We start from the raw sequence: 114,002 nt of genomic DNA, 5'->3' as shown, positions 1-114,002 counted from the left end.
TGCCTGATTCCGACGGGTGTCTGTTCACCGGCCGTCTGTCGCTGGCGTCCCACGGCTGGCTGGCCGATCACACGGTGCTGGGTGCCGTGCTGCTGTCGGGCACGGCCTTCGTCGAACTGGCCCTCCACGCCGGCAACCGGGTCGGCTACGGTCGAGTCGAGGAACTGACACTGGAGGCGCCGCTCGTCCTCCCGGACCACGGCGGCGTACAGATACGGGTGTCTGTGGCCGACGCCGATGCCTCCGGTGTGCGGGCAGTGACCGTGCACTCGCGCCCGGACGGTGAGGAAACCCCGTGGGTTCGGCACGCGACCGGCCGGGTGGCACCCGACGAGACGCACCCGGAGCCCGGGGAGCGCACGTGGCCGCCGCACGACGCCGAGGCCGTGCCCCTGGACGGATACTACGAGCGGCTTGACGGAACGGGGCTCGTGTACGGCCCTGTCTTCCGTGGCCTCCAGGCCGTGTGGCGGCGGGGAACCGAGGTGTTCGCCGACGTCCTGCTGCCGGAGGAAACTGAACCCTCGGCGAGCCGGTTCGGCGTCCACCCGGCCCTGTTGGACGCCGCGCTGCACGCGATGGGAGCGGCGGCAGGCCCTGCGGACGCGTCCGACGAGCGGGCCGGTATCCGGCTGCCCTTCTCCTGGAGCGGTGTGTCGGTGTACGCGACCGGCGCCTCCGCGCTGCGCGTGCGCCTCACCCCCGGCGGGGCCGACGGCTCGGATCTGTCGTTGGAGGTGACGGACCGGGCCGGTCGGCCGGTGGCCGCGGTGCGCTCGCTGGTGACCCGCCCCGTCTCCGCCGAGCAGATCAGTGCCGCGGGCGGCGTGCTGCACCGGTCGATGTTCCGGCTGGGGTGGAGCCGTGTGCCCGGTGCCGAGGCGCAGGTGCGCCATGCAGGGGACGCGCCCGTTCTGTTGGGCGGCACCGGGCTCGCGTCCCGGGACGCGTGGGCGGAGGAGGCGCTGGACCGGACCCCGTTCCACGAGGACGTGGGCGCGCTGTGCGCGGCGCTCGACGAGGGCGCGGCCGTGCCCCCGCTGGTCGCCTGTGTGCTGCCGTCCGCTTCCGGTGTCAACGCCGACGAGGTGCGGCACGCCGTACACCGTGCCCTCAGCCTGATCCAGGGGTGGCTGTCGGAGGAGCGTCTCGCCGACTCGCAGCTGGTGATAGCCACCCGCGGCGCGGTGACGGTCGAGGACGCCGGTGACATCGCGGATCTCCCGGCGGCCGCCGTCTGGGGTCTGGTGCGGACCGCGCAGACCGAGCACCCCGGCCGCTTCGTGCTGGTCGACCTGGAAGCGGGTACGGCCGCCGAGTCGGCGGGGCAGCCGACGCTGACCGACGAGGACCTGTCGCTCCTGTCCGCCGCCGCGTCCTGCGGCGAGCCTCAGGTGGCCGTCCGGGGCGGGAGCCTGCTGGCCGCGCGTCTGGACCGGGTCCGGGCCACCGCGACGGATCCGGCACCCTCGGCGACCTGGGACAGCCGGGGCACCGTTCTGGTGACGGGAGCCACCGGCACTCTGGGCGGACTCGTCGCCCGTCATCTCGTCATGGAATCCGGTGTCCGGCACCTGTTGCTGATGAGCCGCCGGGGTGCGGACGCCGACGGCGCCCGCGCACTCGCCTCGGAGCTCTCGGCCGCCGGCGCCTCCGTGACGTGGGCGGCCTGCGACGTGGCGGACCGGGCGGCGCTCGCGGACGTCCTGGCGGCCGTTCCGGCCGACCGTCCGCTGCGGGCGGTGGTGCACACCGCCGGAGTGCTCGACGACGGCGTCATCGACTCGCTCACTCCGGGGCGGGTGGACGCGGTGCTGCGGCCGAAGGTGACCGCGGCGGTCAACCTCCACGAGCTGACCGCGACGCTCGACCTGTCGGCGTTCGTGCTCTTCTCCTCCGCCGCCGGCACCTTCGGCACCGCGGGCCAGGCCAACTACGCGGCCGCCAACGCGTTCCTCGACGCGCTGGCGAGGCGTCGGCGCGCCGCCGGCCTGCCCGCCCTCTCCCTTGCCTGGGGGCTGTGGGACATGGGTGACGGCATGGCCGGCGGCCTGGCCGGGGCCGACCTGCGCCGCATCGCACAGTCCGGTGTGCTGGGACTGTCGGCCGAAGAGGGTCTGTCTCTGTTCGACACCGCCTGCGCGGCGGACACGCCCGTACCGGTCCCCCTGAGCCTGGATCCGGCGCAGGCCGGCCGCGGTGGTGACGTGCCCCACGTGCTGCGCGACCTGGTGCGGCCCACGAACCGCCGCTCCGCCGACACGGTCCGGGACGCGGGTGCCTCGCAGCTGCGCGAACAGCTCGCAGGCGCCTCGGCCGCCGACGGTGAACGGCTCGTGCTGAGCGTCGTACGCCGGACCGTGGCCGCGGTCCTGGGACACGCGGAGGCGGAGGCCGTGGAACCGGACCGGGCCTTCAAGGACTTCGGTTTCGATTCCCTCACGGCCGTGGAACTGCGCAACCAGCTCACCACGGCCACCGGTCTGCGCCTGCCCGCCACGCTGGTCTTCGACTACCCGACCCCCGCCGCCCTGGCGCGGCACCTGCATGAGGAACTGACCGACGGGGAGAACACCGCACGCTTCGCCGGCCCCGCCCTCGCCGTCGGTGCCACGGGCGACCACGCCTCCTCCGACCGGAGGGGCGAGGACGACGACCCCGTGGTCATCATCTCGATGAGCTGCCGCTTCCCGGGCGGCGTCGCCACACCCGAGGAGCTGTGGCGCCTGCTCGCCGAGGGCGAGGACGCCATTTCGGGCTTCCCCGAGGGCCGGGGCTGGGACGCGGAAGGGCTGTACGACGCCGACGCCGACACGGACGGCAAGAGTTACGTCCGCGAGGGCGGCTTCCTGCACGCGGCCGGTGACTTCGATCCGGCGTTCTTCGGCATCTCACCGCGTGAGGCACTGGCCATGGACCCGCAGCAGCGACTGCTGCTGGAGACCAGCTGGGAGACCTTCGAACGGGCCGGCATCGACCCCGCACGCCTGCGGGGCAGCGCCACGGGCGTCTTCGCCGGCCTGATGTACCACGACTACGGCTCCCAGTTGCAGAGCATCCCCGAGGGCGCCGAGGGCTATCTCGCGACAGGGGGCTCCGGGAGCATCGCCTCCGGGCGCATCTCCTACACGTTCGGTCTCGAGGGCCCCGCGGTCACGGTGGACACGGCGTGTTCGTCGTCGCTGGTGGCCCTGCACCTGGCGGCCCAGTCGCTGCGCCAGGGCGAATGCACGCTGGCACTGGCGGGCGGCGTCACCGTGATGGCCACTCCCGCCACTTTCGTCGAGTTCAGCCGCCAGCGCGGCCTGGCCACGAACGGCCGGTGCAAGCCGTTCGCGGCGGGCGCGGACGGCACCGGCTGGGGCGAGGGTGTGGGCATGCTGCTGCTGGAGCGGCTCTCGGACGCCCGGCGCAACGGGCACCAGGTGCTGGCCGTGGTGCGTGGTTCGGCCGTCAACCAGGACGGTGCGAGCAATGGTCTGACGGCGCCGAACGGTCCGTCGCAGCAGCGGGTGATCCGCGCCGCACTGGCGAACGCCCGCGTGCCGGCCGCCGAGGTCGACGTCGTGGAGGCGCACGGCACGGGGACGACGCTGGGTGACCCGATCGAGGCGCAGGCGCTGCTGGCGACGTACGGCCAGGACCGTGCGGGAGACCGGCCGCTGTGGCTGGGCTCGATCAAGTCGAACATCGGGCACACCCAGGCCGCGGCCGGTGTCGCCGGCATCATGAAGATGGTGCTGGCGATGCAGCACAGGCTGCTGCCGCAGACCCTGCACGTCGACGAGCCCTCCCCGCACGTGGACTGGACGGCAGGAGCCGTCGAACTGCTCACCCAGGCCACGCCGTGGCCCGAGACCGACCGGCCGCGTCGCGCGGGAGTGTCGTCGTTCGGACTCAGCGGCACCAACGCCCACATCATCCTCGAACAGGCTCCGGCCCCGGCTGCGCACGAGAAGCCGCTCGCGGACGTCGAGCCGCCGGTCGTGGCACCGTGGGTGGTGTCGGCGAAGTCCGAGGCGGCGCTGCGGGCGCAGGCCGGACGACTGGCCCGGCATGTGCGTGACCAGGCGGAGTTGTCGCCGGTGGACGTCGGGTCGTCGTTGGTGACGACGCGGTCGGTGTTCGAGCACCGGGCCGTGGTCCTGAATGGTCTAGACGGCCTCGAGGCGCTGGCCGAGGGCCGTGAGGCTGCCGGCGTCGTTCGCGGAAGGGCCGGCGGCGCGGACGGCCGGGCGGTGTTCGTGTTCCCGGGGCAGGGTTCGCAGTGGGCGGGTATGGCGGCCGAGCTGCTCACCGCCTCTCCGGTGTTCGCGGAGCGGATGGCCGAGTGCGCGATGGCGCTGGAGCCGTTCGTGGACTGGTCGTTGACCGACATCGTTCGTGACGCGGACGCGGACGCCGCCTGGATGGAGCAGGTCGACGTCGTGCAGCCGGTGTTGTGGGCTGTGATGGTCTCCCTGGCCGAGGTGTGGCGCTCGCACGGTGTCGAGCCGGCCGCGGTGATCGGTCACTCGCAGGGCGAGATAGCCGCCGCGTGTGTGGCCGGGGCACTGTCGGTGCAGGACGCGGCGAAGGTGGTGGCGCTGCGCAGCAAGGCGATCCGGGCCTTGTCCGGACGCGGCGGCATGATGTCCGTTTCACTGGGTGCCGACGAGGTCAGCAAGCGTCTGTCGGCGTGGCACGGGCGTCTGTCGGTCGCGGCGGTCAACGGTCCCGCGGTCGTGGTCGTCTCCGGTGACGCGGACGCGTTGGACGAGCTCTTGGCCGCCTGTGAGGCGGAGGGTGTGCGGGCCCGGCGTATCGCCGTGGACTACGCCTCGCACAGCGCGCACGTGGAGCAGATCGAGGACGTTCTCCTCCAGGACCTCGCCGGCATCGCGCCGCAAGCCTCGAGTGTGCCGTTCTACTCGACGGTGACGGGCGGTGTCCTGGACACCGCGTCTCTGGACGCGGGTTACTGGTACCGCAACCTGCGGCAGACGGTCCGTTTCGCGGACACCCTGCGTGCGCTTCTCGACGACGGTTTCCGTCTCTTCGTGGAGTCCAGTGCCCATCCGGTGCTGACGATGGGCGTCGAGCAGACCGCCGAGACGCACACCAACACCCCTGTCACTGCCGTGGGTTCGCTGCGCCGTAACGAGGGCGGCATGGAGCGTTTCCTGACGTCTGCCGCTGAGGCGTTCGTCGGTGGTGCGGCGGTCGATTGGGCCGGGGTGTTCACCGGAACGGGTGCCCGGCGGGTCGACCTGCCGACGTATGCGTTCCAGCGGCAGCGTTTCTGGCTGGAGTCGGAGGCGGTGTCGGCCGGTGTGGGTGATGTGGGTTCGGTGGGGTTGGAGTCTGCTGGTCATCCGTTGTTGGGTGCGGCGGTGTCGTTGCCGGCGTCGGGTGGGGTGTTGTTGACGGGTCGGTTGTCGTTGCGTTCGCAGGGGTGGCTGGCTGATCATGCGGTGGCCGGGGTGGCGTTGTTGCCGGGTACGGCGTTCGTGGAGCTGGCGTTGCGTGCTGGTGACGCGGTCGGTTGTGACCGGGTGGAGGAGCTGACGTTGGAGGCGCCGTTGGTGCTTCCGCCGGACGGCGCCGTCTCCGTGCAGGTCCACGTCGACGGGCCCGGCGAGTCCGGGCGGCGAACGGTGAGCGTGTACTCCCGGACGGACGGCGACTCCTGGACGCGGCACGCCCTCGGCACCCTCGTCGACGACGGCGCCAGGACGGCGCTCGCCGACACCGGCGACGGTGAGCTGTGGCCGCCGGCCGACGCGGAGGCGGTCGACGTGGAGGGCCTGTACGAGAGGTTCGCGCGGAACGGCTTCGGCTACGGGCCGTCGTTCCAGGGGCTGCGGGCCGTCTGGCGCCGCGGTGAAGAGGTCTTCGCCGAGGTCCGGCTGCCCGAGGAGCAGTGGTCCGAGGCCCAGCATCTGGGAGTGCATCCGGCCCTGCTGGACGCGGCGCTGCACGCGATGGCGTTCGGCGGGTTCGTCCGGCTGCCCGGTACCGTCGCTCCGGGCGAGGACACCGGACGCGTCCGGCTCCCCTTCTCCTGGAACGGTGTGTCGCTGCACGCCACGGGCGCGTCCGCGCTGCGGGTGCGGCTGGCCCCGGCGGGGCCGGACGCGGTGTCGGTGACCGCCCTCGACGGGTCGGGCCGCTCGGTGCTGTCGGTGGACTCGCTCGTCACCCGGGCGATCTCCCGGGAGCAGCTCAGCCGGGAGCACGGCACCTACCACGAGTCGCTCTTCCGGCTGGACTGGACCCCGGCGGCGGTCGTCGACGGACCCGGCGGGCCGGGCAGGTGGGCGGTGTTGGGCGACGACGCCACGTCGCTGCCGACGGCTCTGAAGTCGGCCGGTGCGGCGGGAGCGGGCGCGCAGCGGTTCGCGGACCTGTCCGCCCTCGCGGCGTCCGTGACGGCGGGCGGCAGTCTTCCCGACCTGGTGTTCGTGCCGCTCGAGGGCCAGTTCGAGGACGGGTCGGAGGCCGGTCTCGCCCCGGACGCCGTGGGCGCGGGTGCCGCGTTCGGGCCGGGTGGCGAGGCGCGGCGTGCCCTGTCCGCGGACAGGGCACGTGCGGTCACGCACCGGGCGCTGTCCCTCGCGCAGCAGTGGCAGAGCGACGAGCGCTTCACGGGCTCCCGCCTGGTGTTCGTGACCCGCGGGGCGGTCGCCGTCCGTGCCGGGGAACCGGTCCCGGACTCCGCCTGCGCGTCGGTGTGGGGTCTGGTGCGGGCAGCGCAGTCGGAGAACCCCGGTCGGTTCGTCCTGCTGGATCTGGACGACGACGAGGCCTCGCTCGCGCTGCTGCCCCGGGTCCTGGGCGGCGACGAGCCCCAGTTGGCGCTGAGGGCCGGACGGGCGCTCGCGGCGCGTCTCGCCCGGGTGCGGACCTCCCCGGCCACCGCGCCGGACACGGCGGACGAAGGTACGTCCGCCACCCCGGTGTGGGACCCGCGGGGAACCGTGCTGATCACAGGTGCCATGGGCGTACTCGGATCCCTCGTGGCCCGGCACCTGGTGGTCGAACACGGTGTGCGCCACCTGCTGCTGACCAGCCGCCGCGGCGGGGAAGCCGAGGGGGCGGCCGAACTGGCGGACGAGCTGACCGTCCTGGGCGCGTCGGTGCGCCTGGCAGCCTGTGACGTGGCCGACCGCTCCGCCCTGGCGGAGCTGCTGGCGAGCGTGCCCGCCGAGCATCCGCTGACCGGCGTGGTGCACGCCGCCGGTGCTCTCGACGACGCCCTCCTCGGCTCGCTCACGCCGGAGCGGGTGGACGCCGTACTGCGCCCCAAGAGCGACGCGGCCGTCAACCTGCACGAGTTGACCCGGGAGCTGCCGCTGACGGCGTTCGTGCTGTTCTCGTCGGCGGCCGGGGTGTTCGGCGCGGCGGGGCAGGCGAACTACGCCGCGGCCAACGCGTTCCTCGACGCCCTGGCGCAGCACCGCCGGGCGGAAGGGCTGACCGCGGCCTCCCTGGCCTGGGGCCTGTGGTCCGAACGCAGTGCCATGACCGGGCACATGGACGACGACGACGTCCAGCGGCTGAACCGCTCCGGCGTGGCCGGGTTCTCCTCCGAGGAAGGGCTTGCCCTCTTCGACCTGGCGGTCGCGCAGGCGGCCACGGACACGGACCCGCTCCTGGTGCCCGTGCGCCTGGACGTCACCGCCCTCCAGGCGCAGGCGTCCTCGATCGGGACGCCTCCGCTGCTGCGGGGACTCGTCCGGGTTCCGGCGCGCCGGGCGGCCGACAGCGCCTCCGGTCCGGACCGGGGAGAGCCGGGGCAGGCACCGCTCGGGCAGCGGCTGGCCGGGCTGACGCCCGCGGAGCAACTGCGGACCCTCACCGAGCTGGTGCGGGAGCACACCGCGACCGTGCTCGGCCACGACTCCGCGGACGCGGTCGAGGACGACCACGCCTTCCTGGAGGTGGGCATCACCTCGCTCACCGCCGTCGAGATCCGTAACCGGCTCAACCACGTCACCGGTCTCACCCTGCCCGCGACGCTGCTGTTCGACCACACCACACCCGCCGCGCTCGCCGGATACCTGCGCGGCCGGATGCTGCCGGGAGCCGCTCCCGAGCCGGAGACACCCGCCACGGCCGGCGACAGCGAACCGGGGACCGCTGCCGTGGCCGGCGGCGGCACCGGGGGAACGGGCGGCTCGACCATCGAGTCGCTGTACCGGCAGGCATGCGCCGACGGCGAGTACGTGGCAGGAACGCAGCTGCTGATGGCGGCGGCCCGGCTGCGCCCGTCGTTCCGTACGGCCGCCGAGCTGACGCAGCCGCCGAAGCTGGTCCGGCTGTCGAAGGGCAGCACGGCACCGGGGCTGGTGTGCTTCCCGTCGCTGGTGGCGATCTCCGGAGCCCGTGAGTACGCCCGGTTCGCCGCGGGCTTCCGGGGCCGCCGCGACGTCACCGTGCTGCCCGAACCCGGTTTCGGAAAGGACGAGTTGCTGCCCGCCAGCGTCGACGCGGTGGTGGAGATGCAGGCGGAGGCGGTGCTGCGGACTGCCGGACAGGAGCCGTTCGTGCTCGTCGGCCGGTCCTCGGGCGGATGGATCGCCCAGGCCGTGGCGCGGTTGCTGGAGGAGCGCGGACACGCGCCGTCGGCAGTCGTCATGCTGGACACCTATCTGCCGCGCAGTGAGGCACTGCCGTGGATCCAGACGAACCTGTCCGGCAAGATGTTCGATCGCGAGAAGATGTTCGGCGTGGTGGACGAAGGCAGGCTGACGGCGATGGGCGGCTACCTGCGGCTCTTCTCCGACTGGGGGCCGGCTCCGGTCGGCGTGCCGATCCTCGCGGTGAAGGCGGAGGAGACCTTCACCGGGTCGCAGCAGAACCACGACGAAGAGTCGGCGTGGGGCCCCCGGGTCACCGTGACCGACGTGCCCGGCGACCACTTCACCATGATGGAGGACCACGCCGGGGCCACCGCCACGGCCGTCCTCGACTGGCTTGCGGAGAACGTGTGATGTGAGCGCACGGCGTCCCGCCGTGTCCTGATCGCTCGTCGCGAGAAATGACGGAGTCCGGAAGGGCGTGCCCGCGCCCGCGTGCCGCGTGCGTTCCCTCCGGCTCCGTGGAATGCAGATCACAGATATCTGAAGGAGAGAAAGTGACGTCTTCGAGCTTCACCCCCGTCGGTGAGCAGGTCGGCCAGTTCTACGACCAGTTGATGGGGGCGTTCGACGCCTCGCTGTACGGCCCGAACATCCACGTGGGATTCTGGGAGAGCCAGGAGGACTCCACCGGACTGGAGGAGGCCGCCAACCGCCTCACCGACATGATGATCGAGCGGCTGCAGGTCCGCCCCGGCGCCCGCGTGCTGGACATCGGCTGCGGCCTCGGCGGGCCGGCGCTGCGGCTGGCCCAGGTCGCGGGTGTCGAGGTGGTCGGTGTCAGCGTCAGCAGCAAGCAGGTGGACAAGGCCAACCAGCTCGCCGAAGAGGCCGGTCTGAGCGGCAAGGTCAGCTTCCAGCACGGCGACGCCATGAACCTGCCGTTCGACGACGCCTCGTTCGACGCGGTGTGGATGCTGGAGTCCGTCATGCAGATGCCGGACCGCAAGGCCGCGCTCACCGAGGCGGCCCGCGTGCTGCGACCGGGCGGCCGGCTCGCGCTCACGGACAACTACGAGCGGGAGACCATCTCGGCGGAACGGCGACCGGTGATCGAGGGCATCCTCAAGCGGTACCTCACGCAGTCGCCGGCGTCCTTCGAGGCGTACCCCACCATGCTGCGCGAGGCGGGGCTCCGCTGTGCGGAGATCGTCGACGTCAGTGAGAACACCACCCGGCAGTCGGTGCGGCGGCTCGGCGAGGCGCTCGCCGAGAACATGAGCGAACTGGCCGCGAAGGTCGACCCCGAGGTCTTCGCCAAGCTGAAGCCCGCGGAGGGGGAGAACATGGAGATGCCCGAGGTGGGCTACCTGATCGTGACGGCACGCCGTCCCGTGGAGGCGTAGACACCCAGGGTCCGCCGCACCGGACCCGACGGTGAGGGGCGCGTCGCGATCGCCACGCGCCCCTCAGCGTTTCCCGCGTCCGCTGCGCGCCCCTCACCGCCCCTCACCGCCCGGCACGGGGCTGGATCCGCACGGGTGCCGCCGCCGATCCCGTACGAGCCGTTGACACCGCAGACTGCCGTCCCTAGGGTCGCCCGCTGGTTGATACGTTTCAAAAGGAGATCACGTGAACGACTCCCCGCGCGTCGATCAACAGCCCGCCGCCTCCGGGTCCCTGCCGGACGGCGGCCCGGTCGCCACCGGGCCGGAGGCCTGGTTCACGGCTCCGTCGCCGTCCCGCCGCCGGGTGCGGTACGCCGTCGCCGGCACCGGACACCGGGCCCGCATGTACACCGGAGCGCTGACCGGCGACCACGCCGACGTCGGGGAGCTCGTCGCCTGGCTGGACCCCAACCCCGCCCGCATGGCGTGGTACGACCGTGAGGCCGGTTCCGCGCTCGGGCTCGGCGGCCCCGCCGGGCTGCCGCAGTACGGGCCGGAGGCGCTGGAGGACATGCTCGCGCACGAGGCCGTGGACGTGCTCGTGGTCACCAGTGTCGACCGGACGCACGCCGAACTGGTCGACCGTGCGGTGCGGGCCGGTGTGAAGGTCATCGTGGAGAAGCCGCTGACCACGGACGCCGAGGGCTGCCGCCGGATCGGCCGAGCCGTCGCCGAGACCGGGCGCGACGTCGTGGTGACGTTCAACTACCGCTACGCGCCCCGTAACGCGACGCTCCGTCAGGTCATCGCCTCCGGCGCGATCGGGCAGGTGACGAGCGTGCACTTCGAGTGGGTGCTGGACACCGTGCACGGTGCGGACTACTTCCGCCGCTGGCATCGCGACAAGAGCAACTCCGGCGGACTGCTGGTGCACAAGGCCAGCCATCACTTCGACCTGGTGAACTGGTGGCTCGACGACGACCCGGTACGGGTGTTCGCCTCCGGAGCCCTGCGCTTCTACGGCGACGCCGCCGCCGCGGACCGCGGGCTGACCGGCCGCCCCGAGCGCGGCACGGGCACCACCGGCGACCCCTTCTCCCTGGACCTGCGGGCCGACCCCCGGCTCGACGCGCTGTACCTGCGTGCGGAACACCACGACGGCTACCGCCGCGATGCCGATCCGTTCGCCCCCGGCATCACCATCGAGGACAACATGGCGGTGCTCGTGGACTACCGCCGGGGAGCCACGCTCACCTACTCCCTGAACGCGCACAGCCCCTGGGAGGGCTACCGCGTCTGCGTCAACGGCACCGGGGGACGAGCCGAGCTGACCGTGGTGGAACGCGGCTTCGTCGAGCTCGACGACGAGGGGAACGCCGTACTGGACCCGTCCGCCACCGCCGCCGGTTCCCCGGCGGACTCCCTGCGGCCGGAAGGGGAGACGGTGCTGGTGCAGCGCCACTGGCAGCGGCCCGAGAAGGTACCGGTGCCAAGCGGCACCGGGGGGCACGGCGGCGGGGACGCCCTGCTGCTCATGGACCTCTTCCGCGGCGACCTGAGGATCGCGGCCGATCCGCTCCGCCGGGCCGCCGACCACACCGACGGCATCCGTGCCGTCTCGGTCGGCATCGCCGCCAACCGGTCACTGGTCACGGGGCAGCCGGTGCTCGTCGCCGACCTGGACCTGGGCCCCGGAGCACCGCACGCCTGACCGAGCCGGACCCGCCGCCCGAGCCGGGGAGTCCGTCGCGCCGGACACCGACGTGCCGCCGGGGGAGCACGCGTACCGGCGCGGTGAGGCCCTGTGCGAACATCCCTGCAGGGGCGCACGCTTCACGCGTCCGAGGTGGCGGGTCGCGCAGGGAAGAACCGAGGGTGGTGTTCGTGGCGAGTGCCGACGAAGAAGTGCGGATGATGACGCATGTGGCGCGGCTCTACCACCTGCAGGGCATCCGCCAGCCGGAGATCGCGGCACGGCTCGACCTGTCACAGGCGAAGGTGTCGCGGCTGCTGAAGAAGGCCCAGGAGCGCGGCATCGTCCGGATCACCGTCACGCCGCCGTCCGGAACGTTCCCCGAGCTGGAGGACGCTGTCCAGGAGCGCTACGGGCTGCGGCTGGCGCTCGTCGTGGAGACCGACCCCGGCGACGAGCGGACGATGCTCGCGGACATGGGGGCGGCCGCCGCGTACTACCTGCAGACGACGCTGCGTTCCGGCGACAGGGTGGGCATCTCCTCCTGGAGCGCGAGCCTGCTGGCCATGGTGCAGGCCATGCAGCCGGTGGCCGGACTCAAGGACGTGCGGATCGTCCAGGCCGTGGGCGGTGTCGGCGACCCGGCTGCCGCGGCACACGCCTCCCGGCTCTCCGGGCAACTGGCCCGGCTCGTCAGCGGCGAGGCCGTGTTCCTCCAGGCACCGGGCCTGGCCGGCACCGTGGAGAGCGCCCGCGCGCTGCGCGAGGACCCGTACGTGGCCGCCGCGTTGCGCGAACTCGACGACCTGGACGTCGTGCTGGTGGGCATCGGCGAGACCACCCCGTCCAGCACGCTCGCGCGGAGCGGGAACACGTTCTCCGAGGAGGAACGGGCCGCGCTGGAGAAGCTGGGCGCCGTCGGTGACGTGTGCCTTCGCTTCTACGACGGACAGGGCGCGCCGGTGGAGTCCGAGCTCGACCTGCGCGCCGTCGGGATCACCCGGGACCAACTGGCCCGCGCGGGACGCCGCGTGGGCGTCGCGGGCGGCCGCCGCAAGCACGCGGCGATCCGGGGGGCCGTCACCGGCGGCCTGGTGGACGTGCTGGTGACGGACCAGGAGACCGCGGCCGCCCTGTTGGCGTGAGCCGCCGCCCGAGTGCGGTCCTCAGGGCCTGCGCCCGCGCGCGGGCGACGGTAGCGCCAGTCCGTGTGCCCGAGTTCCACGCCGCCGCCGTCGGAGACGGCGATGTCCGGCGGCGCGGCGCGCGGGCGCACGGAACACGCCTCAAGGCCGAGGCACGCGCCCGCGCGCTCGGGCGACGGCGTCGCGCCAGCCGGCCATCCGTCCGTCGCGCCAGGCGCCGTCGCGCCGCGGCACGAACCGTGTGCCCCGGGGGGCGAGTCCGCCCAGATCGGCGTCGGCCCACACGCCGAGGGCGGTGCCGGCCAGGTACGCGGCGCCCAGCGCGGACACCTCGGGGCGTCCGGCACACAGGACGGGGCGGCCGATCAGGTCCGCCTGCAGGGCCATCAGTGCGGCGTTGCCGGTCGGCCCGCCGTCGGCGTGCAGCACCGCGGCCGGGGCGCCGAGCACGGTGTCGAAACGCGCCAGGGTGTCGGCGACCTGCAGGGCCAGCGACTCGACCGCGGCCCGGGCGACCTCGGGCGCCCCGGTGTCCAGGCCCATGCCGATCAGGACCGCTCGCGCCGACCGGTCCCAGTACGGGGCTCCGAGCCCGGAGAAGGCCGGGACCAGCTGGACGCCGCTGTCCTCGGCGGCGTCGGCGGCCAGGGCGGCGATCCCCGCCGGGTCGGTGCCCAGGAGCCGCGCCGCCCAGCCGATCGCCGTGCCGGCCGAGGCGATGTTGGCCTCCAGCGCGTGCGCGGCCCGGTCCTCGCCGCGCCGCCGCCAGGCCAGCGTCGCCGTCACCCCGTCGGCGGGCGGGTGCTCGTGCGGGTTGAGCACCATCAGCGACGAGCCCGTCCCGTAGGTGGCCTTGACCACCCCGGGACGGCCGTGGCTCTGGGCGAACAGCGCGGCGTGCGAGTCGCCGAGCACCGCGCCGACGGGCAGGCCGTCGGCGAGGCCGGGGACGTCCCGGGTGTGCCCGAGCTCCGCGCCGCCGCCGTCGGAGACGGCGATGTCCGGCAGCGCGGCGCGGGGGACGCGGAACACCTCCAGCAGGTCCTCGTCCCACTCGGCCCGGTCGAGGCGCACCAGTTGGGTCCGGGAGGCACAGCCCGTCTCGGTGGCGTCGGTGGCTCCGCCCGTGAGGCGGTGCAGCAGCCAGGCGTCGACGGTGCCGACCCGCAGCCGTCCCGCCGCGGCCCGCTCCCGCCGCGGATCGAGCCGGTCGAGGAGCCACTCCGCCTTGGAGGCCGAGAACATCGGGTCCACCGGCAGGCCGGTCCGGGCCGTGACCAGGAGCCCTGCCGGGGAGCCGGCGAGCTCGGCACAGCGCCCTGCGGTCCGCCGGTCCTGCCAGCTGACCAGGGGCGACAGCGCCCTGCCGGTGGCCGGGTCCCAGGCCAGTACGGCCTCGCGCTGCACGCTCAGCCCGAGCCCGGCGACGCGTGCGCCGAGGACGCCGGCCCGCGCCGCCAGCTCCCCGGCGACGCAGGTGACGCTGCGCCACAGCACCGCCGGGTCCTGCTCGACCCGGCCCGGCCGCGGGTACCGCTGGCTCAGCGGGCGGTGCGCCGTGGCGAGCACCTGTCCGTCCTCGGCGACCAGCAGCGCCTTGGTGCCGCTGGTGCCCTGGTCGACGGCGAGCACGGCACCGCGCGCCGCGCTCACGTGGCCGGGCCCCGCCCCGGGGCGGTCAGTTCACCGGCCGCGCGGGCGATGGACCGGGCGTCGATGCCGAAGTGGCGGGCGAGGAATCCGGCGCCGCCGGTCGGCGCGAACTCGTCCCGCACCCCGAGCAGCCGCATCGGCACGGGCCGGCGGGTGGCGAGGAACTCGGCGACGGCGCTGCCCAGCCCGCCCGCGATGTTCGCCTCCTCGGCGGTGACGATCCGCCCGGTCGAGGCCGCGGCCTCCAGCACCGCCCGCTCGTCGAGGGGCTTCACGGTGGAGAAGTTGAGTACGCGGGCCGCGATGCCCTGTGCCGCCAGTTCGTCCGCCGCGTCGAGCGCCGCGGACACGGTGGTGCCGGTGGCGATCAGCGTGACGTCGTCACCGTCCCGCAGCCGCGCCGCCCGCCCGGCCTCGAACGGCACGTGCGGGGTCAGCGCCGGCACCCCGGTGCGGCCGATGCGGAGGTACACCGGCCCGTCGTACCCATGGGCCCAGCGCAGCGCCTCACGGGTCTCGGCCGGGTCGGCCGGACTGAGCAGCACGAGCTCGGGCAGGGTCCGCAGCCAGGCGAAGTCCTCCACGCCGTGGTGGGTGGGGCCGAGCGCGCCGTAGGCGAAGCCCGGGCTCATCGCGCACAGCTTCACGTTCGTCCGCGAGTAGGCGACGTCGGCCTTGATCTGTTCCAGGGCGCGGCCGGTGAGGAACGGCGCGGCGGCGCACACGTACGGGATGCGACCGCCGTTGGCGAGCCCGGCGCCGACGCCGACCATCAGCTGCTCGGCGATCCCGACGTTGACCAGGCGATCGGGGAAACGCTCCTGGAAGCCCTTCAGGTTGGACGAGCCGACGGAGTCGTTGCACACGGCGACCGTGCGCTCGTCGCTCCCGGCGAGTTCCAGGAGCGTCTCGGCGAACGCCTCGCGGCAGTCGTGCAGCACGGCGGAGCCGGCGGGTTCGGTGACGGCGGTCATCGGGCGGTCAGCTCCTCGAGGGCGGCGGTGGTCTGCTCGGCGCTGGGGACCTTGTGGTGCCATTCGGCGCGGTTCTCGATGAAGGACACGCCCTTGCCCTTGACGGTGTCGGCGATCAGGCACCGCGGACGGTCGCCGGCGGTGCGCCGTTCGCCCAGGGCCTGGTACAGCGTCTCGTGGTCGTGGCCGTCGATCGTGCGGACGTCGAAACCGAAGGCCGTCCACTTGGCGTCCAGCGGGTCGAGTGCCGAGGTCTCCTCGGTGGGGGCGCCCTGCTGCAACCGGTTGCGGTCGACGATCACCGTCAGCCGGCCCAGGCGCTGCTGCGAAGCGCTCATCGCCGCCTCCCAGTTGCTGCCCTCCTGCAGCTCGCCGTCGCCGGTCAGGACGAAGGTGCGGCGGGCGGAGCCGTCCAGCTCGGCGGCGGTGGCCATGCCGACGGCGACGGGGAGACCGTGGCCGAGCGGGCCGGTGCTGGTCTCCACGCCGGGCACCTTGCGGCGGTTCGGGTGCCCGTTCAGCGGCGACAGGGGCTCCAGGAAGCCGGCGAGCTCGGACTCGTCGAAGAAGCCGGCGTGCGCGAGCGTCGCGTACAGGATCCCCGCCGCGTGCCCTTTGCTGAGCACGAAGCGGTCGCGCTCCGGCCACCGCGGCGCGTCGGGCCGGACGTCCAGGACGGCGAAGTAGAGGGTGGTGACGATGTCGGCCGCCGAGTAGTCACCCCCGATGTGTCCCTGGCCGGCCCTGCTGATCATGCCGAGGTCGGTGCGGCGGACGGAGTACGCCAACTCCCGCAGCCTGGCGGCGCGTTCCGTCGGAGTCGCCTGGACCAGCCCGCGTCTGACCTCGGCGAGCCGCTCGGCGGCGCGGGGGACTGCTGCGAGAGCCATGTGCATATCCATTCAGCTTCGCGTGTCGATTCACGTGAAGTGAAGCCCGCCCGCCGGTCGCCGTCAAGTGCCCCGGCGGCGACCGCGGTTGCGAAGTGCGCGGGTGCGCGGCCGTGCCGCTGCGCGCGCCGGTGAGCGGGGCCCCCGGATGCCGTCGATGATGCGCGTCCAGTTGTCGCCGCCGTGTCCGTCCTCGATCGCCCGCAGGTAGTGGGCCTGCACGGCCAGGGGGAGGGCGAGGTCGAGGCCGAGTGAGGTGCTGGTCTCGACGATGTGGTCGGACGTCGCACCCATCATGGTGACCGTGCTGAGGGCGCCGGGATGCTCTCCGGCGTCGAGCGCGGCACCGGGGTGCTCCTCTCCCGCCCGCAGGATGTCGCCGATCGAGTCGGTGAAGGAGAGCAGCTCCGGCAGGACGTCCCCGGCCTTCATGCCCGCGGTGCCCAGCATCGCGGTGGCGTGCATCAGTCCGGACAAGGTGGTCAGGAACACGGCGAGTTGCGCCTGGTACATCAGCTGGGCGAGGCCCGGGTCCCCGCCCAGGTACTTCGGCGTTCCGAGCAGTGCCAGCGTCTCCCGGTGACGGTCCATCACCTCCTCGCCGCCGCTGTAGAAGACGTACGCTGCCTCCGTGCCGACCATCGGCGCGGGGACCATGACACCTCCGGTGAGGAAGGCGGCGCCATGACCCGCCGCCCAGGCCGACGCCTCGCGGGTGCGCTCGGGAGTGTCGGAGCTCAGGTTGACCAGCGTCCGGCCGGCGAGCCGTCCGGTGGCGGTGCCGAGGATGTCGTACATCGCCCGGTAGTCGGTGAGGCTGAGGAGCACGAGGTCACTCGCCTCGAGCGCCGCGCCGGGTGTCGGCGCGAGCGTGGCGCCGGCGGCGACGACGCCATCGGCCCGGCCGGCGGTGCGGTTCCACACGGTGACCCGGTGGCCGGCGGTGAGAAGGGTCCGGGTCATCGCCTGCCCCATCGGGCCGAGCCCGATCACGGTGACAGTGCTGTTCCGGCTGGTGGTGCGGTTCTGTTCGTTCACCCCTCCATCCTCGGAGAGCGTGACTAGGCTCGGAAGTACCCACTATTTCCTGCGGTACTTACCTTTCAGTAAGGGGATCAGCGATGACCAGGGCGCCGAGGAGCGGGCCTTACATCTGCGGCATCGACGCCGCGCTCGACGTGGTCAGCGGCAAGTGGAAGGGACTGATCCTCTGGGAGCTCGACACCCATCGCGTACGCCGCTTCGCCGAACTCCGCCGCGGTCTGCCGGGGGTGAGCGAGAAGATGCTGACGCAGCACCTGCGCGAGATGGAGGCGGACGGTCTCGTGCACCGCGAGGTGTACGCCGAGGTACCGCCGAGAGTGGAGTACTCCCTGACCGAGCACGGGCACACCCTCAACCGGGCGCTCGGGCCGCTCGGCGTCTGGGGGACCGAGCGGATGCGTCGCGAGGGGTGCGAGTCGGTGGACGTCGCCGGCGCCGGCGTCACCCCGGCGTGAAGCGCACCGGTGTGCCGACCGCGGCCTGGGCCGCCGAGGCGAGGGCGCCCTCGGCGACGACCGCGATCACCGGGTAGCCGCCGGTCGTCGGATGGTCGTGCAGGAACACCACGGGACGTCCGTCCGGCGGGACCTGCACGGCGCCCAGGACCATGCCCTCGCTGGGCAGTTCACCCGTCGACGCCCGTCGCAGCGCCGGCCCCTCGGTGCGCAGGCCGATCCGGTTGCTGTGCGGCGAGACGCGGTACGTCGCCGAGGTGAACGTGCGCAGTGCGTCCGGGGCGAACCAGTCGGCGCGGGGCCCGGGGCGCACCGGGAGGACCAGTTCGGCGGGCGCACCCGGCCAGGGGGCGGCGACGTACGGTGCCGGCCGTGCGGGCATGCCCACCGGGAGGACGTCCCCGTCGCGCAGGGGCGCGGGGCCGAGCCCGGAGAGCAGGTCCGTGGAGCGGCTGCCGAGGACCGGTGCGACGGCGATGCCCCCGGCGACGGCCACGTACGAGCGCACGCCCGCGGTCACCGCTCCCACGTCGAGCACGGCGCCGGCCGGCACCCGCACCGGCGCCCCCCAGGCCGCCGACCGCCCGTCCACCGTCACCGGGCAGGGCGCGCCGCCGACCACGACGGTGACGGCGCGGTCGGACCGCAGGGCGCAGCCGGTCAGGGTGGTCTCCAGGACGGCGGCGTCGACGTCGTTGCCGGCCAGCCGGTTGGCGAGCCGCATCGCCTGTGCGTCCAGCGCGCCCGAGCGCGGCACCCCCAGGTGGGCGTGGCCGCGTCGGCCCGCGTCCTGCACCGTGGTCAGGGCGCCGGCGCGCACGGTCGTCAGCTTGGCGTTCATGCCGCACCCTCCGCCTCGACGAAACGCACCCGGGTACCCGGCGTGAGGAGTGCCGCCTGCTCCCTGTCCGGGTCCCACAGGCGGCTCGGGTCCGGCATGGTGCCGATCAACTGCCAGCCACCGGGCGTGGCGCGGGGGTAGACCGCGCTGTAGGGACCCGCGAGCGCGACCGCTCCGGCCGGGACCCGGGTCCGTGGTGTGGCGCGGCGGGACACGTGCAGCTCCGGGGGCAGCCCGGTGAGGTAGCCGAAGCCCGGTGCGAAACCGCAGAACGCGACACGGTACGTGCGGGAGGAGTGGAGGGCCGCCACCTCGTGCGGGGCGACTCCCCACAGGGCCGCCACGTCGGACAGGTCGGGTCCGTCGTAGCGCACGGCGATCTCCACGACGGGCCCGTCGTCCGCGGCGCCCGCCGGGATCTCCCAGCCGGCGAGCCCGCGGGCCAGCGCCTCGGGGTCCCGCACACCGTCCAGGAGGACGGTCCGCGCTCCCGGCACGATCTCCTCCACCGCGGGAAGGGTCCCCGCCGCGCGCCGCCGCAGCAGCTCGGCGTGGAAGGCGGCGGTGCGCTCGGCGTCGGGCAGCTCGACGAGGAGCGCGTGCCGCCCGGCGGGGCGGGCCGTGAGCAGCGGATCGCCGGTCATGCGAAGGCCCCGACCCCGACCCCGGCCGCCTCCAGCGCCTCGCGCACCCGCGCCGCGATCCGGGCCGCGCCCGGGGTGTCGCCGTGCACGCACAGGGAACGGGCGGCGACCGCGACGGTCGTACCGTCCACCGCCTCGACCGCGCCGTCCACGGCGAACGCCAGCGCCCGCCGCACCACCGCGTCCTCCTCCGTCACCACGGAGTTCGCCTCGCGGCGGGGGACGAGGGTGCCCTCGGGGGTGTAGGCGCGGTCCGCGAAGGCCTCGGGCACGCCGGTGAGGCCGGCGTCCTCGGCGGCGGCGAGCAGCCGCGAGCCCGGCAGGCCGAGGACGGGCAGGTCCCCGCCCGCCAGCCGCACGCCCGCCACCACGGCGCCGGCCTGCTCCGGATCGTGCACCGTGCGGTTGTAGAGCGCGCCGTGCGGCTTCACATAGGCCACCTCGGCCCCGGCGGCCTCGGCGAAGACCCGCAGGGCACCGATCTGGTACGCGACCTCGGCGGCGAGCTCACCGGCGGGCACGTCCATCGTGCGCCGCCCGAAGCCGGCCAGGTCGCGGTAGGACACCTGGGCCCCGATGCGCACCCCGCGCTCGGCGGCGAGGTCGCAGACGCGCCGCATCACCGAGGGGTCGCCCGCGTGGAAACCGCAGGCGACGTTGGCGCTGGTGACGACGGAGAGGAGGGCGTCGTCGTCGGTGAGGGTCCAGCGGCCGAAGCCCTCGCCGAGGTCTGCGTTGAGGTCGATCACCCTTCGAACGTAATGGATTGTTGAACGATTCGACAAGAGGTGAGCGAAGTGCCGGACGCCGGTCCGGATGTGAAAGTCACCTCTTGTTAGATCGTTGAACGATCGTCTAGGGTCCGTGCATCTGCCACGCATCCGGAGTTATGGTCCGAGGACCGCCGAAGCGCCGACTCCGAGACTCCCGGGTCCGTGCCCTGCCCCCAACGCCTGAAGAAGGCCACCGAATGATCGTTCTTCTCGGTGTGGTCGTGGTGATCCTCGGATTCGTCACGCGCCGCAATCCCGTCCTCGTGGTGGGTGTCGCCGGTATCGTCACCGGACTGCTCGGCAAGATGGACCCGCTCGAGGTCCTCGCGGCCTTCGGCCGGTCCTTCGCCGACAGCCGCTCGGTCACCGTCTACGCCATCGTGCTCCCGGTGATCGGCCTGCTGGAGCGCTACGGCCTGCGCGAGCAGGCCCGCAACCTCATCGGTCGCCTGGGCAAGCTCAGCGCCGGCCGCTTCCTCACCGTCTACCTGCTGGTCCGGCAGGTCACCGCGGCCTTCGGCCTGAACAGCATCGGCGGCCCGGCCCAGACCGTGCGGCCCCTCGTGGCGCCCATGGCCGAGGCCGCCGCCGAGCGCTCCACAGGGGCGAAGCTGCCCGACCGCCTGCGGGAGAAGGTCCGCTCCTACTCGGCCTCGGCCGACACCGTGGGCGTCTTCTTCGGCGAGGACTGCTTCATCGCGATCGGCTCCATCCTGCTGATCACCGGCTTCGTGAACTCCACGTACCACCAGGACATCGAACCGACCCAGCTGGCCCTCTGGGCGATCCCGCTCGCCGTCTGCGCCTTCCTCATCCACGGCGCGCGCCTGCTGCTCATGGACCGGCAGCTGGAGCGCGAGATGGCGCTCGCCGCCGCCGAGCACGACCTGCCGCTGCCCGAGGGAGCCGAGAAGTGATCAAGGTCGAATGGCTGTACTGGCTGATAGGCCTCGTCTTCGTCGTCATGGCCGTGCAGATGGCCACCGACCGCAGCAACCCCAAGCGGTGGACGTCCGCCGCCTTCTGGGGCCTGCTCGGTCTCACCTTCCCTTACGGCACCGGCGTCGCCAACGCCACCGCGGACAACGGCGGCTGGACCCTGCCCGCCGAACCGCTCGGCGTCGCGGTCCTCGCCCTGATCGTGCTCGCCGGCTTCAACTTCCTCGGCAAGGGCGTCCCGGTCACCACCACCGGCGAACAGCGCGAGGCCTCCGCGGCCCGGCTCGGCAGCAAGATCTTCATCCCTGCCCTGACGATCCCGCTCGTCGCCATCGTCTGCGCCTCGGTGCTGGACGAGTCCGGCCTCTTCGAAACGGGCAAGGCCACGCTCCTCGGACTGGGCCTCGGCTGCATCGCCGCGCTGGTCGTCGGCATGATCGTCACCGGCGAGAAGAAGATCTCGGTCCCGGTCCACTCCGGCCGCTCCATGCTGGAGGCCATGGGCTCCGCCCTGCTGCTGCCCCAGCTGCTGGCCGTACTCGGTTCGATCTTCGCCGCCGCGGGAGTCGGCGACCAGGTCGGTGACCTCGTCGACAAGGTCCTGCCCGACGACTCCAAGTACCTCGCGGTGATCGCGTACTGCGTCGGCATGTTCCTGTTCACCGTCATCATGGGCAACGCCTTCGCCGCCTTCCCGGTGATGACCGCGGCGATCGGCTGGCCGGTGCTCATCCAGCAGATGCACGGCAACGAACCCGCCGTCCTCGCGATCGGCATGCTGGCCGGCTTCGCCGGCACGCTCTGCACGCCGATGGCCGCCAACTTCAACATCGTCCCGGCGACCCTGCTCGAACTGAAGGACCAGTACGGGCCGATCAAGGCGCAGCTGCCCACGGGGCTCGCGCTCCTCGTCTGCTGCACCGTGATCATGGCCGTCTTCGCCTTCTGAGCCGTCCGTGCCACCGTGCCGCCCGCCCCGCCACCGTAAGGAAGTGCCGTGACCCGCGTCCTCATCACCGGCTTCGCCCCGTTCGGCGGCGAGCGCGTGAACCCGTCCTGGCAGGCGGCGTCCCTGGTGGCCGCCGAACCGCCCGCCGGACTCTCGGTCACCGCCGCCGAGCTGCCCTGCGTCTTCGGAGAGTCCCTCGACGCCCTGCGCGACGCCGTCCGCGCGACCGCACCCGACCTGGTGCTCTGCCTGGGGCAGGCGGGCGGTCGCCCCGGCGTGACCGTCGAACGCGTCGGCATCAACATGGACGACGCGCGCATCCCCGACAACGCGGGCCGGCAGCCCATCGACGAACCGGTCGTCCCGGACGGCCCCGCCGCCTACTTCTCCACCCTCCCCGTCAAGGCCTGCGTCGCCGCCATGCGCCAGGCCGGAGTCCCCGCCGCCGTGTCCAACACCGCCGGAACCTTCGTGTGCAACCACGTCGCCTACGGCCTCGGCCACCTCATCGCCACGCAGTTCCCGCACGTCCGCGGCGGCTTCGTACACGTCCCCTGGGCGCCGGAACAGGTCCCCGACGGCCAGGCGCCGTCCCTGCCGCCCGCCACCGTCGCCCACGGCCTGCGCGCCCTGCTGGCCACCGCCGCCCGCACGCCGGCCGACCACGACCTGAAGGTCACCGAGGGAGCCACCCACTGATGCCGCTCAGCACCCACGCCGCCCCCTTCGCGCGGCTCGCCCTCGCCAACATCACCCGCGAGTACCCCAACTTCCCGGCCCACCTGACCCTCTCCGCCGACGAGCGCGTCGAGCCCCGGACCCTGCACCCGGCCTTCTACGGCGCCTACGACTGGCACTCCTCGGTGCACATGCACTGGCTGCTCGTCCGCCTGCTGCGCCGCCACGGCGGCACACCCGCACTGCCGGACACCGGGCCGGCCGTCGACGTGCTCGACCGGCACCTCACCGCCGACAACCTCGCCACCGAGGCCGCCTACCTCCGCGACCACCCCTCCTTCGAGCGGCCCTACGGCTGGGCCTGGCTGCTCGCGCTCGCCGCCGAGTGCCGCGCCCACCAGGGCCCGGAGGGCGCCCGCTGGACCCGGGCCCTGACGCCCGCCGTCACCGCCGTCGACCGGCTGCTGGCCGACTGGCTGCCGAAGGCCACGTACCCCGTACGCCACGGCAACCACCCCAACAGCGCCTTCGCCCTGGGGCTCGCCCTCGACTCGGGAGAGCTGTCGCCCACGACCGACCGGGCCGTACGGGAACGTCTGCGGTCCTGGTTCGCCGACGACCACGACGCGCCCGCGCACTGGGAACCCTCGGGCCAGGACTTCCTGTCCCCGGCCCTGAGCGAGGCCGACGCGGTACGCAGGGTGCTCCCGGAGGACGAGTTCGCCCCGTGGCTCGACGGCTTCCTCCCCGCGCTCGGCTCCGGTGCGCCCTGCCCGCTGCTGGACGTCCCGGTCGTCTCCGACCACGCCGACCCGCAGATCGGCCACCTGCTCGGCCTGACCCTGAGCAGGGCGGCCGCGCTGCGCTCCCTCGCGGACGCCCTGCCCGACGGACCGGTCCGCAGTCGTCTGGCCGCGGCAGCCGAGGCACACCTCACGGCGGGCCTGCCGGCGGTTGAGCGCGGCGACTTCACCACCGACCACTGGCTGGCGACCTTCGCGACACTGGCCCTGGACCCCGTCACCCGCCACTGACACCCGCCCCGCCCGAGCGGCCGCCGGCACCGCGCGAAATCCAACGGATTCACGCGATGTGCTCCGACCGCAGCCCTTGACACGGTGTGCCCCGGACACACTGATCGAAGAGGGCGGAGCACATGCTGGCGGAACCATCCCCGACGGAACCGCCCGGGCGGCCGTCGGGCACCGTTCGCACCACAGCCCGGCTGGGCCGTCTGAGGGTCGTCACGGTGGACGGCGACCCCTCGCCGGCGCCGTGGACCGCACGGACGATCGCCCAGGGGGACGACGAGTACCTGATCGTCATGCTGCTCGACGGCGGCGCCGCCGACGTCGAGCAGGACGGCCGTGAGATCCGGCTGCCTCCGGGCGGGATCGTCCTCTGCGATTCCGTGCGCCCGAGCCGGATCACGTTCCACCAGCCGTCCCGGGCGACGGCCCTCGTCCTGCCGCGACGGCTCGTGGGCCCGCGGGAGCCCGGCCTGCAACGCCTCACGGCGACGGCCATCGGTCCGGACACGCTGCTCGGTTCGCTGCTGCCGCCCCTGCTCGCCCGGCTCGCGGACACGGCGGCGGCCTGCCCGCCGGGCACGGGCGAGGCGCTGGCCCGCAGCACCGTCGACCTGCTGGCCGTCCTGATCGAGGCGCGAACGGCGGGGGAGGCGGCCGACGCGCCGACCGCGGCCCAGGCGTGGCTGGCGCGCATCCAGGCCCACATCGACCGGCATCTCGCCGACCCCGGACTGACGCCGGAGGCCGTCGCCGCCGCCCACCAGATCTCCGTGCGGTACCTGCACCGGCTCTTCCAGGCCGAGGGCACCACCGTCGGGAGGTGGATCCGGCGTCGCCGGCTGGAGGAGTGCCGGCGCGAGCTGGCCCGCCGGGACGCGGCGGACCGGACCGTCGCCGCCGTGGCCCGCCGGTGGGGATTCACCAACGCCACCCACTTCAGCCGGGTGTTCCGGGCCGCCTACGGGCTGTCCCCCGGCGAGTGGCGCGACTCCGCGCTGCCGAAGCCCCGCACGCCCGCCGCCCTGGCACGTGGCGAGCGGGCGATGCCACGTGCCACGGCGGCGGCCTCAGGCCGGCAGACCCGGGACGAGGCGGCCTGAGGCTGGCAGGCCCGGGGTGAGGCGGCCTGAGGCTGGCAGGCCCGGGGTGAGGCGGCCTGAGGCTGGCAGGCCCGGGGTGAGGCGGCCCGAGGCCGGCAGACCCGGGGTGAGGCGGCCTGAAGCGAGCAGGCCCGGGGTGAGGCGGCCCGAGGCGAGAAGGCCTGGGTCGAGAGGGCCCGGGGCGAGGCGGCGGGAGGCGCGGAGTCCTGGGCCGAAGAAGGCCGTTCCCGCCGTGTCCGCCCAGGTCAGTACCATGGTGGACGCCCGGCACGTCGTCCGTGCCCGCCGGAACCGCCCTGACGCACCGGCGGCCGACGCCGTCGCGGAGTCACCGGCGGGCGGGACACAGGGAGGGACGTGCGTGGCGAGGCCGGGGAGGTCCCTGTCCCGCAGCGGTCTGCGCGGCCGGGAGAAGGAACTGTCCGAGCTGCGGGCGGTGATCGCCTCGGTGACCCGCACCGGCAGCGGCGCGCTCGCCCTCGTCAAGGGGGAGCCGGGCATCGGCAAGAGCACACTGCTCGCCGAGGCCGTCGCCGGGAGCAGGGCGGCCGGATTCCGGGTCGGCCCGGGCAAGGCCGACGAACTGCACCACATCGTGCCGCTGTCGTCGCTGGCGTCCTGTGTCCTGCACGGCGACCGGCCGCTGTTGTCCGGGGACGCCCTCACGGATCTCGCCCGCCACCACGACCAGCGCATCTGGCTGCTGGAGCGGCTCGCCGAGGCGATCGAGGCCGAAGCGGGCCGCAACCCGGTGCTGATCGCCCTGGACGACGTGCAGTGGGCCGATCCGCTGAGCCGGTTCGCCCTGACCCAGCTCCCCGCACGCCTGCGCACGTCACCGGTGCTCTGGCTGCTGACCACGCGACTGGAACCGGCCGGCCCGGCCGACGAGATCGTGGCCGCCGCCACGGGCGAACTCCCAACGGTCACTGTGCCGTTGGCGCCACTGACCGGCGAGGCCATCCGCCAGCTGGCCGGCGACACGCTGGGCACGTCCGTCGACGAGCGGATACGCGGCCTGCTCAACGGAGCCGGCGGCAACCCGTTCCTGGCCGTCGAGATGCTCGCGGGAGTGAGGGCCGCCGGTGCCGAGGGCGCCCCGGTGCACCCGGGGCTCGTCATGGGCGTGCGCGGCCGGCTCAGGTCCCTGAGCCCCGGCACCCTGCGCTTCCTCCAGATGGGAGCGGTACTGGGCCGCGGGTTCGGCTTCACCCAGGCCGCCGCCCTGTGCGGCCGGACACCCACCGAGCTGGTCGCGGCACTCGAGGAGGCGGTGCGCGCCGGACTCCTGGACGACGACGGCGACCAACTGCTGTTCCGGCACGATCTGCTGCGGCAGGCGGTCTACGTCGACATCCCGCCGTCGGCCCGCAAGGCACTGCACCGCGAGGCCGCCAGGCACCTGGCCGCCGCCGGGCACCGGCCGATCGACACGGTCCCGCACATCCTCAAGGGAGCACTGCCCGGCGACGAGGAGGCCGTCGCGCTGCTGCGGCGGGCCGCCGAGGAGGTGCTGCCGGTCACGCCCGGCCTCGCGGCCGACCTGATGACCCGGGCCCTGGAACTCGTGCCGCCCGCCGGGCCGTCGGGCTTCGCCGTGGGGGAGCGGGCGATCGTCTGCCAGACACGGGCGGGCCGGAACCGGGAGGCCCTCGCGACCGGTGACCGGCTGCTGGCTCTCCGGCCCTCCCCCGAGGAGTTCGGCCGGCTGCAGGCCGCGCTCGGCGCGACCCTGTGGAACATGGACCTCGCCGACGAACTGCGCCGCCGGACGGAAACCGCGCTCGCCGTCACCGGCGCCGCTCCGGAGGTGGGCGCGAGGCTGGCCGCCCTGCGCGCGCTCGCGCTGTCCCGGGGAGCCGACCTGGCCGCCGCGCGCGAGGCGGGTGAGGGCGCACTGCGCGACGCCGTCGAGACCGGTGACCGCGAGGCGCACGTCCTGGCCCTGTCCGGGCTCGGGGAGATCGCCCTGAACGCCGGGGAGAACGCCGTGGCGCTGAAGCACTTCACCGCCCTCAGCGCCGTCGATCCGGCCTTCCTGCCCGAGGAGATCGTCGCCCACCAGCACCTGGACGACTTCGCGTCCGCCGAGCGGCTGCTGCTGCGGGCGGCGGACGACGCGGGATCGCCGCGTCAGGCGATGCTGCTGTGGGCCCAGGGACAGCAGCACCTGGGGCTCGGCCGCCTCGACGACGCCGAGGCGGACCTGGTGACGATGGAACGCCTGGAGGAGGACGTACGGACCCCCGTCCAGCACGTGAACTCCCGGGTGATCCGCTCCCGGATCGCGCTGCTGCGCGGCGACGGGGAAGCGGCGCGGGCACACCTGGCCGCCGCGCGGGAGGGCCTGGCCGCCAAACCGAACCCGGGCAACACGGCGGCCGTCCGGTTCCTGGAAGCGGTCGTCGCGGAGGCCGACGGCGACACCGCGTCGGCCGTCGACAGCATCCGGCAGGTGCAGGAGAGCGGCCCCTTCATGCGCTGGCGCCTGCTGCGCACCTGGGTCGACACCGCGGTGCGCATCGCCCTGCGCGCCGCGGACCGCGCACTCGCCGAGGACCTGGCCGCACAGGCCCGGGAACACGCCGCGCGCAACCCAGCCGTGCCCACCGCGACGGGCGTCGCGGCGCAGGCGACCGGGCTGCTCAGGAACGATCCCGCCCTGCTGGCACACGCCGTGACGCTGCTCGGGACCTGCCCGCGCCCGCTGGTCCGGGCCGCGGCCCTCGCCGACCTCGGACGGGCGCTGCGGGCCACGGGCGCGAACGCGCGCGCCGCCGCGCCCCTGGAGGAGGCCCGGGCCCTCTTCACCGCGTCGGGCGCGGACGCGGCGGCGGCACAGGCGGTGCGGGACCCGGGTGCCGCGGACGCGGGCGGCCACCGGACCGTGATCAGGCAGCGACCCGTCCAGGGATGGGAGGCGCTCACCGCCTCGGAGAAGAAGGTCGCCCGCCTCATCGCCGAGGGGCACACCAACCGGTCGGCCGCCGACCGGCTCGTCGTCTCCCCGCACACCATCAACACGCATCTGACCTCCGCCTTCCGCAAGCTCTCGGTCAACTCACGGGTCCAGCTCGCCCACGTCGTCATGGCCTTGCGCGAGGACTGAGCGGCACGCCTGGTACGTTCACGCGATGCCCGCCCGGCCCGATGGAGGGGAGCGCGCCCGTTGTTCACGGGGCGGTCGCCGGGGCATCTCTCCCGGTGTCTACGCTGGCCGGGTCGTCACGGAGGCCCCGAAAGCACCTGTCACCCCTCGGGGCCGGCCATCCGGACATGCGCGTCACGCGGGAGCGAGCACCATGACCTCACCTGTCGGACCGGCGGCACGGCGGACCGCCGGCCTCTTCGGGACCGTCGGCCTGCTGCTGGCCGCCACCGCGTGCGGCCCCACGCCCGGTACGGCGGCCGTCGGTGACGAGGTCACCTCCATCACCGCGCTCGACTACTACACCGACGACACCGAGCACGCGCAGTGGAGCGGATGGCTCGACGCCTGCGGGAAGGCCGCCGGGGTGAAGGTCGAGCACACCAGTGTTCCCGGGCCGTCGCTCGTTCCCACGGTCCTGCGCCGGGCGTCGTCGAGGACCCTGCCCGACCTGCTGATGCTGGACAACGCCGACCTGCAGCAGATCGCGCAGACCGGGGCGCTGACGCCGCTGGACCGGTACGGCATCGACTTCGACGGCTTCGGCGAGGCGATCCTGTCGGCGGGCACCTACGACGGCACGGTGTACGGTCTGGCGCCGACCGTCAGCACGGTCGTCCTCTTCTACGACAGGGACGCCCTGTCCGAGGCCGGCGTGGCCGTGCCCAGGACCTGGGACGAGCTGAAGGCGGCGGCGGCCGAACTGACCCGCCCGGGCCGGTACGGCATGGCGGTCGACGCGAACGCCACCTTCGAGGCCGCCTGGCAGTTCCTGCCCTTCCTGTGGTCCAACGGCGGGGACGAACGGCGGCTGGACTCCCCGCAGGCCGAAGGGGCACTGCGGCTGTGGGCGGACCTGGTCGAGAGCGGTTCCATGTCGAAGTCGGTGCTGAACTGGAACCAGGCCGATCTCCACGACCAGTTCGTCGCCGGCCGGACGGCCATGATGATCAACGGGCCCTGGCGGATCCCCGCCATGAACGAGGCCGGCAACCTCGACTGGGGGATGGCGCCGGTCCCCGTCCCGACGGCGGGCGCGTCCCCCGTCACACCGATCGGCGGCGAGGTGTGGACCGTTCCGGAGAGCGCGTCCACCGCCCGGCAGGAGAAGGCCGCGCGGGTGCTCGCCTGCCTGAACGACTCACGGACCATGCTCGACCAGGCCGAGCAGCGGTACACCGTGCCCTCGCGCCCCGCGGTGGCCGCCCGGTACGCCGACCGGGTCCCCTCCATGTCGGCCTTCGTCGAGAGCGTCGGGCGAGCCCGCTCCCGGACCAGCAGGCTCGGCGTCGAGTGGCCCGACGCGGCGACCGGGATCTACACGGCGATCCAGTCCGCGCTGACGGGGGAGCAGACACCGCGGGAGGCGCTGAGCCGGGCGCAGCGGACCGCCACAGGTTCCTGACGCTCCCCGCCGGACTCCCGCCGGCCGCCCGCCCGGCAGATGCCAGGCACGCCGTTCTCACCGGCCGTGCGCTCAGGGAACGGATGCCGTGCGCTCGGAGGCACACGCCCGGTCCCGCCGGGCCCTAGCCTCGCGGCCGGACGTCGGTTTCCGCCGGTGCCGGCGGGCGATCACCGCTCCGGCCGTACCGGGTGCCTGCTCATGACGGAGACCCGGTTGAAGGCGTTGATGGTGACCGCCACCCAGATCACCGCCGAGATCTGGTCGTCGGTCAGCACCTCGCGTGCGGCCGTCGTGGCGGCGTCGCGCGCGGCGTTGTCGGCCGGCCGGGTCGTCGCCTCGGCCAGCGCGAGGGCCGCGCGTTCCACCGGGGTGAACAGCTCGGTGTCCCGCCAGGCGGCGAGCACCCCGAGGCGCTGCGTGGTCTCGCCCGCGCGGAGGGCGGCCCGGGTGTGGACGTCCAGGCAGTACGCGCAGCCGTTGAGCTGGGAGACGCGCAGGTTGACCAGTTCCATCAGGGCCCGGTCGAAGCCCGCTGCGGCGGCCGCCGCGCGGACCGCCTCCGAGGTGCGTACCAGGGCCTGGTACGGCTCCGGGCTCTGCTTGTCGATGAAGATCCGTCGGTCCTCGGACATCGGCAGGGTGCTGCTCAACCTGGGCTCCTTGGGACGCAGCCGGTGGGGACGGCATGGGCGAGAGTGGCAGATAGTTGAATGTGAAAGTATCATGACGACGAGAGGTGCTTCCCATGAGCAATGTCGAGACAAGCCCCCAGGAAGTCCGCTGCGGAGCGGTGGACGGTGACGAGCGGCCGGGCGCGGTACGGGTCGAGGTGCTCACGCCGCGCGACGTGCCGCTGGGCGGTCCGCGCGCCATGACCGTCCGGCGGACCCTGCCGCAACGCACCCGGACCCTGATCGGCGCCTGGTGCTTCGTCGACCACTACGGCCCCGACGACGTCACCGTCACCGGGGGCATGGACGTCGCCCCGCATCCGCACACGGGGCTGCAGACGGTGAGCTGGCTGTTCAGCGGTGAGATCGAGCACCGGGACAGCCTCGGCAGCCACGCCCTGGTGCGGCCCGGCGAGCTGAACCTGATGACCGGCGGACACGGCATCAGTCACTCGGAGGTGTCCACCCCGCGGACCACGGTCCTGCACGGCGTGCAGCTGTGGGTGGCCCTGCCGGACGAACACCGGCACACCGCACGCGACTTCCGGCACCACGCACCGGAGCCCGTGCGGACCGACGGTGCCGAGATCAGGGTGTTCCTGGGCCGACTGGCCGGCGCGGTCTCGCCCGTGCCGACGTTCACGCCCCTGCTCGGCGCCGAGATCACCCTCGCGCCGCACGCCTCCCTCACCCTGTCCGTGGATCCCCGCTTCGAACACGGGCTGCTCGTGGACCGCGACGTCCGTCTGGCCGGCACGCCGCTGCGCCCGGCGGAACTGGGCTACGTGAGTCCCGGCGCCGGCACTCTGACGGTCCGCAACGAGTCCGACGAGCCGGCGCGCACGGTGCTGCTCGGCGGGACTCCGTTCGACGAGGAGATCGTCATGTGGTGGAACTTCATCGGACGGTCACATGACGAGATCGTACAGGCTCGCGAGGACTGGATGAAGGGCTCCCGTTTCGGCGAGGTACACGGCTACGACGGGGCGCCCCTGCCCGCGCCGGAGCTGCCGAATGCGCCCTTGAAGCCGCGAGGAAGGCTACGCTGACCTGCGGAAACGAGGGTCCCGGGCCCGTTGTGCAGGGCCTGCTGAAGGCGGGCGGTCACCGGACGGCACGCGATGCGGTGGGGTGACGGTGACACTTGTCCATGGCAGCACTCCGTTGTCGACCGCGGTGGAGCCGAACGGAACCGGACTCACGGGCCACCGCGGAGTGACTCGTCGTCCAATGACGCGATCTTGCGGAGGATGGCGACGGCCAGCTCCCGCTCGTCACCGGGCAGCGCGTCGAGGAGCTGCTCGTTGATGTCCTCGGCCGGGCCGATCAGGGAGTCGAGCAGTGCGGAGCCCTCGTCGGTGAGGCTCAGCAGGGTCCGTCGGCGGTCCTCCTCGTCGCGCACCTGACTGACGTAGTGCTGGTCGGTCAGTCGACGGACGATGTGGTTGACCGTCGAGCGGTCCAGTGAGGTGAAGCGGGCAAGGGTGCGCTGGTCGATGCCCGGGTGGCGGCTGAGGGCGTTGAGGACGGCGAACTGCTGGGAGGTGATCTCCCGGGACACGTGCCGGTACCACAGAGAGGTGTGCACCTGTTCCGCGCGCCGGATCAGGTGCCCGACGTAGTTGTGCAGTTCGAGTGCGTGCGCCACAGTGTTCCGTCCGTCTGTCGCCGGGGTGGTGCCGGCCGGGGAGACGGCCGGTGTGGGGAGTCTACGAGTGCCGGCACCACCTGGCGGCGACAGCGGGATCAGTGGCCGCGGCGGCCGGGGCGCTGGTCGTAGGGGGTGCCACGGGAGCCGTCGACGCCGACCTCCAGACGACCGACCTTCTCGATGTCGAGGACCACGCGGTCACCGTGGGTGAGAGGTCCCACTCCGGCCGGGGTGCCAGTGGCGATCACGTCACCCGGGTGGAGGGTCATGACGGAGGAGGTGTAGGCGATCAGCTCACGGACGCCGAAGATGAGGTCCGCGGTGTTGGTGCGCTGCCGGGTGGTGCCGCCGACGTCGCAGCGCAGGTCGAGGGTGTCCGGGTCCGGGATCTCGTCCGCGGTCACGATCCACGGGCCGAGAGGGGTGAAGGTGTCGAAGGACTTGCGGGTGGAGCGGTCCTCGCCGGAACGGACGGTGATGTCCAGGACGCAGGTGTAGCCGAAGACGTGGTCCAGGGCGTCGTCCGCGCTCACGTGCGAGGCGGTGCGGCCGATGACGACGCCCAGCTCGCCTTCCTGGTCGGTGCGCTTGTCGGAGTAGGGGAGGAGGATGTCCTCGCCCGGGCCGATGACGGAGGAGTTCGCCTTGAGGAAGACGCCGAGGTCCGCGACCGAGGTGGTGTACTCCATCTCGGCCTTGTGGTCGAGGTAGTTGACCGGCGCGCCGACGATCTTCCCCGGACGGGGGAGGGGCGCCTCCAGGGCCGCTTCGGCCAGCGGGAACCGAGGCCGGCCGGCGAGGTCGAACTGAAAGGTCTCCCCGTCGCTGGTCGTCTCGATGTAGCGCTGGAGCGCGCCGACGGGGCCGGCGGTGTCGGCTGCGGCAACCTGGTCGGTCACGTCGACGAGGTCGTCGCTGTCGACGAGTCCGAGGCGTCCCTTGTTGAACAGGGCCAGACGCATGATGGCCTCCTTGTGGGTGTCGGGTGCGGATCAGGCGCCGGGGTCGGCGTCTTCGGTGCGGTAGAGGCCGAGGGAGCGCATGACCGGCTCGTCGCTGTAGGAGAACAGGACGGCGTCCGCAGAGGGCGAGGTGTTGACGTGACGGTAGGAGGCCCAGCCGGGGACGGCGAAGGTGTCGTGCTCGGACCACTCCAGTCGTTCGCCGTCGACGATCGTGGCGCCCTCGCCGCGGACGACGTTGAAGACGGTCGAGGCCGTGTGGCGGCGGCCGGCTCCCTCGAAGCCGGGGCGCAGCCGCTGGACGCGGCAGCCGATGGTGGGCATGACCGGACCGCCGGTCCAGGGGTTGGTGTACTCCAGGACGACACCGTCGACGTCGCTGCCGTCGGCCGTGCCGGCGATGGCGTCCAGGGCGCGCTCCGTCTCCTGCCAGGTGTAGCGGGTGACGGGGGAGTTGGGTCCGTCCTGGGTGAGCCAGGCGGGGGTGAGCCGGCCGTGCAGGAACTGGCGGCTGCCGGCGTCGTCCGGCTTGGTCACGGGCTGGAGACGCTGCGGGTACTGCTCGTAAAAGCCGGCTTCCAACGCGTTGACCAGGGGGTAGTCGAGGGCGTCGAGCCAGATCATCGGCGCGTCGCCCTCGTGGGTGTGGTCGTGCCAATGCCAGCCCGGGGTGAGCAGGAGGTCACCGGGGGCCATGAAGACCCGCTCGCCGTTGACCGTGGTCCAGGCACCGTCGCCCTCGAGGATGAAGCGGAAGGCGTTGGAGGTGTGCCGGTGCGCCTGAGCGGTCTCGCCGGGCAGGATGATCTGCAGGCCCGCGTAGAGGGTGTTGACCGTGGCCGGAGGGTCGGTGAGGCCGGGGTTGACGAGCATGAGGACCCGTCGTTCGGCCTCCTCCAGGGACAGGGTCTGGGAGAAGTGCAGGAGGTGCGGGCGCAGTTCGCGCCAGCTCCAGCGGTGGGGGACGGCCCGGCTCTTGGGCTGGGCGGGGAACAGGTTGCCGTAGAAGCGCCACAGCGGGGCGGCGCCCAGACCCTCCAGGGCCTTGTACGCGAGTTCGTCGGTCGTCATGGTGTCCTCCTTCGCTGGCTGGGTCACAGGGCGGGAACAGGGGCGGATGTGGGGGTCCACACCCAGGAGATGTCGTCGAACGCCTCGGGGCCGCGCGACGAGAGGAGCATGTTGCGCAGGGTGGCTCCCATGCCTTCCAGGTGGCAGATCTCGCCGAAGCGGCGGGCGTTGGTCTGGATGCGGGCGGCTCGCTCGCGACGCCGGTCCGCGTACGCGGTGAAGGCTTGCGCGGGGTCCGCGTACTGGCCGAGAGCGTGGCCGAGTGCCACGGCGTCCTCCAGCGCCTGGCACGCGCCCTGCGCGAGGTACTGGAGCATGGGGTGGGCGGCGTCTCCGAGGAGCGCGATCCGGTCGTGCACCCAGGTGTCGATCGGGGCGCGGTCGAACAGCGGCCAGCGACGGTCGCGCGAGACGAGGGGCAGGGCGTCACGCACGGCCTCGCAGGCGCCGCCGAAGCGCTCCTCCAGCTCGGCCTCGGTGCCCCAGTCGTCGGAGTCCGGCGTGTAGTGGTCGCTCTCGAAGACGGCGACCTGGTTGTACAGCTCACCGCGACGCACGGGGTACTGCACCAGGTGCATGCGCGGTCCGGCCCAGACCATCACCGCCTCCGAGGCGGCGTGCTGGGACATCCGGCCGCTCATCTTCTCGGTGGGCAGGGCCCCGCGGAATGCGACGTAGCGTGAGCAGACCGGTTCGCCGTCGCCCACCAGCGCCTGGCGCAGGCGGGAATGCAGTCCGTCCGCCGCGACGACCGCGTCGGCGGTCAGCATCGTGTGGTCCTCCGCGAAGTGCAGGCGCACCCCGGTGCCGTCCTGTTCGGCCTCGGCGACGGTGTGTCCGGTGCGTAGTGTGACGCCGGGGTGCTCCCGGCAGGCGGCCAGCAACGCGGCGTGCAGGTCGGTGCGGTGGGTGACCAGGTAGGGGTGGGCGAAGCGTTCGGTGTAGGCCGCGCCGCGCAGGTCGAGGGCGGTGACCTCGTCGCCGGTGAGCGCGTCCATCATCACCAGCCGGGGCGGTGCCACCGCGGTGTGCCGGACGGCCGGCAACACGCCGAGTTCGTCGAGGGCGAGGGAGGCGTTCGGGGCGAGCTGCAGGCCGGCCCCGATCTCGCCGAACCGGGCGGCTCGCTCCACGAGCGTCACGCGGTGACCGGCACGGGCGGTCGCCAGCGCGGCGGCCAGTCCGCCGATGCCGCCGCCGACTACGGCGATGTGGAGTGGAGAGGGGGTGACGGGCATCTGGCCTCCATGAGTCAGCACGGGAGGGCACCGAAATGCGGAGGCGGTCGAATCCGACTCCGTAATGATCAGTACATCAATCATTGGCGTACTGATTATCTTGGGAGGGTGCCCCCTCCGTGTCAATGGTCTGTGGCTGGTGAGGTTCCGCAGGGCCTTGCCGTCAGCAGGCGGCGGAGACGCTGTCCACCTGCAGGGGAGCACCGGTGCGCGCGGTGATCTCCTCCACGGTGACGCCCGGGGCGGTCTCGACGAGGGTGAGGCCGTCCTCGGTGACGTCCATGACGCCGAGGTCGGTGATGACGCGGTGGACGCAGCGCTCGCCGGTGAGGGGCAGCGTGCACTCCCGGAGGACCTTCGGGCTGCCGTCCTTGGCGGTGTGTTCCATCAGGACGATGACGCGGCGGGCGCCGTGCACCAGGTCCATGGCCCCGCCCATGCCCTTGACCATCTTGCCGGGGATCATCCAGTTGGCCAGGTCGCCGCTCTGAGACACCTGCATGGCACCGAGGACGGCGGTGTCGATGTGACCGCCGCGAATCATGCCGAAGGAGAGCGCGGAGTCGAAGAAGGAGGCGCCCGGCAGCACGGTGACCGTCTCCTTGCCGGCGTTGATCAGGTCCGGGTCGACCTCGTGCTCGCGCGGGTAGGGACCGGTGCCGAGGATGCCGTTCTCGGAGTGCAGGACGACGTGCACGCCGGGCGGCAGGTGGCCGGGGATCAGGGTGGGCAGGCCGATGCCGAGGTTGACGTAGGAGCCGTCGGTGAGTTCGGCGGTGGCGCGGGCGGCCATCTGCTCGCGGGTCCAGGCCATCAGCTGCTTACCGTCCTCTTCTCGATGGGCTTGTCGGCGGCCTGCTCGGCGGTGAGCGCGACGACCCGCTGGACGTAGACGCCGGGCAGGTGGATCTCGTCGGGGGCCAGCTCGCCGGGTTCGACGAGCTCCTCGACCTCGGCGACCGTGACGCGGCCGGCCATGGCGGCGAGGGGGTTGAAGTTCGCGGCGGCACGTCGGAAGCGGAGATTGCCGTGCCGGTCGCCGCGCCAGGCCCGGACGAGGGCGAAGTCGGTGGTGATGCCGTGCTCCAGGACGTACGGGCGTCCGGCGAAGTCACGGGTCTCCTTGGCCGGCGACGCCACGTCGACCGTGCCGTCGGCCGCGTACCGCCACGGCAGGCCGCCCCGGGCCACCTGGGTGCCGACTCCGGCCGGGGTGTAGAAGGCGGGGATGCCCGCGCCGCCCGCGCGCAGCCGCTCGGCGAGCGTGCCCTGCGGGGTCAGCTCCACCTCCAGCTCGCCGCTGAGGTACTGGCGGGCGAACTCCTTGTTCTCGCCGACGTAGGAGCCGGTGACGCGGGCGATACGGCCGGCGGCGAGCAGGACGCCGAGACCGCGGCCGTCCGTGCCGCAGTTGTTGGACACCACCTCCAGTCCGGTCGCACCCTGCGCGTACAGGGCGTCGATGAGGGCGGCGGGGACACCGGAGAGGCCGAAGCCGCCGACGGCGAGCGAGGCACCGTCGGGGATGTCGGCGACCGCCTCGGCGGCGTCGGCGCGGACCTTGTTCACGTGCGGATGCCTTTCAGCTCGGGGCGCCGGGCAGGACGGTGGACCAACCGCCGTCCACGACGAGGTTGGCGCCGGTGATGTATGCGGCCTCGTCGGAGGCCAGGAAGACGGCCGCGTTGACGACGTCGTCGGGCTGCCCCACCCGCCCGAGCGGGATGTGCCGGAAGATGCCGTTCATCGGGTGCGCGTCGGCGAGCAGGTTCCCGCGCGAGCCCTCGGTGTCGATCATCCCCGGGCTCACACAATTGACGCGGATGCGATGCGGTGCTCCCTCGGCGGCGAGTTGCCGGGTCAGCGCGATGACCGCCCCTTTCGACGCGGAATGCGCCGTCCTGCGGTTGGTCAGGGAACCGGTCAGTCCCGCGGTCGAGCCGACGGTCAGGATGCAGCCTCGGCTGCGCATCAGGTGCGGCCAGGCCGCCCGTACGGTCAGCCACACCGAGTCCAGCTCGGTGCGCACCGTGAAGGCGAAGTCCGCGTACGGCTGGCTGTCGATCGCACCGAACCGTACGGTGCCCGCGTTGGCGTACACGATGTCGATGCCGCCGAACGCGTCCACCGCCTCCTCGGCCCAGGCCCGGACGGCCTCTTCGTCGGTGACGTCGAGCGGGCCGGGGGTGAGGGCCGTGCCGCCTTCGCGGGCGATGAGCAGCTGGGTCTCGACGGCCTCCTCGTGCAGGAGGTCGCCGCCGACCACGAGTGCGCCCTCGGCGGCGAACCGCAGCGCGGCGGCCCGGCCCTGGCCGCGCGCGGTCCCGGAGATCAGCGCCACCTTGCCTTCCAGCCGCTTCACGGCGTCCCCTCGCGCAGGGCGTCGGAGACGGATTTGACGCCGCCGTGCGCGGTCAGCCCGCCGTCCACCGGGATCTCCGCGCCGGTGATGAACGACGACTCGTCCGACAGCAGGAACACGACCAGGGGCGCCACCTCGCCGACGGCTCCGGTACGCCCGAGCGGCGTCTCCCTGATGTTGGCCTCGCGGAAGGCGGGCGCGGCGGAGGCGGTCATCTCGGTCTCGATGTAGCCGGGGTGGATCGTGTTGACGCGGATGCCGCGCGGCCCGAGTTCGAGGGCGGCGGTCTTCGACAGACCGCGCAGGGCCCACTTGCTGGTCGTGTAGGCGACCGGGTAGTGAGCGGTGAGGGCCGCGGAGGAGCCGACGTTGATGATGGAGGAGCCGGGCGGCATGAGCGGTGCGAGGTGCTGGATGCCGAGGAGCGGGCCGGTGACGTTGACCGCGTGGACGCGGGCCATGTCCTCGGGGCGTACGCCGCCGACGCGGGCGCGCCAGGTGATGCCGGCGTTGTTGACCAGGCCGTGCACCTGCCCGTACGACTCCCGCAGCTCGGCGGCGAGTTTCGCCCACTCGTGCTCGCTGGTGACGTCGAGGCGTCGGCAGCCGGGCGCCTCGGTCACGTCGGTGGCGATGACCCGAGCTCCCTCGCGGGTGAGGGCCTCGGCCTCGGCGGCGCCCTGGCCCCGGGCCGCGCCCGTGACGACCACGACTTTGCCGAGCAGCCTCTTGGGGTGCAGGTCGCTCACGCCCGCTCCCGGCGACGGCGCCGGCCGGCCGGCAGCGGTACGGGCGTCGCACCGGACACGACGGTGCTGGTCACGGTGCCGATGCCCTCGACGGTGAGGCAGACGGTGTCGCCCGGCTTCAGCGGCGGCGGGTTCTGCTCGCCGCGTCGGCCCCACAGTTCGGCCAGGCAGCCGCCGTTGCCGCAGGTGCCCGAGCCGAGCACGTCGCCCGGCACGACACGGGTGCCGCGGGAGGCGTAGGCGGTCATCTCCTCGAAGGTCCAGCTCATGTGGGACAGGAGATCCTCGCCGACCTTCTCGCCGTTGATCTCCGCGGTCAGGGCCAGGCGCAGGAAGCCGTCGGCGTCCCGGTACGGCTCCAGTTCGTCGGCGGTGACCAGGTACGGGCCGAGGGTGGTGGCGGTGTCCTTGCCCTTGCAGGGGCCGAGGCCGACCTTCATCTCCGCCGACTGGAGGTCCCGGGCGGACCAGTCGTTGAACACGGTGTAGCCGACGATGTGGTCGCGGGCCTGCCCGGGGGTGAGGTCACGGCCCTCGCGGCCGATGACGGCGCCCACCTCCAGCTCGAAGTCCAGCACGGTCGAACCGGGCGGCATCGGGACGTCGTCGTGGGGACCGTAGATCGCGTGCGGGTTGGTGAAGTAGAAGGTGGGCGCCGCGTACCACTGCTCGGGCACGCCGGCCACGCCGTCGACGGAACGGCGGACGCCTTCGACGTGTTCCTCGAAGGTGACGAAGTCGCGTACGGACGCCGGCTGGAGCGGAGGGAGCAGCCGCACCTGGGAGACGTGCGGGCCGGGGGGTACGTCGAGGGCGGCCGCGCCGGCGGCGAGCAGTCCGGGAAGCCCGCAGGTCTCCTGGATCAGCGCAGTGAGCGAGGTGACGCCGGGCAGGGGGAAGAGGGTGCCATCCTCCTCCACGACGGCCACCCGGCGGCGGTTCTGGTGTTCGTAAGCGGCGAAACGCATGGTGCGGCTCCAGCGGAGTGCGATCAGGTCAAAGGGATGCGCATGAGGTCGTGGCCCACGGTGATGCGGCCCCGGTAGCCGGCCGCCCGGGCGGAGGCGCGGGCCGCGGCGGCCCACTGGCGGTCGGTGAACTGCGTGGGATCGGCAGGTGCCAGGTGGCTGAGCACCACCTGCCGCGCACGCCCGGCGGCTGCTATGGCGCCGATCTCGCCGATGTCGGTGTGCACCTGGCGCATGTGCTCGACCACGGTGGCGGGCAGACCCTGCTCCTCGAACCAGGCAGCATCGACCACCTCGTGGACCAGGAGGTCGCAGTCCCGGGCGAGGGCGATGAGGTCGTCGCTGCGACGGGTGTCGCCGGAGAAGACCACGGAGCCGTGCTTGGTGTCGAACCGGTAGGCGTAGGACGGGGACATGTTGCCGTGCGGGACCCTCGTCGCCGTCACCTTCAGCTCCGACGTCTCCAGCACCGTCGCCACCGTGCCGGGCCGTACCGACAACTCGTTCACGTCCAGCATGGAGACGGGGTCGATGCCGAAACCCTCGGCGACGAAGGCGTTGGTGGAGGCGGCGAAGGCCGCGTTGGCGCGGCGGGTGGTCTCGGCGATACCGGGCGCGGGCTGCTCGGGAGAGACGGGGCCCGCCGTGACCGTGTCGCTCGGGCCGGGACCCCATACCTGCACGGTCCCGCCGAGCCCGGGCTGCGGTGGCATGACACCGGCGCACAGCAGGGGGAAGTCGAAGTAGTCCACGAGGTGGTCGGCGTGCAGATGGGTCAGGAAGATCCCCTTGAGCGACGGCATGGACAGCCCCGCCCGCAGGTACTGGGTCACCGCCCCGCGACCGCAGTCCACCAGGTAGGTGTCGCCTCCGATGGTCACAGCCGAGGCGATCCCCATGCGTCCGCTGTACGGCGGGGGGCCTCCCGCCGTGCCCAGCAGGTGCACCGTCACGTGCGCATGTGACGCGGCACGCGGCTTCCGATGCGGTGCCGCGACTGCCTGCGGGGTGGTCGCCAGCGCGGTGGTGGCCACGCCTGTCACCAGCAGGCCGCGGCGGGACAGCGAGTTCGTACGGTGGGGCATCCGGCGGTTCCTTCGATCGTCGTTGATGCGGAAGCCGTGGGGGGAGAGGGAGGGAGCGAGCGCGTGGTCCGGTACCGGGGACGCGGCAGTGCGCGTCAGGGCAGGGGCCGTACTGCCGCGTCTCCGGAGTCGGCGGGGCGGCCTAGACCGGCGGGGCGATGAAGACGCCGCGGTCGGGGTCGTTGAACGACTCCTTGGCGACCAGCTCGTTCATGGGGTTGGCGGTGCCCCACTGGTCGGTGACCTCGGGCTGGGAGAAGTCGTAGACGTGGGGGTGCCAGGTGTCCTCGTCCAGGCACTCCAGCTCGGTGGTGTATTCGACGGTGTTGCCGTGCGGGTCGAGGAAGTAGGTGAAGGTGTTGTCCCCGGCCATGTGCCGGCCGGGCCCCCAGATCTTCTTGTACCCGGCGCGGATGACGCGTCCGGAGCCGCGCATGTACTCGTCGATGCCGCGCATCTCGAAGGAGACGTGGTGCAGGGCGGTGTGCGGGCCCTGCGCGATGGCCATGGAATGGTGCTGGTTGCTGATCCGCATGAAGTGCATGACCTCGCCCATGTGCGGCGAGCTGAGCGTGTCGGAGAGGGCGAAGCCGAGGTGGCGTTCGTACCACTCGCGGGTGCGGTTCAGGTCGGGGGAGTTGAGGACGACGTGGGAGAGCTTGACCGGGATGGACTCCTTCTCCTCGATCTTGCGGTGCTGCCTGACCTCGACGTCGGCCGAGACCTCGATGGTGCGGCCGTCGACGTCGAAGAAGCGGAAGCCGTAGCCGCCGCCGGGGGTGTCGACCTTGCCGGGCCGGGAGATCAGCTGGACGCCGCCCGCGAGGAGTCGTTCGGCGAGGGTGTCGACGTCGGCGGCGGACGCGGCGCCGTAGGAGACGAGGTCGAGGCGTTTCTCGTCGGCCTTGCGCAGCCGGACGACGTACTGCTCGGGGGAGCCCTCGGCGGCGAGGAAGGAGATGCCGGAGTCCTCGGCGACCTTGGTCAGGCCCCAGACGCCGGAGTAGAAGTCGAGCTGCTTGTCGTAGTCGGGCACGGCGAGGTCGACGTGCCTGAGGTGGGTGAGCAGGCGCATGGTCAGTCCTTCCGGAGGAGGGCGGCGGCGTTGCCGCCTCGTACGGCGTGGAAGTCGGCCTGGGGGAGCCGTGCGGCGCGCAGGGCGCCGACGGGGTCCTCGGTGCCCATGTCGAAGGGGAAGTCGGAGCCGAGGAGCACCCGGTCGGCCCCGGCGACCCGGACCAGTTCCCGCAGGACGTGCGGGTCGTGGACGAGGGAGTCGAAGTACAGCCGCTTGAGGTAGCTGCTGGGCAGGTGCGCGCAGCCGGCACCCGCGTCCGGACGGGCCGACCAGGCGTGGTCGGAACGGCCGATGTGCGTGGGCAGGTAGCCGCCGCCGTGCGCGGCGATCACCTTCAGGCCGGGGTGGCGGTCGAGGACGCCGGAGAAGATCAGGTGGGAGAGGGCGACGGCGTTCTCGGTGGGCTGCCCGGCGGTGTTGGACAGGTACCACTGGTCCAGGCGTGCGTCGAGGGTGCAGCCGAAGGGGTGCAGGAAGACGAGCGCGCCCGTCTCCTCGGCCCTGGCCCAGAAGGGTTCGTAGGCCGGGTCGGAGAGTTCCCGGCCCGGGGCGTGGCTGGAGATCTCCACGCCGAGCAGGCCCTGCGCGAGGGCGTGGTCGAGCGCGTCCACGGCCGCGCCCGGGTGCTGGAGCGGCACGAGACCCAGCCCGCGCAGCCGGTCCGGAGCGGCCGAACAGTGCGCGGCCGTCGCCTCGTTGGCCAGGCGGTACACCTTCTCGGCCGTCGCTTCGTCCGCCCAGTAGTGGTAGTGCGAGGGAGAGGGGCTGACCAGCTGCACGTCCACGCCCTGCGCGTTCATCGCGGCCAGGCGCACGGCGGGGTCGGTCAGCCTGGGGACGCGGTCGCGGACCATGGGGCCGCTGACGGCGAGGGCAGCGGGGCCGTTGCGCCGGGCGTCCAGCTCCCTGGCCTCGGCGTGCCCGGGCAGGCCCGCCACGAGCGCGTCGATCTCGGGCAGCAGGACGTGGGCGTGCACGTCGACGGTCGGTGCGGTCACGGCGGGCGTCGTCACGGCAGCTCCCTGAGCATGGTCATGGTGCGGCCCATCAGCCCGGGCACGTCGGCGTCGCGCACCCCGTCGAGCTGCCACTGGCCGATCTGCACGGACGCCTCGATGACCGGGCGCACACGGACGATCCGCCGCTCGTGGTACGCCTGGAACAGCGCGTCGTCCCAGGTCTCGGTGGCGGTCAGCATCTGCGCGAGCACCCAGGCGTCCTCAAGGGACAGGGCGGCGCCCTGGGCGAGGGTGGGCGGGCAGCAGTGGGCCGCGTCGCCGACGAGGACGACCCGGCCGCGGTGCCAGGAGCCCTCCACCAGCATCCGGTCGAACCAGGTGTAGTTGACCTTCGCGGGATCGGTGATGTGCGCGGTGATCTCCGGCCAGTGGCCGCCGTAGGCGGAGGCCAGGCGCCGCATCTCGTCGGCGTACGACCCGGCGGGTATCGAGGCGCGGTCCCGGTTGGCCTCGACGACGTACGCGTACAGGGTCGACTCGCTGGTCGGGCAGTAGCCGGCGATGTAGGCCGGGCCGCCGTAGGCGAGGTCGGTGCGGACGACTCCCGCCGGGCGCGGGGCCGCGACGCGCCAGATCGCCATGCCGGTCGGTTCGGGCTTCGCCGTGATGCCGATCGCGGCGCGGGTGCGGGAGCCGAGGCCGTCGGCGGCCACCACGAGATCGTAGCGGCGCTCGGTGCCGTCGCTGAGGCGTACGGAGACACCGTCGGCGTCCTGGTCCAGGATCTCGGCGGTGGTGCCGAGGCGGACGGTGGCGCCGCTCGCCCGGACGGCGTCGATCAGTATCCGCTGGAGCCGGGGGCGCTGCATGCCGACGGTGGCGGGCAGGTCGTCGCCGCCGGTGCGCAGGTCGTCCTGGACGTGCAGGACGGTGCCGTCGGGGGCGGTGATGCCGACCGATCCGAAGCCGAACCCGGACGCCTCCACCTGCTCCCAGACGCCGAGTTCGCGCAGCACGCGCAGGGCGTTGCCCTGGAGGGTGATGCCGGAGCCGGCGGTGGCGTTCCAGTCGTCCTTGGCCTCGATCAGATCCACGGCGACACCGGCGCGGCGCAGCAGAATCGTCACGGCGTTGCCGGCGGCGCCGCCACCGACGACGAGGACCGTGCGGGGCTGGGTCATGAAGAACTCCTTCGTTCCTCGGTCTACTTGACCGCGATCGGGTTGACGGGTGAGCCCACCGCGCCGGTGATGGGCAGCGGGGCCGCGGTGAGCCAGAAGGCGTACTCGCCGTCGGCCGCGCAGTCCTCGGCGAGGGCGTCCAGGTCCCACATCTCGCCGATCAGCAGCCCGACGTGCGGGATGGCGACCTGGTGCAGCGGCTGGAAGGCGTCCTCGAACTCGTTCGGGCGGACCTCGAAGCCCCAGGTGTCGGTGGCGATCGCGGCGATCTCGGTGCCGTGCAGCCAGCCGGCCGTGGTGAACGACAGACCGGGCGCGGGACCACCCGCGTAGTCGCCCCAGCCGTCGCGCCGGACCCGGGTGAGCTGCCCGGTGCGGACCAGCACGATGTCGCCGCGCCCCACGGTCACGCCCTGGGCCTCCGCGGTGGCGGTGAGGTGCTGCCCGGTGATCGCGAAGCCGTCGGGCAGTTCGCCGTTCTCACCGGCCGCGCGGCCGACGTCCAGCAGCACACCGCGTCCGGCGACGTGCGGGGCCATGTGCTCGATGCCGGTGACCAGGTCGCCGTCGGAGGTGACGACCTGCTCCGCCGGGCGCCCGTTCCACGCCTTGCCGTGGTCGAAGATGTGGCCCAGGCCGTCCCACTGGGTGGAGCACTGCAGCGGCATGGCGATGACGTCGTCGGCGCCGCCGATGCCGTGCGGGAAGCCCTGGTTGCCGAGCGCGGCGTCGGTGCCGGTGTCGAGCATGGTGTGCACCGGATTGGTGCGCCGGCGCCAGCCCTTCTGCGGGCCGTTCATGTCGAACCGCTGGGAGAGGGAGAAGCTGACACCCCGCCGGACGAGCGCGGCGGCCTCGCGACGCCCCGCCGCGTCGAGGAAGTTGAGCGTGCCGAGGACGTCGTCCTCGCCCCAGCGGCCCCAGTTGGAGTACGCCTTCGCGGCGCGCGCTATCGAGCCCTCTGGGTCGGTGCGGTCCAGGGTCATTCCGCCGCCTCCGCGACGCAGCGGGTGCGCTGGACACCGAGTCCGGTGACCGAACCCTCCATGACGTCGCCGTCGCGCAGCAGCCGGCCCCAGTGCATGCCGTTGCCGGCCGGGGAGCCGGTGAGCACCAGGTCGCCGGGGAGGAGCCGGGCGGTCTGCGACGCGTAGGACACCATCCGCGCCACGTCGAAGATCATGTCCTTGGTCGACTCGTCCTGCATGGTCTCGCCGTTCAGCTTCAGCGTCAGCCGCAGGTCGCCCGTGTCCGCGACCGATTCGGCGGGCACGATCCAGGGGCCGAGCGGCGTGAAGCCCGGCGCGTTCTTGCTGCGCAGCCAGTCGGTGCCGACCTGCGGCATGTCCCGGCGGAAGACCGTGGCACGGTCGGTCAGATCGTTGGCGATCGTGTAACCGGCGACATGGCCGAGGGCTTCCTCGACGGACACCCGGTGGGCGGGCCGGCCGATGACCGCCGCCAGCTCCAGCTCCCAGTCGGGCTTCTCGGCCCACGCCGGGAGTACGACGTCGTCGTAGGGGCCGGTGATCGCGCTCGGCAGGCCGATGAAGACGTAGGGCAGGTCCTCGGCCGCCCGCCGGTCCATGATCTCGGCCGCCTCGGCGCGCCGCTCCTCCTCCGGCCGGTCGTCGCCCGGGGCCCGGTGCGCGACGTGCAGGTCGATGACGTGCTGCCGGTAGTTGGCCCCCGACTGGAAGACCTGTCGCGGCTCGACCGGCGCGTGCACGCGGAAGTCCGCCAGCGGTGCGCGCCGCAGAGCCCTGTCGCCGGTCAGCGCCGTCAGCCGCGGCAGCACCGCGTCCCAGTCGTCCAGGACGCCCCGCATGGTCAAGCCGGTGTCGTCAAGAGCGCGTCGCAGGTCGATCACCTGGGCGTCAGGGGTGACGAGAGCGGGGAAGGCAGCCCCCTCGGGGATGGAAAGGGTGGCGAGAGCGAAGGGTCCGGCGAAGAGGGCGGACGCGGCTTCAGGTTTCACGGACATGTCCTCCTGATTGCGATGGCACTAATCTGGACCCGCCACCCGCGATCACGGAAATAGATTCCGTGGATGATGGTCATCCACGAGGCAAATTTCTGCAGGTCGTCGCCGGACAGCTAGGGAAATTGTCGTGAATCTCAGTCGCCTGGACCTCAACCTCGTCGTCGCCCTGCGCGCTCTGCTGGAAGAGCGCAACGTGACCCGCGCCGGGCAGCGGGTCGGCCTCAGCCAGCCGGCGATGAGTGCGGCGCTCGCGCGCCTGCGCAGGCACTTCGACGATGACCTGCTGGCCCGCGTCGGCGGGCACTACGAGCTCACCGCCCTCGGACAAGTTCTCCTCGACCGCGCGTCCACCGCGTATGACCTGCTGGAACGCCTCTTCGCCAGCCAGGCGGACTTCGACCCGGCCCAGGAGAGCCGTGAGTTCAAGCTCGTGGCGTCCGACTACGCGGTCGCCGTCTTCGGTGCCGAACTCGCCCGGGTCGTGCATCAAGAGGCCCCTGGCATCCGCCTGCGATTCGCCCAGACGCCGACCACAGTGGTGGACGCGACGGACACCCTGCTGAGCACCACCGACGGCTTGCTCATGCCGCACGGTGTGGTGAGCGACTTCCCCGCCACCGACCTCTACCAAGACCGGTGGGTCTTCCTCGTCGCCGAGGACCACCCGAGCGTCGACGACCGGCTGACCCGGGAAGACCTGGCCCGGCTGCCCTGGGTCACCTACCAGCGCACGTATGACGCCCCGGCCGTCCGCCAGCTCGGCATGCTGGGCATCGAGCCTCGCGTCGAGGTCTCCGTCGACAGCTTCCAGGTCATGCCGCTGCTGGTCAGTGGAACTCGGCGCATCGCGCTGATCCAGGGGCGTCTCGCCCGGCTCCTCGCGCCGCTGGCCGGCGTACGGGTGGTTGAGCCGCCCTACGAGGCGGTACCCCTGCGGGAGGCGTTGTGGTGGCACCCGGTGCACACTCACGACGCGGCCCACATCTGGCTGAGGGAGACGGCCGCCCGGGTCGGGAGCCGCATGACCGACGTGGTGGAGACATGAGACTCGTTCGGGGGCGGGAGCCCGGCCATCCGCCGTGTGGACCGAAGGTATCCGGCACATGAATCGTGCCACCTGTGGGCATGCGGGGCAGCCGGAAGGCATCATCGTCCCGGGTCGCGCGCAACCGCGTGTCTGTGCCTCCACAATGGCGTCCGGCGGTGGCCGGGTTCAGTGAACCGGTACCGCCATGGTCGACCGGCGCACGACGAGTTCCGGCTGAAGGATGACGTGCGCGTGTTCGTGGAGACAGCCGCTGGCCGTGTCCTCGATGAGGAGGCGGCCGGCCTGCCTGCCCATGGCTATGGCCGGCCGCCGTACCGAAGTGAGGGGTACCACCGCGGACGCGGCGAACTCAATGTCGTCGTACCCCACTACGGCGATGTCGCCGGGCACTCTGAGCCCGGCCTCGTACAGTGCCTGCAGCACCCCCAGGGCCAGCAGGTCGTTGGCACAGAAAAGGGCGGTGGGCCGCTGCGTAAGGCCGAGGACGCGGTGCCCTGCGTCCTTGCCGGCGTCCACTGTGAGAGCGCCGCACGGCAGCTCCAGCAACGCCGAAGCCGGCAGGCCGGCTTCGCGGACGGCGCGCAGTGCTCCGTGGCGGCGGTCCCGTACCTGCTGGAGGCTGTCGGGGCCGCTGACGTATGCGAAGGACCGGTGCCCTTGCGCGATCAGATGACGGGCCGCGGCGTGGCCGCCGGCGACGTCGTCGATGCCGACCGAGCAGGCGGCGGGTTGGGGCGCGTTCTGGTCGGCCACGACGAAGGGCACCGCGTTGCGGTGGAAGGCGGCCACGGTACGGCCGACGCGCTCACTCGAGGTGAGTACTGCACCGCGAACCTGGTGCGAGGTGATCAGCGACAGGTGACGCGCGGCTTCTGCCGGATCGTGGGCGCCGGTGCACACCATGACGCCCAGGTCCGCTTCACGGGCGGCCTGCTCAACCCCGGAGGCGAGGGCGGTGAAGAACGGGTTGGCCATGTCGGGGACCATCACGGCGATCACGCGGGAGGCCCAGCCCCGCAGTTGCCGGGCGCCTTCGGCGCGGACGTAGCCCAGGGAGTCGATGACGTCCAGGACGCGCGTGCGGGTGGCCTCGGCGACGACTTCGGGGCGGTTGAGGACGTTGGAGACGGTGCCGAGCGACACTCCGGCCGCCTGCGCCACGTCCTTGATGCCGACTCGGGGACGAACCCGGCTGTCCCGCCCCGCCCTTCGTCCTCCGAGGGCCGGCGTGGGAGGGGCCGCGGGTGCCGCGGCTGGCGGTCGGGGCACGGTCTAACGACTCCTTGGCGGCGCGGTGGTGCCGCGCACCACCAGGCGGGGGGTCATCGTGGTCTGTATGGCTCGGTCCCTTCGGCCTTCCACCCGTTCGATGAGCATGCGGGCGGCAGTGGAGCCCATGGTGTGGCCGGCCTGGTCGACGCTGGTGAGCTGGACGGGGGCCAGGGCGGCGAGCGCGGTGTTGTTGTAGCCGACGAGCGAGAGGTCTTCGGGAATACGCAGTCCCAGTTCGTGAGCGGCGCGGTAGATGCCCAGGGCGGCGACATCGGCGCCGGTCACGATGGCGGTGGGCGGGCGATCGGCCGTCAGCAGGTTCATGCCCGCCTTGAAACCGCCGTCGTCGGAGTAGGCGGCGTGCTGTATCTGGGCGTGCTCGGCGAGACCATGCCGCTCCATGGCACTTGTATAGCCGTCTCGCAGGACTGCTTCGGGCGTGCGCTTCCACTGGTTGGCCTTGGTACCGGGCGCGGAGACCAGGGCTATGTCGCGGTGGCCGAGTGCCACGAGGTGGTCCACGACGAGGCCAGCGCCGGTGTCGTCGGCGTCGACGACAGAGTCGTAGGACTCGTCCGTGTCGTGGTGACCGATGACCGCGGTCGGCGTCGAGGCGGCGGTGGCCAGCACCTCGGCCCGGGCCGTGCCGGGCGCGATGAGGATCAGCCCGTCCATCTGACGGTCGACCATGGAACGAATGGTCTTCGCCTGCTCCTCCGGGTCGAAGCCGGCGGCGCCGATCAGCACGGTGTACTTGGTCTGGCGCAGTTCGTCCCGGATGCCGTCGAGGATGTCGGCGAAGAAGGCGTTGCGGACGTTGTCGAGCAGCACGCCGATCGTGTAGGTCCGGCCGCGCATGCCACGTGCCGCCGCGTGCGGCCGGTAGCCGAGTTCGGCGATGGCCGCCGTGACCTTCTGTCGCATCGCCTCACTGACACCATAGGCATCGCGCAGCACCTTGGAGACGGCGGCTGTGGAGACGCCGGCGTGCCGGGCCACATCGGTGATGGTCACGCGTCTGTTCTGTTTGGCTGCGCCAGCCTGATCCATCGGCATACCTCAGATCCGTGTAGCTGTAGGTATAACGGTCTACACGCCTACCCCTGGTTGCCGTCAAGTCTTCCGCGTGGATCCGCCGCGTTACCGGGCTGTGTCTTGACGCGCGTCGAGGTGGGGTGCAAGGTGTTGCCCACTTGCCGCAGAGAACGTTTTACACGGTTCTCTCGCGATGCCGCCGGGCCATGCTCCGCCCCTGGCGCCTCCACACACCTCGCCTTCCCTCTCCATGACCCTGGGAGTTCCCCGTGTCCCTGCGTATGTCCCGTGCCCGTCGTACGCGACTGAGTCTCTTCACTGCCGGAACTGCGTCAATGGCCCTGCTCGCCACCGCCTGTGGCGGCAGTGGCGGCGGTTCCTCCGCCACGCCCGAAGACTTCAGCTACCTCAGCGTCACCGAGAACACCACGGTCAAGACAGCCCTGACCACGATGTCCAAGGGGGAGTGCAAGGCGGCGAACGACGCGCTGCCGCTGAAGGTGGAGACCGTCCCGCAGGCGAGCCTGGACCAGAAGCTGCAACTGCTGGCCGGCCAGAACGCCCTGCCGGTGCAGTTCGCCGCGGGCAACGCCCCCGCCCTCACCCAGCAGCTGGCGAAGTCCGGCAAGGTCGCCGACCTGGAGAAGGAGCTGAAGTCCCTCGGCGTGCTCGGTCAGTTGGAGCCGGCCGCCGTCTCCACGATCAAGGCGCTGTACGGCGGGAAGCTGGAGGTGCTGCCGTACGAGTACAACATCGAGGGGATCTTCTACAACAAGAAGGTCTTCGCCGAGAACGGGCTGAAGGTGCCCGGCTCGTGGGAAGAGCTGGTGTCGTCCGCGGCGAAGCTGGAGTCGAAGGGTGTCCAGCCGTTCTCCGCCTCCGGGCAGCAGGGCTGGCCGCTGACCCGGCTGATCAGCGGCTACCTCTACCGCAGCCTCGGCCCGGACGCCCTGCAGAAGGTGGCGGACGGCAAGGCGAAGCTGACCGACCCGGAGTACGTGAAGGCCGCCGAGGAGATCGCCGCCCTGGGCAAGAAGGGGTACTTCGGCAAGGGTGTCGGCTCCATCGACTACGACACCGCGATGAACCAGTTCCTCACCGGCAAGGCCGCCATGTTCTACATGGGCAGCTGGGCGCTGGCGAACATCTCCGACGACAAGCAGAACAAGGTCGGCGTCGATGACGTGGGCTTCATGCCCTTCCCTGCCGTCTCCGGCGGCAAGGGCTCCGTCGACCAGTACCCGTCCAACGTCGGTCTCGGGATCACCCTGTCCGCGAAGTCCTTCGACAAGAAGACCGGCGACTGGGTCTCCTGCATTGCGAAGAACTACGGCGCCACCGCGCTGAAGGACCACGGCTCCATCTCCGGCTTCAAGGTGAACACCGAGGTCAAGGACGCCAACCAGGTCACCACCCAGGTCCGCGACACCATCAGCTCCTCGAAGCAGAACGTGCTCTGGTTCGAGGCCCTGTTCAGTACCAAGGCCACCACCGTCAGCCAGACCAACGCGGCAGGCCTGGTCGCCGGGAGCATGAGCCCCGAGAAGTTCATGCAGACCGTCCAGGACGCGCTCGCCGCCCAGTGACCGGTCCCGCGGCGGCTCACCGCCTCCTCACACACGTTCACGTGAGCCGCCCCGGTCGCCCGGTCGCAGGTCCTGCCAACGGAAACGAGACGGACACCACCCATGCACCGCGTACTCGGTGACCGCAGGGCGATCGCGCTCCTGCTCGGTCCCGCCCTCCTCGTCTACTCCCTGATCATGCTGGTCCCGATGGTGTGGTCACTCGGGTACTCCTTCACCAAGGGCAACACCATCGACGGCTTCACCGGAAACGGCGTCGCCAACTTCTCCAGACTCCTCGACGACCCGGCCGTCCAGGACGCGCTCTGGTTCACCCTGAAGTACGCCGTGATCGTCACGGCCGGCCAGGTGATCGCCGGCTATCTCCTGGCCCTGCTCTACGTCTTCTTCCTCAAGCGCGCCTCGGCGCTGATCCGCACCCTGGTGTTCTTCCCCGTGGTCCTTCCCACGGTCGCCGTCGGCCTGCTCTTCCAGAAGTTCTTCCAGGTCGCCCCGCAGACCGGACCGGTCAACTCCCTCCTCAACGCCGTCGGCATCGACTCGATCGACTTCTTCGGCAGCGCCGGCAGCGCCTTCTGGGTGCTGATCGTCATGGACATCTGGCGGTCCATGGGCTTCTACGCCGTGCTGCTCTTCGCCGGTCTGGTCGACATCCCCGACGAGGTCCTGGAGTCAGCCCGCCTCGACGGAGCGACCGGCCTCAGACTGGTGCGCCACATCGTGCTGCCGCTGTCCCTGCCCGTCCTGATGTCGTCCCTGATCTTCAGCATCAACGGAACCCTCAAGGTCTTCGACTCCATCGTCTCCCTGACCAACGGTGGACCCGGCAACGGCACCACCCCGCTGACCCTGTACATGTTCCAGACGTCGTTCACCTACAGCGACTACGGCTACGGCAGCACCATCGCTCTGCTGCTCACCGTCGTGTGCCTGCTGGTGAGCCTGGTCGTCTACCGCGTCTCGCGGCGCGACCTCACGGAGGGCTGAGACTGATGGCCACCATCGACACACCCGTCAAGACCTCCGCGAGCGGTTCCGGCCGTGCTCCCGCCCGTGCGCACCGGACCCGGCGCGGTCGTCGGGGAAGCCGCCTGTGGGTGAAAATCGTCGTCACCTTCCTGTTGATCGTCGAGATCTACCCGATGATCTGGATGTTCCTGACGTCCCTGAAGTCCAATGACGACTACCTGAACAACTCCACCTGGTCCCTGCCCACGACCTGGGAGTGGAGCAACTACAGCGAGGCGTGGACGACCGGCCACATCGGCCTGTACGTCCAGAACAGCCTGCTCGCCGTCGTTCCCGCCCTGGCGCTGATGCTGCTGCTGGGCACCGCCGCTGGATTCGCTCTGCAGATCATGGTGTGGAAGGGCCGCAGCCTCACCCTGCTGGTCTTCCTCGCGGGAATGATGGTCCCGCCGCAGATGATCCTGCTGCCCCTGTTCACCGTGTACTTCCAGACCGGCCTGTCCGGCACCCTGTGGCCGCTGATCCTCACCTACACCGGCACCGGCCTGCCCCTGACCGTCTTCATGATGGCCACCTACTACCGGACCGTCCCCCGCGAGCTGTTCGAGGCCGCCACCATCGACGGCGCCGGCATCCTCCGGGCCTTCTGGACCATCAGCGTTCCCCTCGTCCGCAACGCGCTCCTCACCGTCGGCCTGGTGCAGTTCTTCTTCATCTGGAACGACCTGCTCATCGCCCTGACGTTCACCAACAACCAGGACCTGCGCACCATCCAGGTCGGATTGCTCAACTTCACCGGCGACTTCGGCGCCACCCAGTACGGCCCTCTCTTCGCCGCCATCTGCATCAACGTCTTCGGCACCCTCCTGATCTACCTCTTCCTCAACCAGAAGGTCATGAAGGGCCTCACTTCGGGAGCGGTCAAGGGCTGACGCAGGCCCGACACCCCGCTCGCTCCCGCACGTGACGAAAGGTTTCCCTTGCACCCCCCTCAGCCCTCCCCGGTGACCTTCGAGCACCTGCCGGACGGCCTTGGCATCGGCGTCCCCGCCCCCCGCCTCACCTGGACGCTGCCCCCGGGCAGCCGTGGTCAGGAGGCGTACGAACTCGAACTCGACCGTGCCGGGCGGACTCACCGCACCCGCCGCTTGACCGGCCCTGACCAGGTGCTTGTGCCCTGGCCAGGAGACCCCCTGGTCTCTCGCGAACGTGTTGGCGTCCGAGTCCGCGTCTGGGCCCCGGAGGACGCCGAACCGTCGGCCTGGAGCGAACCGGCCGTCGTCGAGGCCGGACTTCTGGAGCCCGCAGACTGGCAGGCCGTCCCCGTCGGCGCGGACTGGGACGAGGACCCGCAGGCGATGCGCCGCCCGGCCCGTGTCCGCAGGGACTTCCGTATCGAGAGGCCCGTCACCCGCGCCCGCCTGTACGTCACCGCGCACGGCCTGTACGAGGTGGAGATCAACGGTCGCCGAGTCGGCGACGAGATCCTCGCCCCGGGCTGGACGGTCTACCCGCACCGTCTGCGCTACCGCACTCACGACGTCACCGCACATCTCACCACCGGCGCCAACACCATCGGTGCCTGGCTCGGCGACGGCTGGTACCGCGGCAAGTACGGCTTCGACGGCGGCACCCGCAACATCTACGGCACCGACCAGTCCCTCATCGCCCAGCTGGAGGTGACGTACGACGACGGCACCACCACCGTGATCGCCACGGACGGAACCTGGACCGCCGCCCCCGGGCCGATCCTGACCAGTGGCCTGTACGAGGGCGAGACCTTCGACGCCCGGCTGCACGATCCCGACTGGGCCACCCCGTCCGGCGTCGTCGGCACGGGGGACTGGCCGGCCGTACGCACCGGCACCCGGGACGCAGGCACCCTCGTCGCCCCCATGGGCCCCCCGGTACGCTGCACCGAGGAGATCACCCCCGCCACCGTCACCCGCACCTCCGACGGCCGCCACCTGCTCGACTTCGGCCAGAACCTCGTCGGCCGCCTCCGCCTCACCGTCGACGGTCCGGCCGGCACCACCCTCACCCTTCGGCACGCCGAGGTTCTCCAGGACGATGAACTGGCCACCCGGCCGCTGCGCGAGGCGACGTCCGTCGACACCCTGATCCTCTCCGGTCGGGGGCCGCTCACCTGGGAGCCCCGTTTCACCCTCCACGGCTTCCGCTACGCCGAGATCACAGGCTGGCCCGGGGAGTTGAAGGCCGGCACGGTGAGCGCCCGCGTCTACCACACGGACATGCGTCGCACAGGCTGGTTCGAGTGCAGCGACCCCATGGTCAACCGGCTGCACGAGAACGTCGTGTGGAGCATGCGCGGCAACTTCGTCGACCTGCCCACCGACTGCCCACAGCGCGACGAACGACTCGGCTGGACGGGCGACATCCAGGTCTTCGCCCCCACGGCGAGCTTCCTCTACGACTGCGCCGGCATGCTCGACTCATGGCTCACCGACGTCGGCCTGGAGCAACTTCCGGACGGGACGATTCCCTGGTACGTGCCGGTCATCCCGGGCGAGCCGATGTGGACGCCGATCCATCCGGGCGCTGCCTGGGGCGATGTCTCGGTGCTCACACCGTGGACGCTCTACCGGCGCTTCGGCGACCTGGGGCTCCTGCGCCGCCACTACCCGATGGCGAAGGCGTGGGTCGACCTGGTGGAGCGCCTCGCCGGCCCCACCCGGCTCTGGGACACCGGCGTCCAGCTGGGGGACTGGCTCGACCCGGCGGCCCCGCCCGACGACCCCGCCGCCGGCCGCACCGACCGCTACCTCGTGGCCACGGCCTACTTCTCCCACTCGGCACGTCACCTCGCCCTGACCGCCGCTGAGTTGGGCGAGAAGGCGGACGCAATTCGGTACGGCGCGCTGGCGGAGGAAGCAGCCGTCGCCTTCCGCCGCCGCTACACCACGCCGTCCGGCCACATGACCAGTGACAGCCCGACCGCCTACGCCCTGGCACTCGCCTTCGACCTGCTCACCTCGCAGCAGCGCCGACCGGCCGGCGACCGACTGGCGCAGCTCGTCGTCGACGACGACGCCCGCATCGCCACCGGATTCGTCGGCACTCCGCTGATCTGCGACGCGCTGACCGACACCGGCCACCTCGACGTGGCCTACCGTCTGCTGACCCAGACCGAGTGCCCGTCCTGGCTGTACCCGGTGACCATGGGTGCCACGACGATCTGGGAACGCTGGGACAGCATGCGCCCCGACGGCACCCTCAATCCGGGCGGCATGACGTCCTTCAACCACTACGCCCTGGGGGCCGTGGCGGACTGGATGCACCGCACCATCGGCGGCATCACCGCCACCGCTCCCGGCTACCGCGACCTGCTGCTGAGGCCCCGCCCCGGAGGCGGCATCACCTGGGCCCGCACCCGCCACGAGACTCCGTACGGGACAGCCTCCCTGGCCTGGGAACAGACCGCGTCCGGTGGCCTGACCGTCCGCGCCGAGATTCCGGACGGCTGCCGGGCCACGGCCGAGCTGCCTGGCTGCCCGCCGGTGCGCCTGGGCCCGGGCACCCACATCCTCGACACCACGGAACTGGCGGCAAAAGCAGCCTGATCTGTCGCACTGCAGAATTCCCGAGAAGCCCGTCGCGTATTGACGGGCTTCTTCTGTTTTTTTGAAGGCCATGGGTATTCGACGTATGGATGGCGACCATCCAGCTCGCCCATGGCTCTTCGACAGCAGAGTGTTTCAACTGAAATTTCAAGGCGTAGTTTCACATGAAGGGCGCGACTTCGCCTGGTGAGGAGGGTGGTGAAAATGCTTGAGCTTAAAGGGTTGACGGTGCGAGTGAACAGGCCATAGTTTCCCCATCGTTGAACTGATCGCTTCGTCTTCGAGTGTCGCAGGACACCTTTCTTCGTGGGCCGTGGGGCGCGGCTTCCAAAGAATCAGGAGAAGCGGAATTCACGAGACTGGGGCCGGCCGTGAACCTGACCCCTCGGTCGGCCCCGCCCACCCCCTCCCGCGGCAGCCCCGCCGCCCGCCGCCCCTTCGCCCGGAGAGCCGCTGTGAACAGACGATCATTTCTCTCTGCCGCCACCTTCACCGCCTTGGCCATGAGCATGGCCCCGGTCGTCGCCGAACCGGCCGCGGCCGCCGCCGGTGCCGCACCGAAGGACCAGGCGGACGCGATGCTCGCCCGGATGACGGCCGCCGAGAAGGAAGCCCTCGTACGCTGCGACTTCACCGCCGTCGCCCATCTGGGCATCCCGGCCCTCACCATGGTCGACGCCTCGGCGGGCCTGCGCGGCGAGACGGGCGTGACCGCCTTCCCCGTCCCCGTGGCGCAGGCGGCCACCTTCGACGAGGACCTGGCGGGCCGCGTCGGAAAGGCCATCGGTGCGGAGGGCCGCACCAAGGGCTACAACAACCTCCTCGGTCCCACCGTCGACCTCGCCCGCACCTGGCACTTCGGGCGTCAGGCCGAAGCCATGGGCGAGGACCCGCTGTTGGCCGGTCGCCTCGGCGCGACGCTCACCGTCGGCATGCAGAGCCAGAACGTGGCGGCCACGGTGAAGCACTTCGCCGCCTACACCCAGGAGACCAACCGCTTCTTCACCGACACCAAGGTCTCCGACCGTGCTCTGCACGAGATCTACGAGGCGCCCTTCCGCCGCGTCGTCACCGCCGCCCCGACGGCCTCGGTGATGATGGCCTATCCGAAGATCAACGGCACCTTCGCCACCCGCAACACGGCCCTCTTCGACGACCTGAAGAAGAACATCGGTCTGCAGGGCTACACCGTCCCGGACTTCTGGGCCGGCGACGACCAGGTGGCCGCGGCCCGCGCCGGCATGGACCTCGCCGGCCTCGGCCCCGGCGCCGTCCAGATCCCCGCGGGCTCCCTCACCGCCGGCGCGATACCGGCCGCACGCCTCGACGACGCCGCTCGCCGCATCCTCATCACGATGTACGCGAACGGCCTCTTCGACCACCCGGTCCCCGTTCCGGCCGACGACGTCAGCACCGAGGCCCACAGGACCCTCGCCCACGAGACGGCGGTCGCCTCCACGGTGCTCCTCACCAATCGAGCCTCGGCCCTGCCACTCCCCGCGTCACTGAAGACACTGGCCGTCATCGGCCCCGCCGGCACCGACACGTTCACCGGAGTCTCCGGCTCCACCTACGTCAACCCCGGTGCCTGGACCACCCCGCTTCAGGCGATCCGCACCCGCGCCGGCAGTGCCGTTCAGGTCACGCACACCCAGGGCACCACGGGCGACGTGCCTCTCGCCACGGTCCCGTCCAGCGCCCTGCGCACCTCCGCCGGGGCGCCCGGACTGGCCGGCACCTACTACGCAGGGGCCGAGGCCACCGGAACGCCCCTGACGACCCGCACCGATCCCACCGTCGACTTCACCACCGCACCCGTCGAAGGCCTGCCCGCAGTGTGGTCGGCGAAGTGGACCGGCACCCTCGTCCCGACCGTCACCGGCTTGCACCGCTTCTCCCTGCTGCCCGCCGGAACCACCTCCCTGAAGATCGACGGCAAGACCGTCGTCTCCGGCACCCGGCAGATGCGCCGCTTCTTCCTCGGCCCCTACGACTACCCCCTCCAGGGGACCGCCGACCTGACCGCCGGAAAGGCGGTCACGGTCGAACTCATCTACACCAATGCCGCCGCGGAGACCGGCACCTGCGGCCTCACCTTCGGCTGGCAGCCCGAGTCCCTCATCCCCGAAGCGGTGGCGGCGGCCAAGTCGGCCGACGCGGCCATAGTCTTCGTCAACCGGGTCGCAGGCGAAGCCATGGACCACGAGAGCTACGCCCTACCGGGCGACCAGAACCAGCTCATCACCGCAGTCGCCGCCGCCAACCCGCGCACCGTCGTCGTCCTCAACACCGACGGTCCCATCGCCACACCCTGGCTGGACGACGTGGAAGCCGTCATCCAGGCGTGGTACGGCGGCCGCGGCACGGGCACCGCGCTGGCCGCCGTACTCTTCGGCGACAGCGACCCCGGCGGGCGCCTGCCCGTCACCTTCCCGGCCGACACCGGTCAGGGGCCGGGCACTACCACGGTGACCTACCCCGGCACCAACGGCACCGTCTCCTACGACGAGGGCATCGCCGTCGGTTACCGCTACTACGACATCAAGGGCCAGAATCCCCGCTTCCCCTTCGGCCACGGCCTGTCCTACACCACCTTCGCCCATGGCTCCCTCGAGGCCGCCTGGAACGCGACCGCCAAGACCGTCACCCTCTCCGTCACGGTCACCAACACCGGCCGACGCCAGGGAACCGACGTTGTTCAGGTCTACGCCACCCTGCCGGCCGCGGCGGCGGCAGAACCGCGCCGCCTGGTCGCCTTCCGCAAGGTCACCCTCCCCGCCGGCGGAACCCAGCGGGTCACCCTCACCGTGCCCGCCCAGGACCTCACCGAGTGGCAGCCGGGCGGCTGGAGGCTCGTACCCGGCTCGTACACCTTCGCCGTGGCGCGGTCGTCCCGCGACATCACCGTGCAACGGGTGCTCGGCATCCGCTGACCGGTCACCGAACGCGTGGCGCTCCCAGCACAGGAGCGCCACGCGGCATCAGCCACCTTCACCCACGCATCGCCGACCATTGCCGGAGCCCGCTCGTGCCACGCCCCTTGCGCCATCTCGTTCCCCCTCTCGCCCTCACGCTCGCGGTCACGTCCGTGACCGGATGCGGTTGGGGTGGCGGCTCCGATGGGGCCGGCTCCGCACTCTCCGTCATGGCGAACGCCACCGACAAGGTCGCGATGGGCAGCGTCGTGACCGCCTTCAAGCGGCAGCATCCCGACATCGAGGTCAGCGTCACCTACGCCGATACCGGCGACCTGCAAAGACGACTGCCCGCCCAACTCCGTACAGGTGAGGGACCGGACATCTTCACCGTCTGGCCCGGAAGCGGCAACCCCGCCTCCGTCACCTCCCTCGAAGACGACGGCCTGCTGGAGGACCTCAGCCTCCGCCGCTTCAACCGCACCATGCCCATGGGCGTCAAACCAGTGACCGACGTCAACGGCAGCACCTACGCCGTACCCGTGACGTTCAGCGCGATCGGCGCGATCTACTCGACGAAGAGGGGGGCGGCACCGGCAGGACGCACCGGACGATCACGCCCTCGGCCGATCACGAGGCGGACTGACCACCAAGATCCACCTTGCCTGCGACGGCAAGGGCCGCCCGCTCGCGATCCTGGTGACACCCGGCCAACGCCACGACAGTGTCTGTGCACGTCCTCCGCTGGAACTGATCCGGGTTCCGCGCACCGGAACGGGCCGGCCGCGCTGCCGGCCCGACCGGGTCATCGCAGACAAGGCTTACCGGTCGCACGAGGAGATCGTGCGGGCCCGCGAGGACTGGACGAACGGGACGGCCCGCTACGGTGAGGTGCACGGCTACGACGGGCCCTCCCTCCCCGCCTCCGAGCTGCCGAACGCACCGCTGAAGCCGCGGGCGCGGTGACGACGAAGCCGGCCACGTCCTACCGCCCCAACGGGAACTCCAGCTCGGGCCGGTCCCACGCCACCGCGGGCGGGTTCGCGGGGACGGTCCCGGTCGGCCGCGCGCCGACGCTGCGGTAGAACCCCTCGGCCGGGGGGTGCGACACCACGCGGACACGGTCCAGCCCCGCCGCGCGCGCCTCGGACCTCATGTGGTCGACGAGCAGCCGCCCGATGCCCCGGCCCTGGGCCCCGTCGGCAACGAAGAGCAGGTCCAGCTCCGGCGGCGCGAGGAGCAGGGCGTAGAAACCGAGGACCCGGCCCGTGGGATCGCCGGTGTCGACGGCCACGAAGACCCGGTGGGTCTCGATGTAGTCGGGACCCACGCGGTACCCCGCGACCATCGCCGCGTACGGACCCTCGTAGGCGCGCGAGCCACGCACGAGCCGCGTGAGCCGCTTGGCGTCCCGCGCGACGGCGCGCCGCACGGCGATCGCACCGGGCCTGGAGGTAATGCTCGGGTTCATAGGGAGAGTATTACGCATCGGGATGGTGCCGTGCGCGCCGGGCGAGTCCTTGAGCGGTCACGGCGGCAGCCCTCCCACGCAACTCACGCCTCCTGACGGTATGTTCAGGTGATCGCAGTCGCGAGGACCGGAACACGTAGGGCGAGGGGCGCATGGACACGGCAACCGTCATCGCGCGGCTGGACGAGGCTCGTACGGCCGATGCCAGAACGCGCTACCGCATCTGCGACGAAACGGCGGGGGAATTCCTGGCCGCAGGAACCGCACCGTCCTTCGAGGTGTCCTCCGCCGATCTCCGTCTCGACCCTTACTTCATGTGCGCCGACCGCTATTGGCGTCGTCGTTTCCTGGACCGGCCCACGGCCCGTACGGCCTTCGAGTGCGCGCGATGGATGTCGGGTCACGTGCGGGACGCGTGCTGGGGTGCCGTCGCCGAGCAGTGGGCCCTCGGCAACGGGTTCCTCAACCGGGGGAGCGTGGAGTCCACGGACCCGTTCGAGGAGATGGTGAGGGAGGCAGGCGCCGGCACCGACACGGAGCGCCTCGCGTTCTTCCTCGCCCTCTTCCACGCGGGCAAGCTGCGGGCGAACTTCTGCTTCGACGAGTTGCACGCCTTCCTGGGGCATTCGCCCTCGGCCGTGGCGGCCGGATCCCTTCGCGCGGAGCCCGTCTTCGTGGCGCTCCAGTCGTTCGCCGCCTTCGGCAGCCGGACGCTGACCGTCGCGTACGCTTCCGAGCTGCTGGAACAGGCGTGGTCCGCGACGACCAGATCCCGGCACACCGTGGACATCTGCCTCAACGGGCTGGCGTTCGCCGCGCCCTTCGAGGGGCAGGGAGAACTGCTGCGCGCCTGTGCGCAGGAGGCCGTGGAAGAGCACCCCGACGATCACATGTTCCACGTTCGCCTGGCCACGGGGCTGCACATGTGCGGCCGGCACGACGCGGCACTGGAGAGCATCGACACCGCGCTCACGTTGCTCGCGGCGAGTCCCACGGCCAGCCTCGGTGTTCTGCAGGACCAGTACCTGACGAAACGGGACGCGATCCAGGAAGGACGGCTGCGGGCCCTGCGGGACGCGGAGCAACAGCGCCGCTGGGACGGACAGGCCGCGGCCAACGCCCAACTGGAACGCTCCCTGCACACCTCCTCCGTGCGCGCCGTCGAGGTCGTCGCCGTCTTCACGGCCGCCATCGCCTTCGCCGTCGGATCCCTGCAGGTCACCCTCACCGGGACACTTCCCCTGTCCGACCGCCTGTGGCTCCTGGCCGCGCAGGGTGTGGGGCTGGCGGTGTTCGCGTTGCTGATAGTGGGCGGTACATGGCTGATCACCCGAAGTCACCACCAGCGGGACCGCGGCACCGAATGACAACCGTCGACGAGGGCGTCCTGCCCCTGCGACCCGGAGGCTACGACCTCACGAAGGCCAGCAGGTCGGGGTTGAGGACCTGGGGATGGGTCGTGAGCATCCCGTGCGGCAGGCCGTCGTACGACTTCAGGCTGCCGTTCCGGAGCAGTTCGGCCGACAGCGGCGCCGAATCCGGGTAGGGCACGATCTGGTCGTCGGTCCCGTGCGCGACGAGGACCGGGACGTCGATCCGCTTGAGGTCGTCGGTGAAGTCGGTCTCGGAGAACGCGGCGATGCACTCGTAGTGGGCGTTGGCCGCGCCCGTCATCCCCTGCCGCCACCAGTTGTCGATCAGGCCCTGGGACACCTCGGCGCCCTCGCGGTTGAACCCGTAGAAGGGCCCGGACGGCACGTCGATGTAGAACTGCGCGCGATTGGCGGCGAGGGACGCGCGGAACTCGTCGAAGACTTCGATGGGCGTACCGCCCGGGTTGCTCTCGGACTTGACCATCACCGGCGGAACGGCCCCGGCGAGCACGGCCTTCGCGACCCGTCCGGGCTCGGCGCGTGCCACGTAGTGGGCGACCTCGCCGCCACCGGTCGAGTGCCCGATGTGCACGGCGTCCCGGAGATCGAGGGCGTCGGTCACCGCCGCGACGTCGTCGGCATAGGTGTCCATGTCGTGGCCCGTGGAGGGCTGGCCGGACCGACCGTGTCCACGGCGGTCGTGGGCGATCACGCGGTAGCCGTGCGACAGGAAGAACAACATCTGGTTGTCCCAGTCGTCCGAGGTGAGCGGCCAGCCGTGGTGGAAGACGATCGGCCGCCCGTCGCGCGGGCCCCAGTCCTTGTAGAAGATGCTCGTGCCGTCGGAGGTCGTGACCGTGCCCATTGCTGATCCTTCCGCTTGACTCGGCGAAGCGGCCGGGTGGGGGGAATCGCTCCAGCGCATGGCGCGAGCGAAGGGGAACCGCGGCCCGGGAGGACGGCGCGCGGCCCGTGGACCTCGGCCGAGCGCACACCGACGAGCCTACGCCTGTGTCCGCCAGGCTTCATGTCCGCGGGCCGCGCCTGCCGAAGGTGACGTGGTCGTCGCGGTCGCCGGTCTCCTCGTTCCGTTCGCCGGCGGAACAGCGGTCGTGCACTCCTGGTCGATCCGTCCGCACGTGCCCGGCCTAACGTGCCGGGGCGGACCCGCCGAGCAGCGCCTCACGCGTTCCCGGGTCCGCTCCCGCCGGCCCGTTCCGGCGCGTCCCGTGATGTCCCAGGAGGTTCTTGTGTCAGACGTCTTCGAGCCGGTCCGGCCGGTGCTGGAGCCCGCGGCGGCGGCGTTCGCCGAGGCGACGGCGAACCCGCCCTATCTCTTCGAGCTGCCGCCGGCGGAGGGCCGCAAGGCCGTCGACGAGGTGCAGTCGGGCCCGGTGGAGCTGCCGGACGTCGACGAGGAGTGGATCACCGTCGACGGTGGTCCCACGGGCGGCGTCCGCGCCCGCGTCGTCAGGCCGGCCGGGGCCACGGGCACCCTGCCGGTGATCCTCTACATCCACGGAGCCGGCTGGGTCTTCGGCAACGCCCACACCCACGACCGCCTGGTGCGCGAACTCGCCGTCGGCGCCGGGGCCGCCGTGGTCTTCCCCGAGTACGACCTCTCGCCCGAGGCACGCTACCCCGTCGCCATCGAGCAGAACTTCACGGTCGCCCGGTGGATCGTCGAGCACGGCGCGGACAAGGCGCTGGACGGCACCCGGCTGGCCGTGGCCGGCGACTCCGTGGGCGGCAACATGACCGCGGCGCTGACGCTCATGGCCAAGGACCGCGGCGGCGTCCCGCTGGTGCAGCAGGTGCTGTTCTACCCCGTCACCGACGCGAGCTTCGACACCGCCTCCTACCGCCAGTTCGCCGAGGGCTACTTCCTGCGCCGCGACGGCATGCAGTGGTTCTGGGACCAGTACACGACCGACGAGGCGGAGCGCGCCCGGATCACCGCCTCGCCGCTGCGCGCCACGACCGAGCAGCTCACCGGGCTGCCGCCGGCCCTCGTCATCACCGGCGAGGCCGACGTGCTGCGCGACGAGGGCGAGGCGTACGCCAACAAGCTGCGCGAGGCCGGGGTGCCCGTCACCGCCGTCCGCTACCAGGGTGTCATCCACGACTTCGTGATGCTCAACGCGCTGCGCGAGACGCACGCCGCACAGGCGGCCATCGCCCAGGCGGTCGCCGCCCTGCGCACCGCCCTGCACGCCGCCTGATCACCGAGGAGTCCCGCTCATGTCCGCTGCCACGCCCACCGTCGTCCTGGTCCACGGCGCGTTCGCCGACGCGTCCTCCTGGTCCGGGGTCATCGGGGAACTCCAGCGCGAAGGCGTCGCCGTGGTGGCGCCGCCGAACCCGCTGCGCGGCCTCGCCTCCGACGCCGCCCACATCGCCTCCGTCGCCGCGCAGATCGACGGCCCCGTCGTCCTCGTCGGCCACTCCTACGGCGGAGCCCTGATCACCGTCGCCGGCACCACCGACAACGTCGTCGGCCTGGTGTACGTCGCCGCCTATGTCCTGGAGGAGGGCGAGAGCCTGGGCGAACTGCAGGGCCGTTTCCCCGACTCGCCGCTGGCGGGCAGCCTCAGGCAGTGGACCTACCCCACCGCCGACGGCGAAACGGCCACCGAGGTCACCATCGACGAGGCGGCGTTCCCCTCGGTCTTCGCCGCCGATGTGCCCGCCGAGGTCACGAAGGTCCTGGCGGCCGCACAACGCCCCCTCGCGCTGGGGGCGTTCGGTGAGAAGGCCGCGGCGGCGGCCTGGAAGACCAAGCCGTCGTGGGCCCTGGTGGCCGGCGCGGACCGGGCCATCGACCCGGACGTGGAGCGCTTCGGCGCCGAGCGCGCCGCGGCCACCGTCGTCGAGCTGGACGGCGCCTCGCACGCCGTCGCCGTCTCCCGGCCGAAGGACGTCGCGCGGATCATCCTGGACGCGGTGCGCGCCACCGCCTGAGCAGGCGGCGACGGCGTACGACGCCGGCCCGTGCGGGGTGCGGCCCTGCCGGCCGTCGGCGGGGCCGCTTCGCGCGCTCCGGAGCGGGCCTCCGCGTGCGCTCCGGAGCGCCGGTCGGCGTTGAGGGCCGGGGCCGGCTCAGCGCCTGCTCCTTCGGCCGGACCGTGGGGACGCGGTCCCGGCCGGCACGGCGCCGGGGAGCTTCTCCGGGGACCGCTTCACCGGGAAGCGGGGATCGTCCTGGAGACGCTCGGTGTTGAGGTCGTCGACCGCGCCCCGGGCGTCCCCGACCGTGGCGTAGTCCACGGCGACGAAGTTGACGGGCCTGTCCCGCCGCCGTTCGCAGTCGTGCGCCCGCTCCAGCACCCGCTGCCGGGAGTTGACCGTACCGGCGTCCAGTCGCCGGCCGCCGCCGGCCGTGACGAAGTGGTTGAGCAGGAACAGCCGCTTGTCCGTGCCGCCCCGATTCGGCAGACAGGTCATCGCGTCGGCGCTGCGGAAGGCGAACGGCGTCTCCATGCCGTACCGGTAGAAGTTCCGGTACCACGGGGCGGGACCGTCCGCCTTCTCCGCGAAGACCACCAGCCGCCGGCCACCGTCGATCATGTCCTTGAGCTTCGGCCACGGGCGGTCCGGATCGGGGTCCGGCTCGTACAGCAGGCCGGACAGTCCGGCCTGCCCGAAGGCGCGCTGGGTGGCCACGGCGTCCACCCCGTCCTGCACGATCAGGGTGACGATCTCCGAGGGGTGCGCCCGCAGCCAGTCGCCGATCTGACGCAGCGTGGGCGCCAGTTCCAGCGCACCCGCGCCGCACACCGAGTGGCACAGCCACAGGCCCGGGTGCGGCGGATTCACCCGCCCCAGAATCCCGGTGAGCTGCCGGCGCAGTTCCGGGGAGAACTCGGAGGCGCTCAGCCGGTCCGCGACCTCCTCGGGCCGTTCCCAGCGGTGGGTGTCGAGGAGCAGGGCGCGCACCCCGCCGTCCAGCTGGCCGACGATGTCGGGATCCTGGAGGGGGCTGATGAAACGGTCCGCCGTCGTGGCCATCGCGTTGTGCGCCGCGAGCTGGGCGATCTCGTCGTAGCGGGCGTCGCACAGTTCGGCACTGCCCTGGCAGATCCGTGGGGAGGGACCGGTCAGCGCCACGGGGGCGAACACGGTCCCGGCCAGCGCGCAGGCCGACACGACGACGGTCAGCGCCGGGCCGTGCCTCGGGTCGGTGAACACCGGCACCGTCGGCCTGGTCTGCCAGACCCAGGCGACGGTGATCAGCAGCACCCCCGCGGCGAGCAGGATCGCGGCGACGACGGTGGCGGTGGTCAGCAACCGGTCGAGAGCGGTGGCCTGCACGTCGGCGAGGAGACGGGCGGCCGACGGGGGCCACGACGCCGGCGCCGCGAAGAGCGCGTCGGCCGGCGTGAGCCGGAGGAGGAACACCGCCAGCGCCGTGAGCGAGGCGGCGGCGGCCGGCACCCAGCCCAGCGGCATCAGCCGCCGCTTGACGGGGGACGGCGTGGAGAACCACAGCAGCGAGAGCGCGGCCGCGCACAGGACCACGGCGACCGGCTCCACGACCTCCTGGAACAGCCGCGTCACCGCACGAGCCCGGTGCACCGGGGCCAGTTCGTCGCGGGACGGATCGAGGCGCACGGTGACGACCCAGGTGCCGTCGCGCGCCTCACGCAGCAGCTCCGCGGCGGTCGCGCGGACCTGGTCCGTCAGGGCGACCGGCGCGAGTGAGGCCAGCGCCGCGGCCACGTCACCCCGGTCCAGCGCGTTCTCCAGGGTGGGCCCGAGGCCGGCGCGCGCGTCCCGCGGCACCAGCCGCAGCAGCACCTGGGTGGCCGCCACCGCTTGGTCGCGGGAGAGCGGCAGCGTCGGCAGGTCGTCGAGCGGCGCCTCGCCCGCCACCACCTGCGCGGCCACCTCGGACAGGCGTTGCACGAAGGCCCGGAAGTCGGGCTCGGCACGCTGTTGCAGGGCGGCGACCGCTTCGCCGAAGTACGCCTGGCTGAGCCGCTCGACGTTCGCGACGACGGGCTCCAGGTCCACGGTGACGCGCAGCCCGTCGCGGTCGCCCTCCAGGTAGTGGATCACCTCGGCGATCTGCCGGTCGCCCATGGTCCGCAGCGTCTCCGGCGGGATCACGACCTTGAGGTTCGAGGTGATGGTGGACTGCGGAACGGGCAACCGGTCCAGCAGCTCCTGGGTCAGCGGGGTGCTGTGCGGATCGACCAGCACCTCGTCGTAGAAGCGCTGGTAGGCGTGCTCGTCCTCGAGCACCCGGCTGTAGAACGACGGATCGAGCACCGTGCTCCGCACGACGGCGGCCGCGGCCAGGACGGTCAGGCTCAGCACGGCCACGGTCCAGACGAGCACCTGGACCCAGACCGAGCGGCGAACCAGTCCTTCCATGGGCCCCATTGTCGTTCCCGCCGGCCACATGCCACCCACCGGTGGCGCCCCGTGTCGCCGGCCGCTCCCCGCCGGACCCCGGCCGGCGGGTGCTCGGCGGGCGGACCGCCGACGGGCGGGCACCCGCGGGCCCGGTACGCCCTGGCACGCCGGCGGACCGGGCCGCTGGCACTGGCCGTCCGAGAGCTGTCCGGGCAGCGCCTCCAGGGTGTGGCCGGGCAGGCCGACCGGATCGAGGAGTTCCTCGACGCGCCCCTCGCGCTCGGCCCGCGTGCCCCGGTCGTGCACGTCCGGCGGGTCGCGCAGGACGCGGCGCACCGGCAGCCGCGGGTTCAGCGCGGTGGACGGGGCCTGGAAGACCACGCCGACGGCGGCGCCGAAGCGGCCGCGGCGTTCGGCGGCGGTCATCTTCCACAGGTCCTGGCCGCGGAAGTACACCTCGCCCTCCGTCGGCCGCTGGAGGCCGGTGACGACACGGGCCAGGGTGGACCTGCCGCAGCCCGACCCGCCGACCGGAGGCGGACCGGCAGCCGGAGCCGAACGACCGGGGTGCCGGTACGACACCGCGGATCTGGTACAGCCGCTCGGCGCCCGACTCCAGGGATACCACCGAGCCCAGCAGCCCGCGGCTGTAGTGGTGCGCCGGGTCGGTCAGCAGGGAGCGGGTGTCGCCGGCCTCGGCGACCTGACCGGCGTACATGACCGCGGCCCGGTGGGCAAGGTCGCGGACCAGGGCCAGGCCGTGCGAGACGAGGACCATCGCGAAGCCGAGCTCGTCGCGCAGCCGGACCAGCAGTTCGACCACCTGCGCCTCCTGACGTCCTGACCCGCATGCGTGAGGGGCGGTGGGAGACGAACTCCCACCGCCCCTCGGACGCGTGGCGCGGCGTCGGCGGATCAGACCGCCGGCGACGGGTACGTCGGGTACTCGACCCCGGAGACGTGCTGGACGACGCGGACGACCTGGCAGGAGTAGCCGAACTCGTTGTCGTACCAGAGGTAGAGGATGGCGTTGTCGCCCTCGACCTTGAGCGCGCCGGCGTCGACGATCGAGGCGTGGCGCGAGCCGATGAAGTCGCTGGAGACCGCGTCGGGAGCGCTGATGAAGTCGATCTGCCGCTTGAGCGGCGAGGTCAGCGACACCTCGCGCAGGTGGTCGAGGACGTCCTCACGGGTCGTCTCACGGGCCAGCTGGAGGTTGAGGATCGCGATCGAGACGTCCGGCACCGGGACGCGGATCGAGCTGCCGGTGATCTTCGCCTTGAGGTCGGGGAGCGCCTTGGCGACGGCGGACGCGGCACCGGTCTCGGTGATGACCATGTTCAGCGGCGCCGACCGGCCGCGGCGGTCCGACTTGTGGTAGTTGTCCAGCAGGTTCTGGTCGTTGGTGAACGAGTGGACGGTCTCCACGTGGCCGCGCAGCACACCGTACTCGTCGGCCATCGCCTTCAGCGGCGGCACGATCGCGTTGGTGGTGCAGGACGCGCAGGACAGGATCTGCTCGTCCGGCTTGATGGTGTCGTGGTTGACGCCGTGCACGATGTTCGGGACGTCGCCCTTGCCCGGCGCGGTCAGGACGACCTTGTCGATGCCGGGGCGCAGGTGCTTCGACAGGCCCTCGCGGTCGCGCCACTTGCCGGTGTTGTCGATCAGGATGGCGTTCTTGATGCCGTACGCCGTGTAGTCGACCTGCGTCGGGTCGTCGGCGTGGATCACCTTGATCGCGTTGCCGTTGGCGACGATCGTGCTGTTGTCCTCGTCGACGGTGATCGTGCCCTGGAACTGGCCGTGCACCGAGTCGCGGCGCAGCAGCGAGGCCCGCTTGACGAGGTCCTGGTCCCCGCCGCCGCGGACGACGATGGCCCGCAGCCGCAGGCCGTTGCCCGAGCCGGCCTTCTCGATGAGCAGGCGGGCGACGAGGCGGCCGATGCGGCCGAAGCCGTACAGGACGACGTCGCGCGGCTCACGGCGGTCGATCTTGTTGGCGCCCGTGGCGCCGGCGACGGCCTCGGCGGTGAACTCCGCCACCGACAGGCCGCGGTCGTCGTCCTTGTAGGTCGCGGCCAGCATGCCGATGTCGATCTGGGAGGGACCGAGGTCGAGCGTGGTGAGGGCCTGGACGAAGGGGAGCGTCTCGGTGACCGACAGCTCCGCACCGGCGATCTGCCGGGCGAAGCGGTGCGTCTTGAGGATGCTGACCACCGACTTGTTCACCAGGGAGCGGCTGTGCAGCAGGACGGTGACGTCCCGCTCGCGGTGCAGCTTCCCGATCATCGGGATCATCGATTCCGCGATCTCCTCGCGGTTCTTCCAATTGGTGAACGAGTCGTCGTTGACAGTCACGTCTCTATCTTTCGAGCTAGGCGGCGCTCATATGCTAACCCCACCGCCCCTATGATCGATCAAGTGGGCCCCTCCTCGATCAGATGAGTGCCGGATCTTGCCCAGTGGCGTGCGGGCTTGCCCGGGTCCCGACGGCGGCGAACAGTGGTGCCATGCACTCGACACGGGTTTCCCGGCATGTGAACGCCCCGCGCGCGGCCGTGTACCGCGCGCTGCTGGACGCGGACGCCGTCGCGGCGTGGCGGGTGCCGCACGGCATGACGGCCCGCGTCCACAGCTTCGAGGCCCGGGAGGGCGGCACCTTCCGCGTGTCGCTCACGTACGAGGCGGCGACGGGCATCGGCAAGACCGGTGCGCACACCGACACCTACCACGGGTACTTCGCGCGGCTCGTGCCCGGTGAACGGGTCGTGGAAGTGCTGGAGTTCGAGTCGGAGGATCCCGCCTTCGCCGGCACCATGACGATGACCACCACGCTCACCGAGGTGGCGGGCGGCACGGATGTCGTCGTGGTGCACGAGGGGCTGCCCGACGCGGTACCGGCCGCGGACAACGAGACCGGCACCCGCATGGCCCTGGCGAAACTGGCCGCGCTCGTGGAGTCCGCGGGCCGCTCCCGCTGAGGAGTCGGCCCGCGGCGGCACCGCCGTCAGCGCCCGGCGCCCCAGGAGTGGGCGACGTCCACCACGACACGGCCGTCCAGGACCAGCACCCGGAACGGCAGGCGGGCCCGCACGCCCAGCCCGATCTGTGTCTCGCCCTCGAAGCTGCCGGCGAAGCGGGTGTCCCGGAAGCTGCGGTAGCCCGTCAGGTCCACACCCGGCAGCGGCCGGCCGGCCCGCCCGGGGTAGGTGGGCTCGCCGGTCTCGGGCCGGTATCCGGGTGCCGCGACCCGGATCTCCAGGACCGCCCCGCCGCCGACCGCGATCGGGCGGCCCGAGCCGTCCTGGAGGAGCCGGTCGACGTACCGGACCTGGTACCCGAGACGAGCGGTGCCGGCGCCGGGCACGTCGACGGTCATCCGGTCGAAGCACGCGTGCCGGCCGGTCCTGACGTCCCGCACGGGCACGGTCGTCGCCGTGGCGCGGGACTTGGCGAGGCTGCCCCAGCCGGTGGGGCAGGCCGCGATCCGTGTGGTGGCGGCCGGAGCGGCGTCCGCCGCCGCGGCGGCCCCCGAGGCGCTGCTCGTGAGCACGACCGCCATCAGTAGCGCACTGCTGCGTCGCATGATGTCCCCCAAGGTGTACATGTTCGGTTATGGGGTGAGACGGTCTGATTGCCCACATGGTTGCGGTGGTGCGACCGCGGACCCTCGAACAGGATTGCGTCGTGGGCGTTCGGGTACGCGAGGCTGGACCGCGCTCGTGCCGATCATCCGCGCGGGCCCCCACCCCACCGCCGCTACCAGGGAATCTGCCATGGAGACACCCGCGAACGACCACCCGACCACGCCCGCCCAGCGGGCTCTGGACGCGCTCGCCGAGAACACCGAGGACACGGCGGCGCTCGACACCCTTGCGAGCAGTGACGTACTCGTCCCGGTGCCGGACGACGCGAACGAGCAGGACGCCGCCGACCCCGGAATGCTGGCCCTGCCGGTGCTGGAGCAGCAGGGCGGCCGCCAGGTGGTGCCCGTGTTCACCTCGGAGCTGGAGATGGCCGACCTGCTGCCGTACGTCTCGCGCTACCGCATGGTGCCGCTCGGCGCCCTCGCCGCCCAGTGGCCGGCCGACGACCTGTCGCTGTCCATCGACGCCGGTTCGGAACACCGGCTGACGCTCACGTCGGACGGTGTGCGCACGCTGCTGGCCCGTCCCTAGGGTCGCGGGAGCCGGCCCGCCCCCGGACGGTACGGGGGACCGGGCCGGCCCGCCCCCGGTGGCGACCGGCTACCGGTCGCCCAGCATGCGGGCCAACACCGACCGCTGCAGCGGCAGCACCTGGGCGTGCAGCTCACGGCCCCTGCGGGTCAGCGCGACCCATACACCGCGCCGGTCCTCGGCGCACATGGACCGCTCCACCAGGCCGTCCTTCTCCAGCCGGGCGATGAGGCGGGACAACGCGCTCTGACTGAGGTGAACCCGGCCGACCAGGTTCTGCACCCGGCACTGGGAGCCTTCCTGCGGCGCCTCGGCCACCAGGATGTCGAGCACCTCGAAGTCGCTCGCGCCCAGGCCGTGCGGGTGCAGTACGCGGTCGATCTCGCACATCGTGCGGGCGTGCACCGTGAGCATCTCCCGCCAGCGTTCCTCGAGCCGCGCCCCGGCCGTCTTGGCTGCCATACCTGCACGGTAGCACCGCACCGAACGTTCGTTGACCGTGCAACTACCGAGGCTCCAGGGAAGGTCCCGTTCCGCCCGAGGAGGACCGGTACCGGACACGGCGGCCGGAGTCCCGGACAGCGGAGCCCCGGCTGCGGGACAGTGGGAGACACGGCAGGGGAAGGCCCGGAGGGAGGGCGAGATGCCGAGGACTCCGGCGCACGGCACACGTCTCGACATCCTGGAGTGGCTCAAGGACCCGGTCGCGAACTTCCCGTCGCAACACCGCCCCGACCCCCTCGCGCACGGCGTCGACGCGGACCGCATCGCCGCCAGGCTCGGCGTGCCCCGCCGGGTGGCCGAGAGCCACCTGCGTCTGCTCGTCGCCCTCGGGTTGCTGCGCGCCGGCAGAGTCCGCCGGCGCACCTACTACCGGCGCGACGAGGTCCGGATCGCCCAAGTGGCGCGCATGTTCGAGAAGGGCTGGTAACCCGGGCCCGCACGGTTTCCGGACCTGACCCGGACGGGGCCGGGCGTTAAACTGGCCGGCAGCCGCGGCCGAGGCGCGCGGCGCGGCGGTGGGGCCCGCCGCACTCGAACCGCGGCACCCGCGCCGCCGACGGTCCCTACTTGCGACGGGGGCACCCCCTGCCCGGCGAGTAGGAGACACGACCATGACAGTCCCGGACACGGACAGCCCCGGCGGTGCGAGCCCCGCCGCGCCCCGGCGCCCGGCCGGCCGTACGCAGGCACCGGTCGTCGCCGTCGTGGCCCTCGGCGGTGCCCTCGGCGCCACCGCCCGCTACGCGATCTCCTTGCAGTGGCCCACACCCACCGGCGGCTTCCCCTGGGCGACCTTCTGGGTCAACGTGGCAGGCTGCGCGGTGATCGGCGTGTTCATGGTCGTCATCACCGACGTGTGGGCCGCCCACCGCCTCGTGAGGCCCTTCTTCGGCACCGGCGTGCTCGGCGGCTTCACCACCTTCTCCACCTACGCCGTCGACAGCCGGCACCTGTTCGCCACCGGTCACGTCCGCACCGGCCTGGCCTACCTCGCCGCGACCCCGCTCGCGGCCCTCACGGCGGTCGCCCTCGCCGCATGGGCGACCCGCCGCGCCCTGCAACGGAGGCGGCCATGACGCGGCTCACCGGCGGCGCCCCGCACCCGACCGTCCTCGTCGGCGACAACGACACCCGGCACCACCCGCCCCTGTACCCGGACGTCGTCCACCGGGCCCACCGGGCGGGCCCGGCCGGCGCGTGCGTCTTCCGCGGCACCGCGGGCCCCCGCGCCTCCTCGCTGATCCCCACCACCGACCCGGAAGGTGAGAAGTCGTTGTGAACTGGCTGCTGGTCGTCGTGGGCGCCATGGTCGGCGCCCCGCTCCGCTACCTCACCGACCGCGCCGTGCAGTCCCGGCACGACTCGGTTTTCCCCTGGGGGACCTTCACGGTGAACGTCGTCGGCTCCCTCGTCCTCGGCGTGCTGACCGGCGCGGTGCTCGCCGGAGCCGCCTCCTCCCGGCTCCAGCTGCTGCTCGGCACCGGCCTGTGCGGCGCCCTGACGACGTACTCGACCTTCTCCTGGGAGACGCTGCGGCTGACCGGGACGGGCGCCCGCCTGCACGCCGGCATCAACGTGGCGGCGAGCGTGGCGGCCGGCCTCGGCGCGGCGTTCGCGGGGGTGACGCTGGCCGACGCGCTCTGGACGTAAGACGCCGTGTTGACCCGCGTGTAGTAGGACTGGCCCGTCCGTGACTGTCGTCCCGCGCCCGCCCCGAGCAGAACTGGATCCCATGAGCGTCATCAGCATCGGTCAGGCCGTCGTCCTCGGAGCCGTCGAGGGGGTGACCGAGTTCCTGCCCGTCTCCTCCACCGGCCACCTCAAGATCGTCGAGGGGCTGATGGGCATCCCCGTCGACCACGACGCGGTCGTGGGTTTCTCGGCCGTCATCCAGGTCGGTGCGATCGCCGCCGTGCTCGTCTACTTCCGCAAGGACATCGTGCGGATCGTCTCCGCCTGGCTGCGCGGCCTCAGGGACCGGGAGGAGCGCTACCACCACGACTACCAGTTCGCCTGGTGGGTGATCTTCGCGACCGTCCCGATCGTCGTCGTCGGCCTGGCCGCCAAGCCGCTGATCCAGGGCCCCCTCGCCTCCCTGTGGGTGGTCGCGGGCTCGCTGATCGTGGGCAGCGGCGTCATGTGGGTGGCGGACCGGACCGGCCGGCACAAGCGCGGCGAGGACGACACCTCGTTCAAGGACGCCATGCTGGTCGGCGGCTCCCAGATCCTCGCGCTGCTCTTCCCCGGCTTCTCCCGCTCCGGCGCCACCATGTCCACCGCGCTGATGCTCGACCTCGACCGGGTGGCCGCCACCCGGCTCTCCTTCTTCCTCGGCATCCCCGCCCTGACCGGCGCCGGTCTGTACGAGCTGAAGGACGCCCTCGGCACCGGCGCGGGCGCGGCCCCGCTGGCCGTCGGCACGGTCGTGTCCTTCGGGGTGGCCTACGCCTCCATCGCCTGGCTGCTGAAGTTCGTCGCCAAGCACTCCTTCGACGCCTTCGTGATCTACCGGATCGTCGTCGGCGTCCTGCTGTTCGGGCTGCTCGGCGCGGGCGTGCTGCAGAGCTGACCACCGCGCGCCGGTCCCCGGCGCCCCCCTCAGCGGGCCTCGCGCAGCGGCTCCCCGACCCTGCGCATGTGCCGCAGCGCCTCCCGGTGCGAGGCGAGCAGCCCCGTCTGGTGGTAGGGAACGCCCAGTTCGGCGCAGTACCGCTCGGTGATGACCTGGGCCCTGGCGAGGGCGGGCGTCGGCATGCTGGGGAACAGGTGGTGCTCGATCTGGTAGTTGAGGCCGCCCATGAAGGCGTCGATGAAGGCACCGCCCCGCACGTTGCGGGAGGTGAGGACCTGCCGGCGCAGGAAGTCGAGCCGTGTGCCCTCCTCGATCATCGGCATGCCCTTGTGGTTGGGCGCGAAGACCGAGCCGAGGTAGATCCCGAACAGGCCCTGGTGCACGGCGATGAAGGCGAGCGCCCGGCCGGGGGAGAGGACGGCGAACAGGCCGCCGAAATACACGACGAAATGAGCGACGAGCAGCGTACCCTCCACCACCGGCCGTTTCATCGACGGGCTGCGCAACGCCTTGAAACTGTTGAAACTCAGATTGAGGCCTTCCAGCGTCAGCAGCGGGAAGAACAAGGCGGCCTGGTGCTTTCCGACGAAGCGGGGAATTCCCGTGGCCCTGCTCGCCTGACGCCGCGACCAGACGAGAATGTCGGGGGAGACGTCCGGGTCCTTCTCCTCGTGATTGGGGTTGGCGTGATGGCGGGTGTGCTTGTTCATCCACCAGCCGTAGCTCATGCCCAGCAACAGGTTGGCCACCAGCAGTCCCCCCGCCTCGCTCGGGCGCCGGCGCGAGAAGACCTGCCGGTGGGCGAGGTCGTGGGCGGCGAGCCCGAGCTGGCCGAAGACCACGGCAGCCGCCGCGGCGACCGCCAACTGGCTCCAGCTGTCCCCCAGGAAAGCGAAGGCCGCGACGACGCCGGCGAGCGCGAGGGCGACGGTGCCGAAACGCACCGTGTAATACAGCGGGCGGCGCCGCAGCAGCCCCGCGTCGGCTATGCGCCGTGACAGTTCGGAGAAGTCGCTTCCCTTTTCGCGTTCCCTTTCGGGTCCCTTTTCCTTGTCGCGGGCGGGTGACGTCTCGATGAGCACCGTTGGATTGGCCATGCGCTCCAGTATCCGAACGGCCGCCCGCCCGCAGAATGACGTCTCCCCCCGGAGGAGGGTGTAGTTAACCCCACCCCCCGGACGCCGGGACGCACCCGGAGGGATGACGGTGACCGTGACGACGTGGGTGGCCGCGCCGCGGCGTCCGCGACGGCCACATCGAGGTGGGCGACAGACCCGGCCTCGGCGTCACCCTGATCCCCCAGGAGGCGCGGCGGTACCTCTCGGAGGAGGACCGCCACTTCTTCGACTGGACTCTTGAGAGGTAGGGGCTCAGCCGGCGCCGGTGAGCCAGGCCTCCGGGTCGGTGTACTGGCCGTCGAGAAGGACCTCGAAGTGGAGATGCGGGCCGGTGGACAGACCCGTCGAGCCGACGAGCCCGACGGGAGCGCCGGTGCTCACGCTCTGGCCGGCGCTCACCTGGAGGGCGGACAGGTGGCTGTAGGTGGTCTCCAGCCGTTTCCCGTCGATGGCGCCGTGGTCGATCACCACGCGGTAACCGTAGGCAGAGGTCATGCCGGCGAACTCGACCCGGCCCTCCCTCGCCGCGGACACCTGGGCACCTCGCGCCGCGCCGAAGTCGACGCCCGTGTGCAGCTTGGTGACCTTGGTCAGCGGATGGACACGTGAACCGAACGGCGAGGTGACGGTGAGCGTGGTGACCGGCGGCCTCAACAGCGCGCCGGAGTCCTGGGCGCTGTCCTGTTCGGGATTCTGCCGGACCAGCGCGTCGTAACGCGGCAGCCGCTTCTTGACGTCGAGAACGAACGCGCGGGCCGAGACGGGGACCTTGCCGGCTTTTCCGACCTCGTCCACGCCGGCCGTGTACGCGGCGAGCGTGAGGTCGGCGACGTCGCCGCTGACGGCGCCCTTCGTACGGAGTGCGGTCACCTTCTCCGCCAGGGAGCAGTCCTGCCGTCCCAATGCCATGATCGCGTCCACCGCATCATGCGGCGATGAGCTGCCGTTGCCGTCGTCGTCCCGGCCCCAGGCCTTCCAGCCGGCGTCCGTGAAACGGGCGATGCCCCGCTGGGAGAGGCTCGCACTGTCGTCCTGCCACCCGGAGAGCTGGTCGACGTGCGCAGCGAGGAGTGCGGGCGTGACGCCCGCGCACTCCGCGGTCGCCCTGCGCAGCCAGGGCACGTAGGAGCCGTCCACATTGCTGATGTCCGGCTGGCCCGGCTCGGGGGCCGGTGTCAGAGCCGTGCCGAGGCTGCCGGTCAGGACGAGAAAGGCGACGACCCCGGTGGCCGTCACCAGGCTGGGCAGCACGATCAGAGCGAAGGGGCCTGGACCCCGCCGACGGCGTACGGGTGCGCGAACACCGCGGTCCTCGCCGGTCGACGGGTCGTCCGCCGGTTCGAGCGCGGCCTCGAAGACGGTCGACCGCGTCGTGGTGGGGCAAGTCGGGTCTTCCCTGTCCTCGGTCACGAGCTGGGCCGGCTCCAGGAAGATGCCACGGCGGGGCGTGCTGCAAGCGGGGCGTATCGGCTCACGGTCACACGCTATGGGGTCGTCGATGGGATGACACCGACCGCAAGGACAGGGTGAACTGCCCGACAGGGCACAGTCGATGCCCGCCCGGCAGTCCGGGAGGCCGAACCTCGCCCGCGCAGCACGTGAGTGCACGGGGATGGTGGGTCGCATCGCCGAGGATGGTTCGCACCGGCCCCGGTCGGGCGCGCCGGCCCGTGCCGACCCCACCCTCCGGAGGCGGGGACGCACCCGGAGGGAAGATGGTGACCATGACTACGCCGACGACCTTTCAGCCGGTCCTGGAGCGCATCGCCGAGGAGATCGAGCGCACGCCCGGCAGCGGCCGGCCGGCCGACTACATCCCGGCGCTCGCCGCCTGCGACCCGCGCCGCTTCGGCATGGCCGTCGCCGAGCCGGACGTGACGGTGTACGGCGTGGGGGAGTGGCGCGAGCCGTTCTCCGCGCAGTCCATCACCAAGGTCTTCACCCTTGCCCTCGACCTGTCCCGCGAAGGCGACGCCTTGTGGGAGCACGTCGGCCGCGAACCGTCCGGCAACCCGTTCAACTCCCTGGTGCAGCTGGAGTACGAGAACGGCATCCCCCGCAACCCGTTCATCAACGCGGGCGCCCTGGTCGTCACCGACCGGCTGCACACCCGTACCGGCGACGCGGCGGGCGAACTCCTCGCCTTCCTGCGCGCCGAGAGCGGCAACCCTGACCTGACCTTCGACGAGGAGGTCGCCGCGTCCGAGACGGCCCACGGCGACAGGAACGCCGCGCTGGGCCACTTCATGGCGTCCTACGGCAACATCGACAACCCCGTACCGGTCCTGCTGGAGCAGTACTTCCGCCAGTGTTCCGTCGCCGCGTCCTGCGCCGACCTCGCCCTCGCCACCGGATTCCTGGCCCGGCACGGGGTTCGCGCCGACGGCACCCGGCTGCTGAGCCGCAGCCAGGCCAAACAGGTCAACGCGGTGATGCTGACGTGCGGCACCTACGACGCGGCCGGTGACTTCGCCTACCGGGTGGGCCTGCCGGGCAAGAGCGGGGTCGGCGGCGGCATCATCGCGGTCGTGCCGGGCCGCTGCACGCTGTGCGTGTGGAGCCCCGGCCTGGACGAGCGGGGCAATTCGGTCGCCGGGGTCGCGGCCCTGGACCGCTTCACGACGTTGACGGGACTGTCCGTGTTCTGACCCGGTCCGGCGGCCGGCCGGTCAACTCCTCTCCGCCCGGCCGACCTTCAGCCGCAGGGCCAGCGCGACGGCGCCCGCGCCGAGCCCGGCCGCGCCCAGGATCGCGCCGGTCTCCGGCCAGCCCGGCTCGCCCTGGGCGGGCGGCGCGCTCGCCGTCGTGGGTGCGGTCTCGGGGCCCGGCCGCGACCGGGCGCCCCCCGGCAGCAGCGAACCGACCGGGTCGACCCGCCCGGCCGCGCCGAACCCCCAGTCGAGCAGCGAGCGGGCCTCCTCGTAGACGGCGTAGCCACCGCCCTCCTGGGGGTTCATCACGGTCACCACCAGGGTGCGGCCGTCGCGCCGGGCGGCCGCGACGAGCGTGTTGCCGGCACTGCTGGTGTAGCCGTTCTTGATGCCGATCAGCCCCGGATAGGCATCCACCCCGTCCGCACCCGTGAGCAGCCGGTTGGTGTTCATGATCCCGTACGTGTCCCCGTCGCCGTCGGGGAACATCGCGTCGATCCTGGCGCAGTACCGCGCGAAGTCCGGGTTGCGCAGTCCCGCCCGCCCGAAGACCGCCAGGTCGTAGGCCGAGGACACCTGGCCCGGCGAGTCGTAGCCGTCGGGCGAGCGGACGTGCGTGTCGCGGGCGCCGAGGGCACGGGCCTCGGCCTGCATCCGGGCGGCGGCGGTCCGCCAGCCACCCACGAGCGAGGCGAGGACGTGGACGGCGTCGTTGCCGGAGTTGAGGAACACACCGTTCCAGAGGTCGGAGACCCGGTACGTGCGGTCCTCCACGACCCCGACCAGACTGCTGCCCGGCCCGACGTCCGACAGTTCCCCGGAACTCACCCGGTGGCTGATTCCGCCCGGCAGGACCGGCAGCACCGTGAGCGCGAACAGCGTCTTGAGGGTGCTGGCCGGCGGCAGCTTGCGGTGCGCGTCGTGGGCGGCCAGCACGTCGCCGCTGCCGGCGTCCGCGACCACCCAGGCCAGGGCCGAGACATCGGGGACCGCCGGCGTGCCGGGGCGGAGCCGGACCTGCGTACCGGAGCGGTACAGCAGGGACGGCTGCGGTGCCGTGGCGCGTGGTCCGCCGGGCGTACCGGGGTCCGGCCGCACCGTGCGGGCAGCCGCGGCGGCGGGCATGAGCGTCAGCAGGCCCGCCACACAGAGCACACAGGTGGACCGAGTCGCCCGGGATGAGAATCCGATAGTCATACCGCAAACGTAGGAATGTGTCCGTGCGACGCCACGCTGCCCGGGCCGAGCCGCGCCCGCGAGCACCCGGATGGCCGTAGCGGACCGGCCGGCCGCGGTACGGACCCGCCGGCCGTCAGCCGGACGGCAGCGTCGGCTGGACGCGCCGCAGGAACGTGGCGTTGTCCGGCGTCTCGCGCATCCGCTCGAGGAGCGTCTCCAGACCGGACCGCCCGTCCCGGGCCCCCAGGGCCCGCCGCAGCCCTCGCACGGCCGTCGACTCGGCGGCGGTGAGCAGGAGTTCCTCGCGGCGGGTGCCGGAGCCGGCCGGGTCCACGGCCGGGAAGACGCGGCGGGAGGCCGGTTCCCGGCTGAGCCGCAGCTCCATGTTGCCGGTGCTCTTGAGCTCCTCGAAGTAGAAGTCGTCGGCGCGCGAGCCGGTCTCCACCAGCGCGGTGGCGAGCACGGTGAGCGAGCCGCCCTCCTCCGCCTTCCGGGCGGCTCCGAAGAAGCGCTTGGGCCCGAGCAGCGCCCCGGCGTCGACACCCCCGCTGAGCGTGCGGCCCCCGGAGGCGGCGGCGTTGTTGTGCGCCCGGCACAGCCGGGTGAGGGAGTCGAGGAGGAGCACCACGTCGTCGCCGGCCTCGACCAGGCGCTTGGCCCGCTCGATCACCAGCTCGGCGAGCGCGATGTGGTGCTCGGCGCTCAGGTCGAACGTGGAGGCGTACACCTCGCCCCGCACGGAGCGCCGCATGTCGGTCACCTCTTCGGGCCGTTCGTCGAGCAGCACCACCATCAGGTGTGCCTCGGGGTGGTTGCCGGCGACGGCGGCGGCGATCTGCTGGAGCAGGACGGTCTTGCCGGTCTTGGGAGGGGCGACGATCAGGCCGCGCTGACCCTTGCCGACCGGGGCGATCAGGTCGGTGACGCGCCCGGCCAGGCCCGCCGCCGGATGTTCCAGGCGCAGCCGCTCGTGCGGGTGCAGCGGGGTCAGGTCCCGGAAGTGCCGTCGGGCGCCCTGCCCGGCGGGCGTACGCCCGTTGACCCGGACGACGTCGGTCAGGGCACGGCGGTCACCGGCGACGCCCTCGACCAGGTCGCCTCTGCGCAGGCCGTGACGGCGGATCAGCGCGGGGGAGAGGAGCGGGTCGGACGGGGCGGGCAGCAGGTCCGTGCCGCGCAGCCGGCCCCTGCCTCCCGCGTCGATGTCGAGGACACCGGAGGCGATCGAGGCCGGGGGCTGCTGCACAGGAGGGTGTTCGAGTGTGGTGGTCATGGTGTTCGGTCCTTTCACGGACGCGGGCATGAGACATGCGGAAGGAAGGGAGGGAGGACGCCGTGCGGGGGAGTCGCGGGACTCCCGGGGACGGCCGGAACGGCGCCTCGGACTTCAGGGAGAAGGCCCTGTTCACGAGGTGGTGCCGAGAAGCGGACGCGCCGGTCGCATCAGGACGGGCGGGTCGGCGAACCGAAGGGAGAAACGCACCGACGCCCGAGAAGACCCGAAACGGGGGGCGTGCAGAGGTGCTGCTGGCACTGTACCACTACGAACGGTGATCCGGCGGGAGGACGCGGCGGACCCGCCGTCTCACCCGGCGCGACGCGGCAGGCGCCGCGAGTGTCCCGCGCCGTGCGGGCCGGAGCCCCGCCGGGCTGCGGGGTCCGGCGGGGCTCCGGGGCGTCGCGCGCCCCTCAGGCGGCCCCGGCCTCCTCGGCGATCCGCTCGAACTGCGCCGCCATGGCCGCCTGCAGCGCCTGGGCGCCCGACAGCGGACGCACCATCACGGTGAGTTCGCCGATGCGGCCGTCCTCGTCGAGGTGCAGGAAGTCGCAGCCGCTGATCCGCCGGTCGCCGACCCGCGCGCTGAACAGCAGCGCGTGGTCGCGGCCGTCCTCCTCGCCGATGACCCGCTCGTAGCGGAAGTCCTCGAAGACCCGCTCGACCGCGCGCAGGATCGCCGTCGTGATCGCCCTGCCGCGATACGGCTTGAACACGACCGGGCTGGTGAAGACCACGTCCTCGGCCAGCAGCGCCTCGACGGCGTCCATGTCGTGCGCCTCGACGGCCGCACGGAATGCCCGCATCGTTCCTCCCTATTAAACTATTTGAATAAGTGCGGAGTAGGGTAGCCACTTCTTGCTAGCGTGTCGACATGTCTCTGAAGTACGCCGTCCTGGCCGCCCTGCTGGAGGGCGAGGCGTCGGGTTACGAGCTGTCCAAGATCTTCGACGTCTCGCTCGCCAATTTCTGGCCCGCGACACCCCAGCAGCTCTACCGGGAGCTGGACCGCCTCGCCGGTGAGGGGCTGATCGAGTCCCGGACGGTGCCGCAGGAGCGCCGGCCCACCAAGCGCCTCTTCTCGCTGACGAAGACCGGCCGGGAGCGGCTGAGCGCCTTCGCCGCCGAGCCGACCCGGCGTCCCACCGCCGTCCGCGACGAATTCCTGATCAAGATGCAGGCCATGGACGGCGTCGACCCGGAGGAGGTCCGCACGCTGGTCGAGGAACGCAGGTCCTGGGCCCTGGGGAAGCTCGCCCGCTACGAACGCGTGCGTGAGCGCCTCCTCGACGGCCGCACGGAGGAGGAGTACCTGCGCGACGCCGACCGCGTCGGGCCCTACCTGACGCTGGCCGCCGGCATCACCTTCGAGCAGGAGAACGCCCGCTGGTGCGAACGCGTCCTCGCGGTCCTGGAACAGCGCGCTCCCGCGAGGCCGGCCCGGCAGGCCCTAGGCTGACCGGATGTTCAGCCCCGAAGGCCCCACCCTGCGCGAACTGGCCGTCCAGGCGCTGTCGTCGGTCGAGCGCGGCTACGACCTGCTCGCCCCGAAGTTCGACCACACCCCGTACCGCACGCCGGAACGGGTCCTGGACGCCGTGGCGTCGGCGCTGGAGCCGATGGGGCCGTTCGGCGCCGGGCTGGACCTGTGCTGCGGCACGGGCGCGGGCGCGGGCGTCCTCGGCAGGGTGTGCCGGGAACGGGTCACGGGCGTCGACTTCAGCGCGGGCATGCTGGCGGTGGCGCGTGAGCGCTCCGTGCCCGAGGGTCCCGAGGTCTCCTGGGTGCGCGCGGACGCCCGGGCGCTGCCGTTCGGGCCCGTCTTCGACCTCGTGGTGAGCTTCGGGGCGTTCGGGCACTTCCTGCCCCGCGAACTGCCGGGACTCTTCACCCAGGTGCGTTCCGTGCTGCGCCCGGGCGGCTGCTTCGCCTTCCCCGTCGGCGCCCCGCCCCGCCCCGGCTCCCGGGCGTACTGGACGCTGCTGGGCTTCGACACGGCGATGCGGGTGCGCAACGCGCTGTGGAGGCCGCCGTTCGTCATGTACTACCGGACGTTCCGGCTCGGCGACGTGGGCCGCGAGCTGGCGCGCACCGGATTCCGGGCCGACCTGCACGCCCTGCCCGGCTTCGGGCTCCGGCCCGACGGCAGCCCGCGCGCCCGGCTGGTGGTGGCCCGTCGGCTGCCGTGAGCGACAGGTGTCCGCTCAGCCCGCCGCCGGCAGGGTGAACTCGTAGACGAGCGCGTCCCCTCGGGCGTCCACCACCAGGTCGGTGATCTCCAGCGGGCGCGCGTACTGGTCGTGCACCCGCCGGGTGACCCGGACCGCCGAGGTGTCCCCGAGCCGGGTGATCGTGTCGCGGTGGTGCAGGGCCAGCCCCGCGCTGCGCATCCAGTCGTAGGCCCGTCGCAGCTGGGCGCAGGCGGCGCCGTCGGCGCGGTCGCGGTACCGGGCCAGCTCCTCCACCTCGGCCAGCGCCACGGGGGAGAACGAAGTCACGGCCGTCCGCCGTCCGCTGCCGTCGGGGGTCGCCGACAGGTAGCGGTGCACCAGGGTCGCCCGGCCCGGCCCCAGGCCCAGCGCCGTGGCGTGCTCCGGCGGTGGGGCCTCCCAGGCGACGGTGGCGCGGTCGCCGGTGCCCGGCTCGGACGCCCGGGCGCCGACCGGGAAGGCGAGGGACGCGGGGCTCCCGGCGGGCGGCCCCGGCAGGGTGACATGGCTGCCGCGCCGATCGGTCGCGACCAGGCCGTCCCGCCGCAGCACCTCCAGGGCCTGGCGCACCGTCTCCCGGCTCACGCCGAACCGCCCGGCCAGCTGCCGCTCGCCCGGCAGCCGATCGCCGGGCGCGACGGTCCCGTGCCGCAGCTCGTCGGCCATCCGGGCGGCCACACGCCAGTACAGAGGCGCCGGCGCGTGGGTGAGGGGGTAGTCGTGCGGGGTGGTGCGGGCCATGCCGCGCCCTCCTGTGGGTGACGTGCGGTAGCCGTGCGGGCTCGGTGCGCCACCAGAACTACCATTGGTCTAAACCAGCAGGGAAGCGTGGCCCGCCGGTTCGGCCGAAACCGGCCGCCGGCGCGGGCCGTCGTCCGTCCGCGCCGCCGCGCCCGTCACCCCTCACGGAACGCTCACAGGGCGCTGTACAGGGCGTCCACCAGCGCCATCTTTCGCGGGTCGTCGGCGATGTGCGGCCCCATGCGGTTCATCGCGTAGCCCAGCGAGACCCCGGCCTCGGGGTCCGCCAGTCCCGAGGACCCGCCGAAGCCGTCGTGTCCGAAAGCGCGCGGATTGGGTCCGTAGGAGCCGTTCGGGCCACTGAGCCACAGCCCGAGCCCGACCTCCGTCTCGTGGGCGAAGCCGGCGCCCAGGACCAGGTCGCGGCAGGCGCCCTGCCCCTCGCGCACCCGTTCCGCCGCCTCCGGGGACAGCAGGCGGTGGCCGCCGTAGGAGCCCCGGCCCGCGAAGATCCCGTACAGCGCGGCGACCGCCCGCGCCGTACCGTGCCCGTTGGCCGCCGGGATCTCGGCGGCCCGCCACGCCGCCGTGTTGGCCTCCGCGGCGCCGACCGGGGGATTGGCCAGCGCCGCCAGCGCCGCGGGCGCCAACTGGGCCAGGACGGCCGCCTGTTCGCTGCCGGCCGCGGCGCGGGGATGCACCAGCTCGGCCGCCCGGCCCGCGTCCCGCTCGGGCAGCCCGATGGTGAAGTCGATCCCGAGCGGTCCGGTCACCTCACGCTCCAGGAACGCCCCGGGCAGCAGCCCCGACACGCGCCGCACGACCTCGCCGACGAGATACCCGTAGGTGATCGCGTGGTAGCCGGACCGGGTCCCCGGCTCCCACCAGGGCTCCATGGCCGCCAGCCGTGCGGTGGTCGTCTCCCAGTCGTACAGTCCGGCCACCGGGTGCGGTTCCCGCAGGCCGGACAGGCCGGCGCGGTGCGACAGCAGATGCCGGACGAGCACCTTCTCCTTGCCCGACGCGGCGAACTCGGGCCAGTAGGCGGCCACCGGCGCGTCGAGGTCGAGCAGCCCGCGATCGGCGAGGATGTGCGCGCACAGGGCGGTCGGGCCCTTGGACGTCGACCACAGGTTCACCAGAGTGTCCCGCTCCCAGGGGCGGGTCCGGGCCGCGTCGGCCCAGCCGCCCCACAGGTCCACCACCGTCGCGCCGTCGACGGTGACGGTCACCGCGGCGCCCAGTTCCCCCCGTTCCCGGAAGTTCTCCTCGAACGCGGTGCGCACCGCCGCGAAGCGGGCGTCGCAACGGCCGTCAACCTGTGCCTCGTGCTCTGCCATGGGCCCTCCGTCGTACGCCGGAAACCGGGCCGCGACGTCACGGCCCGGGCCCGAAGAACGTACCGACTGGTCGGACCGGACGGAAGTCCGCGGAACCGGCCGACCCGGACTCAGGCGTAGGAACGCAGCCAGCGGAGCTTCGCGGCCTCCTGGAAGGGGCCGCCGCCCTCGTGGTCGTTGAAGTCGTACACCTCGATCGCCTTGTCCTCGTGCGCCCACGCGTTGAACGCCGCGAAGACGGTCGAAGGCGGGCAGGTCTGGTCCTCCAGTGCCGCCGAGAACAGGGCGGGGGCCCGGCCCCGCGCCGCGAAGTGCACGCCGTCGAAGTACGACAGCGTGCGCAGGGCGTCCTCCGTGCGGCCGCGGTGCGTCTTCAGGTAGAGGCCGACCTCCCGGTACGGGTGCCGGTCGGTGAGCGTCACCGCGCGCGGGAAGTCGCAGAGGAACGGCACGTCCGGCGCGACGGCCGTCAGGTCCGGCACCAGGCCGCCGACCGCGAGGGTGATGCCGCCGCCCTGGCTGCCGCCCAGTGCCACCGTGCGCGCCGGGTCGGTCAGCGGGTGCGAGCGGGCCGCCTCGACCGCGCGCACCGCGTCGGTGAAGACGCGGCGGTAGTAGTAGTTCTCCGGGGCGTCGATGCCGCGGGTCATGAAGCCCGGGTACGCGGGGGTGCCGCCGACCGGGTCGGAGGTCCCGCCGCCGCCTCCCCAGGCACTGCCCTGGCCGCGGGTGTCCATCACGAAGTGCGCCCGGCCCGTGGACGCCCACAGCAGGTGCTCGTGCGGGAGGCCGCGTCCGCCGCCGTACCCGACGAACTCCACGACCAGGGGCAACGGCTCGTCGGCCGCGGCGGGCAAGGTCAGCCAGCCCTTCACCGGGTGACCGCCGAAGCCGGCGAACGTCACGTCGTACACCCGCACCGTGGACAGTCCCGTGTCGACCGGTTCGAAACGGGCGTCGAGGTCGTACCCGCGGGCCTCCTGGAGGGTCTTGCCCCAGAACGTGTCGAAGTCCTCGGGTTCGACGGACTCGCTGCGGTGCGCGCGGAGTTCCTCGAGCGGAAGGTCGAACAGGGCCATCGAGAACCGCCTTTGCGGGGGAGACTGTGCCGGACCGTACAGATGATCACACCGTACGTGAGTGGTCCGACGACTCGCCAGATCCCGTCCGGAAGCGGCTCGGTCTTCACGCGGTACCGCGATCGGACGGTCGGTCGAGCCGCTGGTCAGCCGGGTGATCCGGTATCGGTGAGCGACGACGGGCGGTCGCCGAGTGACCGAGGGCCGGATCGGGTGGTCGGGTCACCTGTGGCGGGGGCCGCCCGCGGGCCGTGCGGACGGAGTCGTCGGCGTCACGCCCGGCGGTGCGTCCACTGCGGTTCCGTGAGCGCCCAGTCGCGCTCCCACTCGGCCATCCGCCGCCGCAGCGCCGCCCGGCGGACGACGGCCTGCCCCAGGAAGACCGTGAGCGCGGTGCCCAGGGCCGTGAACGCTCCGACGGTGACGGTGTGCTCCCAGACCGCGGAGTCGCCGGCCGGCGGCGGCACGCTCCGGCCGCGGGCGTCGAGCCACACGGTGATCACGTCGCCCTGCCGGGCACCGGCCGGGACACGGCTCGTGGTGGTCCGCGTCTCACCGCCCGGCGCGGTCCAGCGCACGGTCGCGCGGTACGACTGCCCGCCGGTCTGCACGGACGACAGGCTCTCGGGGGTCCGGTCGACCACCGTGGCGTGCACGCGGTGGCGCTCGGCGCGCTGTTGCGCCGCGACCGTCTGCGCCTGGCCCTGGGCCCACACGGCCGCGGCGGCCCCCAGCAGCGGGGCGCCGACCACCAGCAGGACGGCGACGACAAGCGCGGTCCACGCCTCCACGACGTCCGACCGGCGCCGCAGCGGATTGCGCCGCCAGCGCCAGCCGCGCACCCGGGTTCGCATGTCGACCTCCTCGCGACCACCACGACCGGAGAGCCCGACGGGCGGCCCTACGAGGTGAGGCCGCCGCTGTCTCCGCATCGCGTCACGCGTGCGAGTGCCCCGCACAGGTCTGGTACCCCGTCCGGCGGGTCCTGCTCACCACCCGCCCACGTCGCTCACGCCCGGTCGCCGGACGGCCGTTCCGTGTCGCCGCCCAAGTGCCCAGCGGGAGTCAGGGGGAAACACGCCCGGAGGCGGGCCGTCCCCGCGGCCCGCCGTGGAGGTCAGCCGAAGCGTTCGATACGGATCCGGTCCACCGGCTGCCCGGCCGCCACCAGCAGCCGCGAGGCGTGCTCCGCGAAGGAGTTCGAGCCGCAGACGTACGCCTCCCAGCCCCCGGCGGGCGGGTCGGCGAGCAGGGGCGCCAGGTGGGTGGCCGTCAGCCGTCCCACCGGCGTCCCCTCCGGAGCGCTCCGGGTGAACACCGGCGTCGTCTCCGCGCCGAACTCCCGCGCGTAGATCAGTTCCTCCGGGCTGCGCGCCGACACCAGCAGCCGTACCGGCACGGACAGCCCCCGCGCCCGGTGGTGGCGCACCATCGACATGAGCGGCACCACCCCGGAGCCCGCGCCCAGCAGCAGCGCGGGCCGGTCGCCGGGCCAGGCGAAGAAGCCGCTGAGCGGGCCCCGAACCTCGATCCGGTCGCCGGGCCGGGCCACCGTGTGGAACCAGCCGGACACCTCGCCGCCGGCCACGTGGTCGAGGGTCAGCTCGATGTGCCCCGAGCCGTCGGGCGCGGACGCCAGGGAGTAGTGGCGCTGGGCCACGTACCCGTCGGGCGCGGTCAGCCGCAGCATCAGGTGCTGGCCGGGCAGGTGCCCCGCCCAGCCGGGCACCGCCAGCCGGAAGGTGGCAGCGCGGGGCGTCTCGCGGCGGATCTCCGTGAGTGTGGCCGTCTGCCACGTCCCGGCCGCCCCGCCGTCCACCTCGATGCGCCCGGGCACGGCGAACCGCGTCGGCGGGGTGAAGGCGGGAGCACTGTGTGTCGTCACCGTCTCAGTCACCGGAGTACCGCTGCTCCTCCCAGGGATTGCCGCGCGCGTGGTAGCCGTTCTGCTCCCAGAAGCCCGGCTCGTCGTGGTCGAGGAGCTCCAGGCCCGCGATCCACTTGACGCTCTTCCAGAAATAGAGGTGCGGCACCACCAGCCGTGCCGGACCGCCGTGCTCGGGGGCCAGCGGCCGCCCGTCGTACTCCCACGCGATCCACGCGCGCCCGCCGGTCAGGTCGGCCAGCGGCAGGTTGGCGGTGTACCCGGTGTGCGAGTAGGCGACCGCGTGCGTGGCGGACGGCAGCGGGCCGGCCGCGTCCAGGAAGGCGTCCAGGGACACGCCCCCGAACCGCACCCCGAACTTCGACCAGCCGGTCACGCAGTGGATGTCGCCCGCGTACGCCGAGGCCGGCATCCGGCCGGCCTCGGCCCGGTCCCAGGCGCGGGGCCGGGCCACCAGCCCGGCAACGCGGAAGGACCAGTCGTCGGGGGCCAGGTCGGGCGTGACCTCGGCGGACAGCACGGGCCAGTCGTCGCCCGCGTCGTACTGGCCGGGCGGAAGTCCCGGCCGGGCGGAGCGTGCGCGCCCGGTGAAGCCTCGGGTGGTGTTCATGCGGGGGCCTTTCGGCCGACGGGGAGGGGCTGCCCGCGGTCGGCGTGATCAGTGCGTACGACGTCAACCGTACGTGCCTTCGGGCCGGACCTCAGACCGGGTCTCCGCCGGGACCGGCGTCCTGCCACGCGTTGTACCGCTCCAGATACGCCGCGAAGCGGACCAGGTCCTCCTCGGGCCAGTTCGCGAGCCGCTCCCGGAAGGCGGTCCGGCGGCTGACCGTGACCTGCGCCAGGATGCGCCGGCCCGCGTCCGTCAGATGCAGGACCTGGACGCGGTGGTCGTCCGCGTCGACGCGCCGCTCGACCAGCCCGGCGCGCTCCAGCGCGGCCACCTGCCGGCTCACGGTGGACTTGTCCAGGGCGTAGTGGGCGGCCAGGTCGGTGGCCCGGCACCCGTCCCGCTCCTCCAGGTGACCGAGCAGCGTGTACGACACCAGCGACAGCTCGGGGTGCATGCGTCCCGCCGAGGCGCGGGCGCGGCGGGCGAAGGCCGTCATCTCCCGCTGGATGGTCTCCACGGCCGTGCCCGCGCCGGGGGTGACAGTCGTCTCATCGGGCCTCTCGGCTGCCGTCACGGATCCTCCTTCTCAGGTTGGTTGTATAGTACAACTTGAAAGACGAGTTGTATAAGCCAACCATTGGAGGTCGCGGGCCGATGAGGTCGCACGCCCTGCGCCATGTGCTCACGCACCTGATCACCCCGCTGCTGATGTGCGTCGGCATGGGGCTCGCGTACATGGGGGCCTTCGTCACCCCCGAGCCGAACCACCTGCCCGTCGCCGTCGTCGGCTCGGGCCCCGAGGCCAAGGTGCTCGCCCAGACGGTCAAGGACAAGGGCGGTGACGCGCTCGACGTCCGGACCGTACCCACCCGCACCGAGGCCGTCGACCTGCTCCGGCACCGTGACATCACCGGCGCCTACGTGCCCGGCGACAGGGCGCCCGAGGTCGTCGTGGCCACCGCCGCCTCCGACATGGGAGCCATGGCCGCGAAGAAGGTCTTCACCCCTCTCGCCGAACGGCAGGGCGTCCCGCTGAAGGTCACCGACGTCGCCGCCCCGGTCGACGACGACCCCACCGGACAGGGCCTGTTCTTCCTGCTCATCGCGGTCAGCATCGGCTCCTACGCCTCCGTGGCCGCGCTCGGCGCCGCCGGGTCCGCGCTGCCGATGCGGATCCGCGCCCTGCTGACGCTCGGCGTCTCGGCCGTCGTCAGCGCCATCGGCGCCCTGCTCGCCGGGCCCGTGTTCCACCTCGCGCACCACGACCTGGCCGGCCTGTGGGGCATGGCCTGGCTCTACGCCGCGGGCATCCTGTTCGTCGGCGTCGGCCTGCACACCTTCCTCAAGCGGTGGACCACGCTCGCCATGATGGTCCTGTTCGTGATGCTCAACTTCACCACCTCCGGGGGCCTGTTCCGGCCCGAGCTGCAGAACGGCTTCTTCGGCACCCTGCACGCCTTCTGGAACGGCGCCGGCTTCGTCGAGGGCGCCCGCAGCCTGCTCTACTTCGACGGCGACGGACTGGGCCGCAGCATCTGGACCCTGGCCGCCTGGCTGCTGCTCGGCCTCGCGGTGACGGGCGTCGCCGCCCTCCGCGAGCGGTCCGGCGCGCTCGCGCCGGCCCACCCGAGGCACGCCAGGCCGGACGGGGAGAGCGCGCAACCGGCCGCCGGCGGAGAGGCCCGCGAAGAGGCCGAGGAAGAGGCCGAGGAAGAGGCCGAGGAGACCGTCGGCGTCTGATCGTTGGGGTAGTGTGGCCGACGGCCGCGGACCGTCCCCGGCCGCCGGACACCTGGGAGGTGAGACCCATTACCGCTGTGTCGGCCCGGGTGCTCTCACCTCTCGGCAGTGCGGTCACCGCCAGGCGGTGACCGGGAGAGCGCCCTTCGGTTCCCGAAAGGCTCTCGGCTTCCATGCCCCCACTGTCCTCCGCGGTCTCTCCCTCCTCCGCCTTCCCCTCCCGTGACTCCGTCGTGGCCGCGCTCCGCGCCGCGGGGTGCGTCTTCGCCGAGGACGAGGCGGACCTGATCCTCACCGCCGCCCGCACCCCCGGCGAACTCGCCGCGCTGGTCGATCGCCGCGTCACCGGCCTGCCGCTGGAACTCGTCCTCGGCTGGGCCGAGTTCCACGGACTGCGCATCGCCGTGGCTCCCGGCGTCTTCGTTCCCCGCCGCCGTACCGAGTTCCTCGTGGACCAGGCCCTCGTCCACGCGCCCGACGCGGGCGTCGTCGTGGACCTGTGCTGCGGCTCGGGCGCCGTCGGCGCGGCCCTGGCCGCCGCACTCGGCCGGCCCGAGGTGCACGCGGCCGACATCGATCCGGCCGCCGTGCGCTGCGCCCGCGGCAACCTCTCCGCGGCCGGCGGCCAGGTGCACACCGGCGACCTGTTCGACGCGCTGCCCGGCGCGCTGCGCGGGCGGATCGACATACTCGCCGCCAACGTGCCCTACGTCCCCACCCGTGAGGTCGCCCTGCTGCCCGCCGAGGCCCGCGACCACGAGCCGCTGGCCGCCCTCGACGGCGGCACCGACGGCCTCGACGTGCTGCGCCGGGTGGCGGCCGAGGCGTCCGGCTGGCTCGCGCCCGGCGGCTGCGTGCTCGTCGAGACGAGCGAACACCAGGCCCCGGCCGCCCTCGACGCCTTCGTCCGCGGCGGCCTGAGCGCACGCCTGGCGGTCAGCGACGAGCTGTACGCCCGGGTGGTCGTCGGCGTCAGGCGTTAGGCCGGCGCTGCTCCGGCGGCGTGGCCCGGGCGATCAGCAGGGCCACGTCGTCGGAGTTCTGCGGCTCGTGCAGCGTGCGCAGGAGCAGATCGCAGACCTCCTCCAGGGGGCGGTCCGGGCCCTCCAGCACGGCCAGCAGCGCGGCCAGCCGCTCGTCGATCGGCTGCTGGCGCGTCTCCACGAGGCCGTCGGTGTAGAACACCAGCCGGTCGCCCGGCTCCAGATCGACGGTGGTGGTGGAGAAGGCGACGCCGCCCACCCCGAGCGGTACCCCGGTGGGCAGGTCGAGCAGCTCCGGAGGGCGGCCGGCCCGCAGTCGCACCGGCGGGAGGTGCCCGGCGTTGGCGATGCGGCACTGCCGGGCGTGCGGGTCGTGGACGGCGTAGACACAGGTCGCGATGGCCTGGTCCAGGCCGGCCGTGGTCCGGTCGAGGTGTTCGAGCAGCAGCGCCGGATCCAGGTCCAGCGCGGCCAGCGTGGTCGTCGCGGTCCGCAGCCGCCCCATGGACGCCGCCGCCGCGATGCCGCTGCCCATCACGTCGCCCACGACCAGCGCCGTCTTGCAGCCCTCCAGCGGGATGACGTCGAACCAGTCGCCGCCGACCTCGCTGGTGGCCTCGGCGGGCTGGTAGCGGGAGGCGACCTCCAGGCCGCCGGTCACCCGCGGGTGGCTCGGCAGCATGCTGCGCTGCAGGGTGAGGGCGGCGTCACGGGCGTTCTGGTACCAGCGGGCGTTGTCGATCTGCAGCGCCGCGCGCGCGGCCAGTTCCCGGGCGAGCACCAGATCGTCCTCGTCGAACGGCAGCGGATTGCCGATCCGCTTCAGGTCCAGGGCGCCGAGCACCTCGCCGCGCGCGATCAGCGGCACGGCCAGGTACGAGTGCACGCCGGCCCGGCGCAGCATCCCGGCAGCCTCGGGCGAGCGGGCGATGCGGGTCAGGTCCTCGTCCGTCACCTGCGCCACCATCACGGGCCGGGCGGTGCGCACGCACTCCGTGACCAGTCGGTCCGGCCCGTACCGCGCGACCTGCCCGGGCGGGTCGGCCGCCCGCAGCGCCTCGGGCGCGTCGTCCGCCTGGACGGCCAGGGCCCGGATGACCGCGGGCTCGGCGGGGCCCAGCGTGCTGCGCCGCCCCTTGACCACGGACTCCAGCAGATCCACGGCCGCGATGTCGGCGAGGCCGGGCACGGCCACCGCGGCCAGTTCGTGGGCCGTGCGGTCCAGCTCCAGCGTGGTGCCGATCCGGGCCGAGGCGTCGGCCACGGCGGCGAGGCGGCGTCGCGCGGACTCCGCCTCGACGCCCGCCCGGTACTGCTCGGTGACGTCCACGATGGAGACGGCCACGCCCAGCACCGCCCCGAGGGCGTCCTCCAGCCGGTACAGCGAGTACGACCAGGCGTGGTCCTCGTCCGGGTCGGCCGGCGTCCGTCCCGTCGCGGACCGGTCGACGGCGGGCTGTCCGGTCTCCAGCACCCTGCGCGCCGCGTCCTCCAGCGCGTCCGCGTCCACCTCCGGCAGCACCTCCCGGACGGTGCGGCCGATGTGGGCCTCGGCGGGGACGCCGTTGATCCGCGTCAGCGCCGGGTTCACCGACACGTACCGCAGCTCCGTGTCCAGGACCGCCAGTCCGATCGGGGACTGTGTGATCACCCGGGCGGACAGCGCGACGTCGTGCTCCAGCCGGCGCACGGTGGACCGGTCGACCGCGAGCCCGAGCGCGTAGACGTCGCCCCGGTCGTCGAGCAGCCGCATATTGCGGAACTCGACCAGCCGGGTGTCGCCGTCCTTGCGGCGGATGGGGAAGGCGCCGGCCCAGCTCCGGCCCGTCTTCATCACGTCGGCGAACAGCTTCACGACCAGGTCGAGATGCTTCTCGTGGACCATGATCCGGGCGGCGTACTCACCCAGCGCCTCCTCGGCGGAATAGCCGAACAGCTCCTCGGCCTGCGGGCTCCACAGCACGATGCGGCCCTCGGTGTCCAGCACGACCGAGGCCACGTTGAGCACGTCGAGGAGCCCGCTGGGACGCACCGGTCCGCGCGGTGACTCGGCGCCCTCGAAATCGGCAGACCCGGCTGCACTCATCCCACGCCCCGCCTTCGCCGTTCCACGCGGCACGTCCTTCCGATGCCGACTCCTTTGTTCTACCGCGTTCGACCTCGTCCAGGGCCGTTTCTCCGCGGCCTCTGCCGTCCCTTCCAGCATCTCCCCGCCGGGCGGCGAACGCCCGCGCGACGCGGTCGACCCGGCGCGTTTTTGCTCTGTACATGACTTACGGGGGCGGGCCACACTGTGCGCCGAGTGCGTGCCGCCCGATCACCCCCCACCGAGGAGCCGACTCATGCCCCTGCGTGCCCGGCAACGTTGTCACGCGGTCCTGACCGGACTCGCCGCCGCCTTTGCGCTCGTCCTCGCCGCCCCGCCCGCGGGGGCGGCCGCCCCCGCCGCCGACACCTGGACCGAGGCCGGCTCGGACCGGGCCGATCCGCTCACCGAGAGCCAGGGCCTGGCCTCGGTGGAGGTCCCGGCCGGCAGTCCCAACCGCTACACCGGGATCGGCACCGTCCCCTGGGGCCTCGCCGCGCGCGGCTGGAACCACGTCGGCGACCCCGACGCCTCCTACGACGGGTACTACGTCGAGCCGTACCAGCGCGACGACGGCGACACGAAGATGTTCCGCGTGCAGGCGCCGGACGGACGCTGGTCGGAGTACGTGCACACGCTGAGCGCGGGCGAGGCGCTGAACAACTCCTGGGCCGCGATCTCGCCGGACGGCCAGTGGATGCTGTCGGGCGAGTGGGGCACCATGGACCGGCTCCTGGTCTTCCCGACGCCCGGCGTCAATCCGGCCACCTCGCCCTCGGCGAACCTCCCCCAGGCGGCCACCGTCCGCCTGGACCGCGCCGTGCGCGACGTCCAGGGCTGCGACTTCCTCGACGCCACCACCCTCCTGTGCTCCTCCGACGACCCGGAGGGCAGCCTCTTCGGACTCACCAAGCCGCTGCTGCGGATCGACCTCTCCGCCGCGCCGGCCGGGACCGCCGACGTCACCGGCCGTGTCACCGCCCTGCGGCAGCTCCCGCTGCGCAGCGCCTGTTCCGGCGGCTTCGAGGCGGAGGGCGTCGACTACGACCGCCGCACCGGCACCCTGCGCGTGATCGTGGTCTCCCCGGGCTTCTGCGTGCTGACCGACAGCAGGACGTACCGCCTCACCCGCGGCTGAGCCGGCGGCCGCGGGGCCGTGCCGGTAGTGCTCCGTCCGAGGTGGTGCTTTTCTAGGGGTATGGGTGCGGTCTCCGCGGGACGTCCACGCCGTGGAGCGGCCCGCGGTACCGCACCGCGGCCAGGAGAGGAGCGATCACGATGGACGGCGAGCGAATGCATCCGGAGTCCGTCTCGGTGGAGCTGAGCGGATGCGGCAAGGAGGACGCCCGCACCGTGTTCGACGCCCTGTGCGCGTGCTTCTCGTCCGACCGGCACGCGGGCGACGTGACCCGGGAGTACGACGAGGTGCGCCCGACCGTGTGGCTCGGCACCTTCGACGTGGCCGACGCCCACCAGGGCGAGTGCGGGCCGACCCGGCTCCGCGCGTCCGTGGAGGCCGACGTGCAGGGAGGCTACTGGGCGATCGAAAGGTTCCGCACCACCCTCGACTCCCTGTTCACCGTGCAGGACCTGAGCACGGCCTCCGGCGACCAGGAACGCGAACTGCACGTACGACTGGAGAGCCGCTGACCCCGAGGCCCGCCGGACGTGCCGGTGTGGTGTGCGCCGCCTCTTTGTGCAACTAGTTGCACAAAGAGGCGGCCGTCCTCTACAACAGAGGCACCACACCGCGCACGGAGGGCCCGATGAGCCGTTACCCCCACCTGCTGAGCCCGCTCGACCTGGGCTTCACCACCCTGCCCAACCGGGTCCTCATGGGCTCCATGCACGTGGGCCTGGAGGAGGCCGAGCGCGGCTTCGAGCGCATGGCCGCCTTCTACGCCGCCCGGGCCCGCGGAGGAGTGGGCCTGATCGTCACCGGTGGCATCGCCCCCAACGACGAGGGCCGGCCCTACGAGGGCGGCGCCAAACTCACCACCGGGGCGGAGGCCGAGCGGCACCGGGTGGTCACCGAGGCCGTGCACCGCGAGGGCGGCAGGATCGCCCTGCAGATATTGCACTTCGGCCGCTACGCCTACCACGCCGGCCTCGTCGCGCCGAGCCCGCTGCAGGCGCCGATCAGCCCTCACGTGCCCCGCGAGCTGACCGACGACGAGGTCGAGCGGACCATCGACGACTACGCCCGCACCGCCCGCCTCGCCCGCGAGGCCGGCTACGACGGCGTGGAGATCATGGGCTCCGAGGGCTACCTGATCAACGAGTTCATCGCCGCGCACACCAACCGGCGCACCGACCGCTGGGGCGGCTCCTACGAGAACCGGATGCGCTTCCCCGTCGAGATCGTCCGCCGGGTGCGCGAGGCGGTCGGCGAGGACTTCATCGTCGTCTACCGCCTGTCCATGCTGGACCTGGTCCCGGGCGGCTCCACGCTGGAGGAGGTCGTCACGCTCGCCAAGGCCGTCGAGGCCGCCGGGGCGACCATCATCAACACGGGCATCGGCTGGCACGAGGCCCGCATCCCCACCATCGCCACCTCCGTGCCGCGCGGCGCGTACACCTGGGTGACCAAGCGGCTGATGGGCGAGGTGTCGGTGCCGCTCGTCACCACCAACCGCATCAACACCCCCGAGGTGGCGGAGCAGTTGCTCGCCGAAGGCACCGCCGACATGGTGTCGATGGCCCGCCCGATGCTCGCCGACCCCGACTTCGTCGCCAAGGCCGCGGCCGGCCGGCCCGAGGCCATCAACACCTGCATCGGCTGCAACCAGGCCTGCCTCGACCACACCTTCAGCGGCAAGATCACCTCCTGCCTGGTCAACCCGCGCGCCTGCCACGAGACCGAACTGGTCCTCTCCCCGACCCGGCTGCGCAAGCGAGTCGCCGTGGTCGGCGCCGGACCGGCCGGTCTGGCCTGCGCGGTGACCGCCGCCGAACGCGGCCACCAGGTCACCCTCTTCGACGCCGCCGGAGAGATCGGCGGCCAGCTCAACGTCGCCCGCAAGGTGCCCGGCAAGCAGGAGTTCGACGAGACGCTGCGCTACTTCCGCACCCAGCTCGACGCGCACGGCGTCGACGTACGGCTGAACACCCGCGTCGGCGCGGACGACCTCACCGGCCACGACGAGGTCGTCGTCGCCACCGGCGTCACCCCCCGCACCCCGGACATCCCCGGCATCGACCACCCGAGCGTCGTCGGCTACCTGGACGTCCTGCGTGACGGCGCCCCGGTCGGCGACCGCGTCGCGATCCTCGGCGCGGGCGGCATCGGCTTCGACGTCGCCGAATTCCTCACCGACGGCGGCGACAAGGTTCACGAGGACGCCGCGGCCTACTTCCGCCAGTGGGGCGTCGACATGGACTACCGGGCGCCCGGCGGCCTCGCCGCACCCGAGCGTCCGGCGCCGCCGCGCACCGTCCACCTGCTCCAGCGCAAGACGTCCAAGGTCGGGGCCGGACTCGGCAAGACCACGGGCTGGATCCACCGCACCGAGCTCAAGCACCGCGGCGTCACGATGGTCCCGGGTGTGCGCTACGACCGGATCGACGACGCCGGCCTGCACGTCACGATCGGCGGCGAGTCGACGGTGCTGGAGGTCGACACGGTCGTCCTGTGCACCGGCCAGGAACCGCGCCGCGGCCTGTACGAGGAGCTGGTGGCCGCCGGCCGCAGCGCCCACCTCATCGGCGGCGCCGACGTGGCCGCCGAACTGGACGCCAAGCGGGCCGTCAAGCAGGGCACCGAGCTGGCGGCGGCACTGTAGGAGACGTGGGGAGCGGCATGGGCCGTCCCTAGGATGAGCCCATGTCACTCCCGCACGCGATCCTCACCGCCCTGGTCGAAAAGCCGTCGTCGGGGCTGGAGCTGACCCGCCGGTTCGACAAGTCGATCGGCTACTTCTGGTCGGCGACGCACCAGCAGATCTACCGCGAGCTGGGAAAGCTGGAGGCGCGGGGGCTGATCCGCGCGCTGCCCGAGCAGCAGCCCGCCCGCGGACAGAAGAAGAGCTACGAGGTCCTGCCCGCGGGCCGCGACGAACTGGCCCGGTGGACCGCCACCGCACAGGATCCGCGGCCCCTGCGGGACACCATGCTGCTGCGCCTGCGGGCCGCCGCCGTGGTCGGCACCACCGGCCTCCAGGCGGACCTGCGACGCCATCTGGAGCTGCACGAGCGGCAGTTGTCCGAGTACGAGGAGATCGAGGAACGGGACTTCCCGCCCGGGACGGACAGTGCGGAGGACCGGCTGCGGCACCTGGTGCTGCGCGCCGGCATCGATCTGGAGACCTTCTGGACCCAGTGGCTCAGGCACGCCCTGGCGGAGTTCGCCGAGCTGCCGGGCGACGGCCCGTCGTGACGTCCGCGCGCCGGGCTCAGAAGCGGTACGGCTTGGAGCGGCGGCGCAGGAACCAGGCCGCGGCGATCACCCCGCCGCCCATCAGCGCGCTGCCCGCCACCAGGGTGACCGTGCTGTAGTCCTGGATGGCCCCGCCGACACCGCCGAGGACCCCGCGCGGCGACGCGGACGGCGAGGGGGAGGCGGTCCGGCTGGGGGAGGGGGAGGGCGAGGGCGCCGAGGACACGATGACGGTCTGGGTGCCGGCGGTGCTGTTGTTCGAGCACACCACGACGACCGTGTAGGTACCGGGGGAGATGCCCGACCACGCGGCGGACTGGCCCGCGCCGGTGCCCGACAGCGCGACCTGACGCCCCTCGGCGAAGCTGCCCTGGCTGCTGGTGAGCAGCGAGGCCGTGCCCCAGCTCCCGTTCAGCTGGGCGCAGGCGGTGGTCGTGACCGACACCGTGCTCCCGGTGGTGCTCACCGAGATCCCCGGGCCCGCGGCGGCCGGACCAGCGGCCAGGGCGACGGGCAGCGCGGCGGCTGCCGCGGTCAGGCCGCGGCGGAGAAGTGGCGATGAGATGCGCATGTGGACTGCCCTCCGGCGGCACGGTCGGCGGACATCCCTTGCGCCGCCCAGGTCGGATCGCCCGTGCCGCCCCCTCAAGGGGCAGCCAACAGGGCGGCGGCCGGCTCCGCATGCGGAGCGCGACCGGCCAGGTGACGTGCTCACCGGCCGGCCGTGCACCGCCGGGACGTCACCGCTCCCGGCCCGTCGTCACCGTCCGCTCCGCCGAGAGACCGCCCCAGGTGCCGTCGGGCAGCTTGGCCCGCACCCGCACCCGGTGCGTGACGCCGGCCTCCCGTCCCGCGTAGAAGCTGTACTCGGCCCGGTCGCGCGGCGCGTCCCCGCCGTACACGAGCGAGGTGGCCCTGCCGCCGTCGAGGTGGATCTCGTACTCGGTGACGACACCGTCGGTGCGCGGCGGCACCCAGTCGAGGTCGATGTAGTAGGCGCCGTCGGCGCGGTGGGCCGTCGCGTGCAGGGCGGTGGGCGCGGTGGCGCGGCCGTCGTCGGCGCCCGGGGTGGTGAGCCGGACTGCGGTACTGGCGGGGGAGACGTTGTCGGCGGCGTCCCGTGCCCGGACGGTGAACGCGTAGCGGGTGCCCGGGCGCAGACCGGTGACGACGGCCGCGGTCTGGGCGCCGCCCACGCTGTGGATCTTCGTGTCGCCCTGGTAGACGTCGTACGAGGCGACGCCCCGGTCGTCGGTCGCCGCGGACCAGGTGAGCTGGACCGCCCGGCTGCCCGCCGCCCGCCCGTGCGCGCCCGCAGGCCTGGTGGGGGCCGAGCGGTCGGCGGCCGCGGCGGCCGGGGTCGTCGCCCGGGCCTCGGCGCTGTCCGGCCCGAGCCGTCCGTCGGCGTCGCGCGCCCGCACCGTGAAGACGTAGGCGGTCGAAGGCCGGAGCCGGGTGACGTCGGTCATGTGGTCGGCGGCCGGCACCTCCGTCACCTTGGTGCGGCCGTGGTAGACCTCGTAGGTCTCGGCGCCGTCGACGGCGTTCCACATCACGTGCACGCTGGTCGCGCTGCCCGCCGCGGCGGTGACGCCGGTCGGCGCTCCGGGCAGGCCGCCGCCCCCGCCGTCGTCCGTACCCGGGCCGCAGGACGAGACCAGCGCGAGAACCCCGCAGGCGAGGGCGCGGCGGCGCAGGACGGAACGGCGCGGGACGCGGTCGGGGGCGGGAACGGAAACGCCTCGCACGGCTCTGCCTCCCGGGCGGCCAGACGGCAATGGTCCGGACCAATATGCCGTCGTGACGCGATCACATCAAGAGGGGCGTCGTGTTCGGTCACCCGGACGGCTTACGTATCCTGGATGTCATGACGGCCCAAACTCCCTGAAGGGGCGGGGAGTTGTGGTCGATGGCGCGGGCCGCTGTCGTCGCTGGTCCCGCGCCGGCGCGGGCGGCCGGGCGAGCCGAAGCGGTACCGGAGCCGGTCCGCCCGCGCCCCGGTCGCCCACCCGGCTGTGCACCGTCTGGCCCTGTGTTGGTGGTCCGTGCACCCGATCCGGGGCACAGATGGGGCCGAGTTTCCGTCCATGCCCCCCAGGAGAGGCCACAACGTGCGTGTCCAGTCGCTGACACTGGCCGCGGCCGGCGCCGCCCTGCTCGCCCCCACGATGTTCCCCGCCGCACCGTTGCCGCCCCGGCCGGGCGGGCAGTTCCAGGTCCGGCCCGGGCCCGAGACCGCCACCCGGCCCCGGGCGGCGTCCGCACTCGAGGACGTGTCCCGCCTGAGGACGGAGCGCCGCGCGAGCTCCCGGTCCGGTGTCCGGCCCGTGCCCGGCCGCGACACCGGCGACCGCACCGCGGACGGCCCCTCCCAGGGTCCCGTCCGCGCCGCCGACCTGCTGGCCAGGACCCGGGACTGCACGCCCGTCTCGCACGGCCGCTACGGCAGTGACGCCGGGCGCCGGGCGGACATCCCGGTCTGCGGGACCCGGGACGCCGTCTTCTGGAAGGCCGACCTGGACATCGACTGCGACGGCCGGCGCGGCGCCCGCTGCAACGCGCGCACCGACCCGCACTTCACCGCCGCCACGGCCTTCACCCGGTCCGACGGCGGCCCGCTGGACGCGGAGAAGCTGCCCTACGTCGTCGTGCCCCGGCCCAGCGGCATCTGGGACCACCGGGCGGACGGCGTGCGCGGCGGCTCGGTCGTGGCCGTCGTGCACGGGGACCGGGTGGCGTACGCGGTCGTCGGCGACGTCGGCCCGCGCGACATCATCGGCGAGGCGTCCTACGCGGCGGCCCGTGCGCTCGGTGTCCCCGCCGACCCGAGCACCGGCGGCGTCGCCTCCGGGGTGACGTACATCGTCTTCAAGGACACCGAGACCGAGCCCATCGAGGACACGGCCGCCACCGAGCGGACGGGGGAGCGGCTGGCCCGGGCGTTCGCCGACGGCGGCTGAGCGGCCGGGACGACGGGCATCGGCACATCGGCCCCCTGGCGCCGCGTGCCTTCCGCCGCCCCCGGCGCGCTACGCCTTGCGGTAGGAGTACGCCTCCGCCGCCGCTGCCTCCACCGCCGCGAGATCGGCGCCCGTCGCCGCCGTGACGACCGCGGCCACCGCGCCCTCGACGAACGGGGCGTCGACCAGGCGGGTGTTGTCCGGCAGCTCGTCGCCCTCCGCGATCAGGGCCTTGACGGTGAGCACCGCGCTGCCCAGATCCGTGAGGACGGCGACACCCGCGCCCCGGTCCACGGACGCGGCGGCGGCGGACACCAGCTCGGAGCTGGTACCGAAACCGCCGGCCGCGGTGCCGCCCGCGGGAGCCACCGGAACCGGCGCGCCACCGCCCGACAGGGCCTTCGCCAGCTCGGCCACGGACGCCGCGACCTCGGCACTGTGGGACACCAGCACGATCCCGACCATCTTCTCGTCACTCACCGGACGCCTCCTCCAGAGCCGCGATCAGCAGCGCCGCCGACGTGGCACCGGGATCCTGGTGACCGATGCTGCGCTCGCCCAGATAACTCGCCCTGCCCTTGCGTGCCTGCAGCGGCGTGGTCGCCTCGGCGCCCTCCTCGGCGGCGGCGCGGGCGGCGGCGAAGGAGTCACCGAGGGCGTCCACGGCCGGCACCAGGGCATCGATCATCGTCTTGTCGCCCGGCGCCGCGCCCCCGAGCGTCCGGACGGCGTCCACCCCGGTCCGCAACGCCTCGGCCAGCTGCTCCGCGCTGACCTCGGCGGCGTCCCCGAGCGCCTTGCCGGTGCGGCGCAGCAGCGTCCCGTACAACGGCCCCGAGGCGCCGCCGACCGTCGAGATGAGCTGCCGCCCGGCGAGCGTGAGGACCGCGCCGGGCGTGTCGGGCGCCTCCTTCTCCAGCGTGGCCGTCACGGCCGTGAACCCGCGCTGGAGATTGCTGCCGTGGTCCGCGTCGCCGATCGGCGAGTCGAGAGCGGTGAGCCGTTCCGCCTCGCGGTCGACCAGCGCGGCGGTCGCCGTCATCCAACGGCGGAAGAAGTCGGCGTCGAGCACAGGATCTCCTTGCCTGGTAGGTACGTTCCGATGCCTTCCCCGTCCACCCTCACATGCCCCACCGCAGCCCGGGCGTCCTCACCGGCGCGTCCCACAGCCCGAGCAGCTCCTCGTCGATCTCGCACAGCGTGACCGAGGCCCCCGCCATGTCGAGGGAGGTCACGTAGTTGCCGACGAGGGTGCGGGCGACGGCGACACCGCGCTCGCCGAGCACCCGCTGCACCTCGGCGTTGAAGCCGTACAGCTCCAGCAGCGGCGTGGCGCCCATGCCGTTGACGAGGACCAGGACGGGATTGCGGGGGGCGAGGTCGGTCAGCACCGCGTCCACGGCGGCGTCGGCGATCTCGCCCGAGGTCATCATCGGCCGCCGCTCCCGGCCGGGCTCCCCGTGGATGCCGATGCCCAGCTCCAGTTCACCGGCGGGCAGGTCGAAGGTCGGGGTGCCCTTGGCCGGAGTGGTGCAGGCGCTGAGCGCGACACCGAAACTCCGGGAGCTGTCGTTGACCCGTCGGGCGATGGCCTCCACCTGCTCCAGCGGACGGCCCTCCTCCGCCGCGGCCCCCGCGATCTTCTCCACGAACAGCGTGGCGCCCGTGCCGCGCCGCCCCGCCGTGTACAGGCTGTCGGTCACCGCCACGTCATCGTTGACCAGCACCTTCGCGACCTGGATACCCTCGTCCTCGGCGAGTTCGGCGGCCATGTCGAAGTTCAGCACGTCACCCGTGTAGTTCTTGACGACGAACAGCACTCCGGCCCCGCTGTCCACGGCCGCCGCGGCCCGCACCATCTGATCCGGCACCGGCGAGGTGAACACCTCGCCCGGACAGGCCGCGGCCAGCATCCCCGGCCCCACGAAACCGCCGTGCAACGGCTCGTGCCCCGACCCGCCCCCGGACACCAGGGCGACCTTCCCGCTCACGGGAGCGTCCCGCCGCACGATCACCCGGTTCTCCACATCCACGGTCAGCTCGGGATGGGCGGCGGCCATGCCCCGCAGCGCGTCCGCGACCACGGTCTCCTGGACGTTGATGAGCATCTTCACGGGTACCTCCTGGGAAAGCAGCGAGACAGGGCTGGGGTCCGCCGAGCGACCGGACGAGGGTCGTCCGGAGCCCTCTGCCGGAAGTATCGGCCTTGCGGAAGCGAAGGTCACGCGCCCGGGCCGCGGGCGTGCCACTACGCGGCGTGAGGCGCCGGCTGCGGCCCCAGGGCCATCAGGACGAGAACGGTCCCCCGGACGACCAGTCCGCCGAGCAGAGCCGTCAGGAAGCCGTCGACGTGCAGGCCGTAGCCCATCTGTGCACCGAGCCAGGAGACGAGCAGCCAGAGCAGCGTGTCCTGGACGACGCCGATGACACCGAGGATCACGAGCATCACCGGTGGCGCGCTCCTGACGGCGCTCGGATAGCTGTGGATCAGCTGGTTGACGATGAGGAAGACGGCACCGGCCAGGACCACTTCCCAGGGCGGCGCGTCGATCACCGCGGTGATCCCGGGAAGCAGGACGGTGGCGAGGGCCACGCCCACATACGTGCCCAGCAGTCGTCTACGTTTGTACATGGCGCGATCATCGCGGGCGGGTGCCGCACCGGACAAGGGTCATTCCCGCGCCGTCGTCCCCTCCCGGGTGTGGACGTACAGGCGACGCCTGTCGCCGACGTCGACCGGCTGCGGGACGGGGAGTTCGTAGCGCACCGGCCGGGTGTGGTCGGCCAGTTGACGGCGCGGGTTGTAGACCTGGTTGAACTTCCACAGCATGCGCGCGAAGTTGGTCTGCCCGCGCAGCAGGTTCTGCCCGAGGACGCGGGCCGCCCCGAAGGCGGTGCGCAGGCCCAGGTGCTTGCGGTTGATCACGGCCTGGGTGCGCACCAGTTCCTCGTAGAAGCGCTCCAGGGGCAGCGCGGTCGGGACCACGGCGTGCTGGATGTCGAAGAGGCGGTAGTCGCGGGTGGTGAGCCGGCGTGACTCCGTGTGCCAGATCTCCGTCCCCGGGTAGGGCGTCATCACCGTGAAGTGGACGATCTCCGGCACCGAGAGCGCGAACTCCCGGACGACCCGGAAGCGTTCCTCGTCCCACGCCGGATCGACGATCAGGTTGATGGCGACCTGGATGCCCATGCGGCGGGCCGTCTCCAGGGCGCGGATGTTCTCGTCCGGGCTGATCCGCTTGCGGAACAGGTCCAGTCCCTCGGCGTCGATGGCCTCCATGCCGAGGAACATGTAGCGCAGCCCCAGCCGCGCCCACCGTTCGAAGACCTCGGGGTGGCGCAGCAGCACGTCGCTGCGCGTCTCCAGGTAGTACTGCTTGCGGATGCGGCGCCGCTCCACCTCGGCGGCGATGGCGTTGCCGTGGTCGGGCTTGATGAAGGCCACGTCGTCGACGATGAACACGTTCGGTTCACGGATCCTCGCCAGGTCCTCGGCCGCCGCCTCGGGGGAGGCCTTGCGGTAGCTGCGGCCGTAGAACGTCCAGGCGGAGCAGAACGAGCAGTCCCACGGACAGCCGCGGGTGAACTCGATCGAGGCGCACGGGTCCAGTTCGCCGATGAAGTAGCGGCGCCGGTTGCGCATCAGGTCCCGGGCCGGGAGCGGGGAGTCGATGCCGTGCATCATCAGCGGCGCCGGTCCGCGCCCGGAAGCGGTGACGACGCCGGGGACGCCGTCCACCCCGCCGTCGCGCACCGCCTCCAGCAGCGGCGCGACGGCCGGTTCGCCCTCGCCCCGGACCACGGCGTCCACGGCTCCGGCCGCCTGGGCGAGCACGTCCTCGGCGACGAAGGAGACGCTGTGCCCGCCGAAGAAGACGAAGCAGTCCGGGACCTCCCGCTTGATCTTCCCGGCCAGGTCGATCGCCTCGGGGATGTTCGCCAGGTAGTTCAGCGAGAAGCCGACGGCCTGCGGCCGGAAGGACCGGACCTCGTCCCGCAGCCGCGCGACCGGGAGCACCTGCAGGTCCACGACCCGGACCTCGTGCCCGGCCTCCCGGGCGGCGCCGGCCACCCGCTCCAGGCCGAGGGGTTCCAGCCGCAGGAAGATCTCGGAGTACATCAGGGCGCTGGGGTGGACGAGCAGCAGACGCATGGTCACCTCGTCGCGGGATCGGGGCGGACCGGAACGGACGGGAACCGGAAGGTGGCGACCTTCCCTTCCTAACCCGGCGGACCTCCCCCCGCACGGTCCGTACCGCCGTCCGGCGGGCCGGCGACGCGGGACGGCACCCGGGCGGACCAGCGGCACGCCCCCGAGGTGAGCGCCGGTCGAGCCGGTCGGGCGTAGTGGCGGTGGACCGCCTGCGCCACGCAGGCCGGCGTCCAGGGGGCCGGCCGCCCCGCCCGAGTCGGACGGGTTGTACGCCAGTTCCGGAGCGGCGGAGGTATGGGTCCCTGTGGAGCGGGCCGCCGGCTGAGTGACGCCCGGCCGGCGGCCCGCACGGGTCAGGGCGTCACCGGGGTGCCGCCGAAGGTCACGACCAGGCGGCCGTCCGAGGCGAAGGACCACCCCAGGGCGCCGTCGTACGCGGAGCACCGGGAGCCGTTCGAGCCGGTCCAGAACTGGTTCGACCCGTCGGCGTCACCCACGGTCTTGTCGTTCGAACCGTCGTCGCTACGGCACGAGGTGTTGCCGCGGAACACCGAAGTGCCCTTGTCGAACGAGAAGTTGCGCTGGGCGTTGTCGACGCTGACGTTGTCCGACACGGTCATCGAGCCCGGGTTGCTGTTGTAGGTGAACCCGTGCTTGCCGTTGGCGTAGGCGATGCTGCGCCGGACGACGTGGTCCACCTCGATGTCCTCGCCGCCGAGCTTGTAGCCGTTGCGGTCGCCGCTGGAGTTCTGGGTGCCGTCGGACAGGGTGCCGTTCTCGTAGGCGAGGGAGTCCTCGATGGTCACCGCGCCGATGGGGCCGGTGTCCGTCTTGGTGTAGAGGTCCCAGCCGTCGTCGATGTTGTTGTGGGAGACGGCGTAGCGGAAGACGTTGCCGGTCCCGACGGTGAGTTTCGCGGCGAAGCCGTCGGCGTCCTCGCCGTCGGAGTCGGCGTTGTCGTGCGACTCCGCGCCGAGGATCAGGTTGTCCGACGGCCACTGGTCGCGAGGCGTGGTGGAGGCCGTCCGGGACAGCTGGAGACCGGTGTCGCGGTTGAAGCGGGTGACCGTGCGCTCGATGACGTTGTCGCTGCCGCCGACGAAGATGCCGTTGTCCCCGGCGCGTTCGACGACGAGGCCCTTGATGTGCCAGTACGACGCGTTCAGGGCGAGGCCGCGGTTGGCCGGGTCCTCGCTCTGCGCGGAGAAGTTCAGCACCGGTGTCTCACCCGGATAGGCGGCCAGTTCGGTGCGGTCGCCCGGGGTGCCGTCGTCGCCCTGCGGAATGGTGACGGTCTGCGCGTAGCGGTAGGTGCCGCCGCGCAGGTAGATCGTGCCGCCCGGGGCGACACGGCCGATCGCCGAGGTGAGCGTCGTCGGATCGGACTGGGTGCCGGACGCGCCGTCGCTGCCGCTGGGCGACACGTACAGCGCGGAGCCCGTCGGCGGCGTCGTCGTGCCGCCGCCCGTCACCTCGGCGTCGAGGTAGTCGAGGTTGGGCAGGCCGGCGGAGGTCGTGGGGCTCAGCCGGACGGTGTTGCCGCCCGCCTTCACAGGCACCGTGAGCGTCTTGGTCACCCAGGTGCTCCATGCGCCGGTGGCCTCGAAGGCGGCCGAGGTGACGGTGGTCCCGTTCACGATGATGTCCGCGGCCCGTGCCCCGGTGGTGCCGTTGGCGAAGCGGACCCGCAGTGTCGCCGTGCCCGCGGCGGAGGCGTCGACGGTGAACTGGGCGTAGGCGCCGGTCTTGTTGGTGCCGTTGCAGAAGCCGCTGCCGGAGTAGCCCGCCCAGTCGGAGTCGATGGTGCCGGTGCAGACCGCGGAGGAGCCCTCGGCCTCCTGGCGGACGGACGCGGCCTGCGCTGTGGGGCCTGACAGGACGGCGAGGGTGCCGGCCAGCAGGCCGGCGCATGCGCTCAGGGATCTCACGTGCATCGTGTCTCCAGGGAAGTCGGGTCCGACCGGGATCCGGTGGGGGACAGTGAGGAGAAAGCGCTTTCGGGGTGGACCGTAAGGGCTTGCCGTGAACGCGTCAATGGATGTGTACTTGATTTCTGTTCACTATCTTGAACAGGCGGGGGCGATGGAGTCTCCCCAGGCGAAGACGGTGGGGCCGGACGGGGAGGGCGCGCGGACGCGAAGGGACGGCCCCGCCCGAGGATGTGAGGGATCCGGACCTTACCCGCCTGCCGCCCACGGGAGAGGCAGGCGTCATGCGGGTGGTGGCCACGGCCGGTCACGTCGACCACGGGAAGTCCGCCCTGGTGCGGGCGCTGACGGGCTCTGCGAGGGCGCTGCGGCCGGCCGGTGCGGGTGACGAGGGCGGCGGAAACGGAGGCGGACGGGAATCGAACCCGCCTGCCCGAGATCCTCGGGCACCTCGGTTTTGAAGACCGGGAGGGCCACCAGGCACCCACACGCCTCCATCGCCCGGCCAGGCTACACGGTCCCCCCGCCACGGCCCCACGGTCTCCGTCGTCCGGCGGCCTCGCCGTCAGCGGGTCCCCTCACCACCGACCCGGGCACACGGAGGAGCCCCGGCACGGTCGGGTCGTCCTGCGCCGGCCGGCGGGCGTTTCCGCCAGCCCTCCGTCACTGCTCCGTGCCGGTGTGCTCGTCGATGCCGGCACGTGCCCGGTACTCCCGCACCAGCTCCAGGGCGGCCGGCCCCCTCGGTCGTCGGCCCGGCCGGATGTCCACGGCGAGCGCCTTGGTCTCCTGGATGTGCGTGTTCGGGTCGAGGGACAGGTGCACCAGCTCGTTGGCCGCGTCGCCCGTGCTGTAGCCGTTGGGACCCCAGTGGTAGGGCAGCCCCACCTGATGCAGGGGCCGGCCGTGCACGGTCAAGGGGGCCATCCGGTCGGTGACCAGGACCCGTGCCTCGATCACGCCCCGGGCACTGACGATCGTCGCCCAGCCGGTGTGCTCCAGGGCGCGTTCGGCGGCCAGCTCGGGGGAGACCTCGCAGAAGAACTCCGGTTGCAGCTCCGCGAGATACGGCTGCCAGCGGGACATGCCGCCCGCCGTGTGGTGCTCGGTGAGCCGGTAGGTGGTGGCGACGTACGGGAACACCTCCGAGCCGGGGGCGCCCGCGCTCGGCTGGTAGCGATTGTCCGGGTGCGGAGGCAGCAAGTGTCGTACGGGGTTGCGCTGTTGCCCGTACAGCAGATTGGGGAAAGGCGAGTCCTGCGGCTCGTAGTGCGCGGGCATGGGACCGTCGGTGAGTCCCGTCGGCGCGTACAGCCAGGCCTTGCCGTCGGCCTGCATGATGAACGCGTCGGTCCCCGACAGGGCCTCCGGCCCGGTGGCGTCCGGCGGCGGCACGTGGCCGGGGGACTTGTCGGGGGAGAAGTCCGGGACGTCGTGCCCGACCCACTTCTCCCGGTCCTCGTCCCACCACACCAGTGCCTTGCGTTCGCTCCAGGGCCTGCCGTCCGGGTCGGCCGAGGCGCGGTTGTACAGCACACGGCGGTTGGCCGGCCACGCCCAGCCCCACTCGGCGGCCACCCAGTCCTGCTGGTCCCCGGGCTTGCGGCGGGCGGCCTGGTTGACGCCGTCGGCGTGGACACCGCAGTAGATCCAGCAGCCGCACACCGTGGAGCCGTCGCCGCGCAGCTGCTCGTAGGAGGAGAGGGGCTCGCCGTCGGCGTCGTGACCGTTGATCTCGGCCAGCACCGCCTCCGCGTCCGGCTCGGACAGCTCACCCTTCACCGGATAGTCCCAGGCCAGATCGAGCAGCGGCCGGTCCATGGGGTCGGTGGACCCGGCGAGCTTCCGGCGGATGATCCGCCCCAGGTGGTACGTGAACCACAGGTCGCTGCGGGCCTCGCCGGGCGGCGGCACGGCCTGGTGGTGCCACTGCAGCAGGCGCTGGGTGTTGGTGAAGCTGCCGTCCTTCTCGGTGTGGGCGGCGGCCGGCAGGAAGAACACCTCGGTGCCGATGTCCTCCGTGCGCATCTCGCCCGTCTCGATCTCGGGGCCGTCCTTCCACCAGGTGGCCGACTCGATGAGCGAGAAGTCCCGCACAACCAGCCAGTCCAGGCCGGCCATCCCGAGCCGCTGCATCTTGCCGTTGGCCGAGCCGACCGCCGGGTTCTCGCCCATCAGGAAGTAGCCCTTGCAGGTCCCGTCCAGCTGGGCCATGACGGTCTCGTAGGTGGAGTGGGAGCCGGTCAGCCGCGGCAGGTAGTCGAAGCAGAAGTCGTTCTCCGCCGTCGCCGCGTCGCCCCAGTAGGCCTTCAGCAGGCTCACCAGGTAGGCGCGCATGTTGCCCCAGTAGCCCTTGCGGGCCGCCTCGCCGCGCACGAACGTGTCCAGGTCGTCCTGCTGGTGGGCGTGCGGCATCGGGATGTAGCCCGGCAGCAGGTTGAAGAGGGTCGGGATGTCGGTGGAGCCCTGGATGGAGGCGTGCCCCCGCAGGGCCAGGATGCCTCCGCCGGGCCGGCCGATGTTGCCGAGCAGGCTCTGCAGCACGGACGCCGCGCGGATGTACTGCACGCCCACCGTGTGCTGAGTCCAGCCGACCGCGTAGGCGAAGGCGGTGGTCCGGTCCCGGCCCGAGTTCTCCGTGACCAGCTCGCACACCTGCCGGAACAGGTCCTGCGGCACCCCGCAGATCCGCTCGACCATCTCCGGTGTGTAGCGCGCGTAGTGCCGCTTCAGCACCTGGAGGACGCAGCGGGGGTGCGTCATCGTCTCGTCCCGCTCGATCTCGCCCTCGCCGATGTCGGCGCCGCCCGAGCCGTGGGACTCGCCGCGCGCCGCCTCCGTCACCGACGAGCCGCCGCCGGCGCGCTTGTCGTACTCCAGGTCCCGCTCGCCCGAGGCCGCCTGCATCTCCGTGCCCGCGTACTGCCAGCTGCCGTTGTCGTAGCTGCGGCTGTCGGGGTCGAGGCCGGAGAAGACGCCGTCGAGGTCCTCGGTGTCACGGAAGTCCTCGCGCAGCACGACGGGACCGTTGGTGTAGGCCGCCACGTAGTCGCGGAAGTACTTGTCGTGGCCGAGGACGTAGTTGACGATCCCGCCGAGGAAGGCGATGTCCGAGCCCGCGCGCAGCGGCACGTGGACGTCGGCCAGCGCGCTGGTGCGGGTGAACCGCGGGTCGACGTGGATCACCTTCGCGCCGCGGGCCTTGGCCTCCATCACCCACTGGAACCCGACCGGATGGCACTCGGCCATGTTCGAGCCCTGGATGACGATGCAGTCCGAGTTCTGCAGGTCCTGCTGGAAGGTGGTCGCGCCGCCGCGGCCGAACGATGTTCCCAGACCGGGAACGGTGGAGGAGTGTCAAACACGTGCCTGATTCTCGATCTGCACCGCGCCCAGAGCGGTGAACAGCTTCTTGATCAGGTAGTTCTCCTCGTTGTCCAGCGTCGCGCCGCCGAGGCTCGCGATGCCCAGCGTGCGGCGGGTACGGGTCTCGTCGACCTCCCACTGCCAGCCGGCGCGCCGGGCCTCGATCACCCGGTCGGCGATCATGTCCATCGCCGTGTCCAGGTCGAGGCGCTCCCAGTCGGTGCCGTGCGGGCGCCGGTACAGGACGTGGTGCTCGCGGGCGCCGCCCGTCGTCAGTTGGAGGCTCGCCGAGCCCTTGGGACACAGCCGGCCGCGGGAGACGGGGGAGTCGGGGTCGCCCTCGATCTGGGTGACGCGCCCGTCCTCGACGTACACGTTCTGGCCGCAGCCCACGGCGCAGTACGGGCAGACCGACTTCACGACGCGGTCCGCCGAGGCCACCCGGGGGGTGAGCCGCGCGCTGGTCCCGCTCTTGGCGGCGGCGCCGCGGCCCAGGGGGTCGGTGCCCTTGAGCTGGCGGTAGACCGGCCAGGAGTCGATCCAGGTGCGTACGCCCATGCCGTCCTCCGTCCTTCCTCGTGCGCTCTGCCGGCCCCGGGTGTCCCGTTTCCGGCTCTCCAATCCCGTGCCGCGCCGTCCGGCGGCCCAGGGTCCGCGAGGCGCGGTCAGCCCCCGCCGTCCGCCAGCCGTTCCCGTTGCGGCACGACGGTGTACCTGGGGTCCTCCGCGGAGGCCACCCCGGCGTGGAACACGCCGAACCGCAAGGCCGCGGAGCCCGCCAGGAGCGCCGCCCCGGCCCACGCGGCCGCGCCGCGGCGACGGCCCGCCACGAGGGTCAGGGCCGCGCCACCGGCCGTCAGCGCCTCCGCCCCGCGCAGCAGCACCCGCGCCCTGCCCTGCTCGAAGGGCTCGGACACCATCCCCATCCGCCGCCTCATCAGCCGGAAGGCACCCAGCTCCAGGGCCGCCCCCAGCACCGCCGTCCGGCGTGCGGGCCCGGCCTGCGCCGTCGGCACCCCGGCCAGAGCCAGCCCCGCCGCCGTCGTCGCCGCGGAGCCGGCGAAGACGAACGGCAGCTCCCGGTAGCCCTCGTGCCAGGAGGGCACCGCGGTGTCCGACAGCAGTACGGCGGTGTACGTGGCGACCGCCGGGCCGAGCACCGAGGCGGCCGCCGTGGCGGCGGACCCGGCGGGCCGGAGGCGGCCGGTCACGTCGGCCGCCGCGGCGGCCATGGTGAGCGGGGCGTAGCCGGCCAGCAGCCAGGAGCCCACGTTCATCGGGGAGGTGGGCTTGAACACGCGCAGCATGTTGAGGAACCGGGAGGGCCGGCCCAGGTCGTGCACCAGCGCGCCCAGCGACAGCGAGACGGCCCCCGCCGCGCCCAGTTTGGCCGTCCGCGCCAGTGCCGGACGCCCCGTGACGTCCCCGCCGGCCGCCAGCAGCGACGACGCGCCCGCGAGCCCGCCGAGCCAGAGGTAGCCCGCGATGTCGAGGGCCGCCCAGCTCGGCCTGTTCAGCACCGGCTTGCCGTAGTACGAGGAGAACTCGGCGTTCGGGACCATCGGTTGCTCGCCGCGTCCGCGGCGGCGGCGGTGCCCCGCCTGTGCGCCCGTCGTGGCCTCCCGGCCCGGCCGCGCGCCCCGGATGCCCTCGCGGGTGACGTCCGAACCGGTCATCGGGGCCTCCTGGCGAAGCCGGCGGCGGTCAGCGCGGCGAGCGAGACGGCGGCCACCGCCGCGTGCCGCCACATCGAGGGCAGGTCGCGGGTGGTGACCACCGGGTCCGGCGGCAGCCCGTACACCTCCGGCTCGTCCAGCAGCAGGAAGAAGGCGCCGTCGCCACCGACACCGTCGTCCGGACTCTCCCCGTACAGCCGGGCGTCGGTCACTCCGGCCGCGTGCAACTGCGCGACGCGGGACGCCGCCCGCTCCCGCAGCTCCTCCAGCGGGCCGAACTGGATCGAGTCGGTCGGGCAGGCCTTCGCGCAGGCCGGTTCCATGCCGACGCCGAGCCGGTCGTAGCACAGCGTGCACTTCCAGGCGCGTCCGTCGCCCTTCCGCTGTTCGATGACGCCGTAGGGGCAGGCGGGCACGCAGTAGCCGCAGCCGTTGCAGACGTCCTCCTGCACCACCACCGTGCCGAACTCGGTGCGGAACAGGGACCCCGTGGGGCACACGTCCAGGCACGCGGCGTGGGTGCAGTGCTTGCACACGTCGGAGGCCATCAGCCAGCGCAGTTCGGTGCGCCCGTCCGGCGCCACCGGGGAGATCGCCCCGGCCCCGGCCGCCGCGGAGGCCGTCTCCGACGGGGGGCCGGTGGTTCCGGGACCGGCGTTTCCGGAACCGGGGGACGAGGCGTCCAGGCTCCGGGCGGCCGCGAAGACGTCGACGTCCTCGTGACCGGCCCCGGTCTCCCGGCCGCCGACCGGCACCCGTTGCTCGATGAAGGCGACGTGCCGCCAGCTGTCGGCGCCGAGCCCCTGCGTGTTGTCGTAGGACATGCCGGTGAGCAGCAGACCGTCCTCCGGCACGGCGTTCCACTCCTTGCAGGCCACCTCGCAGGCCTTGCAGCCGATGCACACGGAGGTGTCGGTGAAGAAGCCGACGCGGGGCGGGGGATCGGCATGACCGGCCGCGGCCGCCACGTCCGGCTCCGGCCCGGCGAGCCGGTGGGCGTGCCGCGTACGGCCGCCGCCCTGGCCGGTGCCGGCGCTCTCCTCGGTCATGCCCGTACCTCCACGCCCCTCGGTGGCCCCTTCGAGCCTGGCACGGGTGCCCGCGGCGCGCGCGCCCGAAACGGCCGACGGTGCCCGCCCTCCCGGGCCGGCGGGCGGCGGATGCCGGCCCGGGAGGGTGGGCACCGGGGCCGGTGACCGGCCGCCCGTCGTCGTGGGGCCGCACATCGGTGGTGCAGCGGTGAAGTGCCTTGACGTGCTGCATCATCACCGGCGCGGGCCGCCCGGGCACCGGTGAGGACCCGGCCGGGGGCACCCCGGCCGCCGGCGGACCGCCCGCCGGTGGCACCGTGTCCGGCGTGAGGGAACCGGAGACGACGAGGAGACCGGACATGCCGACGAACCCACCGGACGACACGCAGGCGCTCCGCGGCGTGCGGATCGCGGACTTCTCCCGCGTACTGGCAGGGCCGTACGCGACGATGCTCCTCGCCGACCTGGGCGCCGAAGTCGTCAAGGTGGAGCGGCCCGGCACCGGCGACGACACCCGCGCCTGGCGACCGCCCGCCGACGCCACCGGGACCTCCACGTACTTCCTGAGCGTCAACCGCAACAAGCGGTCCGTCGCCCTCGACCTGACCACCGACGAGGGACGCGAGCGGGCGCGCACGCTGATCGCCCGCTCGGACGTCGTGGTGGAGAACTTCCGCCCCGGCACGATGGAGAAGCTCGGGCTCGGGCACGAGGAACTCCTCGCCGCCGACCCGCGGCTCGTCTACTGCTCCGTCACCGGCTTCGGCACCGGCGCCGGCGCGGCACTGCCCGGCTACGACCTCCTGGTGCAGGCGGTGGGCGGGCTGATGAGCGTCACGGGGGAGCCCGACGGGGAGCCCCTCAAGACCGGCGTCGCCCTCGTCGACGTCATCACCGGACTGCACGCGGTCGTCGGTATCCTGGCCGCGCTGCGCCACCGGGAGCGGACCGGCCGGGGGCAGCTCGTCGAGGTCAGCCTGCTCGGCTCGCTGCTGTCGGCGATGGCCAACCAGTCCTCCGGATACGTGGCCGCCGGCGTCGTCCCGGGACGGCTCGGCAACGCCCACCCGAGCATCGCCCCGTACGAGACCTTCCGCACGGCGGACCGTCCGATCGCCCTCGCGGTCGGCAACGACCGGCAGTTCGCCGCGCTGGCAGCGCTGCTGGGACGGCCGGAAATCGCCGACGACCGGCGGTTCCGCACCAACCCCGACCGCGTCGCCCACCGGAGTGAACTCCGTCCGCACCTCGAGGCCCTGCTGCGCACGCGCACCGCCGACCACTGGGCCGGTGTCCTGCCCGCCGCCGGGGTGCCGGCAGGGCCGGTCAACGGCCTCGACGAGGCGTTCGACTACGCCGAACGGCTGGGTGTCGAGGCGGTCGTGGACGTCGCGGGTACCCGCCAGGTGGCTCACCCGATCCGTCTCGGGGTGACACCGGCTCAGTACCTGCTCGCACCGCCTGAACTGGGCGAACACACGCAGGAGGTGTTCGGCCCCGAGGAGGGGCGTGACGCCTGACGGCGTCGCGGCGTGGCCCTGCGACTGGTACCCGGGCCTCTGGGTACCCTCCGCCGCATGGCGGTGGACGAACGGACCGGGCCGCCGCGCCGGACGCCGGCGCGGCAGCGGACGAACCGCACCCTCGGGCGGGCGCTGGCGCGATGGGCGAAGACGACCGATCACAAGGTGATCGGGAACCTCTACATGACCACGTCGTTCGGCTTCTTCCTCTTCGGCGGCGTGCTGGCCATGCTGATGCGCAGCGAACTCGCCCGCCCGGGCCTGCAGCTGTTCTCCGCCGAGCAGTACAACCAGCTCTTCACCGTGCACGGCACCGTCATGATGCTGCTGTTCGCGACCCCGCTGTTCGCCGGGTTCACCAACGCGATCATGCCGCTGCAGATCGGCGCCCCGGACATGGCGTTCCCCCGGCTCAACGCGCTGTCCTACTGGATGTACCTGTTCGGCGGCCTGATGGTGGTGTCCGGGTTCCTGACCCCCGGCGGCGCCGCCTCCTTCGGATGGTTCGCCTACGCGCCGCTGAACAGCGCCACGTTCAGCCCGGGGCCGGGCGGCGACCTGTGGACCATGGGCCTGGTGGTGAGCGGTGTGTCGACCACGCTCAGCGCGGTCAACTTCATCACCACCATCGTGTGCCTGCGCGCACCCGGCATGACCATGTTCCGGATGCCGATCTTCACCTGGAACGTGCTGTTCACGTCGATCCTGGTGCTGCCCGCCTTCCCCGTGCTGACGGCGGCTCTGTTCGCGCTGGAGGCCGACCGGAAGTTCGGCGCGCACATCTACGACGCCGCGAACGGCGGGGCGTTGCTGTGGCAGCACCTGTTCTGGTTCTTCGGGCACCCCGAGGTGTACATCGTCGCCCTGCCGTTCTTCGGCATCGTCTCCGAGATCATCCCGGTGTTCAGCCGCAAACCGATCTTCGGTTACCTCACGCTGATCGGCGCCACC

The 114,002-nt window shown here is 72.5% G+C and carries 96 protein-coding genes, 1 tRNA gene and 3 pseudogenes (1 of these 100 running past the window's edge); 43 read left to right on the top strand and 57 right to left on the bottom strand.

What is annotated here, in order from left to right; genetic code table 11:
- The 4 genes from ACGF3H_RS32185 to ACGF3H_RS32170 all read left to right on the top strand — a co-directional run.
- The coding region (locus tag ACGF3H_RS32185) for an SDR family NAD(P)-dependent oxidoreductase (protein ID WP_393816565.1) at positions 1–8,975 on the top strand (8,975 nt) is incomplete at its 5' end.
- A 143-nt stretch (positions 8,976–9,118) separates the two neighbouring features.
- Positions 9,119–9,967 (top strand): methyltransferase domain-containing protein, encoded by an 849-nt coding sequence (locus ACGF3H_RS32180; protein ID WP_362491373.1) that lies wholly within the window; start codon positions 9,119–9,121, stop codon positions 9,965–9,967.
- A gap of 226 nt (positions 9,968–10,193) precedes the next feature.
- A complete protein-coding gene (locus ACGF3H_RS32175) occupies positions 10,194–11,660 on the top strand; it encodes a Gfo/Idh/MocA family oxidoreductase (RefSeq protein WP_362491375.1) in 1,467 nt (488 codons plus the stop codon).
- A 200-nt stretch (positions 11,661–11,860) separates the two neighbouring features.
- Positions 11,861–12,787, top strand: a complete 927-nt coding sequence (locus tag ACGF3H_RS32170; RefSeq protein ID WP_362491376.1) for a sugar-binding transcriptional regulator — start codon at positions 11,861–11,863, stop codon at positions 12,785–12,787.
- A 141-nt stretch (positions 12,788–12,928) separates the two neighbouring features.
- Here ACGF3H_RS32170 and ACGF3H_RS32165 read toward each other — a convergent pair whose 3' ends face one another.
- The 4 genes from ACGF3H_RS32165 to ACGF3H_RS32150 form a co-directional block, all read right to left on the bottom strand.
- Positions 12,929–14,440 carry an FGGY family carbohydrate kinase gene (locus tag ACGF3H_RS32165; RefSeq protein ID WP_362491378.1) on the bottom strand — a complete coding sequence of 504 codons (1,512 nt, stop codon included), beginning with the start codon at positions 14,438–14,440 and terminating at the stop codon, positions 12,929–12,931.
- Positions 14,437–15,414, bottom strand: a complete 978-nt coding sequence (locus ACGF3H_RS32160; RefSeq protein WP_362491381.1) for a transketolase C-terminal domain-containing protein — start codon at positions 15,412–15,414, stop codon at positions 14,437–14,439. The genes ACGF3H_RS32165 and ACGF3H_RS32160 overlap by 4 nt, the downstream gene beginning before the upstream one ends.
- A complete protein-coding gene (locus ACGF3H_RS32155) occupies positions 15,411–16,304 on the bottom strand; it encodes a transketolase (RefSeq protein WP_362491384.1) in 894 nt (297 codons plus the stop codon). Before ACGF3H_RS32155 ends, ACGF3H_RS32160 begins: the two co-directional genes overlap by 4 nt.
- A gap of 63 nt (positions 16,305–16,367) precedes the next feature.
- Positions 16,368–17,342 carry an NAD(P)-binding domain-containing protein gene (locus ACGF3H_RS32150; protein WP_362491386.1) on the bottom strand — a complete coding sequence of 325 codons (975 nt, stop codon included), beginning with the start codon at positions 17,340–17,342 and terminating at the stop codon, positions 16,368–16,370.
- Between the two features lie 83 nt (positions 17,343–17,425).
- On the opposite strand from ACGF3H_RS32150, the gene ACGF3H_RS32145 reads away from it, so the two are divergent.
- A complete protein-coding gene (locus ACGF3H_RS32145; protein ID WP_362491388.1) occupies positions 17,426–17,803 on the top strand; it encodes a helix-turn-helix domain-containing protein in 378 nt (125 codons plus the stop codon).
- Here ACGF3H_RS32145 and ACGF3H_RS32140 read toward each other — a convergent pair.
- Genes ACGF3H_RS32140 through ACGF3H_RS32130 form a run of 3 tightly spaced genes read right to left on the bottom strand, consistent with a single transcriptional unit; the run spans position 17,790 to position 20,037 of the window.
- Complete coding sequence (locus tag ACGF3H_RS32140; protein ID WP_362491390.1) at positions 17,790–18,644, bottom strand: biotin-dependent carboxyltransferase family protein; 855 nt, start codon at positions 18,642–18,644, stop codon at positions 17,790–17,792. The genes ACGF3H_RS32145 and ACGF3H_RS32140 overlap by 14 nt on opposite strands.
- A complete protein-coding gene (locus ACGF3H_RS32135) occupies positions 18,641–19,288 on the bottom strand; it encodes an allophanate hydrolase subunit 1 (RefSeq protein ID WP_362491393.1) in 648 nt (215 codons plus the stop codon). Before ACGF3H_RS32135 ends, ACGF3H_RS32140 begins: the two co-directional genes overlap by 4 nt.
- Entirely contained in the window at positions 19,285–20,037 is a 753-nt protein-coding gene (locus ACGF3H_RS32130) for a 5-oxoprolinase subunit PxpA (RefSeq protein ID WP_362491396.1), read from the bottom strand. The genes ACGF3H_RS32135 and ACGF3H_RS32130 overlap by 4 nt, the downstream gene beginning before the upstream one ends.
- A 221-nt stretch (positions 20,038–20,258) precedes the next feature.
- Between ACGF3H_RS32130 and ACGF3H_RS32125 the strand changes: the two genes are divergently transcribed.
- From ACGF3H_RS32125 to ACGF3H_RS32095, 7 genes are all read left to right on the top strand, one after another.
- On the top strand, positions 20,259–20,978 hold the full coding sequence (locus ACGF3H_RS32125) for a DUF969 domain-containing protein (RefSeq protein WP_362491398.1): 720 nt from the start codon (positions 20,259–20,261) through the stop codon (positions 20,976–20,978).
- A complete protein-coding gene (locus ACGF3H_RS32120) occupies positions 20,975–21,949 on the top strand; it encodes a DUF979 domain-containing protein (RefSeq protein WP_362491400.1) in 975 nt (324 codons plus the stop codon). Before ACGF3H_RS32125 ends, ACGF3H_RS32120 begins: the two co-directional genes overlap by 4 nt.
- Positions 21,950–21,997: 48 nt before the next feature.
- Positions 21,998–22,648 carry a pyroglutamyl-peptidase I gene (gene pcp, locus ACGF3H_RS32115; protein WP_362491402.1) on the top strand — a complete coding sequence of 217 codons (651 nt, stop codon included), beginning with the start codon at positions 21,998–22,000 and terminating at the stop codon, positions 22,646–22,648.
- Entirely contained in the window at positions 22,648–23,661 is a 1,014-nt protein-coding gene (locus ACGF3H_RS32110; protein ID WP_362491405.1) for a DUF2891 domain-containing protein, read from the top strand. The genes pcp and ACGF3H_RS32110 overlap by 1 nt, the downstream gene beginning before the upstream one ends.
- 122 nt (positions 23,662–23,783) lie before the next feature.
- Positions 23,784–24,758, top strand: a complete 975-nt coding sequence (locus ACGF3H_RS32105; RefSeq protein WP_362491407.1) for a helix-turn-helix domain-containing protein — start codon at positions 23,784–23,786, stop codon at positions 24,756–24,758.
- A 361-nt stretch (positions 24,759–25,119) separates the two neighbouring features.
- On the top strand, positions 25,120–27,867 hold the full coding sequence (locus tag ACGF3H_RS32100) for an AAA family ATPase (RefSeq protein WP_362491408.1): 2,748 nt from the start codon (positions 25,120–25,122) through the stop codon (positions 27,865–27,867).
- A 193-nt stretch (positions 27,868–28,060) separates the two neighbouring features.
- Positions 28,061–29,311, top strand: a complete 1,251-nt coding sequence (locus ACGF3H_RS32095) for an extracellular solute-binding protein (protein WP_362491410.1) — start codon at positions 28,061–28,063, stop codon at positions 29,309–29,311.
- Between the two features lie 170 nt (positions 29,312–29,481).
- Here ACGF3H_RS32095 and ACGF3H_RS32090 read toward each other — a convergent pair whose 3' ends face one another.
- The gene (locus ACGF3H_RS32090; RefSeq protein ID WP_393816566.1) at positions 29,482–29,946 is read right to left on the bottom strand and encodes a carboxymuconolactone decarboxylase family protein; all 465 of its coding nucleotides are present in this window, start codon (positions 29,944–29,946) and stop codon (positions 29,482–29,484) included.
- Positions 29,947–30,059: 113 nt separating this feature from the next.
- On the opposite strand from ACGF3H_RS32090, the gene ACGF3H_RS32085 reads away from it, so the two are divergent.
- A complete protein-coding gene (locus ACGF3H_RS32085; protein WP_362491416.1) occupies positions 30,060–31,034 on the top strand; it encodes a pirin family protein in 975 nt (324 codons plus the stop codon).
- A gap of 149 nt (positions 31,035–31,183) precedes the next feature.
- On the opposite strand, the gene ACGF3H_RS32080 is transcribed toward ACGF3H_RS32085, so the two are convergent.
- From ACGF3H_RS32080 to ACGF3H_RS32010, 15 genes are all read right to left on the bottom strand, one after another.
- Positions 31,184–31,633, bottom strand: coding sequence for a MarR family transcriptional regulator (locus ACGF3H_RS32080; RefSeq protein ID WP_362491418.1), 450 nt, complete (start codon positions 31,631–31,633; stop codon positions 31,184–31,186).
- Between the two features lie 98 nt (positions 31,634–31,731).
- A complete protein-coding gene (locus tag ACGF3H_RS32075) occupies positions 31,732–32,598 on the bottom strand; it encodes a fumarylacetoacetate hydrolase family protein (RefSeq protein ID WP_362491421.1) in 867 nt (288 codons plus the stop codon).
- A 30-nt stretch (positions 32,599–32,628) separates the two neighbouring features.
- Positions 32,629–33,669 carry a cupin domain-containing protein gene (locus ACGF3H_RS32070; RefSeq protein ID WP_362491424.1) on the bottom strand — a complete coding sequence of 347 codons (1,041 nt, stop codon included), beginning with the start codon at positions 33,667–33,669 and terminating at the stop codon, positions 32,629–32,631.
- Between the two features lie 23 nt (positions 33,670–33,692).
- Positions 33,693–34,907, bottom strand: a complete 1,215-nt coding sequence (locus ACGF3H_RS32065; protein ID WP_362491427.1) for an FAD-dependent monooxygenase — start codon at positions 34,905–34,907, stop codon at positions 33,693–33,695.
- A 163-nt stretch (positions 34,908–35,070) separates the two neighbouring features.
- On the bottom strand, positions 35,071–35,721 hold the full coding sequence (locus ACGF3H_RS32060; RefSeq protein WP_362491430.1) for a CoA transferase subunit B: 651 nt from the start codon (positions 35,719–35,721) through the stop codon (positions 35,071–35,073).
- Positions 35,721–36,476 carry a CoA transferase subunit A gene (locus ACGF3H_RS32055; protein ID WP_362491432.1) on the bottom strand — a complete coding sequence of 252 codons (756 nt, stop codon included), beginning with the start codon at positions 36,474–36,476 and terminating at the stop codon, positions 35,721–35,723. Before ACGF3H_RS32055 ends, ACGF3H_RS32060 begins: the two co-directional genes overlap by 1 nt.
- Before the next feature lie 13 nt (positions 36,477–36,489).
- Positions 36,490–37,269: an SDR family NAD(P)-dependent oxidoreductase gene (locus tag ACGF3H_RS32050; RefSeq protein ID WP_362491434.1), complete on the bottom strand. Its 780-nt coding sequence runs from the start codon at positions 37,267–37,269 to the stop codon at positions 36,490–36,492.
- Complete coding sequence (locus tag ACGF3H_RS32045) at positions 37,266–38,018, bottom strand: SDR family oxidoreductase (protein ID WP_362491436.1); 753 nt, start codon at positions 38,016–38,018, stop codon at positions 37,266–37,268. The genes ACGF3H_RS32050 and ACGF3H_RS32045 overlap by 4 nt, the downstream gene beginning before the upstream one ends.
- Complete coding sequence (locus ACGF3H_RS32040; protein ID WP_362491439.1) at positions 38,015–38,986, bottom strand: fumarylacetoacetate hydrolase family protein; 972 nt, start codon at positions 38,984–38,986, stop codon at positions 38,015–38,017. Before ACGF3H_RS32040 ends, ACGF3H_RS32045 begins: the two co-directional genes overlap by 4 nt.
- A gap of 23 nt (positions 38,987–39,009) precedes the next feature.
- Positions 39,010–40,071, bottom strand: a complete 1,062-nt coding sequence (locus tag ACGF3H_RS32035) for an MBL fold metallo-hydrolase (protein ID WP_362491441.1) — start codon at positions 40,069–40,071, stop codon at positions 39,010–39,012.
- Between the two features lie 142 nt (positions 40,072–40,213).
- Positions 40,214–41,146, bottom strand: a complete 933-nt coding sequence (locus tag ACGF3H_RS32030) for a VOC family protein (RefSeq protein ID WP_362491444.1) — start codon at positions 41,144–41,146, stop codon at positions 40,214–40,216.
- A 2-nt stretch (positions 41,147–41,148) separates the two neighbouring features.
- The gene (locus ACGF3H_RS32025) at positions 41,149–42,147 is read right to left on the bottom strand and encodes an amidohydrolase family protein (protein ID WP_362491778.1); all 999 of its coding nucleotides are present in this window, start codon (positions 42,145–42,147) and stop codon (positions 41,149–41,151) included.
- A gap of 11 nt (positions 42,148–42,158) precedes the next feature.
- The gene (locus tag ACGF3H_RS32020) at positions 42,159–43,289 is read right to left on the bottom strand and encodes an FAD-dependent oxidoreductase (RefSeq protein WP_362491447.1); all 1,131 of its coding nucleotides are present in this window, start codon (positions 43,287–43,289) and stop codon (positions 42,159–42,161) included.
- Positions 43,290–43,312: 23 nt separating this feature from the next.
- Positions 43,313–44,275 carry a cyclase family protein gene (locus ACGF3H_RS32015; RefSeq protein ID WP_362491449.1) on the bottom strand — a complete coding sequence of 321 codons (963 nt, stop codon included), beginning with the start codon at positions 44,273–44,275 and terminating at the stop codon, positions 43,313–43,315.
- Entirely contained in the window at positions 44,272–45,273 is a 1,002-nt protein-coding gene (locus ACGF3H_RS32010; RefSeq protein WP_362491451.1) for a fumarylacetoacetate hydrolase family protein, read from the bottom strand. The genes ACGF3H_RS32015 and ACGF3H_RS32010 overlap by 4 nt, the downstream gene beginning before the upstream one ends.
- A gap of 127 nt (positions 45,274–45,400) precedes the next feature.
- Here ACGF3H_RS32010 and ACGF3H_RS32005 point away from each other — a divergent pair, with 127 nt between their 5' ends.
- On the top strand, positions 45,401–46,318 hold the full coding sequence (locus ACGF3H_RS32005; protein ID WP_362491454.1) for a LysR family transcriptional regulator: 918 nt from the start codon (positions 45,401–45,403) through the stop codon (positions 46,316–46,318).
- A gap of 168 nt (positions 46,319–46,486) precedes the next feature.
- On the opposite strand, the gene ACGF3H_RS32000 is transcribed toward ACGF3H_RS32005, so the two are convergent.
- Together ACGF3H_RS32000 and ACGF3H_RS31995 are read right to left on the bottom strand one after the other, a co-directional pair.
- The gene (locus tag ACGF3H_RS32000; protein ID WP_362491457.1) at positions 46,487–47,482 is read right to left on the bottom strand and encodes a LacI family DNA-binding transcriptional regulator; all 996 of its coding nucleotides are present in this window, start codon (positions 47,480–47,482) and stop codon (positions 46,487–46,489) included.
- A 111-nt stretch (positions 47,483–47,593) separates the two neighbouring features.
- Positions 47,594–48,607 (bottom strand): LacI family DNA-binding transcriptional regulator, encoded by a 1,014-nt coding sequence (locus ACGF3H_RS31995; protein ID WP_362491459.1) that lies wholly within the window; start codon positions 48,605–48,607, stop codon positions 47,594–47,596.
- Between the two features lie 356 nt (positions 48,608–48,963).
- On the opposite strand from ACGF3H_RS31995, the gene ACGF3H_RS31990 reads away from it, so the two are divergent.
- The 7 genes and pseudogenes from ACGF3H_RS31990 to ACGF3H_RS31960 all read left to right on the top strand — a co-directional run.
- Positions 48,964–50,214 carry an extracellular solute-binding protein gene (locus ACGF3H_RS31990; protein WP_362491461.1) on the top strand — a complete coding sequence of 417 codons (1,251 nt, stop codon included), beginning with the start codon at positions 48,964–48,966 and terminating at the stop codon, positions 50,212–50,214.
- Positions 50,215–50,316: 102 nt separating this feature from the next.
- Positions 50,317–51,201 (top strand): sugar ABC transporter permease, encoded by an 885-nt coding sequence (locus tag ACGF3H_RS31985; RefSeq protein WP_362491464.1) that lies wholly within the window; start codon positions 50,317–50,319, stop codon positions 51,199–51,201.
- A 5-nt stretch (positions 51,202–51,206) separates the two neighbouring features.
- Positions 51,207–52,115, top strand: a complete 909-nt coding sequence (locus tag ACGF3H_RS31980; protein WP_362491467.1) for a carbohydrate ABC transporter permease — start codon at positions 51,207–51,209, stop codon at positions 52,113–52,115.
- A gap of 72 nt (positions 52,116–52,187) precedes the next feature.
- Positions 52,188–54,764: a family 78 glycoside hydrolase catalytic domain gene (locus ACGF3H_RS31975; protein WP_362491470.1), complete on the top strand. Its 2,577-nt coding sequence runs from the start codon at positions 52,188–52,190 to the stop codon at positions 54,762–54,764.
- Positions 54,765–55,267: 503 nt separating this feature from the next.
- Positions 55,268–57,697, top strand: coding sequence for a glycoside hydrolase family 3 C-terminal domain-containing protein (locus tag ACGF3H_RS31970; protein WP_362491473.1), 2,430 nt, complete (start codon positions 55,268–55,270; stop codon positions 57,695–57,697).
- A 212-nt stretch (positions 57,698–57,909) separates the two neighbouring features.
- Positions 57,910–58,197: pseudogene (locus ACGF3H_RS31965) on the top strand (extracellular solute-binding protein); the annotation flags it as partial.
- A 55-nt stretch (positions 58,198–58,252) separates the two neighbouring features.
- Positions 58,253–58,645, top strand: a pseudogene (locus tag ACGF3H_RS31960) (transposase); the annotation flags it as partial.
- A 19-nt stretch (positions 58,646–58,664) separates the two neighbouring features.
- Here ACGF3H_RS31960 and ACGF3H_RS31955 read toward each other — a convergent pair.
- The gene (locus tag ACGF3H_RS31955; RefSeq protein ID WP_362491476.1) at positions 58,665–59,150 is read right to left on the bottom strand and encodes a GNAT family N-acetyltransferase; all 486 of its coding nucleotides are present in this window, start codon (positions 59,148–59,150) and stop codon (positions 58,665–58,667) included.
- Positions 59,151–59,302: 152 nt separating this feature from the next.
- Here ACGF3H_RS31955 and ACGF3H_RS31950 point away from each other — a divergent pair, with 152 nt between their 5' ends.
- Positions 59,303–60,517, top strand: a complete 1,215-nt coding sequence (locus ACGF3H_RS31950) for a hypothetical protein (RefSeq protein WP_362491479.1) — start codon at positions 59,303–59,305, stop codon at positions 60,515–60,517.
- A 40-nt stretch (positions 60,518–60,557) separates the two neighbouring features.
- On the opposite strand, the gene ACGF3H_RS31945 is transcribed toward ACGF3H_RS31950, so the two are convergent.
- Positions 60,558–61,388, bottom strand: coding sequence for an alpha/beta hydrolase (locus ACGF3H_RS31945; RefSeq protein ID WP_362491482.1), 831 nt, complete (start codon positions 61,386–61,388; stop codon positions 60,558–60,560).
- A 385-nt stretch (positions 61,389–61,773) separates the two neighbouring features.
- Between ACGF3H_RS31945 and ACGF3H_RS31940 the strand changes: the two genes are divergently transcribed.
- Positions 61,774–62,745 carry an alpha/beta hydrolase gene (locus ACGF3H_RS31940; RefSeq protein ID WP_362491485.1) on the top strand — a complete coding sequence of 324 codons (972 nt, stop codon included), beginning with the start codon at positions 61,774–61,776 and terminating at the stop codon, positions 62,743–62,745.
- Between the two features lie 19 nt (positions 62,746–62,764).
- A complete protein-coding gene (locus ACGF3H_RS31935) occupies positions 62,765–63,484 on the top strand; it encodes an alpha/beta hydrolase (RefSeq protein WP_362491488.1) in 720 nt (239 codons plus the stop codon).
- A gap of 138 nt (positions 63,485–63,622) precedes the next feature.
- Here ACGF3H_RS31935 and ACGF3H_RS31930 read toward each other — a convergent pair whose 3' ends face one another.
- The 3 genes and pseudogenes from ACGF3H_RS31930 to ACGF3H_RS31920 form a co-directional block, all read right to left on the bottom strand.
- Positions 63,623–66,463 (bottom strand): ATP-binding cassette domain-containing protein, encoded by a 2,841-nt coding sequence (locus tag ACGF3H_RS31930; RefSeq protein WP_362491491.1) that lies wholly within the window; start codon positions 66,461–66,463, stop codon positions 63,623–63,625.
- Positions 66,417–66,713 (bottom strand): annotated as a pseudogene (locus tag ACGF3H_RS31925) (ABC transporter); the annotation flags it as partial. The gene ACGF3H_RS31930 and the pseudogene ACGF3H_RS31925, both read right to left, overlap by 47 nt.
- 83 nt (positions 66,714–66,796) lie before the next feature.
- Entirely contained in the window at positions 66,797–68,242 is a 1,446-nt protein-coding gene (locus ACGF3H_RS31920; RefSeq protein ID WP_362491493.1) for a glyceraldehyde-3-phosphate dehydrogenase, read from the bottom strand.
- Positions 68,243–68,394: 152 nt separating this feature from the next.
- Between ACGF3H_RS31920 and ACGF3H_RS31915 the strand changes: the two genes are divergently transcribed.
- Positions 68,395–68,865, top strand: a complete 471-nt coding sequence (locus ACGF3H_RS31915; protein ID WP_362491496.1) for an SRPBCC domain-containing protein — start codon at positions 68,395–68,397, stop codon at positions 68,863–68,865.
- Positions 68,866–68,891: 26 nt separating this feature from the next.
- Here the strand turns inward: ACGF3H_RS31915 and ACGF3H_RS31910 are convergent, their stop codons facing one another.
- Positions 68,892–69,470, bottom strand: a complete 579-nt coding sequence (locus ACGF3H_RS31910) for a hypothetical protein (protein WP_362491499.1) — start codon at positions 69,468–69,470, stop codon at positions 68,892–68,894.
- A 190-nt stretch (positions 69,471–69,660) separates the two neighbouring features.
- On the opposite strand from ACGF3H_RS31910, the gene ACGF3H_RS31905 reads away from it, so the two are divergent.
- Positions 69,661–70,062 (top strand): SseB family protein, encoded by a 402-nt coding sequence (locus tag ACGF3H_RS31905; protein ID WP_225630392.1) that lies wholly within the window; start codon positions 69,661–69,663, stop codon positions 70,060–70,062.
- A 69-nt stretch (positions 70,063–70,131) separates the two neighbouring features.
- Here ACGF3H_RS31905 and ACGF3H_RS31900 read toward each other — a convergent pair whose 3' ends face one another.
- Entirely contained in the window at positions 70,132–70,524 is a 393-nt protein-coding gene (locus ACGF3H_RS31900) for a MarR family transcriptional regulator (protein WP_362491502.1), read from the bottom strand.
- Between the two features lie 181 nt (positions 70,525–70,705).
- Between ACGF3H_RS31900 and ACGF3H_RS31895 the strand changes: the two genes are divergently transcribed.
- The 5 genes from ACGF3H_RS31895 (at position 70,706) to ACGF3H_RS31875 (ending at position 73,135) form a co-directional block, all read left to right on the top strand.
- Entirely contained in the window at positions 70,706–70,993 is a 288-nt protein-coding gene (locus ACGF3H_RS31895) for an ArsR family transcriptional regulator (RefSeq protein WP_362491505.1), read from the top strand.
- 184 nt (positions 70,994–71,177) lie between these two features.
- Positions 71,178–71,642 (top strand): fluoride efflux transporter CrcB, encoded by a 465-nt coding sequence (gene crcB / locus ACGF3H_RS31890; protein WP_362491506.1) that lies wholly within the window; start codon positions 71,178–71,180, stop codon positions 71,640–71,642.
- On the top strand, positions 71,639–71,845 hold the full coding sequence (locus tag ACGF3H_RS31885) for a DUF190 domain-containing protein (RefSeq protein ID WP_393816564.1): 207 nt from the start codon (positions 71,639–71,641) through the stop codon (positions 71,843–71,845). Before crcB (ACGF3H_RS31890) ends, ACGF3H_RS31885 begins: the two co-directional genes overlap by 4 nt.
- The gene (gene crcB, locus ACGF3H_RS31880; protein ID WP_362491508.1) at positions 71,842–72,216 is read left to right on the top strand and encodes a fluoride efflux transporter CrcB; all 375 of its coding nucleotides are present in this window, start codon (positions 71,842–71,844) and stop codon (positions 72,214–72,216) included. Before ACGF3H_RS31885 ends, crcB (ACGF3H_RS31880) begins: the two co-directional genes overlap by 4 nt.
- An 82-nt stretch (positions 72,217–72,298) precedes the next feature.
- Positions 72,299–73,135, top strand: coding sequence for an undecaprenyl-diphosphate phosphatase (locus ACGF3H_RS31875; RefSeq protein WP_362491511.1), 837 nt, complete (start codon positions 72,299–72,301; stop codon positions 73,133–73,135).
- Positions 73,136–73,164: 29 nt separating this feature from the next.
- Here the strand turns inward: ACGF3H_RS31875 and ACGF3H_RS31870 are convergent, their stop codons facing one another.
- Together ACGF3H_RS31870 and ACGF3H_RS31865 are read right to left on the bottom strand one after the other, a co-directional pair.
- Positions 73,165–74,235 (bottom strand): acyl-CoA desaturase, encoded by a 1,071-nt coding sequence (locus ACGF3H_RS31870; protein ID WP_362491513.1) that lies wholly within the window; start codon positions 74,233–74,235, stop codon positions 73,165–73,167.
- 273 nt (positions 74,236–74,508) lie between these two features.
- Positions 74,509–75,666, bottom strand: coding sequence for a M23 family metallopeptidase (locus tag ACGF3H_RS31865; RefSeq protein WP_362491515.1), 1,158 nt, complete (start codon positions 75,664–75,666; stop codon positions 74,509–74,511).
- 305 nt (positions 75,667–75,971) lie between these two features.
- On the opposite strand from ACGF3H_RS31865, the gene ACGF3H_RS31860 reads away from it, so the two are divergent.
- Positions 75,972–76,904, top strand: coding sequence for a glutaminase (locus ACGF3H_RS31860; protein ID WP_362491517.1), 933 nt, complete (start codon positions 75,972–75,974; stop codon positions 76,902–76,904).
- 21 nt (positions 76,905–76,925) lie between these two features.
- Here ACGF3H_RS31860 and ACGF3H_RS31855 read toward each other — a convergent pair whose 3' ends face one another.
- From ACGF3H_RS31855 to ACGF3H_RS31845, 3 genes are all read right to left on the bottom strand, one after another.
- A complete protein-coding gene (locus ACGF3H_RS31855) occupies positions 76,926–78,104 on the bottom strand; it encodes a serine hydrolase (RefSeq protein ID WP_362491519.1) in 1,179 nt (392 codons plus the stop codon).
- A 115-nt stretch (positions 78,105–78,219) separates the two neighbouring features.
- Positions 78,220–79,359 (bottom strand): transcription termination factor Rho, encoded by a 1,140-nt coding sequence (gene rho / locus ACGF3H_RS31850; RefSeq protein ID WP_362491522.1) that lies wholly within the window; start codon positions 79,357–79,359, stop codon positions 78,220–78,222.
- 416 nt (positions 79,360–79,775) lie between these two features.
- A complete protein-coding gene (locus ACGF3H_RS31845) occupies positions 79,776–80,168 on the bottom strand; it encodes a nuclear transport factor 2 family protein (protein WP_362491524.1) in 393 nt (130 codons plus the stop codon).
- 68 nt (positions 80,169–80,236) lie between these two features.
- Here ACGF3H_RS31845 and ACGF3H_RS31840 point away from each other — a divergent pair, with 68 nt between their 5' ends.
- Both ACGF3H_RS31840 and ACGF3H_RS31835 read left to right on the top strand, forming a co-directional pair.
- Positions 80,237–80,821, top strand: a complete 585-nt coding sequence (locus tag ACGF3H_RS31840) for a PadR family transcriptional regulator (protein ID WP_362491526.1) — start codon at positions 80,237–80,239, stop codon at positions 80,819–80,821.
- A gap of 4 nt (positions 80,822–80,825) precedes the next feature.
- On the top strand, positions 80,826–81,551 hold the full coding sequence (locus ACGF3H_RS31835) for a class I SAM-dependent methyltransferase (RefSeq protein ID WP_362491528.1): 726 nt from the start codon (positions 80,826–80,828) through the stop codon (positions 81,549–81,551).
- Between the two features lie 15 nt (positions 81,552–81,566).
- Here the strand turns inward: ACGF3H_RS31835 and ACGF3H_RS31830 are convergent, their stop codons facing one another.
- The 7 genes from ACGF3H_RS31830 to ACGF3H_RS31800 form a co-directional block, all read right to left on the bottom strand.
- On the bottom strand, positions 81,567–82,313 hold the full coding sequence (locus ACGF3H_RS31830; protein ID WP_362491529.1) for a GntR family transcriptional regulator: 747 nt from the start codon (positions 82,311–82,313) through the stop codon (positions 81,567–81,569).
- Positions 82,314–82,486: 173 nt separating this feature from the next.
- Complete coding sequence (locus tag ACGF3H_RS31825; RefSeq protein ID WP_362491531.1) at positions 82,487–83,653, bottom strand: serine hydrolase domain-containing protein; 1,167 nt, start codon at positions 83,651–83,653, stop codon at positions 82,487–82,489.
- Between the two features lie 110 nt (positions 83,654–83,763).
- Positions 83,764–84,732, bottom strand: a complete 969-nt coding sequence (locus tag ACGF3H_RS31820; RefSeq protein WP_362491533.1) for an acetylxylan esterase — start codon at positions 84,730–84,732, stop codon at positions 83,764–83,766.
- A 272-nt stretch (positions 84,733–85,004) separates the two neighbouring features.
- Positions 85,005–85,586: a hypothetical protein gene (locus ACGF3H_RS31815; protein WP_362491535.1), complete on the bottom strand. Its 582-nt coding sequence runs from the start codon at positions 85,584–85,586 to the stop codon at positions 85,005–85,007.
- A 263-nt stretch (positions 85,587–85,849) separates the two neighbouring features.
- The gene (locus ACGF3H_RS31810; RefSeq protein ID WP_362491780.1) at positions 85,850–86,569 is read right to left on the bottom strand and encodes a ferredoxin reductase; all 720 of its coding nucleotides are present in this window, start codon (positions 86,567–86,569) and stop codon (positions 85,850–85,852) included.
- Positions 86,570–86,621: 52 nt separating this feature from the next.
- Entirely contained in the window at positions 86,622–87,227 is a 606-nt protein-coding gene (locus tag ACGF3H_RS31805) for a sulfite oxidase-like oxidoreductase (protein ID WP_362491537.1), read from the bottom strand.
- A 91-nt stretch (positions 87,228–87,318) separates the two neighbouring features.
- The gene (locus tag ACGF3H_RS31800; protein ID WP_362491539.1) at positions 87,319–87,804 is read right to left on the bottom strand and encodes a MarR family winged helix-turn-helix transcriptional regulator; all 486 of its coding nucleotides are present in this window, start codon (positions 87,802–87,804) and stop codon (positions 87,319–87,321) included.
- A gap of 80 nt (positions 87,805–87,884) precedes the next feature.
- On the opposite strand from ACGF3H_RS31800, the gene ACGF3H_RS31795 reads away from it, so the two are divergent.
- Both ACGF3H_RS31795 and ACGF3H_RS31790 read left to right on the top strand, forming a co-directional pair.
- Complete coding sequence (locus ACGF3H_RS31795) at positions 87,885–88,970, top strand: hypothetical protein (protein WP_362491541.1); 1,086 nt, start codon at positions 87,885–87,887, stop codon at positions 88,968–88,970.
- A gap of 173 nt (positions 88,971–89,143) precedes the next feature.
- Positions 89,144–89,953, top strand: coding sequence for a putative protein N(5)-glutamine methyltransferase (locus ACGF3H_RS31790; RefSeq protein WP_362491543.1), 810 nt, complete (start codon positions 89,144–89,146; stop codon positions 89,951–89,953).
- Here the strand turns inward: ACGF3H_RS31790 and ACGF3H_RS31785 are convergent.
- Entirely contained in the window at positions 89,943–92,039 is a 2,097-nt protein-coding gene (locus ACGF3H_RS31785; protein WP_362491546.1) for a SpoIIE family protein phosphatase, read from the bottom strand. The two genes, ACGF3H_RS31790 and ACGF3H_RS31785, sit on opposite strands and share 11 nt — an antisense overlap.
- 256 nt (positions 92,040–92,295) lie before the next feature.
- On the opposite strand from ACGF3H_RS31785, the gene ACGF3H_RS31780 reads away from it, so the two are divergent.
- The 4 genes from ACGF3H_RS31780 to ACGF3H_RS31765 all read left to right on the top strand — a co-directional run bounded on the left by ACGF3H_RS31780 (position 92,296) and on the right by ACGF3H_RS31765 (position 96,414).
- Entirely contained in the window at positions 92,296–93,177 is an 882-nt protein-coding gene (locus ACGF3H_RS31780) for a hypothetical protein (RefSeq protein WP_362491549.1), read from the top strand.
- Between the two features lie 140 nt (positions 93,178–93,317).
- Complete coding sequence (locus ACGF3H_RS31775) at positions 93,318–93,689, top strand: hypothetical protein (protein ID WP_362491552.1); 372 nt, start codon at positions 93,318–93,320, stop codon at positions 93,687–93,689.
- A gap of 116 nt (positions 93,690–93,805) precedes the next feature.
- Positions 93,806–95,821: an NADPH-dependent 2,4-dienoyl-CoA reductase gene (locus ACGF3H_RS31770; RefSeq protein WP_362491554.1), complete on the top strand. Its 2,016-nt coding sequence runs from the start codon at positions 93,806–93,808 to the stop codon at positions 95,819–95,821.
- A 41-nt stretch (positions 95,822–95,862) separates the two neighbouring features.
- Positions 95,863–96,414: a PadR family transcriptional regulator gene (locus ACGF3H_RS31765; RefSeq protein WP_362491557.1), complete on the top strand. Its 552-nt coding sequence runs from the start codon at positions 95,863–95,865 to the stop codon at positions 96,412–96,414.
- Between the two features lie 16 nt (positions 96,415–96,430).
- Here ACGF3H_RS31765 and ACGF3H_RS31760 read toward each other — a convergent pair whose 3' ends face one another.
- Together ACGF3H_RS31760 and ACGF3H_RS31755 are read right to left on the bottom strand one after the other, a co-directional pair.
- Positions 96,431–96,985, bottom strand: coding sequence for a hypothetical protein (locus ACGF3H_RS31760; protein ID WP_362491560.1), 555 nt, complete (start codon positions 96,983–96,985; stop codon positions 96,431–96,433).
- A 169-nt stretch (positions 96,986–97,154) separates the two neighbouring features.
- Complete coding sequence (locus tag ACGF3H_RS31755) at positions 97,155–98,111, bottom strand: fibronectin type III domain-containing protein (protein ID WP_362491783.1); 957 nt, start codon at positions 98,109–98,111, stop codon at positions 97,155–97,157.
- A gap of 414 nt (positions 98,112–98,525) precedes the next feature.
- Between ACGF3H_RS31755 and ACGF3H_RS31750 the strand changes: the two genes are divergently transcribed.
- Entirely contained in the window at positions 98,526–99,374 is an 849-nt protein-coding gene (locus tag ACGF3H_RS31750; RefSeq protein WP_362491562.1) for a glycoside hydrolase family 75 protein, read from the top strand.
- A 69-nt stretch (positions 99,375–99,443) separates the two neighbouring features.
- Here the strand turns inward: ACGF3H_RS31750 and ACGF3H_RS31745 are convergent, their stop codons facing one another.
- From ACGF3H_RS31745 to ACGF3H_RS31700, 10 genes are all read right to left on the bottom strand, one after another.
- Positions 99,444–99,854: a PTS fructose transporter subunit IIA gene (locus ACGF3H_RS31745; RefSeq protein WP_362491566.1), complete on the bottom strand. Its 411-nt coding sequence runs from the start codon at positions 99,852–99,854 to the stop codon at positions 99,444–99,446.
- Positions 99,847–100,446 carry a dihydroxyacetone kinase subunit DhaL gene (dhaL, locus tag ACGF3H_RS31740; RefSeq protein WP_362491568.1) on the bottom strand — a complete coding sequence of 200 codons (600 nt, stop codon included), beginning with the start codon at positions 100,444–100,446 and terminating at the stop codon, positions 99,847–99,849. Before dhaL ends, ACGF3H_RS31745 begins: the two co-directional genes overlap by 8 nt.
- A gap of 49 nt (positions 100,447–100,495) precedes the next feature.
- Positions 100,496–101,488 (bottom strand): dihydroxyacetone kinase subunit DhaK, encoded by a 993-nt coding sequence (gene dhaK / locus ACGF3H_RS31735; RefSeq protein ID WP_362491571.1) that lies wholly within the window; start codon positions 101,486–101,488, stop codon positions 100,496–100,498.
- Between the two features lie 134 nt (positions 101,489–101,622).
- Complete coding sequence (locus ACGF3H_RS31730) at positions 101,623–102,006, bottom strand: phage holin family protein (protein ID WP_362491574.1); 384 nt, start codon at positions 102,004–102,006, stop codon at positions 101,623–101,625.
- A gap of 39 nt (positions 102,007–102,045) precedes the next feature.
- Entirely contained in the window at positions 102,046–103,527 is a 1,482-nt protein-coding gene (hpnR, locus tag ACGF3H_RS31725; RefSeq protein ID WP_362491577.1) for a hopanoid C-3 methylase HpnR, read from the bottom strand.
- 353 nt (positions 103,528–103,880) lie between these two features.
- Complete coding sequence (locus ACGF3H_RS31720) at positions 103,881–105,461, bottom strand: carbohydrate-binding protein (RefSeq protein WP_362491580.1); 1,581 nt, start codon at positions 105,459–105,461, stop codon at positions 103,881–103,883.
- 397 nt (positions 105,462–105,858) lie between these two features.
- Positions 105,859–105,951: transfer RNA gene (locus tag ACGF3H_RS31715), tRNA-Sec, on the bottom strand.
- Positions 105,952–106,118: 167 nt separating this feature from the next.
- Positions 106,119–109,379 carry a formate dehydrogenase gene (gene fdh / locus ACGF3H_RS31710; RefSeq protein WP_362491583.1) on the bottom strand — a complete coding sequence of 1,087 codons (3,261 nt, stop codon included), beginning with the start codon at positions 109,377–109,379 and terminating at the stop codon, positions 106,119–106,121.
- A gap of 107 nt (positions 109,380–109,486) precedes the next feature.
- A complete protein-coding gene (nrfD, locus tag ACGF3H_RS31705; protein WP_362491586.1) occupies positions 109,487–110,497 on the bottom strand; it encodes an NrfD/PsrC family molybdoenzyme membrane anchor subunit in 1,011 nt (336 codons plus the stop codon).
- Complete coding sequence (locus ACGF3H_RS31700; RefSeq protein WP_362491589.1) at positions 110,494–111,546, bottom strand: 4Fe-4S dicluster domain-containing protein; 1,053 nt, start codon at positions 111,544–111,546, stop codon at positions 110,494–110,496. The genes nrfD and ACGF3H_RS31700 overlap by 4 nt, the downstream gene beginning before the upstream one ends.
- Before the next feature lie 341 nt (positions 111,547–111,887).
- Between ACGF3H_RS31700 and ACGF3H_RS31695 the strand changes: the two genes are divergently transcribed.
- The gene (locus ACGF3H_RS31695) at positions 111,888–113,048 is read left to right on the top strand and encodes a CoA transferase (protein ID WP_362491592.1); all 1,161 of its coding nucleotides are present in this window, start codon (positions 111,888–111,890) and stop codon (positions 113,046–113,048) included.
- Positions 113,049–113,105: 57 nt separating this feature from the next.
- Positions 113,106–114,002, top strand: partial view of a cytochrome c oxidase subunit I gene (gene ctaD / locus ACGF3H_RS31690; RefSeq protein WP_362491595.1) — the 5' portion only. 780 nt of this gene lie beyond the right edge of the window; only the first 897 of its 1,677 coding nucleotides appear in the window; the start codon lies at positions 113,106–113,108; its stop codon lies beyond the right edge, outside the window.

Origin of the sequence: Streptomyces sp. NPDC048185 (genome assembly GCF_043202495.1) — a bacterium.
In the GTDB taxonomy this organism is placed as follows: domain Bacteria; phylum Actinomycetota; class Actinomycetes; order Streptomycetales; family Streptomycetaceae; genus Streptomyces.
Note: the sequence above shows the minus strand (reverse complement) of the source record. Positions and strands in the feature narration are given on the sequence as shown.

Excerpts from the sequence above, each read along its gene's own strand:
- ACGF3H_RS31780 (WP_362491549.1), top strand. The coding sequence starts at position 92,296 with ATGCCCCTGCGTGCCCGGCAACGTTGTCACGCGGTCCTGACCGGACTC.
- ACGF3H_RS32060 (WP_362491430.1), bottom strand. The coding sequence starts at position 35,721 with ATGGCCTGGACCCGCGAGCAGATGGCCGCCCGCGCCACCGCCGAACTC.
- ACGF3H_RS31935 (WP_362491488.1), top strand. The coding sequence starts at position 62,765 with ATGTCCGCTGCCACGCCCACCGTCGTCCTGGTCCACGGCGCGTTCGCC.
- ACGF3H_RS31695 (WP_362491592.1), top strand. The coding sequence starts at position 111,888 with ATGCCGACGAACCCACCGGACGACACGCAGGCGCTCCGCGGCGTGCGG.
- ACGF3H_RS32070 (WP_362491424.1), bottom strand. The coding sequence starts at position 33,669 with ATGACGACCGACGAACTCGCGTACAAGGCCCTGGAGGGTCTGGGCGCC.
- ACGF3H_RS32155 (WP_362491384.1), bottom strand. The coding sequence starts at position 16,304 with ATGGCTCTCGCAGCAGTCCCCCGCGCCGCCGAGCGGCTCGCCGAGGTC.
- ACGF3H_RS32010 (WP_362491451.1), bottom strand. The coding sequence starts at position 45,273 with ATGTCCGTGAAACCTGAAGCCGCGTCCGCCCTCTTCGCCGGACCCTTC.
- ACGF3H_RS32030 (WP_362491444.1), bottom strand. The coding sequence starts at position 41,146 with ATGCGCCTGCTCACCCACCTCAGGCACGTCGACCTCGCCGTGCCCGAC.
- ACGF3H_RS31790 (WP_362491543.1), top strand. The coding sequence starts at position 89,144 with ATGCCCCCACTGTCCTCCGCGGTCTCTCCCTCCTCCGCCTTCCCCTCC.
- ACGF3H_RS31785 (WP_362491546.1), bottom strand. The coding sequence starts at position 92,039 with ATGAGTGCAGCCGGGTCTGCCGATTTCGAGGGCGCCGAGTCACCGCGC.
- ACGF3H_RS31895 (WP_362491505.1), top strand. The coding sequence starts at position 70,706 with ATGCCGAGGACTCCGGCGCACGGCACACGTCTCGACATCCTGGAGTGG.
- ACGF3H_RS31905 (WP_225630392.1), top strand. The coding sequence starts at position 69,661 with ATGGAGACACCCGCGAACGACCACCCGACCACGCCCGCCCAGCGGGCT.
- ACGF3H_RS32170 (WP_362491376.1), top strand. The coding sequence starts at position 11,861 with ATGATGACGCATGTGGCGCGGCTCTACCACCTGCAGGGCATCCGCCAG.
- ACGF3H_RS31970 (WP_362491473.1), top strand. The coding sequence starts at position 55,268 with ATGAGCATGGCCCCGGTCGTCGCCGAACCGGCCGCGGCCGCCGCCGGT.
- ACGF3H_RS32125 (WP_362491398.1), top strand. The coding sequence starts at position 20,259 with ATGATCGTTCTTCTCGGTGTGGTCGTGGTGATCCTCGGATTCGTCACG.
- ACGF3H_RS31765 (WP_362491557.1), top strand. The coding sequence starts at position 95,863 with ATGTCACTCCCGCACGCGATCCTCACCGCCCTGGTCGAAAAGCCGTCG.
- ACGF3H_RS31805 (WP_362491537.1), bottom strand. The coding sequence starts at position 87,227 with ATGAACACCACCCGAGGCTTCACCGGGCGCGCACGCTCCGCCCGGCCG.
- ACGF3H_RS32020 (WP_362491447.1), bottom strand. The coding sequence starts at position 43,289 with ATGACCCAGCCCCGCACGGTCCTCGTCGTCGGTGGCGGCGCCGCCGGC.
- ACGF3H_RS31915 (WP_362491496.1), top strand. The coding sequence starts at position 68,395 with ATGCACTCGACACGGGTTTCCCGGCATGTGAACGCCCCGCGCGCGGCC.
- hpnR (WP_362491577.1), bottom strand. The coding sequence starts at position 103,527 with ATGCGTCTGCTGCTCGTCCACCCCAGCGCCCTGATGTACTCCGAGATC.
- ACGF3H_RS31840 (WP_362491526.1), top strand. The coding sequence starts at position 80,237 with ATGTCTCTGAAGTACGCCGTCCTGGCCGCCCTGCTGGAGGGCGAGGCG.
- ACGF3H_RS32035 (WP_362491441.1), bottom strand. The coding sequence starts at position 40,071 with ATGCCCCACCGTACGAACTCGCTGTCCCGCCGCGGCCTGCTGGTGACA.
- ACGF3H_RS31900 (WP_362491502.1), bottom strand. The coding sequence starts at position 70,524 with ATGGCAGCCAAGACGGCCGGGGCGCGGCTCGAGGAACGCTGGCGGGAG.
- ACGF3H_RS32065 (WP_362491427.1), bottom strand. The coding sequence starts at position 34,907 with ATGCCCGTCACCCCCTCTCCACTCCACATCGCCGTAGTCGGCGGCGGC.
- nrfD (WP_362491586.1), bottom strand. The coding sequence starts at position 110,497 with ATGACCGGTTCGGACGTCACCCGCGAGGGCATCCGGGGCGCGCGGCCG.
- ACGF3H_RS31820 (WP_362491533.1), bottom strand. The coding sequence starts at position 84,732 with ATGGCCCTGTTCGACCTTCCGCTCGAGGAACTCCGCGCGCACCGCAGC.
- ACGF3H_RS31825 (WP_362491531.1), bottom strand. The coding sequence starts at position 83,653 with ATGGCAGAGCACGAGGCACAGGTTGACGGCCGTTGCGACGCCCGCTTC.
- ACGF3H_RS31955 (WP_362491476.1), bottom strand. The coding sequence starts at position 59,150 with ATGAACCCGAGCATTACCTCCAGGCCCGGTGCGATCGCCGTGCGGCGC.
- rho (WP_362491522.1), bottom strand. The coding sequence starts at position 79,359 with ATGACCACCACACTCGAACACCCTCCTGTGCAGCAGCCCCCGGCCTCG.
- ACGF3H_RS31760 (WP_362491560.1), bottom strand. The coding sequence starts at position 96,985 with ATGCGCATCTCATCGCCACTTCTCCGCCGCGGCCTGACCGCGGCAGCC.
- ACGF3H_RS31980 (WP_362491467.1), top strand. The coding sequence starts at position 51,207 with ATGGCCACCATCGACACACCCGTCAAGACCTCCGCGAGCGGTTCCGGC.
- ACGF3H_RS32140 (WP_362491390.1), bottom strand. The coding sequence starts at position 18,644 with ATGAACGCCAAGCTGACGACCGTGCGCGCCGGCGCCCTGACCACGGTG.
- ACGF3H_RS31990 (WP_362491461.1), top strand. The coding sequence starts at position 48,964 with ATGGCCCTGCTCGCCACCGCCTGTGGCGGCAGTGGCGGCGGTTCCTCC.
- ACGF3H_RS32090 (WP_393816566.1), bottom strand. The coding sequence starts at position 29,946 with ATGTCCGAGGACCGACGGATCTTCATCGACAAGCAGAGCCCGGAGCCG.
- ACGF3H_RS31910 (WP_362491499.1), bottom strand. The coding sequence starts at position 69,470 with ATGCGACGCAGCAGTGCGCTACTGATGGCGGTCGTGCTCACGAGCAGC.
- ACGF3H_RS32145 (WP_362491388.1), top strand. The coding sequence starts at position 17,426 with ATGACCAGGGCGCCGAGGAGCGGGCCTTACATCTGCGGCATCGACGCC.
- ACGF3H_RS31770 (WP_362491554.1), top strand. The coding sequence starts at position 93,806 with ATGAGCCGTTACCCCCACCTGCTGAGCCCGCTCGACCTGGGCTTCACC.
- ACGF3H_RS32075 (WP_362491421.1), bottom strand. The coding sequence starts at position 32,598 with ATGCGTCTGGCCCTGTTCAACAAGGGACGCCTCGGACTCGTCGACAGC.
- ACGF3H_RS31830 (WP_362491529.1), bottom strand. The coding sequence starts at position 82,313 with ATGGCCCGCACCACCCCGCACGACTACCCCCTCACCCACGCGCCGGCG.
- ACGF3H_RS32085 (WP_362491416.1), top strand. The coding sequence starts at position 30,060 with ATGAGCAATGTCGAGACAAGCCCCCAGGAAGTCCGCTGCGGAGCGGTG.
- ACGF3H_RS32135 (WP_362491393.1), bottom strand. The coding sequence starts at position 19,288 with ATGACCGGCGATCCGCTGCTCACGGCCCGCCCCGCCGGGCGGCACGCG.
- ACGF3H_RS31795 (WP_362491541.1), top strand. The coding sequence starts at position 87,885 with ATGAGGTCGCACGCCCTGCGCCATGTGCTCACGCACCTGATCACCCCG.
- ACGF3H_RS31730 (WP_362491574.1), bottom strand. The coding sequence starts at position 102,006 with ATGTACAAACGTAGACGACTGCTGGGCACGTATGTGGGCGTGGCCCTC.
- ACGF3H_RS32105 (WP_362491407.1), top strand. The coding sequence starts at position 23,784 with ATGCTGGCGGAACCATCCCCGACGGAACCGCCCGGGCGGCCGTCGGGC.
- ACGF3H_RS32015 (WP_362491449.1), bottom strand. The coding sequence starts at position 44,275 with ATGACCCTGGACCGCACCGACCCAGAGGGCTCGATAGCGCGCGCCGCG.
- ACGF3H_RS31985 (WP_362491464.1), top strand. The coding sequence starts at position 50,317 with ATGCACCGCGTACTCGGTGACCGCAGGGCGATCGCGCTCCTGCTCGGT.
- crcB (WP_362491506.1), top strand. The coding sequence starts at position 71,178 with ATGACAGTCCCGGACACGGACAGCCCCGGCGGTGCGAGCCCCGCCGCG.
- ACGF3H_RS31885 (WP_393816564.1), top strand. The coding sequence starts at position 71,639 with ATGACGCGGCTCACCGGCGGCGCCCCGCACCCGACCGTCCTCGTCGGC.
- ACGF3H_RS31835 (WP_362491528.1), top strand. The coding sequence starts at position 80,826 with ATGTTCAGCCCCGAAGGCCCCACCCTGCGCGAACTGGCCGTCCAGGCG.
- ACGF3H_RS31775 (WP_362491552.1), top strand. The coding sequence starts at position 93,318 with ATGGACGGCGAGCGAATGCATCCGGAGTCCGTCTCGGTGGAGCTGAGC.
- ACGF3H_RS31860 (WP_362491517.1), top strand. The coding sequence starts at position 75,972 with ATGGTGACCATGACTACGCCGACGACCTTTCAGCCGGTCCTGGAGCGC.
- ACGF3H_RS31815 (WP_362491535.1), bottom strand. The coding sequence starts at position 85,586 with ATGCGAACCCGGGTGCGCGGCTGGCGCTGGCGGCGCAATCCGCTGCGG.
- ACGF3H_RS31855 (WP_362491519.1), bottom strand. The coding sequence starts at position 78,104 with ATGACTATCGGATTCTCATCCCGGGCGACTCGGTCCACCTGTGTGCTC.
- ACGF3H_RS32160 (WP_362491381.1), bottom strand. The coding sequence starts at position 15,414 with ATGACCGCCGTCACCGAACCCGCCGGCTCCGCCGTGCTGCACGACTGC.
- ACGF3H_RS31700 (WP_362491589.1), bottom strand. The coding sequence starts at position 111,546 with ATGACCGAGGAGAGCGCCGGCACCGGCCAGGGCGGCGGCCGTACGCGG.
- ACGF3H_RS31720 (WP_362491580.1), bottom strand. The coding sequence starts at position 105,461 with ATGCACGTGAGATCCCTGAGCGCATGCGCCGGCCTGCTGGCCGGCACC.
- ACGF3H_RS31870 (WP_362491513.1), bottom strand. The coding sequence starts at position 74,235 with ATGGCCAATCCAACGGTGCTCATCGAGACGTCACCCGCCCGCGACAAG.
- ACGF3H_RS31950 (WP_362491479.1), top strand. The coding sequence starts at position 59,303 with ATGGACACGGCAACCGTCATCGCGCGGCTGGACGAGGCTCGTACGGCC.
- ACGF3H_RS31845 (WP_362491524.1), bottom strand. The coding sequence starts at position 80,168 with ATGCGGGCATTCCGTGCGGCCGTCGAGGCGCACGACATGGACGCCGTC.
- ACGF3H_RS32110 (WP_362491405.1), top strand. The coding sequence starts at position 22,648 with ATGCCGCTCAGCACCCACGCCGCCCCCTTCGCGCGGCTCGCCCTCGCC.
- ACGF3H_RS31875 (WP_362491511.1), top strand. The coding sequence starts at position 72,299 with ATGAGCGTCATCAGCATCGGTCAGGCCGTCGTCCTCGGAGCCGTCGAG.
- ACGF3H_RS32040 (WP_362491439.1), bottom strand. The coding sequence starts at position 38,986 with ATGCGTTTCGCCGCTTACGAACACCAGAACCGCCGCCGGGTGGCCGTC.
- ACGF3H_RS32095 (WP_362491410.1), top strand. The coding sequence starts at position 28,061 with ATGACCTCACCTGTCGGACCGGCGGCACGGCGGACCGCCGGCCTCTTC.
- ACGF3H_RS31945 (WP_362491482.1), bottom strand. The coding sequence starts at position 61,388 with ATGGGCACGGTCACGACCTCCGACGGCACGAGCATCTTCTACAAGGAC.